Origin of the sequence: Candidatus Nitrosotalea sp. TS (genome assembly GCF_011319465.1) — an archaeon.
Taxonomy (GTDB): Archaea; Thermoproteota; Nitrososphaeria; order Nitrososphaerales; family Nitrosopumilaceae; genus Nitrosotalea.
Genome location: NZ_RCMB01000010.1, coordinates 1 through 88,998 on the forward strand (window position 1 = coordinate 1; position 88,998 = coordinate 88,998).

Sequence of the window (88,998 nt, forward strand, 5' to 3'; positions counted from 1 at the left end):
CCCTGACATGATCTTGGTTGCACAACCGTCTCAAAATGGAGGTAAATCTGTCCTCACATGGATACCAAGGCCTGCTGAAGGAATTGACGGCATACCAATTCCAAAATCAGCTCAGCAAAATTCAGAGATGCTTGCATCTTCTCCTAAGCCAAGTGATCCAAATCCAATGATGTTAGTAGCAACTTCACCCACTGTCAAAGGAGGCAAGGCTACTTTCATGCTGGTGCCAAAAATTGCTGAAGGAATTGACGGCATACCAATTCCAAAACAAGCTGCACCTGACATGATCTTGGTAGCACAACCATCACAAAATGGCGGCAAGCCTATCCTCAGCATGGATACCAAGACCATCTGAAGGAATTGACGGCATACCCATACCAAAACTGACTCCAAGCGGCTGATCACCTTCATAGCGGAAAACATGTGGAAAAGATAAACATGAAAAGATCAATTTCCTGTGTTTTAGAAGAGTGACACAAATTGGAGATTCCATCTTTTTTTAATCATTGTATAGTGAAGGCAGGTTTGTCAGTTCTGTTTTAAAATTCAATGAAGTTCAACTAACGCAATGCACTCATACTAATTTTTAACATTTTTCTTTGGCTTTTGAGAAGTAATTTCACTGCTTTCGTTTGGTGCAATGTTTGTTGGAATGTGATTTAGCAATAATAGAAAGATCTTTAATGTATTGCATCCCAGCAACAGCATTTGTCCAAAGTACAATTAGGACAACTCTTGGGAGATTTTGATAATTCACATTCTGATGGCAAGCACCTACAGTCAGCACATTTTATTCTCATGATTTCACTTTGTAATTTTGCACTGTGTAGTTATTCCCTTTACAGAAACATAGTATGTGTACCCCAAAATAGCAATAGAAATTAGGCGTAATGGAATCTCATAATTAGTCAGAAATGCAGTAGCTGCTCCACCTACTGCACCAAATTCCGATACTACTGCAAAGCCAATTGAACCACAACTGCATGCACCAGCACTAGCTCCTATGATTGAACCCAAGAACCCAGTTCCTGATCTCTTTATCCCACTGCCGAGCATATGAATTCTATATATGCTAAGGCTTATGACTAGACCAGATAGCGCTGCAACTATAACGATCAATGAGAAATTTGTAATATCATATACAGGAACATAGAAAAGAAAATTGGGTGAGAAGAAGATAAACTCTGAAACTATGGAAAGGGATATCAAGAGAACGCTGAAGATGGTAGCAGATAAGGCAAGATATCTCTTATTTGAAAATACTAAGCTCAATGCTTCTTTGTGCACTTCATTTTATCTTAGGTCGCGATAATTATTTAACAATATTTCCAAATTGAACATGACTTTAGAACAGTTCAAGATTTAGTTGAATTTCATTTTGGAATCAATTTGGAAAAAAGATTAAATCACAAAACAAGTTTAATGAGCATAATAATGAACGCAATTGAAAAGTCATTGTTACTTACTTTAATCTTCATAATTACGGGTTTCTCTTATGCGTATGCAGATTCCATGCAAGGTAGTGGTTCGATGCCAATACATGAGAACAACATGATGAATGGTAGATGCGACATGTCAGGTGGCTCCACGATGGGCAATAATATGTCTGGATGGGGGAATGGTTCCATGAAAGACGGCAGTATGATGATGCCAAGTGGAAGTGTTGACTTGTCCAATGGCATCACCAATATTAGGTTCACAAAATGCGCCAGTTACCATAGTAGAGTTTGGCGATTACCAATGTCCAGAGTGTGATGCATGGTTCAAAAATCAGGAACCTGCTATCAAGGCAAATTATATTGATACAAACAAAGCCAAGTTATACTTTGTAGACTTTCCGTGGGCAGGCGCAGATTCTATAGCAGCAGCAGAATCTTCCTATTGCGCCGGTGACCAAGGAAAATATTGGGAATATCACGATTACCTGTATCAGAATCAAGGAGGAATACAGACAGGTTGGGCCAGTACAAGCAACCTAAAGTCATACGCGAGCTTCACTAGGTCTTGACACAAATCAATTCAATACGTGTCTTGATTCTGGAAAATATTCAGACAGGGTTACTCATAATAGAGAAGTAGGCCTATCAAAAGGAGTTCAAGGAACTCCGACATTTTTCATAATTGGACCTTCTGGAGCAATGCAGGAGATAGTAGGTGCTCAACCAGCTTCAGTATTTTCTTCAGTCATTGATCAAATGAACACACAGACAGTACCCGAGTTTGGTCCTGCAGCTGCCATAGTTCTCGTGATGGCGATATCTACATTAGTGATTATATCTGTAAAAGCTGGTCTAAGAATAGTTCCAAGATACTAAGATCCAGTATTTTGATTGAATATAGTCATCTGAATGCATCATACTGATTCAATGAATTTCATTGTCGTATTCTGATAAGACTTTCACAGCATAATCAGATTTTTGTTGAAATTTTAAAAAAGTATGGGAAAAACAAACGTAAGGTAACCTTCCATAATATGGTGGCTACGGAACCATTGGGCCACTACAAACTTGAATCTGGTATGTTGAGACCAGATCGTCGTAACAATTGTACGCAGAATTGCTTTTACAAGAATTGTTGTTTTTAATACTTTCTTGACCATGGAATAATCAGGTTGTCGAATAAATCTAGTGACATGCACAGGTGCTGGAAAACCGTCTATCTGCATAACATCACAGCTGCCAGCCATTATTTTCATTGGCCTTTTTAATCTGCTTGTGACAATGAGAATATTACATCTTCCTTCGTCACTAATAGAGCTTAGAATAATCCCACCGGAATTTCTCTTCAAGAGTCATATCTAGAATCATTGATATCGATAATTCTTTTGATAAGTGCATTACATCTTATACGAGGAAAGAAATTTGCGTGTTACTTTTGTATAGGCGCCTTGGCCGTGTCTCTTCTGTTACACTCTTTTCACAGGCATAGTGCGGTTGAATTTGTTCTCCCTGCTACATTATTAACAATTTTAACAATTCAGAGAAATACTTATACTGTAAAAGGAGTATTTGGGCAAAATTTTTCTAGACGAGAAATGAGTTATCTTTTCTTTATTATGTGCGCAATATTCTTCATTTCATTTGTAGCATTTTACATGCAAGGAGGACAATTTAGTCCAACGCTTGGATTTCATGGGTCGGTAATATCGTCATTTATGTCATTTCTTCTTCTGGATACCACTAAGATATACAAACCAACCACCCACATTGCAACAATATTGATAGAATCGGTAACGGTGTCATGGGTCATGTTCTATTCTTATCTTTCATACTCGATATTTTCTCGCGTATGGTCTGCTAAAAAAATAGGCATTGGATATCCTAAGAAAAGGCTTGACAAAATAATGAAAAGATATGGCTGTGAGTCGCAACATTGTTTTGCCTTGCATCCAGACAAAGAGATTTACTTGATCGGAGATTGTAATGCGCTTTTGTCATATAAAATAGTGCACGGTGTAGGGATAGTTCTTGGCGGCCCAGTAGGATCGTCAGCAGAAAAGAAAAAAGCAATCGGAAATACAACCAATTTTGTAGGGAAAATGATATCATACCGGCATTTTATGGCTTTACTGAAAATGAGATAAACTATTACACGAGCTTGGGCATGCGGATAATCAAGATAGGCGAAGAAGGAGTCATAAATCCGCATACGTTTAACCTCAAAGGTTCTAGGATGAAGAACCTCAGGAATTCAGTAACCCGTGCAAGGCATCTGGGGGTCACATCCTGTATCGTTAGAAACAGAGACGAACTAGATGCAGAGATCCTAAAGAGACTGTCTGTTATTTCTTCGGATTGGAATGCTGCAAGAACGAATGTAGGATTTTCATGCACTCCTTTTGACCCGAATTTTTTATTAGCAAATGATGATGAATTCTTGATTCTAGGTTATTACAAGGAAGAGATCTCTGCTTTCTTGACTTTGAAAATATATCCAAACAAGCGTGGTGCTACACTTGATATCATGAGAAGAATGAAGGATGGGCCTAATGGAATAACCGAATTAATGATAACCAAAGCTATTTCTTACCTATCCGTAAAATTTCCAGAAGTTACTGAGCTTAGCTTGGGCCTAGCTGGTCTTTCTGACTCACTTCGACAAATGGGATACTATGGCTTTGCTGAAAAGATATTGTTCTTTGTTGGATGGCGTCTCAACACATTTTATGGATACCAATCACTATTTTCTTTCAAGAACAAATTTGACTCCTAAATGGAGAGCAAGATATCTGTCCACCCCGAATTCATTAGTCTTGTCCAAAGTTCTTTATTCAATATACAAGGCTCATGTTTTACCTGTTCCATCAAGACCGGAGTTATTCTTAAAAGGTTATAATATTATAGAAATAGATCTGAAAGCTAGAGCAGGACGAGTCAACTATAGTTGAACAAGTTGAGGACTCCAGTATCTGGAGCTTGTACAAGGACAAGAGGGTCCAAGATCTTGCAATGTCAATCCTGATATGATAGTACACATTGTGTGACTTTGAACACGTACTAGTTTTATTTTTGCATGTGGAACTTATACTATGGAAAATAGGAAATCGACTATTGGGTCCATCATTGCCTTTGCAGTAGGCATAGGTATGATTGGTTCTTTTGCGATGGCCGGGTTTGTTCCTATGATGCCACAGGCATTTGCAGAACCTAGTGTGCAGTCTAATGTTGCATACAACGGCCCGCACGTACCACAAGTTTCATTCCAACTGCAGAATGGAATTCCTCTGGGCCCGCCATATGGAACTCCAACATTATGGCATGAGGAGCAAACCACAGCTGTAGCAGTATCAGTTGGAGCACTTGTATTTGGAATAGCATTAGTGATCTATCTCGCAAGTGGCAAAAATCTGCCAGTTATGAAGATAAGATAACCTCAAGTGCAAACCTCCTTTTTTTGATAAACACGACAGACGGTTTTGGCCGCTGCAACAACTAACAGCAGGCATTGTATCGCTGGAGTTTGTACTTTTAGTTGTATACCGGGGGTGGGTTTCGAACCCACGACCTCCAGATTATGAGTATTGTCCTTTTTGTGGAGACTGGCACTCTAGGCCAGGCTGAGCTACCCCGGCATAGATTACGCGTTATTTCAACTGCAATTAAATGTAGCTCGTGTAAAATATTGAGCAAATTTCAAAAACCAATTCTTTTAAAATACAAAAAGATATTTGCAGTCTAAAATTAATTAGACTGCTTTTTTTTGGGAGGGCACAAATGATGTGATAGTTAATCAGCCAAATTGTTTTAGTCGAATCTTTTATTGACTCTATCCGCGCATTAGGTCTGTCCATACTCTGCTTGGATCCACTGATTCCATATTGGTGCATTCAATGTAAGACAAAGTGTGACGCAGGGCTCTGGAATGTTCATGCTGGAAAAACAGACTACGAGATTAATCTTTGGCAATCTCTTTCCAATTCGTATCTACTTTGGAAACCCATTGGAATTTCTTTTGTAATGCACTGGTGTAGAGTTTCTCCCATTCTAAACCAACTTGGTCAGACCATGCTTTGACCACTCTTGGATCGACATAGTTACGCAATGACGTACCGAGATTGTAATCCCGTGTCTTTTCGGTAAGTTCTATGGTAAGTTTTAGTTTCTCTTCCCTCTGTTTTTGCTTTTCTGCCTGCTTTTCAGTCTTAGTGGGAGTCTCCTTGAGTTTTTTTAGTGCATCTCTTTTTTTCTGGAGAGCTTCCTCAAAACTCTTGGGGATGGTTCTCTTGTGATTACAGGTTATTGCTGCCTCAAGATTTGCCATCTTTGCATGATAAATCTTGATGTTTTCTGACTTGGAATCTAGCTTGTCTACTTTTTTGAGATAGTTCCTGACAACATTTGTTGCCAAGTATGTCCTGAATACCTTGGCAGTAAGCCCCTTGACTACACCACTCAAGAACTCATTTACGTGCCTTGAAGTGATGCCGTCAAATATGAGGTCGTCTTGCTTTTTCTTTTCAGTAAACATTTTGAGGTTTTCATAAAAGACCTTGTCCTGCTCTCCTACAGGCAGTGGCTTTTGCCATCTTACACTGTCTTTTCCAAGAAAGTCAAATTCTATTGTACCGGGTTTTAGCTTGATATGTTCAACACGCAGAGTTGTGGCACCTACCGTGTCTGCCTCGTCAGGATCCTTTTCGTCTCCCACCCTCATTGCAGTCTTGTAAATTAGATAACTAACTGTAGCAATACGCCTTACCTTGTCTTCCTTGTCTGACATCTTTTTGACTATGGCATCGAGTACCTTGTCTATGTGCTCTGACAGCTTGGTTGCCTTTTCATATTTCATCTTGTCGCGCTCTTGCTTTAGGTCAGAAGTGTCAGAGAGCCAGACATACTTTTTCTTCTCAGTTAGGCTGTCCTCCCAGCTTGCAAGCCACATAAAATCAGACTCGTGAATTACCTGGCCCCACTTGCCAGGTGGAACTTTGGCACCTTTTCCAAGGTTTAGCGTGACATCTTTTTCAGTGACTCGGGGTTTCCATCGTCCTCTGATTGGATGATCGCCACGCCCTATGAAAAGGCCAGGTGGCTCTGCCATCCAGTTGGCAACCTCTACCTCTTTTCCATCCATCATTGCCTTTCCGTATACTCCCTTCATCTTTTCCTTGATCTCTTTTCTTGTGGTGGCAATCTTCTTTTTTTCCTCTTTTGTTATTGTGAGCTTTGCGTCTTTTTCTTTATCCACAACCTTGAAGGCATCTGAAAAATCAATATCTGAAAATGCAATTTTCTTGTACTTGTCTGGAAGCACAGTGATAAAATCAGAAAAGAAATTCTTCTGAAAAACAGAATCTTTCACATATGGCGTGTCTTTCTTTTTTGCCCACTGGTATGCCATCTCTTCTGCATCCAAGCTTAGGGGGACCTTCTCACCCTTGATCCTAATCGTTATCCCCTTTGACTCAAAAGGAGGAGGGAACGCAATGCCATTATGTTGTAATGTCTTCCATTTCATTTTCAATATCACCGCATTTTTTACCTAAATCTGTTGACTTTGACAAAAATTGACTCTCTGACTTATATCAATCTATTCAAAAATAATGTAAAAAATTCATACATTTTTTCAATAATTATACGTGTAGTGCTAAAAATATTTTTATACATGAAAATTTCTAGCTGAAAAAGTTCCTTTTTTATATAATTTTCAAACTCAATGTCAGTCTTGCTCTTCTTGGCCTCAAGAACATTATGGCATCATTGCCCACGGGATACCTGGGCAGTGGGTTCTCAGAGCTTACTGCATTGATTATGGTTCTTGCCACCTCTTGGGCTGGTGTGCCCATCTGGGACATCATGATCAATCCCTGCATCACTTTTTCAGTGATATCCTTGTAAACTGAATCTGGTTTTGTGGTCTTTTTGAGCGACGCAAACAGGTTGGTCTTGACAACTCCTGGTTCAATTATTATTGTCTTGATGTTAAATGGCGCAAGCTCGTATCTCATGGACTCGCTGAGCCCCTCTAGTGCAAACTTTGAGCTGATATATGCAGGTGTTACCGGAAACCCAATTCTTCCTGCAACAGAGCTTACATTTACTATGATTCCTGACTTTTGTGCGCGCATTGTTGGCAGCACTTCTTGGATTGTTCTTACGACACCAAAGAAATTGGTCTCAAATTGAGCCTTGATATCTTTTCATTGACAGGTCTTCTAAGGCAACCAACCAGGAAATATCCTGCATTATTTACAAGAACGTCTATTCTTTTTTTATCATCAACTATCTTTTTTATGGAATTTTTAATTGTCTCCTCCCTGTCTACATCAAGTTCTAAAACCTCTATCTTCAGGTTCTCCTTTTTTGCAATCTCCGTTATCTTGCCGCTTTTTCCTGTATCGCGCATTGTGGCATATGTGTGATATCCATTTCTTGCCAGGGCAAGTGCAGTCTCAAAGCCTATGCCGCTTGAGCTGCCGGTGACAATTGCAACTTTATCCATAATTATCACTCTAAAATCATCTTAATATTTTCTATTATTTTGGATGGTATCGCAGAAAAGGACACATGTGTTATGATTCTAGACTAGGGGCTTGTCTCCTTCTACAGGCTCTGAGACCTCGGTTGTCTCGCCATCTGTGATTCTCTGGAGAATCTCAGCAGATGCCAACTTGTGCAGATATTCATTGTTGTTGCCGCACCTGTACGAGAATGTACATCGAGGACATCCTGCTTCATTTTTGCAGGGACATTCTTTTACTATGTGCAAGCTACGATCAAACGCCTTTTCTAGTCTGTCATACAATGCCTTACTTGCACCATTTCCACCTATTGCAGAATCATACACAAAAATCAGCCCTGATGTGCCAAGCGAGATTCCGCCCAGGTCTTGTGATACTCCTCCTGTAATCATGTTGCTGCCTTCTATGATTACATGCTCTGTTGCATGGTACCCGCTTGCCTCGGTATACTCCTCATTTTCAGATCTGTCCATCTCAACTAGCGGCCTTGGCGCCTTGAAGACAATTCCTTTTGTGACAAAATCATACTCTAGAGGATTGTCCAAAATGACTCTTTGACCCTGCGTTACCTCTTGGCCTAGCTCGATATTGACGTATCCTGATACTCGTTTTTGTATGTGCAGTTTGCAAAATGCCACCTCAATTCCATTTGCCTGCCTTTTCTCAAAAATTGTCTCAATGGTTGGCCATTCTTCTGTGAGCGCCTTTGTATAATATGGATAATTTTTTGGAAGAAATTCTAATTTTGCAGACATGTTTTTGGGATATCCAAGCTCCTTTACCCGATATCTTGTTCCGGCAAGAAAATAGACAGCTGATGGGTGGAGCTCTTCTAGTGCGATAGGCAGAACTCTGTCTCCTACTTTTTTGCCATTTAAGAAAATGTCAATTGACTTGCCAATTCCCCTAATGCTATAGTCTTCCAGAAGGCCTTTGATCTGGTCAAAGTTTGGCACATATCTATTTTCAACTAGAACTAGGTTTCCAACATTGAGATGTCTTTGAATGACATCGCGGTGTTCTGGCAACTCGTGTTTTGCAATGGGTTTGTCACAGGCCATTGCAAGCACCTGGAATTCCTCGACAAATGGATTTTTTGGGTCAATGTAGATTTGTTCAGTGTCTTCAAAGTAATCATCTGGATGGTTTTTGTAATATTGTGATATCGGATCGTTTCCAAGAACCAGAAATGCAAAACCGTCTTGGCCTTTTCTTGCAGCTCTTCCAATTCTTTGAACCAGTCGATTGACTGGAATGGTAGACGATATTACGCCATCAACATTTCCAACATCGATTCCAAGCTCAAGGGTTGGGGTTGCAGAGACTGCCAACAATTTATCGTTTTTGAACAGATTCTCAATTGACCGTCTATAGTTTGCCATCAGGCCTGCCCTGTGAACCTTGATGTCTATTTTTTGCCGTCCTGCCTGCAGGGCCAAAAGTTCGGAATTCAGATGTGAATTGCTGAATACCAATGTCTTGCGCTTTTTTGATGCAAGCTTCTTTAGTATGTCAATCATCAATGCGCGCTGAGTTACAAGGGAGGGAAACAGCATACAAAACTCTATTCTCCCTTTTTTTCCAGACCCTGTAACCTGTACCATGTCTACTCCAAACAAGCCCTGACAAAACAAGAGTGCATTTTCAAGCGTGGCAGAAGATGCCACAAACTGTATCTTGGGGCAGATTCTCTTTAGCCTTTTTATGATATAGTGAACATTGGAGCCAAAAATTCCAGAATATGTATGCGCCTCATCTACTGCCAAAAACTTTACCGTATTTAGCAGTGCGGCAAACTTTGTCCTGTGCCATAAATGGTAATGCAGCACATCAAAGTTTGTAATTATTATCTCTGGAGGAGAATCCAAGATCTCTCTTCTTTCAGTATCCTTTGTATCTCCATCAAAAACTGCAATTCCCAGGCTGAGTCTATCTGCAACGTCCTTTATCTTTGGATATTGATCACGTGCAAGAGACTTTGTTGGATAGACAAAGAGTGCATGAACGCTGTGCCTTGGTGCCTTTGAATCAACTATCCTCTGCATTATTGGTATGACAAATGCCTCTGTCTTGCCTGATGCTGTTGGCGCAGTAATTATGACATTTTTCCCAAATACGATATCTGCGATGGCGTCCTCCTGAAATTTGTAAAACTTTGAAATCCCTTTTGCTTCTAATGCCTCTATGATTCTCTCATCCAGTCCAGAATCATCAACGGTAGAGCCCATCTTGGGGTCTGGCTCTACAATTGACTTGAAATGTGATACGTAATGTTTCTTTGAGAATAATACTGATCTGGTCAACTCGTCAATCTTTGAATCCCCTATCATCTTTTTGATCTCGTCTTCGCTTTGAAGCAGGCCTTCTTTTTCCAGTGCACTCTGAGATTCTTTCTTCGTTGGAGTCTGCCCGGTGTCAAATTTTAGCAAAAAATCAAGATATGCCTCGTCTAAATTCTTGTTATAGTCTATTACATCTTCAATCTTGCAGTGCGTGCAGCCAAATAGAATTTTTTGATTAAATGTTTTTTGAACCTCCAGCTTTGATTTACATTTGGGACACGTGTGCACTGTATCATGGAAACGTCTATCTGATTTAATTTTTAGTTACATGTGGAATTCCACGCTAGGTCAAACATTTAAGCAAGAAAATTCTATCTTGAGCTATTGGCAGTACTTGTAACTGGCGCTACGGGATTTATAGGAACAAAATTGGTCGCCAAACTGGTTGGACGAGGAGACGAAGTAACTGTCCTTGTACGCGCAGGACAAATCCAAAACCCCAAGGTTAAGGTAGTTACAGGAGACCTCACTTATCCTGACTTTGATTTTATCGATGATCAATACGATGTGGTGTATCACCTTGCTGCTGCATGGCCTGGCGAAAAAGACAAGAAACTGCAGAGAAAAGTAAACTATGACGGGACAGTTAACCTGTTCAGCAAGATAAAGGACAAGACAAAATTCTTTGTGTATGTCTCAGGTCTTGGCGCTTTTGGGGGCACAAAAGAAAGTACGATAGACGAGAATACCTCCCCATCTCCAAATACAGACTATGCCAAGCTAAGACTGGAGGCGCAAAAATATCTTGAAGACAACTGCCGGCAAAGCGGAATTCCATTTACTGTTGCGTATCTTGGAGATGTGTATGGTGATGGAGGTTGGTTCAAGTCAATGATGGTTGAAAGGCTCAAGAAAGGCTCATTTAAAATTCCAGGCTCTGGGAAATATTATCGAAGTTTTGTTCACGTGGACGATGTAGCATCTGCACTGATATCCATTGCAGAAAAGAACCAGACAAACCAGTCGTTTGTTGTCACTGATTCTAATCCTGTCATGTTTTCAGAATTTGTAAGTTTTGTATGCTCCAAACTTGGCGTGAAAACACCTGGAACGATTCCTGCATTTCTTGCAAAAACCATGCTGGGTGCAGACTTTGTTACACTGCTTACAACATCAGTCAAGGCATCAAACTCTAAAATATCTAAAATATGCAACATTGCATATCCGTCATACCAAGAGGGAGTAAGCTCTGCTGTTTCTGAAATAAAATCCATGATTGACATATAATATGTATTATCAGTCTAGGCCTGTTGTGGGCCTTGGAAGCAGTTGGGGACAAGTACTAGATGTTCTGGAACAAATAATTCCAGTCTATGACAAGGTAAATTCGTTTATCTCTCTTGGAAAAGACCTAGAGTTTAGGGAACGTGGAATCCGCGGTCGGGTAAACAGAGGGAGACTGGGTTCTTGATGCAGGATCTGGATTTGGTAACATGTCAAAGACTGCCATGAAAATTTGCAACGATGATCTACATGTTACGCTATACGACCCTCTAAGACCAATGCTAAAGAACACAAGCAGACTGTTTGCAAAAACTCCTGCTCTGACTTGCGGCGTATTTGAGCACATACCGTTTCGAGAAGAAAATTTTGATGCGGTTATTTGCGGATACTCGTTGCGTGATGCAATCAGCCTCAGGACGGCAATATCTGAGATACATCGAGTCTTAAAAAAGGGAGGCAGGTTTGTCATTGTTGATCTTGGCAAGCCAGACAATCCATTGATTAGGGCAGGCGTCTCGTTCTACTTGCGGGTCTTTCTGCCTGTTATTGCACTTGCAGCAGGAGGAAAACTGGGATTAAAATTTGCGGCGCTTTATGACACGTACAGGTTGTGGCCACAAAATAAAAAACTCGAATCACTGCTTCTTGAAAAGTTTGCAAGAGTTGAATTTGATACTGGCATGATGGGAGGCGCAGTAATAGTTGCCGCTTACAAGTAGTCTAAAGCTTTAATTTTGGAAAAGACCCAATCACTGCGTGACAGATTTCTCTCTTGTCATAATGGGCAATGACTGGATAATGATAGCATTTGTGGCTCTAGTGATGTTACTTGGAACAAAACGCATGCCAGAGGCATCAAAAAAGATAGGAAAAATTGTGGGCCAATTCAACAAAACAAAAAACATTGTCCAAGATGAGATTCAAAAGGCCAAGGGAGACTTTGGTATGCAAATACAGGGCCCTGCAACTTCAGAGCGACAAAAACTTGAGGTCATGGCACAATCACTTGGAATAGATTCTAAAGACAAGACAGATGACGATCTGCGAAATCTTATCTCGTCCAAACTTGGGGGATCAAATACCAGTAAAGGATCTGAACAGCCTACCAAGTAAGATGTAATCTATTCTAAACAAATTTAAATACAATACCTAAGTAGACGATCGGTAAGTTTGAACAAGATAGATCCATGGCAGAATGCACTAAAACAACTTGCATCTGCTGCAAAGATTTTAAAACTTGATCCAGGCGTTCACGAGATGCTCGCATCGCCAAAAAAAGTATTGACTGTTTCTCTTCCAGTAAAAATGGATGATGGAAGAATCAAAGTATTCACGGGATTTCGATCTCAGCATAATGATTTTAGGGGACCATTCAAAGGCGGAATAAGATATCACCCTGATGTAACAATAGAGGAAGTCAAGGCACTCTCAATGTGGATGACTTGGAAGTGCTCCATTGTAGATGTTCCCTTTGGAGGCGGAAAGGGTGGAATCATCTGTGATCCTAAAAGGCTCTCTGCTGGAGAAAAGGAGAGGCTGACACGAAGATATGCATATGCCATTTCTGAAATTATAGGTCCTGGCAAGGATGTGCCTGCCCCAGATGTTTACACCACAGGAAAAGAGATGGCACAGATAATGGACGTTTACAGTATAATGCACGGACAAGGCGAGCCTGGCGTAATTACTGGCAAGCCGCTTTCTATAGGAGGTTCCCAGGCAAGAAACGTTGCAACAGGTCTTGGAGTATCATACTGTGTAAGAGAAGCTGCCAAGAAACTTGGATTGAGACTAAAAGGTGCAAAGGTTGTAGTGCAAGGATATGGCAATGCGGCAACATTTGCTGCAGAGTATATTGAAAAGATGGGTGCAAAGATAATTGCAGTCAGCGACTCCAAGGGTTCCATAGTAAATACAAAGGGACTAGATTCCAAAAAAGTACTAGAGTACAAGAACAAGAATGGAAGCGTAGTAGGATATCCAGGCAGCAAAAAAATCACCACAGAACAACTTCTCACCACTCCATGTGACATATTGGTTCCAGCAGCTCTTGAGAATCAGATAACTCCACAGATTGCAAAAAATGTTGATTGTCAAGATGGTTGCAGAGGCAGCAAATGGCCCGACAACTCCAGAAGCTGATGAGATTTTATTTAAAAACAAGATTACAGTCATTCCAGACATACTGGCAAACTCTGGAGGTGTATGCATTTCATACCTAGAATGGGTACAGAACTTGCAGCGATACTACTGGTCATTTGACGAGGTGGCAGGCAAGATGGAACACCACATTGTCAAGGGATTCCATGACACACTTGCCTTGTCAAAGAAGCACAATGTGGACATGAGAAAAGCAAGCATGGTGCTTGCAGTTGGACGAGTCTTAGAGGCATACGACGCAAGAGGCCTCTGGCCGTAAAAAATTCTTTATTTTCAGGTTGGTACAATGAGCAAGGCATTTGTAGCTATTCATTGCGAGACTGGAAAAGAGTCGCAGGTGATTAGAAAACTTACTGAGATAAAGGGAATAAAAAATGTCACAGGTGTTCTTGGCCTGTACGACGTAATTGTGGAAGTGGAATCTAGTGATTCCATGACTTTGGAGCAGGCAGTTACTGGATACATACGCAAAGTACCCCACGTGCTTTCTACCATGACACTAATTGTGGTCTGAAAAATTCTTTACAGTAGATATTAGAAAATAAAAATTAAAAGATCTGAATTTAAGAGGTGCTAAACGAGTGACCGCAAGAACATGACTTGGTCACGTTTGGATTGTTTATCTTAAATCCAGCGCCCATTAGACTCTCAATGTAGTCAATATTTGCGCCTTTGAGGTATTCGGCACTGTAGCTGTCAACGATCATCTTTACACCATTCTCTTCAATTAGGAGATCATCTTCCTCGGCTTGTTTTTCAAAGCCCATTCCGTAGGATAATCCCGAGCATCCGCCGCCCTGTACGTAAACTCGCAGAAACTCTGGCTTTTCTGCTTCTTCTTTCATAAAAGCAGTTACCTTTTCTGCGGCCTTTGGTGTGATTGTGACAAGTTTTGTTGTCTGTGTATTGCTCATAAACCAGATTTGGCGCCTAAATTATAATAATCTTTTCATACCGGGCATATTAGGAATGGATGGCAGTAAAGGGGCAGTTTTTCTATTTCTTTGACTTGTTTACAAAGGCAGTCATTCTTTCTGCTCTGTCTGGGTGTGTGAAGCACAATCCCCACGTGTAAAGCTCAAGTGCAAGACCTGTATCGATATCAGAGTTTCTTCCCTTGTTTATCGCAACCTTTGACATTCTAACTGCCATGGGAGAGTTTTGTGCAATCATCTTTGCAACATTTGTGGTCTCTTCCATTAATTTTGCAAGCTCGACTACCTTGTTTACCAGTCCCATCTCTTTTGCCTCGTCTGACTTTACCATTCTTCCAGTATAGATCAAGTCCTTTGCTTGTGATATTCCTATGGTTCTCTGCAATCTTTGTGTACCTCCCCATCCGGGACAGACTCCAATTGTAACTTCGGGCTGGCCAATCTTTGCAGTATCTGCAGCTATTCTCATGTCACATGCAAGTGCAAGCTCGCATCCGCCACCGAGTGCAAATCCATTGATTGCCGCAATTGTTGGCCTGCTGCAATTTTCTACGGTAAAAGTAAGAAGATGGCCTACCTTTGCATATGCCTCGGCCTCAATTGGTGTAATGGTTGACATGTATGCAATGTCTGCACCTGCAGAGAATGCCTTGTCTCCCTCACCTGTAATAATTACTACCTTTACTGAATCGTCTGTTTCTATTTCTTTGAATACTTTGATGATATCATTTGCAACGTCCATGTTCATGGCGTTGAGCTTGTCTGGCCTGTTTATCTTGATGGTGCAAATTCCATCTGACTTTGAAACAATAACAAGAGACATGTTGGGACTCTAAAAACTAGAGGAAATTAAACCTTGTCTGGCTTTTGCTTTCCCCATTGGTACAGCGCAGCGCCTGTTGCTACCCAGTTTCTAATGTCGTCATATACTGGAACGCTATGCTTCTCAATGAGTGCTGATACCTTCGCTGTGTAAGGGCCGCCATTTCCGCCTACAAGTAATGGTTTCTTTCCTTGCTTTGAAAATTCTCCCAAGTAGTCAATTATTGTCTCCTCTAATGGATCGTCCTGGAATACAAACCACGGCATTACGATATCCACATTTGGATCGTCCATGAACTTTTGAATTGAATATCTGTAATCGTCTGCATTTGCTCCGCCTGTAACGTCAGCGGGGTTGCCGTTTCCAATTACATATGTTGGTGGATAGTGCTCTTTCATCTCTTTTAGTGTGGCTTCTGTGAACCTTGGCAAGCTCTAATCCGTATTTTTCAAACTGGTCGATTGCTCCAATCATTGGGCCTGCTCCGTTGCTCACTAGTGCAACTCTTGGGCCCTTGGCATGTGGTTGCCATGCAAGTCCCTTGACAACAGATGCAAGTTCTTGGTAGCTCTCAACTGAGACTATGCCAGCTTGCTTGAAGGCGCCCATGATGATTGCATTCGAGCCTCCAAGTGAGCCTGTGTGAGATGCGGCTTGTTTTGCACCAAGTGCTGTTCTTCCGCTCTTCCAAATTACAATTGGCTTTTTCTTCTCTCGCATGACGCGTTTTGCAGTCTCGATGAATTTGCGTCCATCACCAAATCCTTCAACATAGAGTGCAATTACTTTGGTCTGCGGGTCATTTGCCAAGTACCAGATCATGTCGGCCTCGTCTACATCTGACCTGTTTCCGTAACTTACCATCTTGGATAATCCAAAAGAATCTGCAGTCTCAAGGAAACTGATTCCCATTGTTCCGCTCTGGGACAGCAATGCTACTGGGCCTTGCTTTGCACGAACCATTCTTGCCTGACCTTGGAACGCACAATCAAGTCTGTTTGCTGCATTGAACATTCCTATGCAGTTTGGACCAATTATTCTAATCTTGTTTTGCTCTGAGAGTCTCTTTATTTCAGCTTCGAATCCGGCTCGCTCTCCACCAAGCTCCTTTCCTCCGCCTGACACTATGACAACATTGTGTATTCCTTTCTTTGCACATGTTTCAAGAACTGGTGCGGTGACAGAAAGATCAACACATACGACAACAAGATCCACGGGCTCCTGTATTGACTCAAGAGATGGATAACATTTGATTCCAAGAATCTCTTCTGCTTTTGGATTTATTGGATATACCTTTCCTTTGTAATCGTGCTTTGCTATGCTGTCAAGCACAGAGTTGCCGACCTTTCCTGGAGTGGCAGAAGCACCAACCAGTGCGACTGACTGTGGGGTGAAAAACGTCTCCATGAATTCAATGTTGGGCTGGGCTTTTGAGATTGCGTCCTTTTGGACCTCTTTTTTCAGAATTATCTTTGCATCTACAACATAGTATGATTTTGGATATACTACAATTGGGTTAAAGTCCACGCTGTCAAAATAGTCTGCATTGTCAACTCCTATCTTTCCAATCTGGACAAGTGCCTTTGCAAGCATGTTCAGATCAATTGGCTTGCTGCCTCTGTACCCCTGAAGTATTTTGGAGCCTTTCAATTCCGCAAGCATTGATTTTGCATCGTCTATGCTGATTGGAAGCATTCTAAATGCAACATCTTTGAATATTTCAGTCAAGATTCCGCCAAGTCCTACCATTATGACAGGACCGAACTGGTGGTCATTTTGTAATCCTACAATGAGCTCAACTCCTTGTGGAACCATTTTTTCAAGCAAGATTCCTTTTAGCTGGACACCTTTCTTCTTGGAGAGTCTAGAGTACATGTCAGTGAAGGCCTTCTTTACCTCCTTTTCATTTTGCAAGCCCACCTTTACTCCTCCAACATCTGTCTTGTGAAGAATTTGTGGTGATACCACTTTCATGACAAGAGGGAAACCTAGTTTTTTAGCCGCACGTGTTGCCTCTTTTACATTGTTTACCAGTGCATATCCTGGAACCTTGATTCCATATTTTTTCAAAACTGCTTTTGAGAGATCTTCTGTTATTACCTTGTGATCTGTCGATATTGTCTGTTCAAAAACTTTCTTGACTGCGCTCAAAGCGAGCACTCCTTTTTGTTTGGATAGAATCCATTCTGCTTTTTGGTTTGAGATATCATAACGAGATCCGAGTCTTGATGTCATTATATTAAACTTTTGTCAAAATGTGGGAAAATAGTTTTAACTCGAATTCTCCTTTAGCCTATATTTTACAATTTTCTTTACTACATCAAATGGAATCTCCTTATCTATCGGAAATTGGACAGACCCTTTTGCTTGCTTATATGGAGATAACTCTTTTTTGAAAGCAATGATTGCTGATGGAGTGGGATAAAACCCAATATGATTCTTGAATGCTGCGAAATGCACCAAGTTGCCATTGAGCTTGAATGTAGGTATCCCATAATTTATCGTCTCTTCAGCTTTAGGTGCCGATTCACTAATTACATATCTTAGTTTTTTTAAAATATCTTGGACATTTTTTGGAAACGTAGCGATATATTCGTCCATGGTTTTAAATTGTTTTCTGGGCGTGGTCATGTTGTTCTTTTTATAAATTAAAATTTATAAATACACTGTTTTGTAACGGAAGAATTCTATACGACTAACTGTATCATTGTTTTTCTAGTGATATTACAGCAAGGATGAAGAAGTTGCGAATTTAATTGAGTTTAAGAGAATTTAGTACGACATTAAACTTTTGTCAAAGATTAAACTCTGACTTGAAATTTTGATAAAATATTGCATGTTTTTTTGTATGGCATCCATGTTTTTGGGGATGCTTTGGATATCTCTCAGGGTTGATGTATGGTACAGCACTTAGCTCCTCTTTTGATTTGTCAAGCCACAGCTGTATGGTGGGCGCATCTACCTCAAGGTGAAACTGAACCCCAACGGCGCTTCCAATCTTTATTGCTTGATTCTGATAGTCTCTTGAATGAGCAAGCCTTGTGGCATTATAGGGAAGATCAAACGTATCCCCATGCCAATGAAATACCGTAGCAGGACTCTGTATTCCGTCAAAGAGCCTTGATTTTGTAGTACTGTCAAACTCTACATCATGGTAGAATCCTATCTCTTTTCTGCGGCCTTGGTATACCGTGGCACCAAACGCCTTGGCGATAAGCTGCGACCCAAGGCATATTCCAAGAACCGGGTGTCATTTTTGACTGCATTTTGTATCAGTGCCAACTCTTCTTTTAGGTACGGCAAGTCGTCGTTTGCACTCTCTGGTGCACCTAGTATTACTATGACACGGGGATCAATTGATGGGATTTTTTCTTTTTTTGCAAGAACTGTAGTGATATCAAACCCGTCTTCTTCAAATAACTTGCCTAGTGTGGCAATTCCCTCGTTTCTTGTATTCTGTATTGCCAAGACCTTTCCCATGGGTAAATTTTTGAAAATTGCTTAATATGTTTAATTGCAAACCAAACTGTGCATCTTGACGAGTCTGAGATATCTGAGGTACATCACTTCGTCAAGTCCCTTGATTCAAAAAAGGACTGCATTGTAGTAGTTGAGGGAAGAAAAGATGAGGAAGCACTCAGGGATCTTGGCTTTTCTGGAATGTCTGCCAGTTTCACAGCTTCAAGGGCATGGTAAAGTTTGTAGACTCGATGCCCAAGTATAAGAATTTGATTGTACTTTTTGATTACGACAGGAAAGGGGCATATCTTACTAAAAGAATAGTCTCGCACCTTGAGCATCGCATGACCGTAGATCTCTCATTTAGACGAAAACTGATCACAATAACAAAAGGCAAGGCACGCCATATCGAGGATCTATCTTTGTATTCTAGACCCAAGATCTGACAATAAGCACTTATATCTGCCCCTGAAGAATGTTAATTGATAAAAAATTAAGAGGATAATGATTTGCCATATAGTGGAATTGTCAAGTATCACGTTAAGCTCAGCTTTGACGTAGATGGACTCGTCGAAAAAGCCGATATCATAGGCGCGATTTTTGGCCAAACAGAAGGTCTGCTTGGTCCAGAGATGAACCTAAATGAACTTCAGAAAGTCTCGAAAGTAGGACGAATCGAGGTCAACACTACGAGCACGACTAATCAAACAAAAGGCGATGCCTTGATTCCTATGAGTACTGATATCAACACTGCAGCACTAATTGCAGCTGCCATTGAAAGTATCGATAAAGTAGGTCCATTCCAAGCCAACTTTAAACTCGAAGCAATCGAAGATGTTCGTTCTGCAAAAAAGAAAGAGATTGTGGACAGGGCAAAACAGATTGTTCAGAAATGGTCTACCAAAACAATTAGCGAAGGCGAAGAGATGCTAAAGGACGTACAAGAAGTAACATCTTCTGGAAAACTTGTTACATTTGGAAAAGAAAAACTTGCATGTGGCTCGGGAGTCTTTGACGCACCTTGGGTGATTCTAGTTGAAGGACGAGCAGACGTGATAAATCTCCTAAGGGCAGGATTTGACAATGCACTTGCAATCGAGGGAGCAAGGATTGACGAATCTATAAAATCGCTTTGTGAATCAAAACAAAAAGTAGTTGCGTTTCTTGACGGAGACAGGGCCGGAGGTTTCATCTTAAAAGAATTAAAATCACTTGTAAACGTTGACGTGGTTCACCGTGCACCAGAAGGCGTCGAAGTCGAAGAGCTTACCCCTCAACAGATTGCAGATATCCTAAAAGAAACTGCAGAAGAGATGAAAAAAGAGACTGCCAAACCAAAACTTCAGGATCCAAAAGATGAACCAATTGCAAACATTGTAAAAAAAGTATATTCAGGATCTCAATGAATCTCTAGAGGCAGTAGCGCTAGATGAAGGGCTCAACAGCTTGTTCAAAGTTCCTGTAAGCGAGATTGTATCAAAACTCTCTCCTGGCTCTGGAATAAAGTATCTTGTACTTGACGGAATCATAACACAGAGGCTAATTGATTCAGCAAAACAAGCAGGAATAGAGTGCGTCGTAGGACACAGGGCGGCAAACCTAAAATCAACTGACGGTCTAATCCTCAAAACATTTACAGAGCTTGGTATTGCATAAAACCAATGCCGGAACTCAAGCTACAACACATACTAACACTTGCAGAACTTTTTGCCAAAGGTGCACGGTACAATTACATTCCAATCACAACCTCATCTCTTGGTAAAAGCATACACAAATCACAACAGGCCGCATCAAAACATCTGCTTGAACTAGAATCTGATGGATACATAGAACGACTAAGGACAGGACCGCGAGTTTCTATTAGAATCACAACCAAAGGACATGCAGAAATGTCAAAGATTTTTTCAGTACTAAAATCAAGTCTTGAGACCTCCTTGCCATATGTCGAGTTCAAGGGAACAATAATCTCGGGGATGGGGGAGGGGGCATACTACATGTCAATGAAGGGATACACAAAACAATTCAAGACAAAGCTTGGCTATGTTCCATTTCCGGGAACGCTCAATGTAAAACTCAAGGACAAGGAGTTCATTGAGGCAAAACGATCACTTGATGCACATCCTGCAATAATGATAACTGGATTCTCAGATGGCAAACGAACCTATGGATGGGTCAAGTGCTATCCGGCAAGGGTTAACAACAGCGTGGATGCCGCACTGATTTTGCTAGAACGAACGCACCATGATGATTCCATAATAGAGCTTGTCTCAAAAGAGAACATCAAGAAATTGACAAAACTTTCAACAGGTTCCCAGGTCACGATTCGGGTCAATGTAAAACCTAAACTTTCACAATAGCTGTACTGGAAAAACCTTAGATGCCGTAGATTGATTTTCCGTAATCGCTTTCTATCTTTGAGCTCTTGATGTCTGGTATAGGGGACTGGAGTCTTGCAATAGATACTTCCACTCCAATTTTTTTGCATCCGTCTATGATGAATTTTTCTTGGTGTATCTGGTCATAGCCGAGTGCCACGATGTTGGGTTTTATGCGCTCTACTGTCTTGAATATGTCTCCCTCACGGCCAACCACTGCATAATCCACCATTGAAAGTGAGCCGACAAGGTCTCTTCGCAACTCCATGTTGTGCAACGGAACACGTTTTTTCATCTTTTGTGCAGTAGCGTCTGTTGCAACCACTACCACTAAGACATTTCCTAGTGCCTTTGCGCCTCTCAGCGTGTGGATGTGACCTGGATGGATGATATCAAAGACTCCTCCTGCCAGCACTACCCTGATAGCGCCCCTCCCAATCTCAGTCAAGGTCCTGTCTTTTTCAATCAAGCCATTTTTTACAAGGGAGTCAAGTCTGCTTGAGATGTATTCCGTACTGACAGACAATTTTTTTCTTATCATCTCTACCGGATCTTCTCCAGAAAGTGAGGAGACATAACACATTGAAATTATTTCCTTGTCAAGTGCATCCAATTATACCACAAGAGCTGAAGCTTTACCACTTGATTAATCTATGTCCATGGGTCTATGCCCTTTGAGAGACGCAGCGCATCGATCAGGCCCTCTGCATATCCAATGCTAAGTATTGCAAGCTCCTCTTTTCCTTCGTTTTGAAATTTTTCACAGTCATCAATATACAGACGTGCATTTTCTATGACAGGTTGCATGTTCTTGTCGTCTCCGAACATCTTGATTACCTCATCTAATGCCCGTCTTGCCTTTGGGACATACTTTGTAATCATCTGGTCAGATATTTTTTGTATCCTCGATGAATTGTCAAATGGCTCATCAAGACACCTGGCAAACGCCTTGAGTGCGTCTGTTTCTGTAAAATGCATCCTTCCTGGAATGATAACTGTATGCGGGGGTTTTCCAAAATCCATCTTGGAAAGACTAGCAAGTTTTCCAGCCGTGATGCTCTGTGTCTTGGAGCCAATCCTCGAAGCCACTATGAGAAACGTTGATTCATCTATGACATTTCTTTTCTGCTCGCTTTCTGCAACAAGTAGACTTGAGATTGCATCCTTTGGGTCTAAAAAGAAATTCTCAATGCTGCTGTATTCAAGTATCAAAATACTATGTGTGCCCTTTGCAAGGTTCTCGTATATGGTATGGTATACGGTGCTCCAAGACTTTTGCTCTCTCATTACAGTGACGGGGCGTCCAATTTTGTAGTATTGTAGTCCGCACTCGCCAACAAGGGATGGTATTGCAGACGCTGCATGTATCGTCCTGGCTCTTGATCTTTTCAGTCTCTGCCCTAGTCCGAAGTTCTATGTGCGTCGTTGCAATGTATGGATCCCCATATGCAAGAAGGACAACTGTCTTCTTCTTGGCCTCGGCAAGAATTGTTTTTCCATCCTCTACGAGCCACCGCGGAGCAACCCTGAATCTGCTTTTGACAAGTTTTTTTATTTTGGACTGGTCGCTTTTTGGTATGGGGCTTGTAAAGTTTTCAAAAAAGACAAGATCAGCTTTTTTTAAAATCTTGATGGTATCCTGACCTACACCGTCAATTCCAGCGATTCCAAGGCCAATAAACCATAACATAGCAAAAAATCTCTTTGTTGTATATTTTGGTGTTCGTTTTGTGTTATTTGCCAGAACCTATGTGGTTGTCGTGCAATCTCTTTAGGTGATCAAGCATTCGCTTGAAGACCTCGATGCTTCTTAGATATTCATCGCTTGACACATGTTCATCAATTGTATGTGATGCATGGGGGTCGCCAGGTCCATATGTTACAACAGGAATGCTCAGGGCATTTCCAATGATGTTCATGTCCCCTGTACCTGTCTTTCTGATAAGCTGTGGTCTTGCCTTTTCAACATCTAGTATGCCAAGTGTTAATGCCCTTACAAGTGGTGAAGTATGCGGCGCCTCAAAAGGTTCTGTCTCATCTAGAATGGAATAAAATGCGTTCACTCCTTGTTTTTTGGCAACCTCTTGGACAGTAGTTGCAATTTTTTCTCCAACCATTTTGCAGTTCATGTCTACTGGAATCCTAATGTCCATGATTGCATCGCATTCTACTGCAGTTACGTTGTGGCTTGTTCCTCCCTTTATCTCGGTGAGAACTGCAGTAAGCATCATACTCTTTGGCTTGCCCTCCTGGTTTCCTTCCAGTGCTTTCTTTATTGCAGTGGTAAAGATGTATGATTCTTCAATTGCATTTTTTGCAAGCCATGGTGCACTGGCGTGAGCACTGTCTCCTACATTTATCTTCAGGTTTATGGCAATTCTTCCCTTGTATGCTATGGTGATATTTTTTATGCCGCTAGGCTCGCCGAAAATTGCATAATCTATATCTAATTTTTGTTTGACCAAACTTTTGATTCCAGTTGCATTTCCTTCCTCGTCTACCACAGCTGCAAATACTACTGTTCCATTGCTGTTTTGGACAGATGCGGCTGCAAGCAGCATTGACATCAATGGAGCTTTTGCATCAGATGCTCCCCTGCCATAGATGTGTCCGTTTTCGTTTCTTACCTTGATCTTTCCTGGAACGGTATCCATGTGACCGCAAAGAAGTATCTTGGGAGAGCCTGAGCCCTTTGTTGCAATAAGGTTTCCTACCTCATCGATGTGAATATTTTCAAAGCCCAAGTCGTCGCACTTGTCTGCAAGAAACTCTGCAAGAGCTTTTTCAGAAAGCGATGGCGTGTAAAGTCTTAGAGCCTTCTCTAGCATCTTTACTGAATATCTTGGTGTAATGGTAATTGAAGAGTCCAATTCTTATTTTCTCGATTTCATTGCGTAATCTATCATCAAGGCTGGTATATCTACGCCAGTAACTCTGACGGTATTTTTGTATTCCGTTGTGTTGTTGACCTCGTGAACTACCAGGCCGTTTTCCTTGCTTTCCATCAAATCTACCCCTACTATCTGACCTTGGACAGCATTTTTTGCCTTGATGCAAATATCTTCTAGTTCTTTTGTTACTTTCATTGGTTCTGCCTTGCCGCCAAGGGCCATGTTTGTCTTCCACTGCCCGTCACCAGAATAGCGGTAAATTGCTGCAACCACCTCGTCGCCAACCATTATAGCTCTGATATCGCGGGGAGGCCTGTTGACAAATTCTTCCAAGTAATATACCTGATAAATTGGATACATTGATTCCCTTGTCTCCATTATTCCTTCTGCAGAATCGCGATCCTTTAGCAGTGCAATCATCCTTCCCCAGCTTCCAACCGTGGGCTTGAGAACCATTGGGTATCCCCTTTTTTCTAGGGTATCAATTGCGGCTTCTTCTGAGAATGCGACTGCACTAAATGGTGTAGGAATTCCATTTTTTACCAAGAGCATGTGGAGTGAAAAGCTTGTTTCCTGCAAATATGCTGGTGTTCAAGCTGTTGATTACGTTGACTCCCTTTCCCTCAAGTGCTGCAGTGGAGTGCAGGCTGCGATAATAGCTGACACATCGCTGTATGGCAGTACCGTATCTCTCTTCGGTCTTGTCTAAATTGATGGATAAACTCTTACAATCGACCATCGTTGCATCGACGCCTTTTTTCTTTGCTGCGTCAAACAGAGCTTTTTCTTCCCATCTGATGGTATCGTAGAGTATCGATAGACCTGAGCTCACTGGCCCCAGTCCTCACCAACAGTTTGTGCTGGTTTTAACTCAAAGCCTGAGGATCCTTTGGATAACTCAAAACTTGCACCACAGTCTGGACAAGTTATAATCTCTCCCTCCATAGAATCCTTTGGAGGGTTGATGTCTGCGTCACATTCTAAACATTTCATACTATTTACCTGTCTTTACCTTAACTTGGGTGTCATTAATTATCTTTCTTTCAAGCTTGTCATCAAGCGGTATCTCAAGCAGGTCTCCCATCCTTAGGTTCTTGAGGCCTGCTGCCACCTTCTTTGCATGCTCCTCATCCTGGTCAAGACCTAGTATTGACATGAGATATGCCGCACCGTTCTTGCCTGCCAGCTCGCCAAATACGATTTTTCTCCTATTTCCTACCACTTTTGGCTCAATTGGCTCGTAAGCTGCAGGATTTCTAAGGATTGCAGCAAGGTGCGTTCCTGCCTTGTGCTTGTATGCAGTAGAGCCAACAATTGGTTTAGAGTCATATGGAACAATGGTTGTGTACTGTTCAATCAGTCTTGAGAGGTCCATCAGCATGTCCAGTCTGAAATTATTTGGAGACTTGTAAAGATAAGTGAGTGCCACCGCAGTTTCTGCAAGTGCAGGTATGCCAGTTCTTTCACCGATACCGTCGATAGTAGTATGAATCTGATCAGCTCCTGCATCGCACCCTGCAAGCGCATTAGATAATGCAAGCCCAATGTCATTGTGGCAGTGCACGTCAAGCGGAGTCTTGATTTTATCGCGAACTGTCTTTACCAGATTGTACATGCCGTTTGGTCTCATTATCCCAACGGTATCAGGTATGCTTATCCTGTCAACACCTGCATCTGAGATCTCCTTGCAAACTTTGATTAGAAATTCTGGGTCTGCCCTACTGCCATCTTCTACTGTGAATCGCATCTTAAACCCATGTGATTTTGCATACTCGACTGTCTCTACCGCTCTTCGCAGCGCTTCCTCTCTTGTTATTCTCAGCTTGTCTTTCATGTGGATGTCAGATATTCCAAGATATGTTGCCATCCACGTGGCCTCACACTCTAGTGCAACATCGACATCTTCCTTTAGGGCACGCACATGAGCTACGATATCTGCCTTGAGCCCTTGCTTGATTATTGTCTTGGTAGCTTCTTTATGATCTGGTGAGACCACTGGTGAGATCTCAATCTGGTCAACACCAAAATAGTCTAGCATCCATGCAATCTGGATTCTCTGCTTGTTGGAAAATGTAACACCTGGGTGCTGCTCTCCCTCTCTTAGGGTGCTATCGAGTATGTGAATCTTCTTTGGTTTTGTTCCCATCTCGTTATACTTGTATGCATAATAATTCGGATCGTCCATTACCGATCTAGTATCAAAATTTTGGAAATATAAGTATATTCGTACAGGTTTCGGCTAGTTTTGTATATTTTGTAACGATTTTCGTTAATGATTCAAATTTAGAGCCGAACTTCGTTTTATGATACGGTTCTGAGTATGATGACAGTATTAGTGTCAAAAACGCCAGGAACCTTGCGCAGTGCATCTATGCATGCATTGATCTCTGTGATATTTGGCGCTCTGATTACTGTTGCAATGTCATACTGGACCAGTGATTTCATAAACGGTATGGACTCCTTGCAGTTTTGAGAGTCGTGCTGAAACCTTTGAGGTATCAGTTGAAGAATCAACAGATATCAAAATTATTGCGCTAGTTGAATTGCTGTCACCCGTTTCTATTGTGAATTTTTTTATCATGCCGCCATCAAGTAGGTTTTTCACTCTTCTTCTAACGGCAGATTCTGAGAGTCCAAGCTTTGCACCAATCTCCACAAAAGATTGCCTAGAGTCCTTCTTTAGCATTTCAATTATTGTTTCATCTGTCTTGTCTCTAGACATTTCTTCTTTGTACCTCTTTTGTTAGTATGAGATCTAGAGTTTCTAAAGCTTTGTTTATGTCAGACTCTGAAATGACAAGAGGAGGCAACAATCTGAGTATGTTTTTCCCGGAATAAAGCAGCAACAAATTGTTTGCAATTCCGTCAAACAGGATGTCTTTTACTTCAAACTTCATTTCTACTCCAATCATGAGCCCCTTGCCACGTATTTCGCGAATTATCTTGTGTTTTTCTTTTAGTCTTTCCAGCCCTTCACGGAAAACCTTGCCCATCTTGGCAGCGTTTTCAACCAGCTTGTCTTCTGTCAGTGCATCAATTGCAGCAATTCCTGCAGCACATGAAAGCGGGTTGCCACCAAATGTTGATGACTGTTCACCTTTTCCAATAGCATGCCAAAATATCTGGTCTTAGAAGAGTTGCACCCATTGGCACGCCTCCTGCAATTCCCTTTGCAAGGCACATGATGTCAGGTGCCGTATCCCAGTGCTGACTTGCCCACATCTTGCCAGTCCTTCCAAGGCCTGCCTGGATCTCATCGAATATCAAAACAATTCCTCGCTCATTGCAAATCTTTCTTATCTCTTGCAGAAAACCATCTGGTGCCACATGAATTCCACTCTCTCCCTGGATTGGCTCCAGTATGATGAGTGCAGTGTCAGGGGTTATTGCAGATTTTAATGCCTCGATATCGCCAAATGGAGTAAAGGACACGTTGCTTAGGAGTGGCTCAAAGGCCTTGCGATATTTTGGATTAAATGTAACTGATAGTGAACCAAATGATTTTCCGTGGTAAGAGCCGTTCATTGCAATCATTCCTTTTTTGCCAGTGAACTTGCGAGCAAATTTTATTGCAGCTTCGACTGCTTCAGTTCCACTGTTGTTAAGATATACCTGGCTCAGGCTGGGCGGTGAAATATTGATTAGTTTTTCAAGAAACTCTTCTCGTGTCTTGTTGTAAAGTGAGCTGTGTACAGTAATTATTTTGTCAAGCTGTGCCTTTAGTGATTTTACCACGCGAGGATTGCAGTGGCCAACAAGGGCTACGCCATATCCACCCATGCAATCGATGTACTCTTTTCCGTTAATGTCCCATACATGGGCTCCAAGTCCTCGCTCTATTGTTACGGGAAATCTCTGGTAGATGCTTCCCATGAATTGATCTTCTGTCATTTTGATATCACCGTACAGTTATCATTAGCTATGGCTCTTGATATTGGGTTTTCTCTCTGACCGCTCGCAACCAGTGCCTGCTTTACACCCATCTCGATTGCTTCTGTAGCAGCTAGTATCTTCTTTTCCATTCCAAAACCTATCTTTGGAAGCATTGCCTTGGCTTCGTCAAGCGATAATTTTGTCACCAGTTTTTCATCCATGAGGAGGCCATCGACATTGGTCAGAAACAAAATCTTGTCTGACTGCATCTTACCTGCAACATATGCTGCTGCCCTGTCGCCGTCGACGTTTAGAAAGTCAGATTCTTCGCTTGTGGCAATAGGTGAGATTACAGGAACATACCCCTGGTCTAGAATCACCTGGATGAGACTTGTGTTGATTTCTCGTATCTTTCCAGTGTATCCTCCATCAATTACCATCTTTCTTCCTTTTTCATTCATGACAATTAGTTTCTTTTTTCTCTCTGCCTGGATTATTTTTCCATCAATGCCTGAAAGACCTACTGCATTGATTCCATTTTTTTGCAGCATGCTTACAATCATCTTGTTTATCTTGCCTGACATTACCATTGTGAAAATTTCTGCAGTTCTCCTTGTCAGTGTATCTGCTCTTGATTCCTCCAGGTGAGACTATGAATTTTTGTTCTTTGCCCAAAGCTTCTGAAATTCTTGTTACTTCCTTTCCTCCGCCGTGGACTAGAATCACTTTTTCTTGCTCTGAAACTTTTTTCAAGTCTGATATGGTAGAAGGATGAAGGCCATCTACCACACTTCCTCCTATTTTTATTGTGATCATCTTTTCACACAGGAGTTAGCGGAGAATATGCCAGGCCGTCCATCTCGTTGAATCCTGACATTACGTTGAGGTTTTGTATGGCAGAGCCTGCTGCACCTTTCATTAGGTTATCTGATGCCGATAATACAACCAGCCTGTTGTTGTCTTCATCAATGTCAAATCCTACATCGCAAAAGTTCGAGCCCACAACAAACTTTGGATCAGGAAACTTGTAGAATCCTTTCTTGTCACGAATTAGTCTGATGAATCTCTCGTTTTGATATTGTTCACGATATATCTTCCACAAATCCATCTCTGTTACTGGTTTTGTCATAAATGTGTGGTTTGTACACAAAATTCCTCTGACAATATCCACTGCATGTGGACTCATTGATACCTTGATCTTCATTCCAGCTGCCTCACTTAGTTCCTGCTCGATCTCACCTGTGTGTCTGTGCTTTGCTGGCTTGTATGGCCTGACAACACCTGACCTCATTGCATGGTGAGTTCCTGCCTCAGAGCCAGCTCCTGCTCCTGAAGAGCCTATCTTGGAATCTACAATAATGTGCTCTGTGTCTATGATTCCTTTCTTTACCAATGGATATAATGCAAGAATTGATGTGACTGCCATGCATCCTGGACATGATACCAGCTGTGCCTTTTTGATCTCTTCTCTGTGAAGTTCTGGAACTCCAAAGACTGACTTTGGAAGATAGTCTGGATGTGGGTGTTGCCAACCATACCACTTGTCATAGTCTGGAGCATTGTGCAATCGATAGTCTGCACTCAGATCAATTACTTTCATTCCTCTATCATACAACTCTTTTACAATGTCAACTGCAGTACCGTGTGGCACTGAAGTAAATACCAAGTCGCACTTGTCTGACAACTTGTCATAGTTTAATTCTGAAAAAGTTAGATCAGTGAATCCCTTGAGGCTTGGCTGAACTCTGGAGATGTATTCTCCTACGTGCTGTCTTGAAGTGACTGCCGTGATCTCAACCTTTGGATGACTAACAAGTAGTCTGAGGATCTCTCCTCCAACATATCCTGATGCCCCGATTACTCCTACTCTCATAAGTGATCTCCTAGGATAACATAGTATAATTTAAACTCTAAAATTTTCTAAATTCCGTATTTTATCTAACAGATGAGTTGAACTGCATACTCTATCATTTCTTTTGGAATATTACGTTTGGCAACCTTTGCCAGTCCCTTAAACTCTACAGTGTTGTTGACTTCGTGAACTACAAATCCTCTTTTTTCATCTTCCATTATATCGATTCCAAGAATTCCTCCGCCCACTGCTTTTGATGCCTTTCATGCAGATGTCTTCAAGTTCCTTGGTTATCTCGCATGGTACAGGTTCTGCACCAAGCGCAATGTTTGTCTTAAATCCGCCAGTTGAGGTTCGATACATTGCAGCCACCTACCTGATCTCCCACAGCAATTGCGCGTATGTCTCTTGGCGGCCTTTGCACTGCCTCTTGCAGATAAAATATCCTGTCAAGTGGTCCGTCAGTTAGCTCCCTTACTTCCAATATTGGCATCAGCTGTCTCTCTGTCCTTTAGCAGTATGACACCCCTTCCCCAGCTTCCTATGATTGGCTTTATGACCAGTGGATATCCTTGCTTGTCAAGTGTTTCTACTGCGGATTCTGATGAAAATGAAAAGTATGTCTTTGGGGTGGGTACGCCGTGTTTCTTTAACAGGAGTGATGTCAACATCTTGTTTCCGCAATTGTTGGCAACCTCAAACTTGTTGAACACTGGAACATCAAGAAACTCTAGACACGCTGTAAAATGCAGGCCGCGAAAATAACTGACGCACCTTTCCAGTACTACATTGCCAAAATCAAAATCTGTTTTCTTGCTCTCTGTGTTGATGTTTGTTATCTTGGCGTCTATCATCTTTTGTATCGTGTCCAAGCTCGACTGCTTTTTCCTCTAGCATTTTTTCCTCTAGTCTTACTCTATCGAACACGATACGGACCTTGGGCATTTACTCTCCCCAATCTTCGCCGACTTTTTCAGCATGCTTTAATTCGCATACGCTACCGTTCTTTGAAGCAATCTCGAAATCTGCACCGCAATCAGGACAAGATACTATTTCTCCAACACTTGCGTCGTCTGGAATTTTTAAATTTGCATCACATTCTGGGCAATTCATTCTTTGATCATTCACCTCTTTTTTAGTAATTTATTAGCTTCTGTAGATTGAAGTCCCCACAATTCTACAAATCCTTTTGCAAGAGTCTGGTCGAAAGTGGAACCTGAACCATACGTTGCCAAGTCATGACTATACAATGAGTAATCTGATTTTCTCCCAACAACTCTAAGACTTCCTTTGAACATTTTCAGCTTTACAGTTCCGCTAACCCTTTTTTGGGACGCATTGATAAACATATCTAAATCTGTTTTCAGAGGATCTTGCCAGAGTCCAGAATATGCAAGCCATGACCATTCTGAGTCAACCATTGTTTTGAATTTTAATTCGTGTTTTGTCAGAACCATTTTTTCCAGATCGGTATGTGCCTCAATTAGGCACAGAGCAGCCGGTGTCTCGTACACTTCACGAGATTTTATTCCAACAACTCGATCTTCGATGTGATCGACTATTCCAACACCTGATGCTCCTGCTTTTTTGTTGATGTACTGGATTAATTCAATTGGTTTTAGACTCTTGCCGTCTACTGCCACCGGTACTCCTTGGCTAAACTTGATTTCCAAGTACTGTGGCCTGTCTGGCATGTTTTTTGTCTTGACCCAGATGAATGCATCATCTGGAGGTTCGGCATATGCGTCTTCCACTTCTCCTCCCTCAATTGCGCGTCCCCACAGGTTTTGGTCTATGCTAAACCTTTTTGCTGCAGTATCAATCTGTATTCCATGTTTTTTTGCAAATTTTAATTCTACATCGCGAGTAAGGTTGAGATCTCTGATGGGAGCAATGATTGGTAGGGTAGAACCTGATCGCATGGTAACATCAAATCGCACCTGGTCGTTTCCTTTTCCAGTACAGCCAGTGAGCTAAGAGCCTTTGCATTTTCTTTTTTGGCAATCTCTACAACCTTTTGTGCAATAAGTGGTCGTGCAAGAGCCGTTGCAAGACAATATTTCTTTTGGTATAATGCGTTTGCTTTGATTGATGGTAAAATGAAATCATTTACAAATTCGCTTCTTGCATCAACGTTGTAGTGTCTTACCACTCCGAGTTTTTTTGCCTTGGCTGCAATCTTTTTCAGATCGTCGCCTTGTCCGACATCAACTGTAATGGTAACAACATCCAATCCGTGTTTTTCTTGTAGATATTTTACGACGACGGATGTGTCCAATCCGCCAGAGAAAGCTAAAACCGCTTTTCCTTTCATTGAGGTTTTCTGTGATCAGATTTTAGCATTTATCTTTTATGATCCTCGTTTTATCTTGGTAAAAAATCAGAAATTATTTTTCTAATTCATGAGACAAACCAAATTAGTCCAAGCTAAAATTCGAACACTATTTAACCGCAATATTATAACGCTGTTATATGAAAATTGCTCCCTTTGCGGGTCACTTACAGTACGTGGCATCGCAAAGATTGGAGAGGAGATCATAACCATGACAAAACTTCAGGCAAAAAACATTGTAAAGCATTTTGATCATAATGGCACTTCAGTGATTGCGCTTGGTGGAATAAACTTGGATGTACAGGAAGGAGACTTTGTGTGTATAGTAGGTCCTTCCGGATGTGGCAAGTCCACGTTTCTAAATATTGTAGCTGGATTGGAAAAGCCAGACTCTGGAGAGATTTTACTAAATGGAAATCCCATCTCTACTCCAGGTCCTGACAGGACCATGGTGTTTCAGGAAGGTGCACTCTTTCCGTGGCTCAAGGTGATCGATAACGTAGAGTTTGGATTGAAGATGGCAGGAATTCCAAAAGATGAGCGCAGACAGATATCTCAGCGATACTTGGACATGATGCAGCTAACAAAGTTTGCAGACTCGTACACGTATCAGTTGTCCACTGGAATGAAGCAAAGAGTTGCAATTGCAAGAGCACTTGCCATGGATCCAGAAATTTTATTGATGGATGAACCATTTGCAGCTCTTGATTCTCAGACAAGGGACTTGTTGCTTGTAGAGCTTCAGCTCATTTGGGAGAAGACAAAAAAGACAATTATTTTTGTGACACATAACATTTCAGAGTCTGTTATACTTGGAAACCGTGTAGTAGTTTTCAAAAACAGGCCTTCGAAAATAAAAAAAGAGATTACAATTGATTACCGCAGACCAAGACTAATGGAAGATGAAAACCTCCAAAAATATTATCATCAGATAGTTGAAGAGCTCAAAAACGAAGTGATTGCACAAATAAAAGATGAGAACCCATGAGTGAAAAAGCAATTTCAGAGAAAAAACTGCAAAGCCTACATGATGCTGGAAACGCGGCGCTCTTTTTTGGCAATCTTTGTTGGCGTGTGGGAGCTTGTATTTGTATTGGGAATATTTCCCACAATATCCCTGCCGTCTCCTCTAATGGTTGCAGGCTCGTTTGCCAAGATAATACTGAACCTGTCTTTGCCGATAGGCGTAGGGGTAACAATGGGAAGACTGGTTGCGGGATTTTCAATCTCAATAGTTCTTGGCACGCTAATTGGGTTTACGAATGATACGATTCAAGGGATTTGGCAGGACCCTGAGTTCCTTCTCGGCAGGACTCTTGGCGTTTCCAAGCATCGCATGGGTCCCATTCTCCATTCTATTGATAGGCTTCAATGACTTTGGCATCTTGTTTGTAGTAATAATGAGTTCAATTTTTTCAGTAATGATATCGACTTATAGCAGCATAAGGAACATACCGCCAATCTATATCGATGCTGCAAAAAATATGGGCGCAAAGGGATTTAGATTGTTCAGACATGTTACAATACCTGCAGCTACCCCATCTCTGATAATTGGATTAAGGCAGGGGTGGTCATTTGCATGGCATGCAATAATAGGCGCAGAAATACTAATGTCAATTGTAGGACTGGGGCACATTCTCTCAGTTGGCAGAGATTTTCTTGATATGAGTGAAGTAATTGCTAGCATGATTACCATATTCACAATAGGTCTGATAGTTGACAGATTTTTGTTAAACAAGATTGAAGAAAAGATACGAAGAAAGTGGGGACTGGACAATCATCGCTGAAATGACTTTGATATTTGAATTCGGTTATATTGGAATCTTTTTGAGGTCGTTTAGCTAATGAATCCACTGGTAAAGTTTGGAATCGCCGGTGCAATAATTGCAGCTGTAATTGCTGCAAGTTTTATCTCAACACCGGAAACTAATCAAACTCATGACATGGCAACAAACTTCTACAACTAATGTTCTAAGAATTGGATATTTTCCAAACATCAGCCATGCGCAAGGCCGTAATTGGACTGGGTGATGGGGATTATCAAAAGAACTTGCGGGAATACAGGTGCAGACTCAGGTATTCAACGCAGGTCCTTCTGCAATAGAAGCGCTCTTTGCAAACAGGATTGATGTTGCATATGTTGGACCAAATCCTGCCATTAATGGATATATCAAGTCAGACGGTCAGGGACTTCGAATAATTGCAGGTGCAGCAAGCGGAGGAGTCGTATTTGTGGTAAGAAACGATGATGGCATAAACTCCACTGCTGATTTGGGAGGGAAAAAATTTGCGTCACCACAACTTGGAAACACACAAGACGTTGCACTACGATCATTTTTGCTCAAAAATGGGTACAAGACGTCAGACAATGGAGGGAATATACAGATCATAAATGCGGCCAATGCCGATGTTTTTACTAATGATGCTAAAAAACAACATTGATCGGTGCGTGGGTACCAGAACCGTGGGGAACCAAACTAGAGCACGAAGCAAACGGTAAGATTCTTGTCGATGAGAGAGACTTGTGGCCAAACGGGAAATTTGCAACTGCTCTAATTGTTGCAAGAGCGGACTATCTACAAAATCATCCCTGATATTATTAAAAAACTACTAGAGGCACATGTGGATGAAACCTTGTGGATTAACAACAACAAAGATCAAGCAATTACAATATTCAACGAGCAGCTGGGAAACCTGACTGGGAAGACACTTCCTGTTGGTGAACTAGATGAGGCCTTCTCAAGGATGGATATCACATACGATCCGGTGGAAAGTTCGCTTTATCAATCAGCCAATGCTGCCTATGGTCTGGGATTTTTGGGCAACCAAAACGCCAGACCTGTCTGGAATATTCGATCTAACTCTTCTAAATCAAGTGTTGACTGAGAAAGGATTACCGGAAATTTCCTCCTAATTCAAGCTCTTAAACATAATCTAACGTAACTCACACACAGCCTCATAGTGAGAATGTAACTTTTGAATGTGGAAAATGCTAATGCTTGACAGCAATAGTTCAAAATGATAATGGCAAAGGACTGTTGTCAATTAGAAATAAAATAGTTTTTCTTAAACTTTGTTTAGTATATCAAGCGCTCCCTTGAAATCATTTGGAGAGCTCAAAAGTACATCACCTGCAATTTTGTGAACCTCTTTTACAAATCCTACCATGTCATTTTTGTATCCTGACCAGTCAAGACCTAACATCTGTGCAGATTTTTGGTTGAGCTCTGACGCAAGCAGTATGCAAGGTATTATCCTAAACCCCTGCGGCTTTAGCTTGTCAACTATCCTTGTTACCTGATCGATAGAACTTATGACCTGTGTGACAAATCCCTTTGGCTGGGCCTCGACCTTTTTGTGAATCTTGTCAAAGTTGGGATTGCCTGAGACTGAGAGATAAAGGTCAATTTTTTCTCCAAAGCCCTGCTCGTTGAATTGTTTTACGACCTCACTTGGGACAAGCCTTGAATCCTTGGGGCCTGTGGGCGGCGGGTCTCCCTTGACTATGAGAACACCGTTCAAGTTCAAAAGTATCGCATCGCAGACGGTTTGTGTAAGTGATGTGTGGTTTCTGTCTCTGACTCGAACACTTGCAGAGATCTTTATCCTGTCATTGGAATTTTTTATGAAAAATCCTGCCGTTATGGGAGATATCCTTGGGATGCCAAGTACAGAGTCTGTCACATGTATGCTGCCGCAGACCTTTCCTATCTCGACTGATTTTGATTTGAACTTGTCAACTGATTCCTGCAACTCGCTGTGAGAAAGTATCCTGTCCTGCATTACCTTGGGTGGATTTAACTCGTAGATTATCGTCATAAAAGAGTGTCACGGCTACTTGATTATAACCTTTGAAGGCAATTAACATGTGACAAAACAAAAGAAAATTAATACATTGAAAACCAGCATCAATTACTGTTGACCACAAAAATTCCTCTTGCAGACCTGATGAAGCAAAAGATAGTGCTCTTTGATGGCGCCATGGGAACCGAGATTCAAAAGTTGAATCCAAATTCGGAGGATTTTCCAGACGGCAAGGATGGCTTCAACGACGGTCTGTCCTTTACAAGACCTGAATGGATAAAAAATATCCACCGAAATTATCTCAAGGCAGGTGCTGACTGTATCGAGACTAACACATTTGGCTCAAACAAGCTCAAGCTTGAAGAATATGGTTATGGCGATAAAACACTAGAGTTTAATAAAAAAATTGCAGAGCTTGCAGTTGATATCACAAAAGAGTTTTCTGACAAGCCACGATATGTGGTGGGTTCCATGGGTCCTACTGGGTTTTTGCCAAGCTCAAATGATCCGTCACTTGGACAAATACCGCTTGAAAAGATAAGGGAAGCATTTGAGATCCAAGCAGAGGGTCTAATCTTGGGTGGAGTAGATGCGTTACTAATTGAGACAAGTCAAGACATCTTGGAAGTAAAGATGGCAATAGATGCATGCCACAGTGCAATGAAAAAGACAGGAAAAAAAATCCCGATCATTGCAAATGTAACACTAGACAAGTATGGCAAGATGTTGCTTGGGACAAATATTCAGGCAGCGTATACCACCGTATCAGATATGGGAATAGACGCATTTGGGCTCAATTGCTCCACTGGGCCTGTTGAGATGACTCCCAGCATACGATGGCTAAATGAGCAAAACGATCTTCCATTACTTGTTGTGCCAAATGCGGGAATGCCGGAAAACCAGGGAGGAAGGGCAGTCTACAAGATGACGCCTGAAGACATGGCAAAAGCAATGCGTGATTTCATATCGCAGTATGGCAACGTCAGAATAATAGGCGGTTGCTGTGGCACAAATACCGAACATATAGCACTCTTAAGAAAAATAATTGATGAAAAGCAATCAGAAAATAAGCGCTAGGTATTTAGAAAAAGCACTTGAGAATAACTATTCATGAAAGATCCTAGAGTGAGTTCTGCATTAAAAGCAGTAGAGCTAAGGCAAGACCCTGCACCTCTGATTATAGGGGAGAGACTCAACGCACAAGGATCAAAAAAGGCCAAGGAATGCGTCCTAAACGGCAATTTTGAAGAATTGGTAAAAATTGCAAGAGACCAGGTAGATGATGGAGCACATTGTCTTGATGTGTGTGTTGCCACCACAGAGCGCTCAGACGAACTAGAGTTTATGAAAAAACTTGTAAAGTCACTCAGCCTTGAAATCGAGGCTCCGCTTGTGATAGATTCTACCGAGCCAAAAGTTGTTGCATCTGCACTGGAGCAGATTCCTGGAAAGCCGATAATTAATTCGATTAATCTGGAAGGAGATGGAAGTAGGTTTCATTCACTAGCTCCTCTTATGGTACAATACGGAGTTCCTGCAATTGCCATGTGTATTGGACCAAAAGGGATGGCAAAGACTCCTCAGGAAAAACTTGAAACTGCGGAACTTCTTGTTGAAACGGGAAAAAAATATGGACTACAAGAGCAGCATTTCATCTTTGATGTTCTAACTTTTACACTAGCTACAGGTGAGGCAGAATTTCTTGATGCAGGGAAAAATACACTTGAAGGAATCAGCCTAGTCAAGAAAAGATTTCCAAATTCGTTTACAACACTTGGACTAAGTAACATAAGCTTTGGTCTTGCTCCAAGGGCAAGAAAAATACTAAATGCTGTATTTTTGTATCATGCCGTAAAAGCAGGCCTTGATACTGTCATCATAAACCCAAAAGACGTGATTCCATATACGGAAATAGACGAGAAGGAAAGAAGTGTAGCAGAGGATCTGATCTTTAACAAGCACCCAAACGCTCTTGCAGAGTTTATTGCATATTTTGAGGCAACAAAAGGCACTGCTCAGCTTGCAGCAAAGAAGATTGAAGTGGATCCATCCTGGCCTGCAGGCAAACGTTCCAACTTTAGGATAGTGAACAGGCTTCGTGACGGAATAGAAAGAGATGTTGTAAGTGCCATATCTGAAAAGATCTCAGGCAAACATGGTATTTCGGAGAAGGATGGGATGGCAGTCATTGATGCAACCAAAGGAGATCACGCATCCTGCTGCAATCAAGACGCTAAATGATGACCTATTGCCTGCAATGAAGGAGGTAGGTGACAAGTTTGGTGCAGGAGAGCTCATCTTGCCATTTGTATTAAAATCTGCAGAGTGCATGAAAGCAGCAGTTGCAGAACTTGAGAAATATCTTCTAAAAGAGAAAGGAAGTACCAAAGGAAAACTTGTCTTGGGCACTGTATACGGAGACGTTCACGATATAGGAAAGAACTTGGTCAAGACAATTTTTGAGAACAATGGGTATACTGTATACGATCTGGGAAAACAGGTTCCAATGCAAAAGTTTCTTGAAAAGATTGAAGAGGTAAAGGCAGATGCAATAGGACTGTCCGCACTCTTGGTGTCAACATCAAAACAGATGCAGTTCTTCGTAGAGCATGCCAGAAAAAACAACATGCAAATTCCAGTATTGTGCGGAGGGGCTGCAATTAACAGCAACTACATAAATCGTGTTGCAAAAGATGGCGGCATATACACGCCGGGAGTGTTCTACTGCAAAACAATGTTTGACGGCCTCAAGACCATGGACAGTCTTGTATCGCAAGAAAAAACACAATTTGTCGAGCAATGGCAGAAAAGAATTGAAAAGTGGACTGAGACAATAGTTGAAAAACCTGAAGAAAATATCATGGCGCGCAGCGACATAAAGCCGGTTACTCCTCCAGTTCCACCTCATCTCAACAAAGTAATACGATTTGAACCAAAAGACATTGATCTAAATGAAGTATGGAAGTTTCTTGACAAGAAATCGCTTTTTGTGTTATCATGGGGTCTGAGAGGCAAGTCTGCCAAAGAGTCAGAGGCAGAACATGAAGCGCTTTTTGAAGAATGGAAGAAAAAAATTCTTACAGAAAAATTGTTTGAGCCAAGAGCAGTATATGGATACTTCAAGTGCCACGGAAAAGATGGAAACCTAACAGTAGATCATCCAAACGGTGAAAAACTCGTGTTCGAGTTTCCGCGCTCATCTCGATCAAAACACCTGTGTCTTGCAGATTACTTTGGACAGGATGATGTTGTGGCTTTTCAAGCAGTAACTGTGGGAACAAAGGTCTCTGACATCATAGAACAGTGGAATAAAGAAGACAAATACACTGATGCATATTATCTGCACGGCCTTGCTGTTGAAACCGCAGAGGCAATGGCTGCATGGATAAACCAAAAAATAAAAGACGAGCTAAAGATTGATGGTAAACGAGGACTGAGGTACAGCTGGGGCTATCCAAGCTGTCCTGATGTGTCACAGCATTATATTGTCTGGAAATTACTAGAGCCTGAAAAATCTGGCATGACACTGACAGAATCAGGACAGATAATACCGGAGCAATCAACTGCTGCCATAGTTGTACACCACCCAGAAGCTGAGTATTTTGCGCTTTGATCACAACAGAAAATAACAAACCATAACATTGGTATCATGTTGGAACTGGAAAAAATAAGAAATGCCCTGTCGAGGCCTATATCGACACAGACACAAGGAAATCAGAACACAAAACTTGCGGCAGTACTCATCGTGATTTATGGCCCAGAGCCATCTGTGATAATGACTGAGAGACCAAAAACAATGGACCATCATGCAGGCGAGATATCATTTCCTGGCGGGAGATGGGAAAAAGATGATGCAGATCTTCTTGCTACTGCCATACGGGAGACAAGGGAGGAAATAGGAGTTCAAATACACAATAACCAAGTCATAGGGCAACTCACGCCAGTTACAACGCTAAATTCTGGCTTTACAATTGCCCCTTTATCACAATTCAGGAAAAAATTCCGCTGATCAGGACAACCTCTGAAATCGAATCTATCTTACAAATACCACTTATTCCGCTTTTGAAAACTATGGATGAAGACAAAGATCCGGCACACACGTCCATCCAGGAGATGTACACATTCAAATTTCAAAATCATCTGATATGGGGAGCTTCTGCTAGGATGCTAAACCAGATTGCCAATGCATTGTCGGCAAATGGTTTATTGTAATATTTTCGAGATTCATTTAAAAAGAGGTCTAGATTTTCAAACGTTCATGGGTGCCAACAAGTCAACTCCAAGAAAGATAAGGTTGATGAGCAAACTGAAGCAAAATGCGGCAGTTCCAGCTTGGATTATAGTCAAGACAAAACGTAGAGTGAGAACAAATCCAAAGAGAAGACAGTGGCGCAGAACTGACGTGGGGGTTGGTTAGTCTTGTCCGAAGAAGCATTAGAGAGGATTTATACCATTAATTTAGGAAAGGTGCTACTTTCTCCAAACAATCAGAGAGCAAAGCGAGCGATAAACATGATACGAGAGTTTGCTACAAAGCACATGAAATCAGAAAATGTGAAAATTGAGGAAGATGTTAGCCACTTGGTATGGGAACGCGGAATTCGACATCCACCAAGAAAGATCAGAGTCAAGCTATCAAAAGATGACGACGGTAACATCATAGTTTCAAAATATCAGGAAGAAAAGAAAGTAGAGGAAAAATCAAAGGCAAAGAAAGAAGAAAAGAAAGTAGTAGAAGAAAAACCAAAGAAGGAAGAAAAGAAGGCAGAAGAAAAGCCGAAGACTGAAGAGAAGAAAGTAGAGGAGAAACCAAAGAAAGAGGAACCAAAGGAAGAAAAGAAAGTAGAGGAGAAACCGAAGGCAAAGAAAGAAGAAAAGAAAGTAGCAGAAGAAAAGCCAAAAGCTGAAGAAAAGAAACCTTCAGAAACTAAATCTGCAAAGAAATCAAAAGAATAAATCTATTCTATTTGTTCTAATTCTAAATCAATTTTTACGCTGGCATCTGGCTCGTCCCAATCAAGAACATTCTCTTTTGGAATCATTCCAAGTGGGTCATACTTGTCAAAACGAGTCTCGCCTTCTATTGAGGTTAGCAAAACAACTTTGGATTTTCTCTCCATTTGAGACAGACAAGCTGACTCGTGTACTGTCATTGCTGAATATACCGCTGACGGTACTCACCATTGAATTCAAAACACCTATTGGAACTTTGTTGCCACCTACTACGTAGAGCAACGCACTCTTGATGTTGTTTGGCGGTGCATCTTCGTAAAGCATTTTGATTGAATCTCTAAGTGATGTTTCAACATCTGGTATGTCTTTGCTTGTTGACAGGATGTTTGTCTTAAGCGGTAAAGATGAGTTTTTCAGGGTTGAGACAACGTGCATCAAGGCTGCATTTGTGATTGTATTGCAAGAGTCAGGTGTCAGGTCTGGATTGCTGTCAAGCAAGGCATCGTTATCGATAATTATTGTACAGTCTGAATTTGCCTTCAGTCTCTTCAATGAAACCCCTGAGAAGAAGATCCTGTCTTTTTCAAACTTGAAGGGCATTATTCCAAAGGAAAGTACGCTCTTGCCCAGTTCCTTGCCAATCTGGGATACTACTGGAGCCAAAGCGGCGCCAGATTTTCCTGCCAAGTTAGCCACAATCATGATAGTAGAATAGGATTCTAGTCTCTGGGCAATTGAGCTTCTTGCTCCAAATGATATGCCTCTGATAAGATATGCTGAAGGGTTGAGAACGGGACTGGTATTTATCAAAATCTTGGAAGATTCGTGATTCAGATCCTTTGGGTCATGGCTTATCAGGAGAGAATCGCATCCAAGTCCTTCCTTTATGCTTGTAGCCAATCTGCAGCCTGCTCCGCCCAATCCTACAACTAGAATTGGATCTTGTATCTGAAATTCCATGACTCTATCTTGCTTGCAAAAATGATTAAAAAACTTTGTTGCTTAGTTTTGATCCAAAGTTCGATCTAAAAAATTTAACTTGCAATCTGACCATAAAGACCATGTTTTGCAGCCCTTGTTATTTTCACTTTGATCTTCTGTCCAAGATCGATCTTTTCTTGTACAAAAACAGGCTTGTATGCATAATTGCGACCCTTTATGGTGTCTTCTGAGATCTCATCGAACAAGACATCCCCTTTCCAGCCTACCCATTCTTGGTTTCTCTCATGCGATATCTTGTTTACTAGCTCGGAAAGTTTCTTGCTTCGCTGTACCATATCTGAGACATCTACTTGGTCCATCAAGGCAGCCTTTGTTCCAGATCGTGCGCTGTATCTTGAGAGGTTGACGATATCAGGCCTTGTCTCTTGTATCATCTCAAGTGTATGCTCAAAGTCTTCTTTAGTTTCTGTTGGAAATCCCACTATGACATCGGTGGAAATTGTGAATCTCTCAAATTTCTTCCTAAATTCCTCACTTGACTTTCTGAATGTACTCTGCTGTATGGCCACGCTTCATGTCATTTAGGACTTGGTTGCTTCCGCTTTGGACTGGAATGTGAAGGAACTTGAAGAGTTTGGGGTTTTCAAACGATTTCAGCAGGCTTTCGCGTATTCTTGGCATGTACATTGGGTTCATCATGCCTACACGAATCATGAAATCACGCTCTATCTCTGATACTGAATCTACCAAGCTTGGAAGGTCTGTCCCAATATCAAAACCATAACAACCATTGTCAGTCGATGTTAGCCATACTTCCCTGCATCCTTCATCGATCTCTTGTCTTACCTGCCTCACGATATCCCCTATCCTAAAACTGCGAATCTCTCCCTTTGCTAATTTTGTCTGGCAAAAAGTACACTCGCTCATGCACCCGCTAGCAATCTCCACTATCCCAACAGCAGAGTTTAGACGCACCTTTGGCAATCCAACCTTTGTTGCATCAGAGTCTTCAAGCTCGATTCTTCTGTGTCCCACAAGCGTGGAATCAATTACCTCCAAAGTCTTTCCAAGAGAGTTTGGTCCAAGAAGACTTGCCTTTGGACTAAATTTTTCAACAGTTACAGTCTCTGCCTTTGGAAGGCAGCCAGCCACAACTAGCGGCTTGTTCCTTAATCGTTTTATTCTGCCTACCATCTTGTCTGCAGTTACGTCCTTGACTGAGCATGTAACTATGACATTTAGATCTGCATCAGAAGAATTCTCTGCAAGAGTGTGACCGCCATTTACTACAAGACCTGAAATCATTTCCGAGTCTGCAAAACTTGCAGAGCAACCATATGCCTTCAACCCAGATCCTGGCCATGCTATCCCAATAATGATATTGACTTCTTTTTCACTCATCAATCCCTTTGAGACTACGAGTTGTCGTATTGTCTTTCCAGTCTTGAGAGATTCTTTGTACAGGTCAGCAGAGACCAAATAGCCAAGCTTTGGAGCAAGTAATGTGACTATCACAGGACTATTTTCGATATAGTGTTTGAGCTTCTGTTTGTTTGCACTAAGTCCTGCGACCAGATTGCGTGAAAATATTGGCACGAAATTCTTTAACATGTCTGTTGATTCCAAAACTGCCTTTAGCATTACAGGCAGCATCACGTTGAGCTCAAACTGGCCTGACTGTACTGCAAGAGCTACGGTTGTATCGTTGCCTATGATATCAAAGCATATCATGTTCATGCATTCTGCAAGAGAAGGATTGACCTTTCCTGGCATGATAGAAGAGCCTGCATGAACTGCAGGTATTCCAAGTTCTGATAGACCTGCAACAGGACCTGAGGCCATCAGTCTGATATCGTTTGAAAATCTTCCAATCTCAAGAGCTAAATTTCTAAGCGCCGATGACATGTTTACAACTGCAAATCTGCTCTGCAAACCATATTGCATGTCAGATTGTGGCCTGAGCTGCAGTTTTGAAATCTTGGCAAGCTCTGATATTGCTACAGCTCTGTATCCTTTCGGTGTGTTTGCACCAGTGCCAACAGCTGTTCCACCTAGTGCGATATGTTCCAACTCTTTTTTTGCAGCAAAGACTGCGTCGCGTGCTTTTGCAATAGCTGTACCGTATGCCAGCAAACTCTCCTCCAAGAGTAACGGGAAGAGCATCCATCAAGTGTGTTCTGCCTATTTTTTGGTATCCTGAAAACTCTCTTGCTTTTTTTGTTATTGTTTTGATAAGATCATCAAGTGCAGGGATGACTTGTTTTATGTTGAAAAGTATTGCAACATGCATTGCAGTTGGAAATGTGTCATTGCTTGACTGGTGACATGTTTACATGATCATTTGGATGCAGGACTTTGTCGTCTCCTTTCTTTTTCCAAGAATTTCTAGAGCCACATTTGAAATTACCTCGTTTGTATTCATGTTAAACGCAGTGCCGGCGCCAGAGTTGATTGGTTCTACAAGAAACTGATCAAGAAATTTTCCTGCCAATATTTTGTCGCATGCATTAACAATTGCATTGCCGCGCTTTGCATCTATGGCACGAGTCTTCATGTTGGCAACCGCAGCTGACCTTTTGATCATTACAAAGGCCATTATCAAATTGATGTGCGGCCTGAGGCCTGTTACATGGTATTGGTTGATTGCCCTTGATGTAAAGGCACCATAATATGCATCTGAAGGAATTTTTACCTCGCCTAGAGAATCTCGCTCTGTTCTGTATTCCACGTGCATCGTACAATCAAAATTCCTAATATTCATTCGCATTTGAAAAATTGTAAAATATCTCTCTCTCACAAATAACAATCAAAAGTTGTACTCGTTTTGAAGCAAAAACCCAATAGGTTAATATACTTATAAACAAAATTTGAGATGATGAATAAACGATACAGTATACTGTCCATTGTTGCAGTAGTAGCAGTGGCCAGCGTTCTGTTCGGTAGCACATATTCAAACACACAGGTAGTGTCTGGTAGCGCACAAAGCGTTTCACCAGCTACAATTGACAAAGTCACACCACAGACAATTGATTCTGTCACTGCAAAAGATGTGCAGAACGCAGGTGGTCTGGGATTCAATATGGTCGGAGCGGATGCAATTCCACTAGATCAAGTTGCAGTATGAAAAGGCAGCTGGTCGAACCGTTCATGAAGTTACCCTGACCGCACAAAGCGTAGATCTGCCAATTCCTGGCGGACAGATGTATCATGCAATGACCTTTGACGGTCAAGTTCCTGGTCCAACAATTAGAGTAACACAAGGCGATGTAATCGAAGTTACACTAAACGTACCATCAACTGAGAAGACAGGTCACAGCCTTGATAATCACGCCGGTCAACTCTCTGCAGTGCCAAACTTTTTGGCTGTGATGCCAGGCAAGTCAAACACATACGCATTCATTGCAAACTATCCAGGGGCCTTCAAGTATCACTGTGAAGGTGTAAATGTCATTGGAATGGACCAACATGTTCTTTCCGGAATGTACGGAATGGTTATAGTTGATCCACTCAATGGATATCACAAACTCCTGATAACGAGAACTGCAACACAAGGCGGACATGTCGTACTAAACAATACTTTAGTTGACCCCGCTGCATACGAGTTCACTTTGCAATTCAACCAACTATACCTCAATTCGGACGGATCTTACAACCAAGCCTACATGTTCTTACACAATACAACTTGGACTGTAATCAACGGCAAGCCATTTGGCTATGATCCAGTCGTAACAAAGGTATGGAAGGGTGCCGGCGGTCAAAATGAAGCTGCCCCGTTAATTCTACCAGTTGGCCAACACATACGATACTTCGTAGTGAACCAGGGTAACATGCCGTTATTCTTCCACATTGTGGGAGGACAGATGGACAGAGTTACACAAGGTAACATGGTACAAGCAATGGGCACTCAGACATGGCTTATTGGTGGTTCACAAGATGCAATCATCGATGTAGTCTATGACCAACCAGGAGCATATGTGATAGTCAATCATGACTATGCTGCAATCTTCAGTGGTGCAGCTGCAGTCCAGCTAGCTCAGGCAAGTCCAGCTCCAAATCCATCGGATGCTGTACCTCCAGTCTCGAGCCTACCTGACACAAGCATTGCACAGAAGACATTTGTCCACTGTGAATGCACAAACGATCGTGCTGCCCAACTAGGAAACATGACAGGACAGTAAGTCCATTAATCCCAACTTTTTCCTTTTTTATTCTAGTACCACACAATTATATTCTGTAAATAGTGGTTTTCTTGCATGAGCATGAATCAAACAGTTCTCATCTGTGATCAAGTTGATAAAATATTAAATGAAATTTTACAAAAAAATGGCTTGAAGGTTACATACGAACCGGAAATTATGCCAGATCAGATAAAGGAAAAGATCGGCAACTATGAAATTGTCATAGTACGAAGCAGAACCAAGCTAACAAAAGATTTGATTGAAAAAGCAGACAAGTGCAAAATAATTGCACGGGTTGGAGTGGGCCTTGACAATATCGATGTTGATGCTGCAAAGGCAAAGGGCATCCGGGTCATCAACGCAGTGGAAGGCGCAATGAATGCAGTAGCTGAGCTTGTCCTGGGGTTAATGCTATCTCTTGCAAGGGAGATGCCAAGAGCAGACCGCGAGATACGAAATGGCAAATGGTTAAAGAAAGAATTGATGGGCAGTGAACTTTCAGGAAAATATCTTGGTGTAGTAGGACTGGGCAATATTGGAAAGAAACTTGCAAGACACGCAAAGGCCCTTAACATGAATATCATTGGATATGATGTGATCCCAATACCCGACGAGTTTTCAAGGGAAGTGGGGCTTGTCAAGGCAGATCTTGACACATTGTTGTCAAGTGCAGACTACATCTCATTTCACGTGCCGTTTACTCCAGAGACACATCATCTTGTAAATGCGCAAAGACTGTCAACCATGAAAAAGACCACATACATCATCAATACATCCCGTGGTGAGATAATTGACGAAGATGCCCTTTACAATGCATTAAAGGAAGGAAAGATTGCAGGGGCGGCACTAGATGTCTTTGAGAAAGAACCTGCTGTTGGAAACAAGCTTGCCACTTTGCCAAATGTAATCTGCACACCTCACATAGGAGCCCAGACAAGAGAAGCTCAGGCTTTAGCTGCAAATGTTATAGCAGAAAAGATAATAATGATTCTTCGTGGCGTAATCTAGACTTGGTACGCCTAGCACTCGTAGTGCCTGCATTATTCTTGGTATTTTCTTCACTATCGTCTGTCTTTGCAGACACAGGATCATTTCCAGTTGTTTTTGGCAATACGTATCAGATAAACTATAACGCAAACGGAGTAGTGATACAAGACATTGAGGTAAACCCGACATATGACGAGCTTACAGTGACAGTGCAGGTGTCAAGCCCAAATGCATCCCTTGACCTGACAATACCGCGTGACCTTATTGATTCAAAGCAAGGAAACAACGACATTTCATTTATTGCCGTAGTTGACGGAACACTTGCAGATATGCAAGAAAAGACTCCTACTGCAACAACTAGAACCGTATCGCTACAGCTCACACCGGACAATAAACAAATTGAGATAATTGGAACCTACATGGTAACACCTGTACAAAACGGAGGAGCAACTACTCCAGCACCGAAAACTACACCCACGCCACAGACGTATAACAACACTCCGCCTCCACCAATACAATCTCCATATTCTGGCCCAAAAAATTCAACAATACCGCAACCTCCTACCTGAAACTCCAAAGCCACAACCAAACACAACCCCTGAAAATACTCTACCTAGCACAAACATGACAGGAAGCATTGTTTTTACAATCCCCTATCTTCCAAACGGAACCATCAGTCTCAGTCCAATTGACTGTGCAGTGATTGGGGCAATAGCTATTGTTGTTATAATTGTAATTGCAAGCACTGCAAGAAAAAGAAAATAAGATTGTAAAGAACTAGACTATCATTATTTTTGATTCCAAAAGATACTGTACTACATGCCCGAAATCATTGTCTGAAATGGAACCGTTTGACCACCAGAGTGCATCATTTTTGAACCATGATGGAATAGCAGTCATGTTTTGGTCGTGGTAATCATCTATCTTGATTGTACCTGATTTAACAAGATAGAAAATATTTTCTCCAAATAATCTGTCAGATGTCTGGTTCTGAACCCATGAGCTTGCTACCTCTTTGAACTGTGGGGGAATTACGATATCTCCAGAGTCAACTATCTGAAAACTTGCGATAGCACTTGCTCCGGACATATTGAACCTTCAAAAAGTAAGTTCCGGTAGCATATGTTGTCCTATAAAATGGAAATGGGGCAGTAAAGTTTGAGGTTGGTTTTGTAATTATCATTGGGATAGGACCTGATGATTGGTTTGACTGGTCTATTATCTCTAAAACCGCGTTGCTCCCAGTAACATTTGACACTGTAACCAAAAAAGAGAGATTCTCTCCATATGTGTAAACTGGCTTGCTTGTGGAAATTGAGATCTGGGTTAATCCATGTGACTCGCTAATGGATCCAACAATCAGTAGTCCGGTTGCAAGCAAAAAGATAGTTGCAAATTTCATAAGATCTGCAACAATTCAATTTCATAATAGGGTTTTGAAGCTTGGCATGCATGGGTTGTTCTAACAGAATATTAAGGGGGAATTTAGTAGTGCCGAGTATATGGCAGGTCATCAGGATCAGGTATGGCTCAAGATGTGGAAAGAAAATTCACCCGAGCTTAGAGCTAAAGCCGTAGAATGGAGAAGAGAGCACGCCTTGGAAAGAATTGACAGGCCAAGCAGGTTGCAAAAGGCAAGACAACTTGGATACAAGGCAAAGCAGGGTATAGCAGTAGTAAGAATGCGTGTGGGTAGAGGAAACATGCGCAAAAAGAGACCTGTTGCAGGAAGAAGGCCAAAACACCTCGGTGTACTGCGAATCAAGCCTGCACTTAGCATGCAAAGAGTTGCAGAGCGTAGAGTTTTAGAAAGATTTCCAAACATGAAACTTCTCGGTTCATACTATCTTTACCAAGACGGTATCTATCTATGGTATGAGGTCATACTGGCTGATCCATCGCACCCAAGAATATCTACCGATAGAGAAATGCGCGGCAAAATTTCTGGTTTGAAAAATTGAAGACAGAACTTCTCCTAACCCTTGTACTTGTCCTAGTAGCATCATCCGTCTTATTTTCAACACAGGCCTTGGGTCAGATACAGTTTAAGAATCTCAACCACCCTGGGATAAAATGGGCCTGGCCAATTCATGCAAACCAGTATATCTTTACAGTAAACACTACCTCAAACTATGATATGCAAAATGTTACGTTTAACAATGGTACCAAGACGCTGACATTTTTTGGCAACAGCTCCCACACTGGAAACATTGCCGAAATAGAGATACCAACCAACCTAATTGGAGGAAACTATACTGTTTATCAGAACGGAACGCAACTTTATCCAATTGTACTGAAGAACGCAAATCTCACCACTGTAATCTTGAAATTCAACCAAAGTGGTAAGGTGGAAACTAACATAACAGGAACAACATACCTGCCAGAGTTTTCAGGAATTGCCCCGATGATAATGATGGCATCTTTTGCAATCTTGTTTCTTACTGTGAGATACCGCAAGATCTAAGATTACAAAATCTAGTAGAATCCATTGTTATAGTCTTCCCACATGTTAGAGCGTGTGGTAAACTTGTTTATCTGATAAAATATTCCACCCACTATTCCTGCTTGATAGCATGCATACAGGTACACTTGTGAGTGTGTTGGGTCGCTATGTGTCAGACTCAGTGCAATCATTGTAAAGAAAATATATGTTCCAACAAATGTGAAGACCCTGCTTAGGAAACCATCCATTCCAACTATGCGCTTGGTAGCAGCCGCCATCATTGTAATGCTTGACACTATAAGAAATGTCAATCCACCGTTTGCCTGGACAAACTCGTTTATCCATTTCATCACTCCTTCTTTTAAAATAGAATCCTGTGGGGGATGAGCTCCTCCATGAAGCGCAAATGAGACTGATGTAAATATTGAGCCCATCATGAATATGAACAAAAATATCTTGATTATTCCTCTCCTGATTGGACTACGTGGTGCTGTAGGGGACATTACGCGCTCTGCCATCTTGACCCCATAAAGCAGACCTATGAGAAAAGATGGAATGAACATCAAATCTATAATTATTGGCGACTGTATGATGGCCTGGTTAATGGCGGTACCACAGACCAAGGAAATTAGCATCGAAAGTGCGACTGCTCCGGCAAAGATGCTGATATCTATCCAGCTTCTCTTGTGTCTGAGCTCAAATATGTCAGGTCCCCACTCGTCCAATCCGAGATTTCCTTTATGAGAGATAATTAAAGAAGGAAATCCAAATGATTTTGCCTATTTTATCAACTCATTTTAGGTTCTATTGAGGCAGACATTCTTTGCAGCCTTTTTGCTCTTATTTGGATTTGCCAAGATTATTATCGCTTGATAACAGTAAAGGTGTGATCCAAAATGCCAGCAACCATGATAATTATAATTGGCGTTGCAATTGCCGCAATTGCCATAGCATACTTTTACAAGAGGAAAATAGGAATTCCATTGATAGGCATAGGTGCAGTCATTGCCGCCTTTGGCGTTATATTCTTTTTACAAGGAAACTCTATCGTAGGACCACATTCGTCTTTTATGTACTCTAATCCAAAATGGATTGTAAACGGCGGAGTGATAGCTGCTGCAGGTGTAGGGCTTATTGCATTTGGAGTCGGAATTAGCTTACGACGCCTAAGGTCATAGTCGACCTGACTTTTTCCATCTTTCTTATCTTCTTTGTAATCAGGTTATCCAACTGGACATCAGTGCTTGCTTCTGCCTCAACAACAATGTCATAATCGCCATAGACAACTCTTGCATCTTTTACTCTGTCCATGTGTTTTATCTTCTCTACTATCTCGCCTTCTGCGCCAAGCTCGCAGCCAATCAATATGTATGCTTTTTCCATGGTATTATAACAAAATACAGCTTTAAAATCTTACTTGAAATTGGCTGGATCTTTTGTTCTTGATGAAAATTTGCAAAACTGGATTGATTTGTTATGTTTTATTGCACATTGGGAATTGATTCTAGAGACATTAGAAATGTTGCATAGTTGTTCGTAAACTACCTTAAATCCTTGTCTAGAGTTTTTAAATGACCATATATCTAACAAGCCATATGGGACTTTTTGGTAAAACAAAACAAAAAGACGAGAATGTGGAAAAACTCAGGGCTATATTTGACAGGTTTGAGTATCCTCATCTTGAAAAACTATGTGTTGATGTAATAAAAAAATCGCCAAAATCCCCGGGTGGAGAACATCCAGAAAGGATACAGTATCTAGAATTTATCTGGGAGCAATACAAGAAAGGCGTAATGACTTTTCAGCAAGTCGAGGATTTTGCAGTAGCTCAGCAAATCATACCGAAAAATTTCTTTGAATAATTTTCTAATTGGTAATCTGCAAAGTCTTGAGAAGATTTGTTTTAAGATCATATACCCGTATCAAATGATTGTTAGTGTCCGAGATGTACAGCATATCTTTGTACCACTTGACATCGCTTGGCTCGTATAGTCCAAGAGAGTCACAACCTGGGTCATCAAGTCTGCAAATTCCAGTCGAGTCTTCTTTTCCAATCATTGTTGTCACGGTTTCACTTTTCAGGTCTATGACTCTCAATGCAGAGTTGTATGTATCTGCGACAAAAACTTGGTTTTGTGTTGCACATAATCCAAGCGGGTGCTGGAAGAGTGCACCATTAGTACGACCATCCTTGTGTCCAAAGGAAAAAAGTCCCTGTCCAACAATTGTTCTGACATAACCTGACTTGAGGTCTATCTCACGAACTGATGAAGTCTCGCTGTCTGCAAAATATAGTATGTCGCCTGAAATTGAAAGGCCGCTTGGCTGGGCAAGCTGCGCCCTCATCCTATTCCCATCTATGATGTTTTCATAACCATTTCCTGCAAAGGGGGATACCATGTCTGTCTTTGTGTCATATACCCATATCTGGTGGTTTCCTGCCATGGCAATGAAAATGAAATTGTCCTTTGCCGCCACATCCCAAGGCGAAGAAAGTGCAGTTTCCTTTCCTTTTCCGCCCATTGACATCCAAGGTCCCTGTTTTCCGGTACCAGCAACTGTGATCACCTTGCCTGCAACGATGTCTATCTTTCGTATGGCGTGGTTTTCAGTATCGGCAACAAATATTGCATTATCATAAAAAACCAGTCCCTGAGGCCTAAAAAATGTGGCATCTAAAAAATTTCCGTCTCCCAGTCCTGCCTTTCCACTTCCGATGATTTTCTCAATCTTGCCTGCCATGTCTGTTATGATGATTCGGTTGTGGTTCGAGTCAGAGATTGCTATTTTGTCGTTTGATATTGATAATTTTCCAGGATAAGACAGAGTTGCCTTGTCTTGGAAACCCGATGAGTGATCTTGATTGGCACTTTGGCAAGACCTCCTCTTTTACCGTAATTTTCCAGTAAAACATCTATTGTATCTTGTATGACTTCTTTTTGGCCCTCGCCTGATTGTTTGTACACTATGGTACCACTTGGGTCGATGATCACAATTGTAGGCCAGCCACTGACTTCGTATTTTTGCCAGACTGCCATCTGCCTGTCTACCAAAACGGGGTGTGAAATCTCGTATCTTCTCACTGCTTGCTCTATGTTGTCTCTGTCCTGTTCGTTGAAAAATTTTGCAGAATGAACGCCTATGAATACCACTGGTTTTCCCTCATACCTTCTTTCAAGCTGGGCAAGTACCGGTAGAGTATGCATGCAGTTTATGCAGCAATATGTCCAAAAATCAAGGACAACCACGTGTCCTCTAAGCTTCTCAAGTGAGAGAGACTCACTTGAGTTTATCCAGTCAAAATTGGATGGAAACTCGGGAGCCTTTGTAACTCTGGTGTAAAAGTTGTCAAACATGCTTGCATGTCGTAACAATGACAATAAAAATTATTACTGAAATTCTAGATATGAAGCAGATGTTATCAAAATATGCTGTCTTTTTATTTTCAAACTTGAATTGACTATGCAAATTAAGTCTTGTTCTCCAATGCCTGTGTTGGTTCTCTGAAAGATGTTTAGAAACCTGCCGCAACAGGATCAGATGGTTTGATTATCTCCCTTAGCAACATGGTCGCATACGAGCCCCTTGAAAGTGTGAAACTTACATACGGCGAGTTTACTGCAAAGTCTCTGCAGATCATGACGACATGCCTGAATCCACCCTCTCCGCTTATTTCCTGCATCTCTTTTACAAAGAAATCCTTTGGATTCATCTGCTCTTCGCCAAGTATCTTTGATATCTGGTAATCAAACCTGTTTCTCTTTGAATACGAGTACCCGACAAGAGGCATTGCCAACTTTTGTCCTGGGTCGTTTTGATATCTGCCAAGGTTGTCATCCTTGTCATAGCATACATCATCTGCCTGTGGTGCAAACATGTTTTCTCCCATTTCGTATGCCATGCTGACAGTGCGATTGAAGATAAATGATTGATATGCTTCGACAAAAAATCTTCTCAGGGATATTGGTATTGCACGCAATGCCTTTAGCGCATCGCCATGTGCTATCATTTCTTTGAGTACTATTCTTTCAATGTCCATCTGTGGAGGAACATCGTCGAAGATCTTTTGATAGTTTGTTTTATCCTTGAGTGCCTCTCTGATCTTGTTATTTTCTGCAAAGTCATACTCTGATGTATATGAAAGCAGGACTTCAACGGCCAAGTCAAAGTTTCTCTGCAACAATGCCTTTCCTATGAGGTGCGATACTGCTCTTCTGCTGCCAAATCTCTGATATCCGTAAAAGTTTAGGATTTTTTCATGCTGGTCAAAACCTGAAATCTTTGTAAAATCCGCATCTTGTATATTTATCTTGAAGTGATTTCCAACCATGTCCTTTTTTGTAAGAGGTTTTTGAACATAGCCGATTCTCTCAAGCGTGTACCTGTTTGTTGTAATATTTTCGTGGGCATGCGAGGAGTTCATGTCGCAAACAAACTGCTCAGTTGTGGCATTTGCATCCTTGAGTCCAAGTGCCTTTAACCGCAGGCCATGTTTGTTTAGTATGTCAGAGAGAGCATGATTTGTGTCAATTCCGGATTTTTTTAATCTAAAGACTGCATAGTTTCCAGACTGGGAAATCTTTGAAAGTGTTTTTTCGCGCAAGACTTCGGAGACAAAGAACTGGTCTTGGCTTGTTCGTATCTTTCCTCCCGTACCCAGTGTGTTGGTGCAATAGGTGGAAATTCCGATTAGGTCATCTAGTTTTGGGACCACTTCTTTACTGTATGGTAACTGTAATGAATTGAGATATTGTCACGTCTTGGTATCTTGCACCAATCACTACCTTGTAAGTGCCTGATAGCGCAAAATTGTCAGCAGACAGATTTACAGATACGATTTTTTGTTTGTCAAGTGTTATGGTTTTATCAGCTGGTGTAACTGTAAGATCCTGCGTGCTTGCTGTCTGCTGTGTCAGTATCTCAACTGGGCCGGTTAGCTGCTCGCTTGGACTCAATGTAACATTTACCGTTCCGTTCTGACCTCTGTGTAGCGTAATTGATGAAGCAGATGTATTGAGTGCAAGTGGCAATGGAACAGTTGTATCAAGCACCCCAATGTTGTTTTCAACCCATTCTGGGAACCATACCTTGTTGTGTGAAACTGTAAAGTCAAGCACCTGGGCTACTCCACAATCTGTCTGATTGCCACAATCTGACCAGTTGGGGTTCTTTGTTGGTACTAGGTATTCGACAAGAGATTCTTTTGCAGGGTCAAACACTGCTAGCGAATTTGCCACTTGCTCATTGAACCAAAGTCTTCCTTGATCGTCCATCTGACTCCAATATGGTCTTGTGATTGGTGTCTTTATCAGTCCTGATACATTACCATAAGTTGAGACTTGTGGTACTGGAGTCATGTATTTTGTAAACTGTTGGGACTGTGGGTCAAAGCCAACAAACATGCTGCTTGCAGTGTCTGTCAGCCATATCTTTCCATTTTGTCCAATTGCGAGTCCATTTGGTGCAAGTATTCCAGAAGGAAGTGTATAGTTTGAGAACTGTGAAGTTTGCGGATCATAGCTTACTAAAAGTCCTCCAAGTTGATAATTCCATACTGTATACCAGATTTTGTTTGCAGAATCGACTGCCATATCGCTTGTAAAGTTGTAGTTTCCTGGAGACATGATATTGGTAGTCTTTAGATCAGTGCCTGACTGATCTGTACTGAAAAGGGCAACTTTTCTTCCTGTAAAGTCATTTACCATTACATCAGAGCCATCTGGCTTTAGCATTTGAGGAAATGACTCTGATTGGGTTGAAGTCTTTGGAAATATGAAACTTGAATAATTTTTCAGCTGTGTGTTAAATTCCCATATCAAGCTGTGCTGCGAATCGCTAAACCAAATGTTTCCATCAGGTGCATAGTAGATTCCCCACAACATTGATTTTTCTCCTTTTTGCCATAATGGGTTGTCAAATTCATGAAATGAATTTGTGGCAGGAATAAACTCTGCAATGTTTCCGGTGTTAGTTTCGGTAAACCAGACATTTCCAGAAGGATCTGTAGTAACGGCAAGCGGCTGTGTGCATAGAGTTGGAATCTTAAATTCGGTAATGTACTTTGTCGATTCTGTATTATTCTGACTCTGGCAAAAAGTTGTTCTCTTGTCAGGGGGATAATTATCCATGGGGGTTCCGGTTAGGGCAACCTGGGTGTCTGGCGCTGGGTTGCCATGAAAATATCCTGCTCCTACTACTGTAACAGTCGAAATTATGAAAACTAGCATAAAACCAACAGCTAAAATCTTTTTTGTATTCTTCTTCACAGAAAAAGGGCGGTTTTTACCTCGTTATATTTTATACGTAGTATCTCGTTTTTGTCGTCTTTTACCTCGATATGGTCTGAGTTGAGAAAGACTGTTACCTCGTAGAGCAATTGCAAAATATGTTTTACAAGACAAATATTAAACAAAGAGGTTATAGTTACTTTGCATGTCAAATGACGATCTTGAGAGAGTGACTCTTTTGGAAGTGGTGATGAGCAGGGGAATTCAAGCGCTCACAAGAGATGAGCTTGAACGCCTACACACTCTGTTGGAACAGAAAGATTATTCAAATGATGCCAAAGCTCAAAAATCAAAGAAAAAACTCCTCAAAAAAATTTCAATTGCAATTTATGATAAAGACGAAAAATATGGCAATTCATTTAAAATGAGCTAGACGCAAGGTCAGGCAATGGCTCTATGGAATGTTATACATGCAATATTCCATGACACTTTGTTCATAAAATACGGTCTTGCCGGACTTTTCTTCAATGGGATGTTTTCTTCATTTATTCCAATTCCAACCGAGATCACTACGTCAACTCTGCTTTTGGGAGGTGCAAACCCCTTTCATGTCTTTGTGGTTTTAACAGTTGGCTCTGTAATTGGCGGTTACATTGCATATTATCTTGGGTATAATGGAAGGCTGATCGGAAAATTCCGAAAATCTACTCCAAAATATGAACAAAAAAGTGTGAGCATTATGACAAAGTACGGCTGGAGCACGATAATCTTTGTCTCTCCATGGATTCCAATACTTGGGGATATTGTATCCATAATAGCTGGTACCAAAAAATACAACATAATAAAATATTCTATCGCAATGGCAACTGGAAAGACGGTAAAATCACTTGCAATAGTATTTTTTAGCGTACATTTTTTGCACTGGCTATTTTACGTTCTGCACTAGAAGGTATATTACTTGTATATTGGAACCAAGCCTTGTGAGGCCTGTTTCACCAATCAACTATGATCTGGAATTTGAGCCAGACTTTGATAAATTCAAGTTTAGAGGAAAAGAGAAAATTCTCATAAAGGTACCCAGGCCTACGCGACAGATAATTATGCATTCTGCAGAACTTGAGATTCAAGACTGCACGGTACTCTGGAATGAAAAAAAGATAAGGGCAAAAGTAAGGCTTGATGAGAAAAAAGAAGAACTGGTCCTGAATCTGCCTGAAAAAATATCTGGCAGGGCTGTACTCTTGATTAATTTTGTAGGCACGCTAAATGACAAGCTGGTCGGTTTTTACAGGAGCAAATACGAGTACAAGGGAAAGGAAAAACACCTTGCAACCACACAATTTGAGGCAGCAGATGCAAGACGCGCATTTCCATGCTGGGATGAGCCCGAAGACAAGGCGACATTTGATGTATCGTTAATAGTTGACAGTAACCTAACTGCACTCTCAAACATGCCTGTTGTATCAAAGAAGAGGCTTGGCAAGAAAACATCATTTCGATTTGACACAACCCCTGTCATGTCCACGTATCTTTTGTATCTTGCAGTAGGAGAGTTTGAGTTTCTGCAGGGCAAGTTGGGAAAGACACTTGTTAGAATTGTCACAACTCAAGGAAAGAAAGAACAGGGAAAAATGGCACTCTTGTTTACAAAACAATTCTTGGCATATTTTCAAAAATATTTCAAAATTCCATATCCGCTACCAAAGCTTGACATGATAGCAATTCCAGACTTTGCGTCCGGTGCCATGGAAAATTGGGGTGCAATCACGTTTAGGGAGACTGTACTGCTGTATGATCCAAAGACATCATCCACTGATACAATGCAACACATCGCTGAAGTAATAGCACACGAGCTTGCACACCAGTGGTTTGGCAATCTTGTTACAATGAAATGGTGGAATGATCTTTGGCTCAATGAAAGTTTTGCTACCTTCATGGCAACAAAGGCAGTAGACAAGATTTACCCAGAATGGGATTTCTGGGACCAGTTCCTGATATCTGAGATGACAGGTGGAATGAGCCTTGATTCACTAAAGTCTTCCCATCCAATAGATGTTGATGTAAAAAGTCCTGCAGAGGTTCGACAGATATTTGACGAGATTAGCTACAACAAAGGTGGAAGCGTGCTCATGATGCTGGAAAATTTCATCGGGCCTGACAACTTTCAAAGGGGAATGCATAGCTATCTCAAAAAACACGAATACTCTAATGCTACAACTGAAGATCTCTGGAATTCTCTTGGTGCTGCATCAAGAAAGCCAGTGCGCCAGTTGATGAACACATGGGTGAGGCAGATTGGATATCCAATAGTTGAGGCAAAAGCAATTGATTCTAAAATAAAATTATCACAAAAAAGATTTTTACTTGAAAACGACGGCAAGTCACGACAAGGAAATTGGATAATTCCTGTATCAATTAGGATGGAAGATAAAGTGGTCACAAAGATGATGCGCGGCTCTGTCACTGTACCATATACGAGCAGATGGTTCAAGGTAAATGACGGACAGAAGGGATTCTACAGGGTAAGATATGATGAAAATGCACTAGATAATCTGGGAAGGCTGGTAGAGGAAAAAAAGATATCAAATCTTGACCGCTGGAGCATCCATCATGACTTGACTGCACTTGTGATATCAAACCAATATCAACTCAAGCACTATCTTGACTTTGTAAGACACTATGAAGAAGAAGATGACTATGTTGTGTTGTCTGATATCATTGGATTTCTGAACTTTTTGTATGTCTTGCTCTCGGGAGAAAAGTTCTGGGACGAGATAAAAGAATTCAATCAATATTTCATGAATGTCATATTCCGAAGGATAGGATGGGATAAAGTCAAGGGTGAAAAACCAACATATGCACTATTGAGAAGCAGCCTGATAGGCTCCCTTGCAAAACTCGATGACAAGGAAATAGTGGAAGAAGCAAAATCTAGATTTTCAAATACTCTACGATCAGGTTTGCTGAATCCAGATCTGAGAAGTGCAGTGTACTCTACTGTTGCATGGGATGGAAATCCTGGCACGTATCAACAAATGGTTGGCCTGTATCGCAAGGCATCAACACAGGAAGAGAAGATAAGATTTCTAGGCTCCCTTTCAAACTTTAAAGAAGAAAGATTACTTGCCAAAACTCTTGCCTTTGCATTATCTCGGGAGGTAAGGACGCAGAATCTCTTCATGCCGGTTGCAAGGATGGTTGCAAATCCATATGGAAAAGAATTGGTGTGGCCATGGATTAAAAAGAACTGGAAGGGCCTTGTCAAGAAATTCGGCGTAGGCAATCCATTACTTAACAGAATAATTGGAAGTGTATCTGTTATGGCTGACCTTGAAAAAGAAAAAGAGGTCCGCAGCTTTTTTGTAAAGCACCATGTTCCAGGAACTGAAATGAAACTTGCTCAAAGCCTTGAAAGAATAAGAATCCATGCCAAGTTTCTAAAAAATGCAAGAAAAGAATTTGGACAATAGGTTTTCTTTTTTTTGAAATAAAATTCTCAATGTTTAATAGTGTATCAAATCAGCAAAATCTAATGTCAAACCCATCGCCACAAAAACTCAGGGCAATATCGATAATGTTTCTTGTGGCAGGTGCCTGGGGACTTGCAATGGGGATGTTTTATTTCAAAAATCCTAGTTTTCCTCTTGCTGCACTTGGAGTGATAAATCTAGTACTTGGAATTTTCTTGGGATTTCGCCAGATGCAAAAAAGAGACAGTGGAATGTACAGGAAAAAAAAGTAGCAAAGAATTTTTTGGGCATTTTGGATCTCTTTTTATAATTTGTTACCTTGAGAGTTAGGGATGGTTGACATAAGTGTAGGGTCATTGTTTAGGACAGAATGGATTCTTCCAATCTTTCTTGGCATGATTTTTCTTGCCTCATCTGCTTGCCAAAAAGATTAGACTGCCATATACCATGGTTCTTGTAGGAATAGGAATAGCGGTATCACTTGTACACGTATCGGGATTTGGCATTTTTGATACTTCCAAGTTTCATGTTGACCCAAAATTAATTCTGTATTTCATCGTGCCGCCTTTAATCTATGAAGCCATGATGAAAATAGATAGAGAACAATTCAAGACAGTTAGGATATCGTCATTGTTGCTTGCCACCCTCGGTGTGGTTCTTGCCACCCTAGTGGGTGGATTTTTGCTTTCTTATGTTGCAGGATTGCCAGTCATTGTCGCTTTTGCATTTGCAGCACTCATTGCACCTACAGATGCTGCAATTGTAATCCAGGTATTCAAAAAAGTCAGGGTGCCAAAGGCACTGACAATGCTTATGGAGTCAGAAGCAAGTTTTAACGATGCGACAGGACTTGTTATCTTTTCTTCTATTATTGCAATAGCTGCAGCTCAAGGTTCTGCATTGGGATCGCCTGAAACCATTGGGCAGATAAATGTCAATATTCCAGAACAGATAGTGCATTTTGCCATCGTGTTTTTTGGTGGACTAGCTGTTGGTCTGGGATTTGCAGTTGCCGCCCGCTTTCTCTTCAAGCTCATGGATGAGCCGTTTTCAGAGACTGCGCTTTCCGTTGCTGTCTTGTTTGGTTCTGTAGTTGTCGCAAATGCGTTGCAACTTTCTGGTCTGGTTGCAGCAGCTGCCTCTGGGTTGTATTTTGGTAATTTGGTTATGAAGGGAAAGGGAATAATGAGCGAAAAAACACTAGTGTACAGTTCGCACTTTTGGGAGATGATTGCCTTTTTTGCAAACTCGGTGGCCTTTTTGTATCTTGGACTGAGCATGGATATTCAAAACATGGGAAAGAACCTGCCGCTAATTGCAATGGCATTTGGAGCTGTATTGGCGGCGCGAGCAGCGTCCACATATCCAATACTTGCTGCAACCCATAGATTTACACACGAAAAGTGGCCAAGTGCGTGGAGACATGTAATAATGATAGGTGGCATGAGGGGTGCTCTGTCTGTTGCGCTGGTGGCAACACTTCCAGACAGCAACTTCAAGGATATTTTGGAGCCTATAACATTCGGAGTTGTCCTGTCGTCCCTGATAGTCCAGTATCCTTTGCTGACAAGATATATCAAAAAGGCATTTCCTGAAAATGCCGTACCTCAATAAATTATTTTATCATTATACAAAATTTATTGCAATTGTAAGATTGTCAAAATTATGCTAGGTACTACTGGCTCGTCAACTGGACAGATTGCCTCAATGCCTATACCTTCATCTGCGACCTCAACTGACATCATTATGTTCAAAATGTCATTTTTGTTGAGATATGTTACAGTCTGTGTAATGATGACATCCTTTAGGTCAGAGTCCTTTATCACGGCCCTGACATTGGAATCGTGCACATCTTTGTTGTTTACCCTTAGCCAAAAATCTAGCCAGCGTGGCTTGTCACCTGCTATCTTGCCTACCTGCAGACCAGCTATTACAAGATACATGGCAGCTTGCTTGATCTTGACGTCGGCTCCGTCAAAATCTATGGTGTGCTCTTTTCCCTGTGTGTCTTCTTGATTGTCAAGTATGACCTTCACAGGACCTAGTCTGGTTGGTCTCTGAGTTATGGAAGAAGAGAATTGGCCAAATGCCTTTTGTTCTTGAGGTGGCATTACGATCGTTACTATAACGATACAAATCAATTAAACTTTCCTAGAGTTGTCATTTGTTGTATGTGATATCGATTTTAAAACTAATGTAGATTGTGAAAAAATTAATGCTGGTCTTACATCATCAATTTTTATATAATACAATTGTTGATCAACCATATCTTAAAACATCACATGAAGACTAAATCCAAGCCTGCAAAAAAGAAGATACAAAGAAAAATAAAATTCTCTAGGAAAAGTGCTGCACAAAAAAAGAATCGTAAAGTCTCTGTTCAAAAAAAGAAGCAGAGTGGAGGTGAATCTAACATGCAGCAACAATATAAAAAACTAAAAGAGGAGAATGACCGTCTCATTGCCACTGAGAAACGATATAGGATCCTGTATGACAAAACCCCCACCTTGTTGCGTACTGTCACAATTGATGGGATATTAACAGACTGCAACGAGGCATATCTGAAATCTCTTGGTTATTCCATGGACGAAATAATTGGAAAACAGATTAACGATCACACTGCAACACGAAGCATCAAGGAGATGGATGCAAACGTCGAACATTGGAAAAAAACACATGAGACACTCCCTTCCGAAGTCTGGATGAAAAGAAAAGATGGAAGTATATTCCCAACATTGCTGAGCGGAACAAGTTTGTACGACGAGCATGGCAAGTTGACTGCAAGAACACTTGCAATAGTAGATATGACTGAAATTTATGAGACGCGAGAGAATCTGGAACACAAAGAAGCACGCCTAAGAGAGCGATTCGATGATCTCAAAAAAACCCACGAGCGCCTTGAGACGGCAGAAAAGACATATCGCACTCTGTACGAGAAATCGCCCAGCCTGCTTCGTACCATTACAATTGATGGGATATTAACAGACTGCAACGAGGCATACATGAAATCCCTTGGCTATACGAAAGAAAAGATAATCGGAATGTCAATTTATGATCACACTGCGGAAAGAAGCCTAAATGATTTGAAAGACGATTACGAAAAATGGCGCGAAACTCATGAGGTATCACACAGAGAGATCTGGATGAAAAGAAAAGACGGGAGCATATTTCCAACGGTACTGAGCGGAGCAAGCTTGTACGATGAAAATAACAACATCATTGGTAGAACTGTGGCCTTGACTGACATATCAGAACTGCGGGAAACAATGGATCATGTACAGGAACTTGAAAAAGTGGACCAACTAAAAGAAGAATTTTTGTCAATGGTCACACACGAGCTAAAATCTCCATTAACCCCAATCATTGGATTTGCACAGGCTCTAAAAAGAACAAAAATGCTCGGTGATCTAAATGCTAAACAACTAGATGCGGTGGAGACCATACTTGCAAGTGCAGTCAGGTTAAAGAAGCTAATAGGTGACCTGCTTGATGCACAAAAACTAGATTTGGGAAAAATGAAGTTCGATCATGCCGATATCAAAGTTGATGAATTGTTAAAACGAATAGAATCAGCATTTACGTATACTGCAAAAGAAAAAAATATTACATTTGTCAACAGCAATACAGAAAACACGATTATAAACAGTGACAGGGACAGAATAGAGCAGGTAATGACAAACTTAATTTATAATGCTATAGACTTTGTACCAAAAGAAGGAGGTAGAATAGAAATAAACGCAAAATCCAGATGGCAATAACATGTCTTTTTCAGTAATAGATAATGGAATCGGGATTCCTGAGGAAAAGCAAAAGAATCTATTCCAAAAGTTCTACCAAGCGGAAACTTCGCATGACCAGAAAACATGGTGGATCGGGCTTGGGGCTCTCTATTTGTAAGGGAATCGTAGAAGGACTAGGCGGCAGTATTGGGGTATCAAGCAAACCAGGCGTAGGATCTACGTTTTATTTCACTGTTACCAAAGGAGAAGATGTAACTTGCGCATACTTGGAGTAGACGACAACACTGACATTACAAAACTTCTCAATACCATACTGTCAAGTGAAGGTCACGAATTCTCGTCTGTTGACAACGGTCGTGAAGGTTTGAAGCGCATGAGAGAACAGAGTTATGATTTGATATTTCTTGATCTGTCCATGCCGGGATTCTCCGGATTAGATGTGGTTCGAAGAGCTTGTCAAGGACGGCAACATCAACAAACAAAAAATTGTCCTGTTTACAGCATCTTCAGTATCTGATATAGAGATAAACAACTTGATAAAAAAAGGAGTCCACTCGTGTCTTAGAAAACCAGTAGACATTGATGCAGTACTTGACAAAGTAAGTCAGTTTCAGTAACTAGTTTTTCGGCTTGTTTTCAAAAACAGGAAGTCTTCCTGTCACTTCATATATTTTCTTCTTCATATCATCGTAGGAAAATTCCAGTTTGCCGTTTTCTTCTTTTGTGGATGATTCACCAATTAGCTTGCAAACAGAGTTTATCTCTTCCATCAAGGAAGGATCTAGCGTGTCGTTTGCAAAATATAATGTGCTGCGTATTGCTTCTATCGCAGGTTTTATTTTTTCCATATGCTCATTAATTTTTTCAATGATCTCTTCTTTTCCATCTTCTTTTTTGTTGAATTCGATAACCAGCCTGTTAACAAAACCCACCGTAAACAAAAGTGTTGTAAAATGATTTTTTATGTCATATATGGCATACTTTAGACGTCTTTGTCTTAGGAGTTCCTGCTCTTGAAGTATCCTGTGTTGCTGCAATGCGATATCTTTTGTTTCTTCTGCTATCTCAGACAAAACATCTTGATAATAATCAGAATATGCCATGATTGCAAGTGATATGAAGATGCCTATTGAAGTGCTAATTATTAGGCCTGCCCATCCGCTTACGTCACCATCACTTGTGAGAAATTCAATGTGTTGATAATATTGGAGATAAAGCATCAGGACTATGGTGCCGACAGTTATGACGACAATCTGGAGAATTATGTAAAGTATCATTCTCTTACGGCCAGGGTCAGAATCTTTTCTCATCACCAATATTTTGTCTAGTCTTTTTTAAAGTCATTCGCTTCTCGGTGAGACCGAAATATCACAAACTGCCTGTGAAACATTGGTTTGGTATTGCCCTATGAGAGGGCATAAAACTGAAGCGGTGGAATTTTCTACTTTTACCTGGGGAAGCGATCTTTTTGTACTGTTCTGGGTCTGGAATTTTCCAGGGTTTTTACTTTGCCGACTATTTATAGGGGAAGTATAGATCCAATATTAAAATAAAAGTAGGTAATTCTATCTATAATATCAATGGCTCAACTGGAGATCCAAATAGGCGTCAGCTCACTTATCAACAAGTGCGTAAAGCTAGAAGAGTCGATCAACTCTCTTGGCGTGATGATAAAAGGACTACGCGAAAAAAGGGCAATTTTGGAAAAACAGATAGAAGATACCTCAGTTGACCTAAAAAATCTACGAGGTAAAGTGAGCAGCGTATCTCAATATATTGAAGAAGAGAAAAAGGGGCTGACCGTTCTCTCACAACGAAGGGCAACAATCGAAATGGAAGCCGATGATCTAGGTGGCCTTGTTAGTACTCTGCGAGAAAACATTTCATTAATAGATGAGACCATGAGTGCAGAACACGAGCACATAAAACAAATCACTCCGCCGGAATAAGACTTTAATTTTCTGTCTTTCTCATGGATCAAAATTGTTGATCGCTGGATCATTTTGCGATCAATGTGGATCATTTGTCGATCAATGATCGGATCTAGATGAAGTTAATTTGATGAAACTTGGAATTAATTTCATGATTTTAATTTATTTTTATAAAATTAAAATTATTGATCGATTTTTTTATTTCAACAAAACTGTTTTTGGTTATCGATCATTTCTTGTTGCATGATCTTTAAATCATAGTTTTTGATGGGATATCATAATGGTTGAATTATCCTATCCGGGAGTTTACGTTGTAGAAGTTCCGCCAGTTGCGCGAGCTATTACAGCAGCATCAACTTCGACTGCAGCCTTTATTGGCATGGCAGAACGAGGTCCAATAAATGAAGCAATTCTAGTCACAAGCCTGACAGAATTTTTTGACAGATTCGGTGGATTTACAAATAAAGATTTACTCGGAGTCAAAGAATACCGTGATGGTGAAGTATACCTTCCATATGCGGTTTGGGCTTTCTTCCAAAACGGAGGCTCAAAATGTTATATCATTCGCCTTGCACCAGGTGCACAGGCAGCCAAGGTAATTGTCTCAAAAGGTGGCAAACCAGGCGCAGAAAAGCCAACTAAAGGTGCAACACCAACTGCGGAAGCAACTGTTACAGCAACAGAACCGCCCTTTGGAGAAGCAGAGGGAGAATTTGCAGGCGATGGATTGTTCAAGGTGTGGGCAAATAGCCAAGGCGTCTGGGGCAATGGTCTTGAACTACAAGTAAGCAAGGGTTCTAACCAAATTATAGTTAAAAAAGACGGACAGGACGTAAAGGAAGACACTTTCAGACTCGATGTGACGCTACATGGAGCAGTTGTTGAAACATTTGACGGTCTCTCGATGCGAAAAGATCATCAGAGCTTTGTCAAAAACAACATAAATGATCTTTCAAAATACCTCAGAATAACAATGGTTGCAGATGAAGGTGCACTACCTGCTCCTGCTTCATACACGTTGGGAGGAGGAAGTGCTCCAACAGATGTTACAAATAAAGAAGTAGCAAACCAGTTGACTGATGGAACAAGTGCTCTGGACAAGGTAACTGATGTTAGCTTGATTGCAGCACCTGGATACGTAGATGAAACAGGCGAGATTGCAAATATGGGATTCAGATATGTTGAAGGCCACAGAAACCAACTAGGCGATGCATTTTTCATAGCAGACGTACCAAAGAAAGTAAGCACAAGAGATTCCGGCTTGGCATTTGTCAAGTCACTTACTCCGGGAGTGAATGGCTATGGTGCTGTTTACTTTCCATGGGTAAAAGCACGTGATCAGATAGCAAAGGGAACAAATCCAGTAATTTTGTTGCCCCCATCTGGTTTCATGGCTGGGCTTTATGCACGAATTGATAATACCAGAGGAGTTTGGAAGTCACCAGCTGGAACTGAAGCATCCGTTGCTGGAGTTTTAGGATTGGCCACAAACTTGACTGACAAGGACCAAGGTGTGATAAACTTGGCAGGATTGAATGCAATAAGATCTTTCCCAGGAAAAGGTACATTGGTATGGGGCGCAAGAACTCCATCGCCTGACATTGCTTGGAGATATCTATCCGTTAGAAGGATGGCAAACTTCCTCAAGTCAAGCATCTATGATGGAATACAATGGGCAGTCTTTGAACCAAATGACGCACCACTGTGGTCTGCATTAAAGATGAATATTGAAGGATTCATGCGAGACTTGTTCAGACAAGGCGCATTTGAAGGAGCAACAACTGATCAAGCCTTCTTTGTAAAATGTGACGCTGAAACCACAACACCAACTGATCAACAAAAAGGCATTGTCAATGTCTTGGTTGGATTTGCACCCTTGAAGCCAGCAGAGTTCATAGTAATCAAATTGAGCCAAAAGGTGGCTCAGGAGAAGTAGGAGGATAAGACATGTCCGCACAAGCACGCGTAGACCCACTGAGGACATTCCGATTCAAGATCTACTTTGGTGATGCCACTCCAGTAGCACTAGTGAGCAAGATGAGCGCACTAAAAATGTCTACTGAGGTAGTAAACTGGAGAGAAGGTGGAGACACAAACATCCAGAGAAACCTACCAGGCAAGTCCAAGTATGAACCAGTGACCTTTGAACAAGGCCTAGTTGTCGACAATACTGCATTTGACGAGTGGATGGAGACTTTGAACAAATTGGGAACAGACAACATTGGTACAGAGTCATTCCGAAAGGACCTCAAAGTCGAAGTAGAAGACATTGACGGGGCAACATCGCTTACATACGAACTGTATTCATGTTGGCCTACTGAATATCAAGCACTACCAGATCTTGACGCAAACGGAAATGCAGTAGGACTTAGGACACTCAAGGTAACCTGTGAAGGCTGGAAAGTATCCTAGCCTAAAGTTTTTGTTCAGGGGGGGTGAATGATCGCCTATGGCTGATTCTCGCCCTCATGACGAACAAAACGAAAATACTGTTTTTACTTTACCTGGAGGGTATCTTACCTCGGATGGAAATTGCTACAAGGATGTTGAATTAAGACCTCTTACTGGAAAGGAGGAAGAAATGATTGCTGACAGGGAAAACAGCAAAATGGTTGCCTCATTGCTTGTTGATATTTTGGCCAACTGCACCAAAAGAATTGGGCCCATGACGCAAATCACTCCAGATGTAATTCGTAGTATGATAATTGCAGACCGTGATTATCTTCTTCTGTGTTTAAGACAGCTAACGTTTGGAGAAAATGTGGAAGCAAGAGTGCGATGCCCGAATGAAAAATGCAGAAAATTAATGGACATCTCATTTGATATAACTGGAATAAAAATAATCGACAAGGATCTTGGAAATGGACTCTTTCTAACCGAACTTTCAGATACTGCTGCTTACCGGGACAGGGAGAACAGACTCCACAAGGAAATTGAATTTCGACTTCCTACTGCAGGTGATCAAGAAGAAGCTGCAAAAATTTATCCAAAAAACCAATCAAAGGCACTCACTACACTGTTCTCAAGATGTCTTGTGCGCGTGGGGGACATTACTGATATAGATGAAAACATAATCTCATCACTAACAATTCTAGCTCAGACGCGAAATTGAATCGAGCATGAAAGCGCAGATGCCTGTAGTTCATCTTGGCATCGAAGTTACCTGTCCACAATGTAGTATGCAATTTGAATCTCCCTTTGACATACAAAATTTTTTTTTAAAGAATTAAAAGGAGATTTGAAAAACTTGTACAAAGAAGTCCATATTCTTGCCTCTCGATACCACTGGTCAGAAAATGAGATAATGAAGCTTTCAAGAAAGAAACGAAAAAAATACCTGAACATAATAGAGGAGGAAGAGGCAGGCGCGGAATAATCCGCAGGCCACTAAAACATGCCATCTGAAAATAATTCATCTGAAGGCTATCTGGAAAAAATTGTAAAAGACGGAGCCTCATTTGTCAAGAGTCAGCCAGTGTCAGATCTGGTGTTGCCAAAACTTTTGTCAAATCCTGATTCTCTTTTTCTGGGATTGGATTTGATAACAATGCTGGGGCAAGATTGGGATTTAATGTCCGAATCTGATCGATATGCAATTCTTACTCCCATATGAGAAGTTTGATCTTGCTAGCATGCCTGCAACAATTAAAGAAGACCTCCTTGCTGCAGTCAAGAACCTAAAAGAAGAATACAAAATTGCAGACGGTGGAAAAAAAGAACGCCCTACTTTGGAAAAACCGGTAACTGCATCACGGAAAATTGATGGAATATCACACGCGGAAGTACAATCTGAAGAAAACTCTGTAGAAGTACAGTCTGATGCACTATCCAATTGCCAACATCAGAATACCTGCAAATAGGCTTGCCAAGGAGACATCCCCTACAATACTTGCAGTAGACGATGTTAGTGTAAAGCCAAAGACTGTCAGGCCTGGCATGAAGGAAACCGTTTATACCGTAACCAAGCCTGTATAGCACAAAAACAGATGAAAAAAAGACAATCGCTGAGACTGACCTGCCAAAACAGGACGAAAAAAAGAGACAATACAATGCAGGAAATGACACGAGACAAAATATCAGAGAAGAGAGGACCTATGTCACTAAGGCAAATGATTTGTTGCGCGATACAGGCATACAAAAACTGCCTGGTGCTAGAACTCCAAGACAACCAGTAACTTCAAAACCTTCTGCTGATGCCAGTATTACAAGACAATCACCTGCTGCTAGAATCTCCAATTCATCTAATGCCAATATTGCAAAACGACCATCAGAAACTAGTACTCCAAAATTATCTGATGTTAACATTTCAAATCAGCCTGATGCCCATGTTACAAGACAATCACCTGATCCTGATACTCAAAGAAAGCCATCAGACACATTTTCTGCACCAAGTTCTGATAAAACAAAACCATCTACTCCACCTCAAAAAGATACTGTATACTCTGATGCTTACAGCTCAAAACATCTGATGCTAATGTTTCCAAGACGACCAATCTGATGTACAAGATACACGACAACCGTCTGACGCCAACACTACACGACGTTTATCTGATGTCGATGTTTCACAAAGACCATCTGACATTAATACTGTACGAAGATCATCTGATGCTAATGTTTCAAGACAACCAGATGATGTTAATGTTCCACGAAAATCAGATGATGTTCACGTTCCAAAGCAACCTGATGTAGATACTTCAAATTCATTTAACATCAATGCCACAAAACAACCATTAGAATCTCACACTCCAAAACCATCTGATGCTGTAATCCCAAAGCCATTGGATTCAGATATTCAAAGAAAATCATCTGACATTTATGCTGCAAGACAACCCTCAGAAGTTCACACCAAAAAACCAACTGATGTAAATACTACACAACGAAAACCTGATGCTAACATCTCAAAACCATCAGACACTCGCATTCCGAAACCACTGGATGTAAACACATCAAAATCATCAAATGTTTATACTACCAAGAGACCGTCTGATACCAATATTTCAAAACCGTCTGATGGTGATATTCCAAGACGACCATCTGATGTGAACACCACCAGAAAACCATTCGATGTAGATATCTCAAAACCATCTAAAGTCAATGTTCCAAGACGACCCGATGATGCTAATGTTCAAAGACAATCACCTGATCCTGATACTCAAAGGAAACCATCAGACACATTTTCTGCACCAAGTTCTGATAAAACAAAACCATCTACTCCACCTCAAAAAGATACTGTACACTCTGCTTACAGCTCAAAACAATCTGATGTAAATGATACACGACAATCACCTGATGTTAACACTACGAGAAGAATAGCAGACATTAACACTCCAAAACAATCTGATACTCACATATCAAAACTGGATGATGATAATACTGCAAGACGCATAGACATTCACACTCCAAAACCATCTGATATCAATACTACACAACGAATCCCAGAATCTCGTACTCCAAAACCATCTGGTACTAGTGCTGAAAGAAAATCACCAGACATTAACATTCCAAAATCATCCAATATCAATACTATGAGACAACCATCAGACATTCACACTCCAAAACCATCTGACACTAGTATCTCAAGGCCATTAGATTCAAACATTCAGAAAAAACCGTCTGATGCCAATATGGAAAGAAAACCCTCCTATAGTAACACTGCACGACAACAATCTGATGCCAATATTTCAAAATCACCTGATGTGAACAATATGCGAAGAACAGATGATGCTAACATTTCAAAACCGTCTATCAATATCCGTAGACAACCATCAGACATTCACACTCCAAAGTCATCTGATACCAATATTTCAAAACCGTCCAATACAGGTATTCAAAGAAAATTCTCAGACACATTTTCTGCACCAAGTTCTGATAAAACAAAACCATCTACTCCATCCTCAAAAAAGATACTGTTCATTTTGATGTTTACAGCTCAAAACATACTGATGTCAACACTCCACGAATACCTGCTGATATCAATGTCACAAGACGAACATCTAATGTAGATGTTCCAAGTAGATCAACTGACATCAATGCTGTATCAAGACCATTTGATGTTCACACTCCAAAACCATCAGATACTGTCATCTCAAAGCAATCTGATTCAGGCAGTCAAAGAAAACTATCTGGTACTAGTGCTGAAAGAAAATCACGAGATGTACACGTTCCAAAACCATCTGACGTTAACATGTCAAAACAGTCTAGTGTCAATACTTCACAACGAACAGATGATGTAAGTATCTCAGAACCATCCCGTATCGATACTCCAAGACAACCCTCTGATGCAAACACCATGGGAAGGCCAGATGGTGTTAACATTTCAAAGTCATCAGATGCCAGAATTTCAAATTCATCTACTGCCAATACTTCAAAACCGTCATCAGATACTCTCACACTCCAAAACCATCTGATGTCAGTATTACAAAACATCTCTCTGATCCTAACGTTCAAAGAAAATCATTTGATACCAATATTGAGAACCAACCCTACGAAGCTCGCACTCCAAAACCATCTGACCCGCAAATCTCAAAGCCATCAGGTTCTGATATTCAAAGAAAACCATCTGGTACTAGTGCTGAAAGAAAATCGCCAGACATTAACATTTCAAAATCATATGATGTACATGATCAAAGGAAACCATCCGACACATTTTCTGCACCAAGTTCTGATAAAACAAAACCATCTACTCCACCTCAAAAAGATACTGTACACTCTGCTTACAGCTCAAAACAATCTGATGTAAATGATACACGACAATCACCCGATGTTAACACTACGAGAAGAATAGCAGACATTAACACTCCAAAACAATCTGATACTCACATATCAAAACTGGATGATGATAATACTGCAAGACGCATAGACATTCACACTCCAAAACCATCTGATATCAACGTTCTACGAGGACGCTCTGACATCAATACTGTACGAAGATCCTCTGATACTAATGTCTCAAGACGACCTAATGATGTTAATGTACAACAAAAACCTGATGTTGCCATCTCAAAACAATCAGACACCCATATTCAGAAACCACTGGATGTAAACACATCAAAAACATCTAATGTTTATACTACGAGACGATCACCTGATGTCAACACTGTACGACGAGCAGCAGAAACTCATACAACAAAACCATCAGATGTCAATGTTACAAGTAAATCTGATGCTGCTATGTTGAGCTCAAAACAACAATCTGCATCAAGACAATCGTCTTCAAAAGAAATGAAATCATCTGAGATTCATATTGTCAATCCTCTCGTACTGCTTTACCTCAGACGCGTAATGTTACTGCCAGTGGTTATGAAAAAGAGGGCGTGTCTAGGATGATTCCACGTGAATCACCAACTGATAGATTCGCTTATGAAAAGACGGGTCGTGACAAGACTGTATCTTCTTCTACAATTTCAACCATGATTCCAAGGCCTAGGCTTGACAAATCCAGTAGACAAAAACTTGCAATCTGCGACTGACGGTAAAGGCATGACAAAATCTGAGCCTCTCAGCAAAGAAAATCAAATAACATATCCAAAATTCACCAAACCAAAAACCGTACAGGCAACCCTTCGACAAACCAGTCATGGAACCAAGACCCGAAAGCACCCAAAGACAAGGCCGTGTTCAACCCATCAGTATTTCAAGCAAAGAAGAGAACATTTCTAAAATTAACATTAGAAATCTTGATGTCCGTGTAGTAGGTAAGACCACAACCAAGTCAAGGCAATTGCGCGCAAGAAAATTGTCCAAAAAAAATATTACTCAAACCAAAGGCTACGAACTCATACAGAAACATTATCTTTGGAGATACAAACTGAGGTTATAGCAAAAAATGGATCCAGTACAAATCGTCAATGACGTAAACAAAACATTATACAAAATAATTCGCACTCAGGTAGACCCAAATGTCAAGATAGTATTTGGTTCACCTGCTGACGAGCTTGGAAGCGGAGACACCGATCCAAAACTCCATCTCTTTCTATATACGATAGTTGAAAATCCACACATGAAAAATCTTGACCAGAAAACTATCAGCGGAGATTCTTTTGTCATTTCACATGCACCGCTTCCATTGAACCTTCATTACATGCTGATACCGTCAAGCCAACCCGTTCTTGGTTCAGGATCTGAACCGCCAGATGGTGTGCCTGCACACTTGATTCTTGCACAGGCAATGGCGGCATTGCATAGAAATTCTGTAGTGGATCCAAAATATTTTCCGTCAGATTCTCCGCTCATAGGTTCTGAAATAAAAATAGATCTTATACGAATAACACTTGATGATATTGCAAAGATCTGGAGTGCTCTTAGCAAACCTTTCCAGCTATCTGTCTGCTATGAGGTAAGCATTGTACGACTTACTACAAAACCTGAGACTAGACAGGTACCGATAGTAGCAAGACCAAGACTCAACTTCCTGCCAGCAGATCAGGACGACCGGGGAGATTTTCCAATTAAAGACAAAAAAATTATCTATTATCCGCCTGTTAGAAAAGTCACTGTAGTACAACCAAACAGGGTTCCAGTTGGTAATGCAATAAGCGTAGTTGGAAGAGGTCTGAAAGGAACAAACATCAAGATACTAGTTGATGAAAGAAAAATTGACGACAAATCATTTGTAGTTCTCAATGAAAATTTGATAAAAATGAGGCTTCCAAAAGATATTCCGCCTGGAATAAAACAAATCAGCATCAGCATTGACGGCGACACCATATTTTCAGAAGTAGAAGTCTTACCGCAATCCCCGCGGGATCCTGTAATCACCGAAGTGCGACCCTCAAGTGGAAAGACAGGCGATCTGGTGTGTGTCTATGGGATGAACTTTCAAGAGGATCTTGAAGCTTCAATTGGAGATCAAGCAAATAATCAGCAAGACCTTTGTCGATTCCAGTCAAATTAATATCATGATACCTAAGATAAAAGATGGAACAACAAACATAACCGTTAAAATCGGCGATGTTACAACATCACTCAAGTTCGAGGTTATATCTTAAAAAATAAAGACATGTTTTACCAAAATAACCGATTTGCACTTGTATCGTTAGCCTGCCATGTCGTTGTTTTTGGTCTTGTTTTGTAATGTTGCATATGCAGACAGTGCTCAAAATCCATGCAATGCGCCAATTGACAATTTCAATTCAAGACCCATTGTAAAACCTGAAAAATACTATGTCGAGATTACCCTGACACATGTTGGTGACATAGACCTGCAATCTGGAGAATATCCTATGACATTTTGGGTAGACATCAGACCTGGATTTGCAAATTCTGATTTTACAAAAAATCCTCCGCCCACGATGGAATTTGTTAACGGAAGGGATGTGCAACAACTTGACTTTAGCTGTTCGCCTAGCTTGTACGAGTACAAGGTGCAAGGAACTTTCTTCGGTCAGCTAAATCTCCAAAACTTTCCATTTGAAGTGCTCAATCTCAAAATCAATCTGGAATCAATCACGCCTGGAAACATGACATATGTGCAATTCTTACCATGGCAAGATTCTGGAATAGACACAAATCTCACAGTACCAGGATACCAAGTATCAGGATTCAATTCAGTTAGCGCCGTTCACATGTATAATGACAATGAGAATTATTCTAGCCTGATTACAACAGTCAAGTTAACAACATACACGGTGCAATCTCTGCTAAAATCCTATACTGCCAATGGTACTATTGCCAGGCCTTGCCATACCTTTCGTTTTGGATAGAGCCATCAAGCAGAGGCTGACAGGCTTGGTCTTTCTGTAGGAACGCTTCTTTCTGCAGTAATCTTTAATTTCTTCATGTCGGGACAGATTCCGCCAGTAAGCTATCTTACCATTTTTGACAAGGTTGTGTTAGTAGTATATGCCGTGTTCCTGTATACCATCTTGTGTACTATCTATCAGGGAATTTTGATGAAAAAGCAAGTAGAATACGATAAGATAGTTGTCCTCAACAGTAAGATGCGCTTATGGACTAATAGGAGTGGTTGCAGGTACTTGGCTAGCTTGTGTACTCTGTCTAAAAACATCTTATGCCGTTTAACGTGATCTTGTCATCTACTGCCATGTAGAATCCTGAAAAATCCAAAATTCCATATTTGACAAATTTTTGTAAATTGTGATGCATTCCATGATTGGACAAACATGTTTGCATAAGAATTGCGATAGAGACTTGCATGTTATGTAAAAAGAACCTCCCATCCCACGCGTCTGCTACTTGAAAACCTAAGAATTCTTTCTGGGAATCCCAAATGCTGCTTTTTGAAAATCTTACTTTTGATATTGAAGGATCAGAAATGTTGGTCATAATGAGAGTGTAAGGGATCTAATTGACAGAGAACACTAACTTTTCATTACATAAAAACGATTAAAAATGATCGCCCGGTTAACATATAAAGTTATTAACTTCTGAATCACTAATTGTGATATTGAGTTCTCGCGATACCAAAAAAGTTAGCAGCTCAAATGGAAAAATAACTGCTGGGTCAAAATCAAAAAAATCAAAACGAGTTACAAATCCAATTCTTAGCCTTCAGAGAAAAATAGGCAATCAGGCTGTCATAAAACTTGCAAATAATGCAATCGTGCAAACTAAATTAACAGTAAGTCACCCATCTGATGCAGCTGAGCAGGAAGCAGATACTGTTGCAAAAAAAGTCATGAAAATGGATGATGCGTCTATACAAAGAAAACAATCTGAATTACAAGTTATGAGAGATGATAATATGGATGAAGAGAAGTGCAAGACATGTCTTTCATCCCACCTGTCTGCACCGCCCTCCACATCTACATCGACATCCACAGAACCTACATCAACATCTACAACATCCACGAACCTACATCAACACCTACAACATCCACGGAACCTACATCAACGCCCTACAACATCCACAGAACCTACATCATCCTCATCATATTCCACCACTTCTTCTTCAAGCCAGGATGAGAAAGAAATTATGTCTATGGCAGATCCGTCTATACAAAGAAAACAATCTGAATTACAAGTCATGCGAAGTGGACCCGAAGAGGAAGAGCCATTGCAGAGGAAAATAATGCGAAGTGGACCAGAAGAAGAGTTGTTACAGAAGAAAATAATGCGAAGTGGACCAGAGGAAGAGTTGTTACAGGGCAAATCTAACACGCAACAATCTCATCATTCTAGTGGAAATCATCCTGACCCTGGCCAGGGTTTTGAAACTTCTCTTAATTCGTCAAGAGGTGGGGGAAGTAATTTGGATGGTGGTGCTAGAGAATTTTTAGAACCAAGATTTGAAAGTGATTTTTCTGATGTGCGAGTTCATACTGACTCTAATGCAGCAAAGTTGTCAAGGGAAGTTGCCGCAAAAGCATTTACGGTTGGACGTGACATTTATTTTAGTCAAGGCGCATATGATCCGTCGTCTAATCCAGGAAAAGAACTTCTCGCACACGAGTTAACGCATGTAAAACAACAAACAGGCATCTAAAGCTCTATCTGGCAAATCAAAAAATAACGAAGCGTAATCAACAAAGCCAATTTTTGACACTTGATATTATGTTTATTTGTATTATGTCTGGTTGTTATTCCCACCCATCTGCATGATGAGCCTCTCCGGAACCGTTTGTGGCACCGCTAAGAGTACCGCTTTTTTCTTTACCGCTTTTTACATCCCCGTTTTTCTTATATTTGAATTCCCAACCTGACGCTTTAATGCTAAATGCAGCTCCGGGAGCAGCTGAATGAGTGTTAAAATTCTTTCTAGTATCAGAATCACTAAAATTTAAAACGCTGTTCTTTGGCGGTACGGGGTCGCGTGCTTGTGACTTTTTCTCGGCGTCCGCTTTGCTATCTGCCACATGTTTCTTTTTAAACTCGGTTGTAGCAGTCATCCTCTGAATGATTTGATGGTTTGAGGAAGATGGGTTTGTTGAATTATCTTTATTTGTTGAAATTTCCGACGAATCTTTCTTGATAGGATCTTTTTGGTGGACTGTACCGTTCTGGATCAGTCTCATTACTGCCTGATTGCCTATTTTTCTCTGAAGGCTAAGAATTGGATGAGATATTCGGGTCTGTCCTTTTTTTGATCTTTGTAAAGTATTGTTCTTGGATGCGTTTCGGGTTTCTTTGGATGCTGCCTTGAAACTCAATGTGAAAGATAGAAATTGCAAGTAAATAAGATTATACGGATATAGCCGATCTAAAATTTCACCTAACAAATCAAAAAAGATCTAGTCCTAAACTCAGATAAAAATAATCATGACACTTGGTATTGTACTCATTTGTAGCATCAAATGGAATTTAATTTAAAAACCAATTGATTCAAAACAAGTTTAAGAAGTTATGAAACATATGGGATGTATGCCTAGCGTAACCACTACACAAATCTACAAAAATTCAATTGAGCACATTTTTGACGAGATTCGATGTCTTGATGTAGTTATTCGTAATAAAGTTGAACAATTCAAAGGAAGAAACGTGGCATACAATGATCTTCGGGGATTGATAATTTCTGATGATGAAATGGCATCTGTATTAAATGAAAATATTATCTCTGATACATCCAGAATCAAATGAAATTGAAAATGAATTCCAAGAGATGAAGAAAAAAATAACACAAAAGGTCATGGAAACCTTGGATAGGAAACAATATCTATCCCTGGCATACCTGTCTAAAGTTTTTAATCTTACACAGTTTGAAAAAGATGCCATCATAATTTGTCTTGCACCTGAAATTGAAAAAAAGTATGGAAAAATTTTTGCGTATCTAAACGATGACATTACAAAAAAACACGCCACAATTGAGCTGATTCTTTCCCTTACATGTCATACGAGAGAGGAAAGATTCCAAGCCATGCAGTATCTCACAAGACAATCTAGACTATTCAAATATGAAATACTGCAGATGGAAGACGAGAAGCAAGAAGATTTTGAATCAGCACAACATCAACCTGTCAAACTAGATGAGAGAATTGTAAATTTCCTACTGGAGATACATGGTCAGGACAAGGAGATAGTATCATTCATAGATTTTTCAAAACTTGAACTCGAAGACGAAGATTTGGTATTTTGCAATCAAGCAAATCTCAATAACATAATACCCAATTATCTTAAAAAAGAGTCTGCAAACAATAGGATTTTGCTAAACCTTCATGGTCCTCAAGGATGTGGTCAAAGAGATGCATCAATACTAATGTGCAAAAACTCTGGACTGGAGGTGGTATTTCTTGACTTGGCAGAGATATTTGCTCAAAAACAAGCGTCCTTTGAGAGAATCTGTGGCAAGGCATTCAGGGAAGCCTCTCTTTTAGGATGCTGCTGTATATCTTGTAAATATTGACAAGCTAGATGAAAAAGAAAATCATGATTTTGTGCTAAAAACCACAATGCGACTAATTGGAGAGTTTACGGGGATTGTATTTGTAGAGACAGAACAGCCGTGGAATCAAAAAGTACTGGAAAACTCTTTGCTCTTCAAAATAAAATTTGATAAACCCGATTATGGTACACGTAAAAAAATATTTGATTATGTTCTCAAGAAGAATTCATTGAGATTTGACAAGAAAAATGTAGATCTACTGGCAAGCAAGTTCTCTCTAACACATAGCCAAATTTACAATGCAGTACTTTCTGCAATGAATTCTGCAAAGACAAGATATGCAGGTAATACAATTACAAACGAGGATCTAAACAATGGCTGCAAGTCTGTCTCTAACCAGAATTTGACAAAACTTGCAAAGAAAATCAAACCCAATTATACCTGGGATGAAATAATATTGCCACCTAGCACGTTGACTGCACTTAGAGATATTTGTGGCAGGGTAAAAAACAGAGAAATTGTATATCATGACTGGGGTTTTGATAAAAAATTTTCGCTAGGTAAAGGTGTCGTGGCATTATTCAAGGGTGAATCAGGAACAGGAAAGACCATGGCAGCAGAAGTGATTGCAAATGATCTTGAGTTGGATCTATACAAGATCGATCTTTCAACAATAGTAAGCAAATACATTGGAGAGACAGAAAAGAACATTAACAAAATTTTTACAGAAGCAGAAACAAGCAATGCAATTTTGTTTTTTGACGAAGCAGATGCGCTATTTGGAAAGAGATCTGAGACCAAAGATGCACATGATAGATATGCAAACATAGAAACGAATTATCTGCTGCAAAAAATAGAGGAATATGAAGGAGTGGTCATACTTGCAACAAACTTTCAAAAGAACATAGATCAAGCTTTCATGAGACGAATGCATTTTGTCATAGACTTTCCATTCCCGGACTCCAAATATCGTCTACTGATTTGGAAGAATGCATTTCCTGAAAAGACACCTATCAATCAAGACGTTGATTTCAAATTCCTTTCAGAGCATATTCGACTTTCTGGTGGAAACATAAAAAATGTAGCAATTAATGCAGCATTTCTTGCTGCACAAGGCTCACACAAAATTACAATGAGAGATATCATTGTTTCAGTAAAACAAGAATATCAAAAAATTGGAAGGCCTATGGCAAAAGGAGAATTTGGAAAATATGCTTCTCTGGCAGACCAATAATCTTATCTTTCATTTAGGTAAACCAAATCTGTGTCAAGAAGAATAAGTCTCAATCTGGAAAATGTCAATGTGACATTTGAAGGTCTCAATTATGACAAAAAAAAGATAAACCGCATATCAAAAATGGCTTTTGATATACTTGACAAGAAAATTGAGGAAAAAAAAAGCGAGTTGAACATAGATGGCGAGATTAATCTTGCAGGCCTTTCCATTCCATCTGTACTTGTTTCAAATGTGATGACTGACTATGAGATCGCTGAAAGAATTGCTATGGAAATCTTTGTTAAACTACGACAGCAACTGTAATTCTTTTAAACCTCGATTTTGTACATAAGATGATTTGCTTTATACGAACTAGGTTAGGGAGTGTACTGTATTGAGTACTCAGAATTCTGGATATACATACGGAGCTGCACACGTTTTGCAAAAAGGAGCTTTCATAGTGCTTGGGGACAATCCTAACGTAATCCAATTTCAATTCAACCCTGAATCACTAACGCGCACATTGAAAAGAGTGACTCCTTCAGTCTCCGGCGATTCGTCAGGTGAATCAGATGAAAGCACTCCATCTAATCTGAAGACTAACAGTTTTCTTGGCGAGTCTATGAAAATAGTTTTGCTTCTTGACGGTTATGAAGATTCAACTGATGGTGGAGTATTGCCACTCTTGTCTGCTATTGAACAATTACTAAATCCAGTAGATTCAACTCAAGGCAGTACTGCTGCAGATTACAGGGATCCTCCAAGAGAAATACTTGAAGTGATATTTGTATGGGGGGGAGAGCGTATACTTCCAGTCAAAATAACAAGCATCGAGGTGGAGGAAACTGACTTTTCACCTTCTCTAGTGCCTATTAGGGCCAAGGTGACTATTGGCATGGAGATGCTAATACCTGACGTTACCAAGGACTTGTCATCTAAGATGGTTGCAGCATATCAACAAAATCAAAACAAGAGAGATAGCTGGGCTCAGAATTATTATCAAAATACAGTAACATCACTTCCTTCTATTGCAGATCAGTATACGGAGTGACAAAAGGCGCTAATTTGAGATAAAGGAGATTTTTGTTTTGTTTTCTGATACTAGCCGATACAAAAGGGTCAAGGATTACCTTGCAGTAGATAGCAACGGGGCAGTAAACCAGGCAAAAAGAATCAGATTCATACCAAGATATGAAACTGCAAAATATTATCTTGCAAAAGAGTATGACAGGCTTGATCTTCTGGCAAATGTTTTCTACAAAGATCCCACAAAGTTCTGGCTCATCTGTGACGCAAATGATGTAATGTTTCCAAGTGACTTGTTGAAGGCTGGAAAGAAGATCATAATACCAAAAGAAAGGGAATAGATCTTGCCATCTCCGTTTCTTGACGTGCAAGCATCCCAATCGCCAGTCAATGATGATTTTTATGAAAATTTTATACAACTAGAAGTTGAAGATAATGCTGACGGCCCAAGTACGTTTAAGATTAAACTTCCATATGGAAAGGGCGATTCTGGTGACTGGGAATTTTCAGCACAAGATGATTTGGAACTTTTCAATATCATATCAATTTCTGCCAAGTTTCTAGACGGCACAAAACAAAATCTGATAGATGGATACATTACAAACATTAACGCTCACATTGGCAGCAATGAGGAAGATTCGTATGTGGAGATAATGGGTATGGATAAGACTCTGTTGATGAGTCTGGTAGAAAAAGAAGCCACATATGTAGCACAATCTGATTCTGATATTGCAAGTTCTATATTTTCGTCATACGGATTCACTGCAGATGTTGACACAACCCCTGCCCCACCGCAAGATGATAGCTATACTGTCATTCAGAGAGGGACCGACATACAGTTTCTAAAGTCTCTTGCACTAAGAAACGGATTCCAGTGTTTTGTGGACAAAGCAACGCCAAGCGGCTCGGTAAAAGGAATATTTAAAAAAATTGATCTCAATCAAAGCTCGCAAGGTACTCTATACGTGCAGTTTGCAGACAAGACAAATATTGTATCTATAGACTTTTTTGTAGATGGTCTAAGGCCTGTCTTTGCTGAAATAAAACAACAGGATGCATGTACTGCGCAGATCACAACCACAACTAAGGATGGTAGCGACCTTAGTGCACTGGGAAGAACAAATTTGTCTAGTAGTCAGAGTGGCTCACTCCCAAATGAGATGAAAATCCTTCTATCACGATATACCACTGCAAACCAACAGCAGATGACTAATCTTGTAAACTCTGCTGTGGATGATGGTTCTTGGTTTGTTGCTGCAAAGGGAACTGTGAATGCAGAATACTATGCAGCAGTTTTAGAGGCAAAAAAATTACTTACAATTTATGGTGCGGGCTCTGTTTTTAGCGGCGATTACTATGTAACCAAAGTCACTCATAAATTTATGCGGGAATCATATTTGCAGGACTTTGAAGCAAAAAGAAATGCATTGGAAATCAAAGAATCATGATTTCTTCAACATGTCTGGCATAATGGTGAAAAATTACACCAGTAAACTAACCGAAATCTTTTATCGTTGTAATTTGTGAAGATTGGTATGTCAGATGTGTTTGGCAAAATATTAGATAATGTTGAAAACAAGTATTATGGAAAATATCGTGGAACTGTTTCAGACAATAACGATCCAAGCAACCTTGGAAGATTGAAAGTTAAAGTACCTGAGCTTTTGGGTACTAATGTAACTGGATGGGCTCTGCCATGTCTTCCCTCTGGGGGATTTTCAGCTCTTGGATTCTTTTTTATTCCAGAAATAAATGCAAACGTCTGGGTGGAGTTTGAAGGCGGAAATCTTTCTTATCCAATATGGACTGGTACTTGGTGGGGAGATTCGGCCAATACCCCTCCGTCAGAATCTTCAAGCAATACCGACAACAACGTCAAGGTTCTAAAAACAAGATCTGGACACAAGATACAATTCAGTGACGATAATAAAGGAAAGAAGGAGAGCATTTTGATCCAATCAAATGGACAACATCATGTTCTTTTAGATGACAGTGATGGCGGACAAAAGATCGAGATAAAATCAAACAAAGGACATTATCTACTGATCGATGACACTAATGACAAAATTGAGATCAAGACATCTGGTGGCGATCAAATGGTTATGGACAACACAGGCAACAAGATTACAATAAAAGATAGCACGGGAACTTCTTCGATCGAGATTGATGCAACAAGCATATCGATAAAATCTACTCAGGTCTCAATTAAAGCAACTAATGTGGATATATCGGCAGATGCGCAGATGAACATAAGCGCAAGCGCTATGATGGCTATAAAATCATCAGGTCCACTGCAGGTGCAAGGCGCAGTGATAACACTAAACTAGTGATATGTATGGCAGGAAAACCAGCTGCTTGTCTTAGTTCAATGACCTCTCATGGGACACCACTAGCTCCAGGTCCTGGAAGTGAAACAGTGCTCATTGGCAAGTTACCTGCTTGGAGAGCAATCATGGACTTTCATGCATGTCCAATGTTTAATGGACCAGTTCCTCACGTAGGTGGGGTGGTAATGAAAGGAAGCAGTACAGTTCTAATCAACAAAATGCCAGCTGTGCGGATGGGTGACAACGTAGAAGAAATCCCAGGAGGATCAAACTCAATTTTAATGGGAGTCCCAAACGTGCTAATTGGGGACTAGATTCTACAAAAATAATGCGACAAGTCTTTGAACCTGCAGGGCATTTTACGAAAAAGGATTTATAGATTCCCGATCTAGATCGAGATCTCTTGGCAGTTGATCTACAAAACAGAAATTTCTTGTCTTTTTCAGTTGGCTCACACGGAGGAATAGGTCTACCAGATTATGATGAAAGCAACCTGCGTAACATGATAATATCTGTACTACTTACAAGCCCCGGAGAAAGAGTAAACCATCCGGAATTTGGATGCGGACTAAAGGAAGTCATGTTTGCCGGAAATTCTCCAGTTCTCAATTCAATGGTTGATTTGTTGGTCCGGGAGGCTCTCAACAGGTGGTTAGCTGATCTAATTGAAGTCAACAAAATAAACACTGAACATCAACAAGAAAAAATAATTTTAGAAATAGTTTACACTGTTAAAAAAACTTTGCAACAAGAAAGACTGTCACTTGTGTTTGAAGGATAATAGCCAGCACAATGAGTAAGAAAAACCAATCTACACCCATGCACTGGCAGCCCTCCATGATGGGAGAAAAAGAGATGATGAATTACATGGCAAAAGACTATGAAAGCTTTCGCCAGTCTCTTTTGGAGCTTCTCACAAAAAAATTTCCGGAATGGAATTACAAATCAGACGCTGATGCCAGAATAATGCTTGTAGAACTGTTTTCATATATTGCAGATGAGCTAAGCTATTATCAAGACAGAGTTGCAAATGAAGCCTTCCTGAGAACTGCGAGAAAAAGATTTTCTGTAGGCTCTCATCTCAACTTGGTGGACTATAGGCTACACAATGGATGTTCGGCAATAGCGTTCATCAAGATTGTTGCAAACAGTATAGGCTTTATTCCAAAGTCATTGCAGGTTTCAAGCTATTCCTTGCCAACTGAAAGTGAAATTGTATTTGAGACAGATAGTGAAAAATATGTGTATCCGTCACACAACGAACTAAAACTGGTAATACCTGATGGCTCAAATGAACTGAGAAGAGGTGTACACAGTGCATATCTTGGAGGCTGGCACAGTCACATTAGAAATAATGATTTTGTCTTGTTTGAACAAGAAGAAAAAAAAGAAGTAGTACAATTAATTGAAGAGCCTGTGCTGACTGAAATTTCTATTGAATCATTACATGGAAATTTCTTGGATGGTAAAATGTCAAAACCTAAAATGCAAACAGAACAAAATGTAAAGGTTACAAAAATCACATGGTCTGCAAATCAAGCTCTGCAATCAAGTTATGATTCAAGATATGTCGTGTCATGTACCAATATTATTCGAGTCACTGAAGGCATGACAATATCTGGAATTGATATGTTAAAGAAAGGAAGTGAATATGTTGAAGATTTTGTCTTTAAACTAAAGGAAAGGCCACTGGCATTTGTTTCTGATTCATTACTTCCGTATCTTGCTAAAAGCTCGCTTGAAGTTTGGGTAGATAACCAGATCTGGGAAGAAACAGACGACTTGTTAGATGCAGGTCCCTTCGATAAGCACTTTACCGTATCAGTCGATGATGAAGGGTATGGACAGATACGATTTGGCGACGGCATAAATGGAAAAAAACCGCTTCCGTGGAGCACAATTAGAGCACGGTATAGGACAAGCCTTGGAAGCATGGGTAACGTAGGCAGAGATGTACTTAGGAAATTTGATCGCCAAAAATACGACTTTATAGCATCAGTCACAAACCCGTTGCCTGCCATCGGCGGAACCGATATGCAGTCAATCGAGGACGCAAAGATAACAGGTCCTAGAACGCTAAAGTTTCAGGAGCGTGCAATCACCGGGGCAGACTATGCCTCTTTGATAAAAAGAAAATTTCCGCAGATAACTGACATACGAGCAAGAATTGTATTTACCGGAAGCTGGAACACCGTAATAATTGCAATCGATGCCAAGTCAGAGCATATTGCAGATTCTGACTTTCTATCGGAGGTGACGGCAATATGCAAATAAAATAAAGACAGTTGGCAATGAAATAAGGCTAGAATTTGCAAAATACGTTTACGTAGATGTTGGAATTGTTGTATATCTAGAAAAGAAGGCTGGCAAGCATGATGTGGAAAGGAGACTTCGAAACGTACTTGGAAATGCCAACTATGATGAAGGAAAGAAAGGATTCTTTCATCCAGACAACTTTTCTTTTGGTCAACCAGTCTATGTGAGCAAATTATATGATGCAATAAACCAAGTCAGAGGAATTTCATCTGCGCTGATAACAAAACTTGGAAATCATAGAGAATTTTCTATATATTCTGCAGTGAAAAAAAATGGAACAATTCAAGACGATATTTCTGAGATGAACATAAAACGCGGATATCTTCCAGTGGATGAATCAGAAATAATACGGCTCAACAACGACCCTCTTCATTTAGAGCTTGGTCTTCTTACATTGGAATTTGTTGAATAGAGTGATTCTATGATATCTGATCTACCAAAAACATTTTTGAAAAGACCGATAAACGATCCATATCTTCCTGTGGTAAATTATAGGATTGGAAACTATCTGACTTTTAGACAAAACATGATCAATGCAATCTCAAACAAGAAATGGACTACACTATCACGTTGGACTAACAGGACTGAAAAGGATTGGGGGTTGGTCATGATGGACATGTGGGCATATCTGGCAGACATTTTGACATACTATCAGGAACAAATTATGAATGAATCTTTTTTTGGTACTGCAGTTCTTGACGAATCCATAATTGAATTAATGTATAACATAAATCATAAACCAATACCTGGTATATCGGCATCTTCGCTTGCACAGTTTGAGGCAAGTGAAAAATCCCCCGGTACCATATCTAAAAATTTCAAGATGCAATCTGTTATAACTGAAGAAAACGATCAGTCAGTGATCTTTGAAACTGATGAGGCAGTATATGTTGCATCAGATGCAAATCTAATGATACTAGATGGTTCCAAGATCAAAGAAAACATCGAAGAGGGCACCACCTCTCTTAGTCTTGATAAAATATACAACATATTGAATGTAGGAGATTTTATTCTAATTACTGATAACATTAACGAGACAATAGTCCAGATAACCGAAAAGAAGGACTACAATAACCATACGGAAATCAGTTGGCAAAGCGAGCATGCCTTGACTAAGACTTATGATATTAGAAGAACAAAAATGTACAAACTTACAAAACCTCTGTATAGCTTCGGTCATGACACGCCTCCACCGTCTTTTGGTACAATCAAGGGCAACATAGCCGAAAACATCAAGCCATTAACGGGAAAAGGCGAAAGAGACCAGCCCATAGTCCAAGTCAAAATAGAACTGTTGGATGCAGGTGGTAATCTGGTTGCCTCTACCGAATCTGACAAAAATGGCAATTTCTCGTTTAGAAGAATTCTTCCAGGACCATATATGTTCAGAATTAAGAGAACTGATGATTTTCGCATGCTTTCCAGGTGGAGAACAATAAAGTCTTCAATTTTTCAGGTTCTCCCGTCTCATGAGATAAAAATTGATGCAGTCGCACACTCTGTGGAATTTCTGTCTCAGTCTGATATCGAATACAGGCATAAACTCGAAGTTGCCACAAAATCAAGTGACATGTGGGATATGATAGGCCAGAGTCTGCTGTCATCTGTCATTTATCTTGACAACAAAGTGTCTGACATAAAACCAAACTCTCCTTTGGTTCTTGTAAATGAACAAACCCCTGTCCCGTTCAACAGAGAAACACAACTTTTCAGAGTAAAAGAAGTGGCAAATGAAACTCACTTGGAGTATGGAATTAGAAAAGACGTTACCAAGCTAGTGCTAGTAAGTTTTAGCGGTGAATCATTAATAGAGCATGCCTTTTGTTGGGATGACATTCCGGAAGAACCTGAAGCAACAAGGTCCACATTTTGGCGCAAGCTGAAAACGTACATGACTTCTAAAAATGGTCCTGTAACAAAATTCAAAAAAGGGCTGACTCAGGCAGCAGACTCGGAAATAAAAAATGTCACAAAGCAGGCACAGCAGGAAATAGGCGCTGTACAAAAAGAGATAAACGCAGAAGACAAGGCTCTACAGAAAGGTCTTCCAAGTCCTGTGATTCCGCAAATCAAAAAAATTCCCTCTATTCCAAAGATCCAGACTCAAAAGCAAGTTGATAATCTTTTAGAACATCTCAAAAAAGAGGAAACCGGAGAATCAGGCCTTGAAGGTCTCCGTTCCTTTATGCGAGATAAGCTTGGTTTGGAATGGATTGACGAGATTCCAAACGAAAACATAATGCGAGACGGCAAAGAAAATGTTATCCAAATTGCAGGTGAAGAACATTATGCAATAATTGAGTTAAACGAAAAAAAGACTGCGGCACGAATGACACTGGACGGTCAAAAGTCATATGATCTAACAGTAGTGGTAGAAAAAGAGACAAACAGGCTTAACCTGTATTGGGACATTGTTCAAAAGTCTGACTTTAATGTCCGAACATCAAAGATTATTGTAAACCCGACGTTTGAACTAAAAACCGAGGCACAAATTCCTTCTCTTGAGAAGACATACAAAGAAAATAATCTCATACTTGAGGGAACCCACGCATCGATAAAAACAGGCTCATTTCTTTCTATCACCGATAACACAAATAAGATAAAAGGGCAACTTTTGGACAGAAACAATAGGCCTCTTTACGATTATCAAATAAAAATATGTCCAGGAAGTGAGGAAAAAGGACAAGACCATCTTCAAAAATATATCACAACGACCAAATCTTACTGATGAAAATGGAAATTTTGAATTCAACTACATTGTAAAGGGAACATATCTAATAGGAGCATATCTTTCACCATTGTCATTTTGGGAGCAATATTTGGCTTACAATATGCCTGAAAGCGACGAACTAATGAAAAAGGTTAAGCGAATTGTCATAGGCGAATCAAAGCAAACAAAAAATCGGGCAATCACAACTAGCATACGCATAATGGCTGCACTGGTTCGCGAAATCGCAGACATTATAGAAAAAGAAAGAAAGAAGATTGATTTTATTGAAGTTGAGATCCACTCGGCCCTCAAAGAACTGCTGCGCTCTGCAATAGATCTAGTACTTCCACTTTCAAAACTAAAGGATCAGTTAGGAGACCTGCAAAAAATAGATCTGAAAGATGACGAAAGCCGTAACAAACTGATAGATCTCATCTTGAACAATTCCATTCAAAAATTAACCGAAGCGATTGATGATATGAAACACAAGACACAAACATTCCAAGATATCGTGATACATAATAAAGTAAGTGACATCATGCTAATTCTGACAAATATTGTCAGGTACATCTTTACAGCTATAGAGGCAATGAAAGAATCATCCAAGTCAATCGAAAAAACGCTGAGAAATTCTATTACTGAAGACGAACTAAATGACTATTGTATTGGCATCACAGAAAAACTGGCAATTGAGCGCAACAATTTGCTGAAAATAACAATGGTTGCAGACGATTCTGGATATCTGCAATACTCTATTGCTGTTTCCGAATCAAAAAACCAAGAAATAGCAAGAGTATTCGACGTCGCCTTCAAATCTGACAAAACCTATGTCACAACCGAACTGCCGCTTGTTCCATCACTATCTGAAAGGCTACTGCGAGATACGCTCAAACATTGTATCCGTTCTCTCATGGACAATCTGTTAAAAAAGAAATTCTTGGAAGCGGAGATGCATCGTTACCATTTCCAAAAGTTTACTTTGGAAAAAGGACCTCTGACATTTACTTCATCAAGCATCAAACCCTACTGAAGTTGAGAGCTCACTTGAAGTCCTTGTCAATGATGTAAGATGGGAAGAAAAAGAAGATTTCCTTGATAGCAAACCGTCTGACAGGCATTACATTACCTCAATTAATGAAGAAGAAAAAATTGTTGTCACTTTTGGAGATGGGCTTCATGGATCCAGAGTTCCAACCGGCATAGACAATGTAATTGCAAGCTATCGG

General features: G+C 40.6%; 108 protein-coding genes, 1 tRNA gene and 13 pseudogenes. 75 read left to right on the forward strand and 47 right to left on the reverse strand.

Annotated features, from left to right (window positions below):
• Positions 1-355: hypothetical protein (locus DYY67_RS04960; protein WP_218584693.1), on the forward strand; the 355-nt coding region annotated here is incomplete at its 5' end.
• A gap of 449 nt (positions 356-804) precedes the next feature.
• On the opposite strand, the gene DYY67_RS04965 is transcribed toward DYY67_RS04960, so the two are convergent.
• The gene (locus DYY67_RS04965; protein ID WP_166391278.1) at positions 805-1,272 is read right to left on the reverse strand and encodes a hypothetical protein; all 468 of its coding nucleotides are present in this window, start codon (positions 1,270-1,272) and stop codon (positions 805-807) included.
• Positions 1,273-1,493: 221 nt separating this feature from the next.
• A complete protein-coding gene (locus DYY67_RS10130) occupies positions 1,494-1,676 on the reverse strand; it encodes a hypothetical protein (protein ID WP_218584694.1) in 183 nt (60 codons plus the stop codon).
• Here DYY67_RS10130 and DYY67_RS04970 point away from each other — a divergent pair.
• The 6 genes and pseudogenes from DYY67_RS04970 to DYY67_RS04990 all read left to right on the forward strand — a co-directional run bounded on the left by DYY67_RS04970 (position 1,676) and on the right by DYY67_RS04990 (position 4,870).
• Positions 1,676-2,008, forward strand: coding sequence for a DsbA family protein (locus DYY67_RS04970; protein ID WP_166391280.1), 333 nt, complete (start codon positions 1,676-1,678; stop codon positions 2,006-2,008). The genes DYY67_RS10130 and DYY67_RS04970 overlap by 1 nt on opposite strands.
• A gap of 46 nt (positions 2,009-2,054) precedes the next feature.
• Positions 2,055-2,129, forward strand: a pseudogene (locus DYY67_RS11895) (hypothetical protein); the annotation flags it as partial.
• A gap of 9 nt (positions 2,130-2,138) precedes the next feature.
• Positions 2,139-2,315: a hypothetical protein gene (locus tag DYY67_RS10800; RefSeq protein ID WP_255492826.1), complete on the forward strand. Its 177-nt coding sequence runs from the start codon at positions 2,139-2,141 to the stop codon at positions 2,313-2,315.
• A 779-nt stretch (positions 2,316-3,094) separates the two neighbouring features.
• Positions 3,095-3,583 (forward strand): hypothetical protein, encoded by a 489-nt coding sequence (locus DYY67_RS04980; protein ID WP_218584695.1) that lies wholly within the window; start codon positions 3,095-3,097, stop codon positions 3,581-3,583.
• Positions 3,547-4,212: a phosphatidylglycerol lysyltransferase domain-containing protein gene (locus tag DYY67_RS04985; protein ID WP_320415981.1), complete on the forward strand. Its 666-nt coding sequence runs from the start codon at positions 3,547-3,549 to the stop codon at positions 4,210-4,212. Before DYY67_RS04980 ends, DYY67_RS04985 begins: the two co-directional genes overlap by 37 nt.
• Before the next feature lie 316 nt (positions 4,213-4,528).
• Complete coding sequence (locus DYY67_RS04990; protein ID WP_166391285.1) at positions 4,529-4,870, forward strand: hypothetical protein; 342 nt, start codon at positions 4,529-4,531, stop codon at positions 4,868-4,870.
• Positions 4,871-4,976: 106 nt separating this feature from the next.
• Here the strand turns inward: DYY67_RS04990 and DYY67_RS04995 are convergent.
• The 5 genes from DYY67_RS04995 to DYY67_RS05010 all read right to left on the reverse strand — a co-directional run bounded on the left by DYY67_RS04995 (position 4,977) and on the right by DYY67_RS05010 (position 10,530).
• Positions 4,977-5,071 (reverse strand) — tRNA-Met (locus DYY67_RS04995).
• 320 nt (positions 5,072-5,391) lie between these two features.
• Positions 5,392-6,957 carry a DNA topoisomerase I gene (locus tag DYY67_RS05000; RefSeq protein WP_166391287.1) on the reverse strand — a complete coding sequence of 522 codons (1,566 nt, stop codon included), beginning with the start codon at positions 6,955-6,957 and terminating at the stop codon, positions 5,392-5,394.
• 178 nt (positions 6,958-7,135) lie between these two features.
• Positions 7,136-7,579 carry an SDR family NAD(P)-dependent oxidoreductase gene (locus DYY67_RS10805; RefSeq protein WP_320415977.1) on the reverse strand — a complete coding sequence of 148 codons (444 nt, stop codon included), beginning with the start codon at positions 7,577-7,579 and terminating at the stop codon, positions 7,136-7,138.
• A gap of 14 nt (positions 7,580-7,593) precedes the next feature.
• The gene (locus DYY67_RS10810) at positions 7,594-7,941 is read right to left on the reverse strand and encodes an SDR family NAD(P)-dependent oxidoreductase (protein WP_255492827.1); all 348 of its coding nucleotides are present in this window, start codon (positions 7,939-7,941) and stop codon (positions 7,594-7,596) included.
• A gap of 78 nt (positions 7,942-8,019) precedes the next feature.
• Positions 8,020-10,530, reverse strand: a complete 2,511-nt coding sequence (locus tag DYY67_RS05010; protein WP_320415978.1) for a DEAD/DEAH box helicase — start codon at positions 10,528-10,530, stop codon at positions 8,020-8,022.
• A gap of 96 nt (positions 10,531-10,626) precedes the next feature.
• Here DYY67_RS05010 and DYY67_RS05015 point away from each other — a divergent pair, with 96 nt between their 5' ends.
• The 6 genes and pseudogenes from DYY67_RS05015 (at position 10,627) to DYY67_RS05035 (ending at position 14,200) form a co-directional block, all read left to right on the forward strand.
• Positions 10,627-11,529 (forward strand): NAD-dependent epimerase/dehydratase family protein, encoded by a 903-nt coding sequence (locus tag DYY67_RS05015; RefSeq protein ID WP_166391289.1) that lies wholly within the window; start codon positions 10,627-10,629, stop codon positions 11,527-11,529.
• A gap of 1 nt (position 11,530) precedes the next feature.
• Positions 11,531-11,713 (forward strand): hypothetical protein, encoded by a 183-nt coding sequence (locus tag DYY67_RS10815; RefSeq protein ID WP_255492828.1) that lies wholly within the window; start codon positions 11,531-11,533, stop codon positions 11,711-11,713.
• A 22-nt stretch (positions 11,714-11,735) separates the two neighbouring features.
• Positions 11,736-12,245, forward strand: coding sequence for a class I SAM-dependent methyltransferase (locus DYY67_RS05020; RefSeq protein ID WP_255492829.1), 510 nt, complete (start codon positions 11,736-11,738; stop codon positions 12,243-12,245).
• Positions 12,246-12,282: 37 nt separating this feature from the next.
• Complete coding sequence (locus DYY67_RS05025; RefSeq protein ID WP_320415979.1) at positions 12,283-12,639, forward strand: Sec-independent protein translocase subunit TatA/TatB; 357 nt, start codon at positions 12,283-12,285, stop codon at positions 12,637-12,639.
• Between the two features lie 57 nt (positions 12,640-12,696).
• Positions 12,697-13,945: pseudogene (locus DYY67_RS05030) on the forward strand (Glu/Leu/Phe/Val family dehydrogenase).
• Positions 13,946-13,972: 27 nt separating this feature from the next.
• Entirely contained in the window at positions 13,973-14,200 is a 228-nt protein-coding gene (locus tag DYY67_RS05035) for an Lrp/AsnC ligand binding domain-containing protein (protein ID WP_166391290.1), read from the forward strand.
• 49 nt (positions 14,201-14,249) lie between these two features.
• Here the strand turns inward: DYY67_RS05035 and erpA are convergent, their stop codons facing one another.
• The 6 genes and pseudogenes from erpA to DYY67_RS10825 form a co-directional block, all read right to left on the reverse strand.
• Positions 14,250-14,600 carry an iron-sulfur cluster insertion protein ErpA gene (gene erpA, locus DYY67_RS05040; protein ID WP_166391291.1) on the reverse strand — a complete coding sequence of 117 codons (351 nt, stop codon included), beginning with the start codon at positions 14,598-14,600 and terminating at the stop codon, positions 14,250-14,252.
• Positions 14,601-14,682: 82 nt separating this feature from the next.
• Positions 14,683-15,444, reverse strand: a complete 762-nt coding sequence (locus tag DYY67_RS05045; RefSeq protein WP_166391292.1) for an enoyl-CoA hydratase/isomerase family protein — start codon at positions 15,442-15,444, stop codon at positions 14,683-14,685.
• Positions 15,445-15,470: 26 nt separating this feature from the next.
• Positions 15,471-17,595: pseudogene (locus tag DYY67_RS05050) on the reverse strand (3-hydroxypropionate--CoA ligase).
• A gap of 120 nt (positions 17,596-17,715) precedes the next feature.
• Positions 17,716-18,075, reverse strand: coding sequence for an iron chaperone (locus DYY67_RS05055; RefSeq protein ID WP_166391294.1), 360 nt, complete (start codon positions 18,073-18,075; stop codon positions 17,716-17,718).
• Between the two features lie 163 nt (positions 18,076-18,238).
• The gene (locus DYY67_RS10820) at positions 18,239-18,679 is read right to left on the reverse strand and encodes a type 1 glutamine amidotransferase (protein ID WP_320415982.1); all 441 of its coding nucleotides are present in this window, start codon (positions 18,677-18,679) and stop codon (positions 18,239-18,241) included.
• A complete protein-coding gene (locus DYY67_RS10825; RefSeq protein WP_255492830.1) occupies positions 18,607-18,912 on the reverse strand; it encodes a hypothetical protein in 306 nt (101 codons plus the stop codon). The genes DYY67_RS10820 and DYY67_RS10825 overlap by 73 nt, the downstream gene beginning before the upstream one ends.
• A gap of 60 nt (positions 18,913-18,972) precedes the next feature.
• Here DYY67_RS10825 and DYY67_RS10075 point away from each other — a divergent pair, with 60 nt between their 5' ends.
• From DYY67_RS10075 to DYY67_RS05075, 5 genes are all read left to right on the forward strand, one after another.
• Positions 18,973-19,140 carry a hypothetical protein gene (locus DYY67_RS10075; RefSeq protein WP_178084792.1) on the forward strand — a complete coding sequence of 56 codons (168 nt, stop codon included), beginning with the start codon at positions 18,973-18,975 and terminating at the stop codon, positions 19,138-19,140.
• Positions 19,134-19,349 (forward strand): hypothetical protein, encoded by a 216-nt coding sequence (locus DYY67_RS10080; RefSeq protein WP_178084793.1) that lies wholly within the window; start codon positions 19,134-19,136, stop codon positions 19,347-19,349. The genes DYY67_RS10075 and DYY67_RS10080 overlap by 7 nt, the downstream gene beginning before the upstream one ends.
• A 63-nt stretch (positions 19,350-19,412) precedes the next feature.
• Positions 19,413-20,309, forward strand: a complete 897-nt coding sequence (dnaG, locus tag DYY67_RS05070) for a DNA primase DnaG (protein ID WP_255492832.1) — start codon at positions 19,413-19,415, stop codon at positions 20,307-20,309.
• Between the two features lie 40 nt (positions 20,310-20,349).
• On the forward strand, positions 20,350-20,559 hold the full coding sequence (locus DYY67_RS10830; RefSeq protein ID WP_255492833.1) for a hypothetical protein: 210 nt from the start codon (positions 20,350-20,352) through the stop codon (positions 20,557-20,559).
• 5 nt (positions 20,560-20,564) lie between these two features.
• Positions 20,565-21,260 carry a DUF120 domain-containing protein gene (locus DYY67_RS05075; RefSeq protein WP_166391296.1) on the forward strand — a complete coding sequence of 232 codons (696 nt, stop codon included), beginning with the start codon at positions 20,565-20,567 and terminating at the stop codon, positions 21,258-21,260.
• A 16-nt stretch (positions 21,261-21,276) separates the two neighbouring features.
• Here the strand turns inward: DYY67_RS05075 and DYY67_RS05080 are convergent, their stop codons facing one another.
• The 15 genes and pseudogenes from DYY67_RS05080 to DYY67_RS05140 form a co-directional block, all read right to left on the reverse strand.
• Positions 21,277-21,891 (reverse strand): adenylyltransferase/cytidyltransferase family protein, encoded by a 615-nt coding sequence (locus tag DYY67_RS05080; RefSeq protein ID WP_166391298.1) that lies wholly within the window; start codon positions 21,889-21,891, stop codon positions 21,277-21,279.
• Between the two features lie 38 nt (positions 21,892-21,929).
• Positions 21,930-22,565, reverse strand: coding sequence for a DUF357 domain-containing protein (locus DYY67_RS10835; protein ID WP_255492834.1), 636 nt, complete (start codon positions 22,563-22,565; stop codon positions 21,930-21,932).
• A complete protein-coding gene (locus DYY67_RS10840) occupies positions 22,495-22,968 on the reverse strand; it encodes an SAM-dependent methyltransferase (protein ID WP_255492835.1) in 474 nt (157 codons plus the stop codon). The genes DYY67_RS10835 and DYY67_RS10840 overlap by 71 nt, the downstream gene beginning before the upstream one ends.
• Positions 22,969-23,011: 43 nt before the next feature.
• Positions 23,012-24,106 (reverse strand): M20/M25/M40 family metallo-hydrolase, encoded by a 1,095-nt coding sequence (locus DYY67_RS05090; protein WP_178084794.1) that lies wholly within the window; start codon positions 24,104-24,106, stop codon positions 23,012-23,014.
• Between the two features lie 45 nt (positions 24,107-24,151).
• Positions 24,152-25,001 (reverse strand): annotated as a pseudogene (lysX, locus tag DYY67_RS05095) (lysine biosynthesis protein LysX).
• Positions 24,998-25,162, reverse strand: a complete 165-nt coding sequence (lysW/argW, locus tag DYY67_RS05100; RefSeq protein WP_166391302.1) for an alpha-aminoadipate/glutamate carrier protein LysW — start codon at positions 25,160-25,162, stop codon at positions 24,998-25,000. Before lysW/argW (DYY67_RS05100) ends, lysX (DYY67_RS05095) begins: the two are co-directional and overlap by 4 nt.
• A gap of 1 nt (position 25,163) precedes the next feature.
• Positions 25,164-26,354, reverse strand: a complete 1,191-nt coding sequence (locus DYY67_RS05105) for a LeuA family protein (protein WP_166391304.1) — start codon at positions 26,352-26,354, stop codon at positions 25,164-25,166.
• A 116-nt stretch (positions 26,355-26,470) separates the two neighbouring features.
• On the reverse strand, positions 26,471-26,614 hold the full coding sequence (locus DYY67_RS10845; protein ID WP_255492837.1) for a hypothetical protein: 144 nt from the start codon (positions 26,612-26,614) through the stop codon (positions 26,471-26,473).
• Positions 26,592-26,891: an AsnC family transcriptional regulator gene (locus tag DYY67_RS05110; protein WP_255492838.1), complete on the reverse strand. Its 300-nt coding sequence runs from the start codon at positions 26,889-26,891 to the stop codon at positions 26,592-26,594. Before DYY67_RS05110 ends, DYY67_RS10845 begins: the two co-directional genes overlap by 23 nt.
• Positions 26,884-28,060: pseudogene (locus DYY67_RS05115) on the reverse strand (aspartate aminotransferase family protein). Before DYY67_RS05115 ends, DYY67_RS05110 begins: the two are co-directional and overlap by 8 nt.
• Positions 28,057-28,858 (reverse strand): annotated as a pseudogene (locus DYY67_RS05120) ([LysW]-aminoadipate/[LysW]-glutamate kinase). Before DYY67_RS05120 ends, DYY67_RS05115 begins: the two co-directional pseudogenes overlap by 4 nt.
• A gap of 4 nt (positions 28,859-28,862) precedes the next feature.
• Entirely contained in the window at positions 28,863-29,915 is a 1,053-nt protein-coding gene (gene argC, locus DYY67_RS05125; protein WP_166391306.1) for an N-acetyl-gamma-glutamyl-phosphate reductase, read from the reverse strand.
• Positions 29,916-29,980: 65 nt separating this feature from the next.
• A pseudogene (lysX, locus tag DYY67_RS11565) lies at positions 29,981-30,839 on the reverse strand (lysine biosynthesis protein LysX).
• Entirely contained in the window at positions 30,840-31,007 is a 168-nt protein-coding gene (gene lysW/argW, locus DYY67_RS05135; protein ID WP_166391308.1) for an alpha-aminoadipate/glutamate carrier protein LysW, read from the reverse strand.
• Positions 31,008-31,018: 11 nt separating this feature from the next.
• Positions 31,019-32,208, reverse strand: a pseudogene (locus DYY67_RS05140) (argininosuccinate synthase).
• Between the two features lie 229 nt (positions 32,209-32,437).
• On the opposite strand from DYY67_RS05140, the gene DYY67_RS05145 reads away from it, so the two are divergent.
• Positions 32,438-33,214, forward strand: coding sequence for an ABC transporter ATP-binding protein (locus DYY67_RS05145; RefSeq protein ID WP_166391310.1), 777 nt, complete (start codon positions 32,438-32,440; stop codon positions 33,212-33,214).
• Between the two features lie 35 nt (positions 33,215-33,249).
• Here the strand turns inward: DYY67_RS05145 and DYY67_RS10865 are convergent, their stop codons facing one another.
• Positions 33,250-33,471: a hypothetical protein gene (locus DYY67_RS10865; protein WP_255492841.1), complete on the reverse strand. Its 222-nt coding sequence runs from the start codon at positions 33,469-33,471 to the stop codon at positions 33,250-33,252.
• 5 nt (positions 33,472-33,476) lie between these two features.
• Here DYY67_RS10865 and DYY67_RS05150 point away from each other — a divergent pair, with 5 nt between their 5' ends.
• The 5 genes from DYY67_RS05150 (at position 33,477) to DYY67_RS05165 (ending at position 35,112) form a co-directional block, all read left to right on the forward strand.
• Positions 33,477-34,013, forward strand: coding sequence for an ABC transporter permease (locus tag DYY67_RS05150; RefSeq protein WP_255492842.1), 537 nt, complete (start codon positions 33,477-33,479; stop codon positions 34,011-34,013).
• Positions 34,014-34,070: 57 nt separating this feature from the next.
• A complete protein-coding gene (locus tag DYY67_RS10870) occupies positions 34,071-34,193 on the forward strand; it encodes a hypothetical protein (protein WP_255492843.1) in 123 nt (40 codons plus the stop codon).
• 97 nt (positions 34,194-34,290) lie between these two features.
• Positions 34,291-34,668, forward strand: coding sequence for a PhnD/SsuA/transferrin family substrate-binding protein (locus DYY67_RS05155; RefSeq protein WP_166391312.1), 378 nt, complete (start codon positions 34,291-34,293; stop codon positions 34,666-34,668).
• On the forward strand, positions 34,665-34,820 hold the full coding sequence (locus DYY67_RS05160; RefSeq protein WP_166391314.1) for an ABC transporter substrate-binding protein: 156 nt from the start codon (positions 34,665-34,667) through the stop codon (positions 34,818-34,820). The genes DYY67_RS05155 and DYY67_RS05160 overlap by 4 nt, the downstream gene beginning before the upstream one ends.
• 40 nt (positions 34,821-34,860) lie before the next feature.
• Complete coding sequence (locus DYY67_RS05165) at positions 34,861-35,112, forward strand: hypothetical protein (RefSeq protein ID WP_166391316.1); 252 nt, start codon at positions 34,861-34,863, stop codon at positions 35,110-35,112.
• A 180-nt stretch (positions 35,113-35,292) separates the two neighbouring features.
• Here the strand turns inward: DYY67_RS05165 and DYY67_RS05170 are convergent, their stop codons facing one another.
• Positions 35,293-36,045 carry a 5,10-methenyltetrahydrofolate synthetase gene (locus DYY67_RS05170; RefSeq protein WP_166391318.1) on the reverse strand — a complete coding sequence of 251 codons (753 nt, stop codon included), beginning with the start codon at positions 36,043-36,045 and terminating at the stop codon, positions 35,293-35,295.
• Positions 36,046-36,144: 99 nt separating this feature from the next.
• Between DYY67_RS05170 and DYY67_RS05175 the strand changes: the two genes are divergently transcribed.
• The 5 genes and pseudogenes from DYY67_RS05175 to DYY67_RS05195 all read left to right on the forward strand — a co-directional run bounded on the left by DYY67_RS05175 (position 36,145) and on the right by DYY67_RS05195 (position 40,986).
• Positions 36,145-37,107: a homocysteine S-methyltransferase family protein gene (locus tag DYY67_RS05175; protein WP_255492844.1), complete on the forward strand. Its 963-nt coding sequence runs from the start codon at positions 36,145-36,147 to the stop codon at positions 37,105-37,107.
• Positions 37,108-37,140: 33 nt separating this feature from the next.
• Positions 37,141-39,643, forward strand: a pseudogene (locus DYY67_RS11900) (dihydropteroate synthase).
• Positions 39,644-39,679: 36 nt separating this feature from the next.
• The gene (locus DYY67_RS11570; RefSeq protein ID WP_320415980.1) at positions 39,680-40,039 is read left to right on the forward strand and encodes an NUDIX hydrolase; all 360 of its coding nucleotides are present in this window, start codon (positions 39,680-39,682) and stop codon (positions 40,037-40,039) included.
• 249 nt (positions 40,040-40,288) lie between these two features.
• On the forward strand, positions 40,289-40,447 hold the full coding sequence (locus DYY67_RS05190) for a 50S ribosomal protein L39e (RefSeq protein ID WP_166391320.1): 159 nt from the start codon (positions 40,289-40,291) through the stop codon (positions 40,445-40,447).
• A gap of 2 nt (positions 40,448-40,449) precedes the next feature.
• A complete protein-coding gene (locus DYY67_RS05195; protein ID WP_166391322.1) occupies positions 40,450-40,986 on the forward strand; it encodes a 50S ribosomal protein L31e in 537 nt (178 codons plus the stop codon).
• Between the two features lie 2 nt (positions 40,987-40,988).
• On the opposite strand, the gene DYY67_RS10885 is transcribed toward DYY67_RS05195, so the two are convergent.
• From DYY67_RS10885 to DYY67_RS11910, 5 genes and pseudogenes are all read right to left on the reverse strand, one after another.
• Complete coding sequence (locus tag DYY67_RS10885; protein ID WP_255492846.1) at positions 40,989-41,126, reverse strand: hypothetical protein; 138 nt, start codon at positions 41,124-41,126, stop codon at positions 40,989-40,991.
• Positions 41,092-41,943, reverse strand: a complete 852-nt coding sequence (locus DYY67_RS05200) for a cell division protein FtsZ (protein WP_255492847.1) — start codon at positions 41,941-41,943, stop codon at positions 41,092-41,094. Before DYY67_RS05200 ends, DYY67_RS10885 begins: the two co-directional genes overlap by 35 nt.
• Positions 41,944-42,017: 74 nt before the next feature.
• Positions 42,018-43,288: pseudogene (locus DYY67_RS05205) on the reverse strand (tRNA (N(6)-L-threonylcarbamoyladenosine(37)-C(2))-methylthiotransferase).
• A gap of 71 nt (positions 43,289-43,359) precedes the next feature.
• Positions 43,360-43,986, reverse strand: a pseudogene (locus DYY67_RS11905) (lyase family protein); the annotation flags it as partial.
• Positions 43,871-44,692: pseudogene (locus DYY67_RS11910) on the reverse strand (lyase family protein). The pseudogenes DYY67_RS11905 and DYY67_RS11910, both read right to left, overlap by 116 nt.
• 108 nt (positions 44,693-44,800) lie before the next feature.
• Here DYY67_RS11910 and DYY67_RS05215 point away from each other — a divergent pair.
• The 5 genes from DYY67_RS05215 to DYY67_RS05235 all read left to right on the forward strand — a co-directional run bounded on the left by DYY67_RS05215 (position 44,801) and on the right by DYY67_RS05235 (position 47,855).
• Complete coding sequence (locus tag DYY67_RS05215; protein WP_166391324.1) at positions 44,801-45,049, forward strand: hypothetical protein; 249 nt, start codon at positions 44,801-44,803, stop codon at positions 45,047-45,049.
• On the forward strand, positions 45,039-46,103 hold the full coding sequence (locus DYY67_RS05220) for a multicopper oxidase domain-containing protein (RefSeq protein WP_166391326.1): 1,065 nt from the start codon (positions 45,039-45,041) through the stop codon (positions 46,101-46,103). Before DYY67_RS05215 ends, DYY67_RS05220 begins: the two co-directional genes overlap by 11 nt.
• A 75-nt stretch (positions 46,104-46,178) precedes the next feature.
• Complete coding sequence (locus DYY67_RS05225) at positions 46,179-47,111, forward strand: D-2-hydroxyacid dehydrogenase (protein ID WP_166391328.1); 933 nt, start codon at positions 46,179-46,181, stop codon at positions 47,109-47,111.
• 2 nt (positions 47,112-47,113) lie between these two features.
• Complete coding sequence (locus DYY67_RS05230; protein WP_166391330.1) at positions 47,114-47,659, forward strand: hypothetical protein; 546 nt, start codon at positions 47,114-47,116, stop codon at positions 47,657-47,659.
• A 55-nt stretch (positions 47,660-47,714) separates the two neighbouring features.
• The gene (locus tag DYY67_RS05235; RefSeq protein ID WP_166391332.1) at positions 47,715-47,855 is read left to right on the forward strand and encodes a hypothetical protein; all 141 of its coding nucleotides are present in this window, start codon (positions 47,715-47,717) and stop codon (positions 47,853-47,855) included.
• A gap of 12 nt (positions 47,856-47,867) precedes the next feature.
• On the opposite strand, the gene DYY67_RS05240 is transcribed toward DYY67_RS05235, so the two are convergent.
• Together DYY67_RS05240 and DYY67_RS05245 are read right to left on the reverse strand one after the other, a co-directional pair.
• Positions 47,868-48,179, reverse strand: a complete 312-nt coding sequence (locus DYY67_RS05240) for a hypothetical protein (protein ID WP_166391334.1) — start codon at positions 48,177-48,179, stop codon at positions 47,868-47,870.
• Positions 48,139-48,492: a hypothetical protein gene (locus DYY67_RS05245; RefSeq protein WP_166391336.1), complete on the reverse strand. Its 354-nt coding sequence runs from the start codon at positions 48,490-48,492 to the stop codon at positions 48,139-48,141. The genes DYY67_RS05240 and DYY67_RS05245 overlap by 41 nt, the downstream gene beginning before the upstream one ends.
• A gap of 100 nt (positions 48,493-48,592) precedes the next feature.
• Here DYY67_RS05245 and DYY67_RS05250 point away from each other — a divergent pair, with 100 nt between their 5' ends.
• Entirely contained in the window at positions 48,593-49,051 is a 459-nt protein-coding gene (locus tag DYY67_RS05250) for a 50S ribosomal protein L15e (RefSeq protein WP_166391338.1), read from the forward strand.
• Positions 49,048-49,554, forward strand: a complete 507-nt coding sequence (locus DYY67_RS05255; protein ID WP_166391340.1) for a hypothetical protein — start codon at positions 49,048-49,050, stop codon at positions 49,552-49,554. Before DYY67_RS05250 ends, DYY67_RS05255 begins: the two co-directional genes overlap by 4 nt.
• An 11-nt stretch (positions 49,555-49,565) precedes the next feature.
• Here DYY67_RS05255 and DYY67_RS05260 read toward each other — a convergent pair whose 3' ends face one another.
• Entirely contained in the window at positions 49,566-50,258 is a 693-nt protein-coding gene (locus DYY67_RS05260) for a hypothetical protein (protein WP_168711840.1), read from the reverse strand.
• A gap of 183 nt (positions 50,259-50,441) precedes the next feature.
• On the opposite strand from DYY67_RS05260, the gene DYY67_RS05265 reads away from it, so the two are divergent.
• The gene (locus tag DYY67_RS05265) at positions 50,442-50,711 is read left to right on the forward strand and encodes a hypothetical protein (RefSeq protein ID WP_255492848.1); all 270 of its coding nucleotides are present in this window, start codon (positions 50,442-50,444) and stop codon (positions 50,709-50,711) included.
• Here the strand turns inward: DYY67_RS05265 and DYY67_RS05270 are convergent.
• Positions 50,686-50,916: an Lrp/AsnC ligand binding domain-containing protein gene (locus DYY67_RS05270; protein WP_166391342.1), complete on the reverse strand. Its 231-nt coding sequence runs from the start codon at positions 50,914-50,916 to the stop codon at positions 50,686-50,688. The genes DYY67_RS05265 and DYY67_RS05270 overlap by 26 nt on opposite strands.
• A gap of 212 nt (positions 50,917-51,128) precedes the next feature.
• Here DYY67_RS05270 and DYY67_RS05275 point away from each other — a divergent pair, with 212 nt between their 5' ends.
• Positions 51,129-51,395: a hypothetical protein gene (locus DYY67_RS05275; RefSeq protein ID WP_166391344.1), complete on the forward strand. Its 267-nt coding sequence runs from the start codon at positions 51,129-51,131 to the stop codon at positions 51,393-51,395.
• Positions 51,396-51,399: 4 nt separating this feature from the next.
• Here DYY67_RS05275 and DYY67_RS05280 read toward each other — a convergent pair whose 3' ends face one another.
• The 4 genes from DYY67_RS05280 to DYY67_RS05295 all read right to left on the reverse strand — a co-directional run bounded on the left by DYY67_RS05280 (position 51,400) and on the right by DYY67_RS05295 (position 55,799).
• Positions 51,400-52,275: a hypothetical protein gene (locus tag DYY67_RS05280; protein WP_166391346.1), complete on the reverse strand. Its 876-nt coding sequence runs from the start codon at positions 52,273-52,275 to the stop codon at positions 51,400-51,402.
• 41 nt (positions 52,276-52,316) lie between these two features.
• Positions 52,317-52,889, reverse strand: a complete 573-nt coding sequence (locus DYY67_RS05285) for a thioredoxin-like domain-containing protein (protein ID WP_166391348.1) — start codon at positions 52,887-52,889, stop codon at positions 52,317-52,319.
• Positions 52,890-53,047: 158 nt separating this feature from the next.
• Positions 53,048-54,247 carry a tRNA pseudouridine(13) synthase TruD gene (gene truD / locus DYY67_RS05290; RefSeq protein WP_166391350.1) on the reverse strand — a complete coding sequence of 400 codons (1,200 nt, stop codon included), beginning with the start codon at positions 54,245-54,247 and terminating at the stop codon, positions 53,048-53,050.
• 4 nt (positions 54,248-54,251) lie between these two features.
• The gene (locus tag DYY67_RS05295) at positions 54,252-55,799 is read right to left on the reverse strand and encodes a Vgb family protein (protein WP_166391352.1); all 1,548 of its coding nucleotides are present in this window, start codon (positions 55,797-55,799) and stop codon (positions 54,252-54,254) included.
• Positions 55,800-55,965: 166 nt separating this feature from the next.
• On the opposite strand from DYY67_RS05295, the gene DYY67_RS05300 reads away from it, so the two are divergent.
• The 5 genes from DYY67_RS05300 to DYY67_RS05320 all read left to right on the forward strand — a co-directional run bounded on the left by DYY67_RS05300 (position 55,966) and on the right by DYY67_RS05320 (position 60,844).
• On the forward strand, positions 55,966-56,193 hold the full coding sequence (locus DYY67_RS05300; protein ID WP_166391354.1) for a hypothetical protein: 228 nt from the start codon (positions 55,966-55,968) through the stop codon (positions 56,191-56,193).
• Positions 56,194-56,208: 15 nt separating this feature from the next.
• Entirely contained in the window at positions 56,209-56,706 is a 498-nt protein-coding gene (locus tag DYY67_RS05305; RefSeq protein ID WP_166391356.1) for a YqaA family protein, read from the forward strand.
• A gap of 19 nt (positions 56,707-56,725) precedes the next feature.
• Positions 56,726-59,230: a M1 family metallopeptidase gene (locus tag DYY67_RS05310; RefSeq protein ID WP_168711841.1), complete on the forward strand. Its 2,505-nt coding sequence runs from the start codon at positions 56,726-56,728 to the stop codon at positions 59,228-59,230.
• 62 nt (positions 59,231-59,292) lie between these two features.
• Positions 59,293-59,502 carry a hypothetical protein gene (locus DYY67_RS05315; RefSeq protein ID WP_166391358.1) on the forward strand — a complete coding sequence of 70 codons (210 nt, stop codon included), beginning with the start codon at positions 59,293-59,295 and terminating at the stop codon, positions 59,500-59,502.
• 133 nt (positions 59,503-59,635) lie between these two features.
• The gene (locus tag DYY67_RS05320) at positions 59,636-60,844 is read left to right on the forward strand and encodes a cation:proton antiporter (RefSeq protein ID WP_166391360.1); all 1,209 of its coding nucleotides are present in this window, start codon (positions 59,636-59,638) and stop codon (positions 60,842-60,844) included.
• Positions 60,845-60,867: 23 nt separating this feature from the next.
• Here DYY67_RS05320 and DYY67_RS05325 read toward each other — a convergent pair whose 3' ends face one another.
• Positions 60,868-61,341, reverse strand: coding sequence for a hypothetical protein (locus DYY67_RS05325; RefSeq protein ID WP_166391362.1), 474 nt, complete (start codon positions 61,339-61,341; stop codon positions 60,868-60,870).
• Between the two features lie 171 nt (positions 61,342-61,512).
• On the opposite strand from DYY67_RS05325, the gene DYY67_RS05330 reads away from it, so the two are divergent.
• The 4 genes and pseudogenes from DYY67_RS05330 (at position 61,513) to DYY67_RS05350 (ending at position 63,587) form a co-directional block, all read left to right on the forward strand.
• Complete coding sequence (locus DYY67_RS05330) at positions 61,513-62,988, forward strand: PAS domain-containing sensor histidine kinase (protein ID WP_166391364.1); 1,476 nt, start codon at positions 61,513-61,515, stop codon at positions 62,986-62,988.
• A gap of 1 nt (position 62,989) precedes the next feature.
• Positions 62,990-63,245: pseudogene (locus DYY67_RS11745) on the forward strand (ATP-binding protein).
• Complete coding sequence (locus tag DYY67_RS11915; RefSeq protein ID WP_166391370.1) at positions 63,227-63,487, forward strand: response regulator; 261 nt, start codon at positions 63,227-63,229, stop codon at positions 63,485-63,487. The pseudogene DYY67_RS11745 and the gene DYY67_RS11915 overlap by 19 nt, the downstream one beginning before the upstream one ends.
• Positions 63,408-63,587 (forward strand): hypothetical protein, encoded by a 180-nt coding sequence (locus DYY67_RS05350; RefSeq protein ID WP_166391274.1) that lies wholly within the window; start codon positions 63,408-63,410, stop codon positions 63,585-63,587. Before DYY67_RS11915 ends, DYY67_RS05350 begins: the two co-directional genes overlap by 80 nt.
• On the opposite strand, the gene DYY67_RS05355 is transcribed toward DYY67_RS05350, so the two are convergent.
• Positions 63,588-64,280: a hypothetical protein gene (locus DYY67_RS05355; RefSeq protein WP_166391372.1), complete on the reverse strand. Its 693-nt coding sequence runs from the start codon at positions 64,278-64,280 to the stop codon at positions 63,588-63,590. It abuts the gene before it with no gap.
• A gap of 270 nt (positions 64,281-64,550) precedes the next feature.
• On the opposite strand from DYY67_RS05355, the gene DYY67_RS05360 reads away from it, so the two are divergent.
• The 10 genes from DYY67_RS05360 to DYY67_RS05405 all read left to right on the forward strand — a co-directional run bounded on the left by DYY67_RS05360 (position 64,551) and on the right by DYY67_RS05405 (position 70,903).
• On the forward strand, positions 64,551-64,919 hold the full coding sequence (locus DYY67_RS05360; RefSeq protein ID WP_166391373.1) for a transcriptional regulator: 369 nt from the start codon (positions 64,551-64,553) through the stop codon (positions 64,917-64,919).
• A 262-nt stretch (positions 64,920-65,181) separates the two neighbouring features.
• Entirely contained in the window at positions 65,182-66,837 is a 1,656-nt protein-coding gene (locus tag DYY67_RS05365; protein ID WP_166391375.1) for a phage tail sheath family protein, read from the forward strand.
• A gap of 11 nt (positions 66,838-66,848) precedes the next feature.
• Positions 66,849-67,313, forward strand: a complete 465-nt coding sequence (locus tag DYY67_RS05370) for a phage tail protein (protein WP_166391377.1) — start codon at positions 66,849-66,851, stop codon at positions 67,311-67,313.
• A 37-nt stretch (positions 67,314-67,350) separates the two neighbouring features.
• Positions 67,351-68,013, forward strand: a complete 663-nt coding sequence (locus tag DYY67_RS05375) for a T4 family baseplate hub assembly chaperone (RefSeq protein WP_166391400.1) — start codon at positions 67,351-67,353, stop codon at positions 68,011-68,013.
• A 126-nt stretch (positions 68,014-68,139) separates the two neighbouring features.
• Positions 68,140-68,277 carry a hypothetical protein gene (locus tag DYY67_RS05380; RefSeq protein ID WP_166391402.1) on the forward strand — a complete coding sequence of 46 codons (138 nt, stop codon included), beginning with the start codon at positions 68,140-68,142 and terminating at the stop codon, positions 68,275-68,277.
• Positions 68,278-68,295: 18 nt separating this feature from the next.
• Complete coding sequence (locus tag DYY67_RS05385; protein WP_166391404.1) at positions 68,296-68,514, forward strand: hypothetical protein; 219 nt, start codon at positions 68,296-68,298, stop codon at positions 68,512-68,514.
• A gap of 19 nt (positions 68,515-68,533) precedes the next feature.
• Complete coding sequence (locus tag DYY67_RS05390) at positions 68,534-68,761, forward strand: hypothetical protein (protein WP_166391406.1); 228 nt, start codon at positions 68,534-68,536, stop codon at positions 68,759-68,761.
• A complete protein-coding gene (locus tag DYY67_RS05395; protein WP_166391408.1) occupies positions 68,721-68,876 on the forward strand; it encodes a hypothetical protein in 156 nt (51 codons plus the stop codon). The genes DYY67_RS05390 and DYY67_RS05395 overlap by 41 nt, the downstream gene beginning before the upstream one ends.
• Before the next feature lie 139 nt (positions 68,877-69,015).
• Positions 69,016-69,399: a hypothetical protein gene (locus DYY67_RS05400; protein WP_166391410.1), complete on the forward strand. Its 384-nt coding sequence runs from the start codon at positions 69,016-69,018 to the stop codon at positions 69,397-69,399.
• Between the two features lie 280 nt (positions 69,400-69,679).
• The gene (locus DYY67_RS05405) at positions 69,680-70,903 is read left to right on the forward strand and encodes a hypothetical protein (protein ID WP_166391412.1); all 1,224 of its coding nucleotides are present in this window, start codon (positions 69,680-69,682) and stop codon (positions 70,901-70,903) included.
• A gap of 106 nt (positions 70,904-71,009) precedes the next feature.
• On the opposite strand, the gene DYY67_RS05410 is transcribed toward DYY67_RS05405, so the two are convergent.
• The gene (locus DYY67_RS05410; RefSeq protein ID WP_166391414.1) at positions 71,010-71,291 is read right to left on the reverse strand and encodes a hypothetical protein; all 282 of its coding nucleotides are present in this window, start codon (positions 71,289-71,291) and stop codon (positions 71,010-71,012) included.
• A gap of 1,062 nt (positions 71,292-72,353) precedes the next feature.
• Here DYY67_RS05410 and DYY67_RS05415 point away from each other — a divergent pair.
• From DYY67_RS05415 to DYY67_RS05430, 4 genes are all read left to right on the forward strand, one after another.
• Positions 72,354-72,560: a hypothetical protein gene (locus DYY67_RS05415; RefSeq protein WP_218584696.1), complete on the forward strand. Its 207-nt coding sequence runs from the start codon at positions 72,354-72,356 to the stop codon at positions 72,558-72,560.
• A 166-nt stretch (positions 72,561-72,726) separates the two neighbouring features.
• A complete protein-coding gene (locus tag DYY67_RS05420; protein ID WP_166391418.1) occupies positions 72,727-73,794 on the forward strand; it encodes a DUF4255 domain-containing protein in 1,068 nt (355 codons plus the stop codon).
• Between the two features lie 151 nt (positions 73,795-73,945).
• Positions 73,946-74,602: a hypothetical protein gene (locus DYY67_RS05425; protein WP_166391420.1), complete on the forward strand. Its 657-nt coding sequence runs from the start codon at positions 73,946-73,948 to the stop codon at positions 74,600-74,602.
• A 704-nt stretch (positions 74,603-75,306) separates the two neighbouring features.
• A complete protein-coding gene (locus tag DYY67_RS05430; RefSeq protein ID WP_166391422.1) occupies positions 75,307-76,344 on the forward strand; it encodes an eCIS core domain-containing protein in 1,038 nt (345 codons plus the stop codon).
• A gap of 94 nt (positions 76,345-76,438) precedes the next feature.
• On the opposite strand, the gene DYY67_RS05435 is transcribed toward DYY67_RS05430, so the two are convergent.
• Positions 76,439-77,008, reverse strand: coding sequence for a hypothetical protein (locus tag DYY67_RS05435; protein WP_166391424.1), 570 nt, complete (start codon positions 77,006-77,008; stop codon positions 76,439-76,441).
• Positions 77,009-77,219: 211 nt separating this feature from the next.
• On the opposite strand from DYY67_RS05435, the gene DYY67_RS05440 reads away from it, so the two are divergent.
• From DYY67_RS05440 to DYY67_RS05505, 14 genes are all read left to right on the forward strand, one after another.
• Complete coding sequence (locus DYY67_RS05440; protein ID WP_166391426.1) at positions 77,220-77,435, forward strand: hypothetical protein; 216 nt, start codon at positions 77,220-77,222, stop codon at positions 77,433-77,435.
• Entirely contained in the window at positions 77,398-78,198 is an 801-nt protein-coding gene (locus DYY67_RS05445) for a hypothetical protein (RefSeq protein WP_166391428.1), read from the forward strand. The genes DYY67_RS05440 and DYY67_RS05445 overlap by 38 nt, the downstream gene beginning before the upstream one ends.
• A gap of 46 nt (positions 78,199-78,244) precedes the next feature.
• Complete coding sequence (locus tag DYY67_RS05450; protein ID WP_166391430.1) at positions 78,245-79,411, forward strand: ATP-binding protein; 1,167 nt, start codon at positions 78,245-78,247, stop codon at positions 79,409-79,411.
• Positions 79,412-79,441: 30 nt separating this feature from the next.
• A complete protein-coding gene (locus tag DYY67_RS05455; RefSeq protein ID WP_166391432.1) occupies positions 79,442-79,717 on the forward strand; it encodes a hypothetical protein in 276 nt (91 codons plus the stop codon).
• A 70-nt stretch (positions 79,718-79,787) separates the two neighbouring features.
• Positions 79,788-80,444 (forward strand): CIS tube protein, encoded by a 657-nt coding sequence (locus tag DYY67_RS05460; protein ID WP_166391434.1) that lies wholly within the window; start codon positions 79,788-79,790, stop codon positions 80,442-80,444.
• A gap of 37 nt (positions 80,445-80,481) precedes the next feature.
• A complete protein-coding gene (locus DYY67_RS05465; RefSeq protein ID WP_166391436.1) occupies positions 80,482-80,760 on the forward strand; it encodes a hypothetical protein in 279 nt (92 codons plus the stop codon).
• 3 nt (positions 80,761-80,763) lie between these two features.
• Positions 80,764-81,867 carry a phage late control D family protein gene (locus DYY67_RS05470; RefSeq protein WP_166391438.1) on the forward strand — a complete coding sequence of 368 codons (1,104 nt, stop codon included), beginning with the start codon at positions 80,764-80,766 and terminating at the stop codon, positions 81,865-81,867.
• Positions 81,868-81,954: 87 nt separating this feature from the next.
• Positions 81,955-82,746, forward strand: a complete 792-nt coding sequence (locus DYY67_RS05475) for a phage baseplate assembly protein V (protein WP_166391440.1) — start codon at positions 81,955-81,957, stop codon at positions 82,744-82,746.
• 8 nt (positions 82,747-82,754) lie between these two features.
• Entirely contained in the window at positions 82,755-83,060 is a 306-nt protein-coding gene (locus DYY67_RS05480; RefSeq protein WP_166391442.1) for a PAAR domain-containing protein, read from the forward strand.
• Between the two features lie 89 nt (positions 83,061-83,149).
• Positions 83,150-83,527, forward strand: coding sequence for a GPW/gp25 family protein (locus DYY67_RS05485; RefSeq protein ID WP_166391444.1), 378 nt, complete (start codon positions 83,150-83,152; stop codon positions 83,525-83,527).
• A gap of 11 nt (positions 83,528-83,538) precedes the next feature.
• The gene (locus tag DYY67_RS05490) at positions 83,539-85,020 is read left to right on the forward strand and encodes a hypothetical protein (protein ID WP_166391446.1); all 1,482 of its coding nucleotides are present in this window, start codon (positions 83,539-83,541) and stop codon (positions 85,018-85,020) included.
• 103 nt (positions 85,021-85,123) lie between these two features.
• Complete coding sequence (locus DYY67_RS05495; RefSeq protein WP_166391448.1) at positions 85,124-85,474, forward strand: hypothetical protein; 351 nt, start codon at positions 85,124-85,126, stop codon at positions 85,472-85,474.
• A gap of 9 nt (positions 85,475-85,483) precedes the next feature.
• Positions 85,484-87,790, forward strand: coding sequence for a carboxypeptidase-like regulatory domain-containing protein (locus DYY67_RS05500; RefSeq protein ID WP_166391450.1), 2,307 nt, complete (start codon positions 85,484-85,486; stop codon positions 87,788-87,790).
• Positions 87,732-88,802 carry a hypothetical protein gene (locus DYY67_RS05505; RefSeq protein WP_166391452.1) on the forward strand — a complete coding sequence of 357 codons (1,071 nt, stop codon included), beginning with the start codon at positions 87,732-87,734 and terminating at the stop codon, positions 88,800-88,802. Before DYY67_RS05500 ends, DYY67_RS05505 begins: the two co-directional genes overlap by 59 nt.
• Positions 88,803-88,998: the final 196 nt, after the last annotated feature.

Excerpts from the sequence above, each read along its gene's own strand:
- DYY67_RS10840 (WP_255492835.1), bottom strand. The coding sequence starts at position 22,968 with ATGTTATGGTTTATTGGCCTTGGAATCGCTGGAATTGACGGTGTAGGT.
- DYY67_RS05390 (WP_166391406.1), top strand. The coding sequence starts at position 68,534 with ATGCCTGCAACAATTAAAGAAGACCTCCTTGCTGCAGTCAAGAACCTA.
- DYY67_RS05055 (WP_166391294.1), bottom strand. The coding sequence starts at position 18,075 with ATGACCACGCCCAGAAAACAATTTAAAACCATGGACGAATATATCGCT.
- DYY67_RS05305 (WP_166391356.1), top strand. The coding sequence starts at position 56,209 with ATGGCTCTATGGAATGTTATACATGCAATATTCCATGACACTTTGTTC.
- DYY67_RS05075 (WP_166391296.1), top strand. The coding sequence starts at position 20,565 with ATGCCGGAACTCAAGCTACAACACATACTAACACTTGCAGAACTTTTT.
- DYY67_RS10815 (WP_255492828.1), top strand. The coding sequence starts at position 11,531 with ATGTATTATCAGTCTAGGCCTGTTGTGGGCCTTGGAAGCAGTTGGGGA.
- DYY67_RS05000 (WP_166391287.1), bottom strand. The coding sequence starts at position 6,957 with ATGAAATGGAAGACATTACAACATAATGGCATTGCGTTCCCTCCTCCT.
- DYY67_RS05500 (WP_166391450.1), top strand. The coding sequence starts at position 85,484 with ATGATATCTGATCTACCAAAAACATTTTTGAAAAGACCGATAAACGAT.
- DYY67_RS05265 (WP_255492848.1), top strand. The coding sequence starts at position 50,442 with ATGATAATTATAATTGGCGTTGCAATTGCCGCAATTGCCATAGCATAC.
- DYY67_RS05105 (WP_166391304.1), bottom strand. The coding sequence starts at position 26,354 with ATGGACGATCCGAATTATTATGCATACAAGTATAACGAGATGGGAACA.
- DYY67_RS05395 (WP_166391408.1), top strand. The coding sequence starts at position 68,721 with ATGCACTATCCAATTGCCAACATCAGAATACCTGCAAATAGGCTTGCC.
- DYY67_RS05425 (WP_166391420.1), top strand. The coding sequence starts at position 73,946 with ATGTCGTTGTTTTTGGTCTTGTTTTGTAATGTTGCATATGCAGACAGT.
- erpA (WP_166391291.1), bottom strand. The coding sequence starts at position 14,600 with ATGAGCAATACACAGACAACAAAACTTGTCACAATCACACCAAAGGCC.
- DYY67_RS05045 (WP_166391292.1), bottom strand. The coding sequence starts at position 15,444 with ATGTCTCTTGTTATTGTTTCAAAGTCAGATGGAATTTGCACCATCAAG.
- DYY67_RS05360 (WP_166391373.1), top strand. The coding sequence starts at position 64,551 with ATGGCTCAACTGGAGATCCAAATAGGCGTCAGCTCACTTATCAACAAG.
- DYY67_RS04980 (WP_218584695.1), top strand. The coding sequence starts at position 3,095 with ATGCAAGGAGGACAATTTAGTCCAACGCTTGGATTTCATGGGTCGGTA.
- DYY67_RS05440 (WP_166391426.1), top strand. The coding sequence starts at position 77,220 with ATGCCTAGCGTAACCACTACACAAATCTACAAAAATTCAATTGAGCAC.
- DYY67_RS05240 (WP_166391334.1), bottom strand. The coding sequence starts at position 48,179 with ATGTCCGGAGCAAGTGCTATCGCAAGTTTTCAGATAGTTGACTCTGGA.
- DYY67_RS05385 (WP_166391404.1), top strand. The coding sequence starts at position 68,296 with ATGCCATCTGAAAATAATTCATCTGAAGGCTATCTGGAAAAAATTGTA.
- lysW/argW (WP_166391308.1), bottom strand. The coding sequence starts at position 31,007 with ATGAATTGCCCAGAATGTGATGCAAATTTAAAAATTCCAGACGACGCA.
- DYY67_RS10870 (WP_255492843.1), top strand. The coding sequence starts at position 34,071 with ATGAATCCACTGGTAAAGTTTGGAATCGCCGGTGCAATAATTGCAGCT.
- DYY67_RS05245 (WP_166391336.1), bottom strand. The coding sequence starts at position 48,492 with ATGAAATTTGCAACTATCTTTTTGCTTGCAACCGGACTACTGATTGTT.
- DYY67_RS05225 (WP_166391328.1), top strand. The coding sequence starts at position 46,179 with ATGAGCATGAATCAAACAGTTCTCATCTGTGATCAAGTTGATAAAATA.
- DYY67_RS05315 (WP_166391358.1), top strand. The coding sequence starts at position 59,293 with ATGTCAAACCCATCGCCACAAAAACTCAGGGCAATATCGATAATGTTT.
- lysW/argW (WP_166391302.1), bottom strand. The coding sequence starts at position 25,162 with ATGAAATGTTTAGAATGTGACGCAGACATCAACCCTCCAAAGGATTCT.
- DYY67_RS05190 (WP_166391320.1), top strand. The coding sequence starts at position 40,289 with ATGGGTGCCAACAAGTCAACTCCAAGAAAGATAAGGTTGATGAGCAAA.
- DYY67_RS10800 (WP_255492826.1), top strand. The coding sequence starts at position 2,139 with ATGCAGGAGATAGTAGGTGCTCAACCAGCTTCAGTATTTTCTTCAGTC.
- DYY67_RS05090 (WP_178084794.1), bottom strand. The coding sequence starts at position 24,106 with ATGCTAGAGAAGGCTCTAAGACTTTACACGCCATCGCTTTCTGAAAAA.
- DYY67_RS05490 (WP_166391446.1), top strand. The coding sequence starts at position 83,539 with ATGAGTAAGAAAAACCAATCTACACCCATGCACTGGCAGCCCTCCATG.
- DYY67_RS05280 (WP_166391346.1), bottom strand. The coding sequence starts at position 52,275 with ATGGCAGGCAAGATTGAGAAAATCATCGGAAGTGGAAAGGCAGGACTG.
- DYY67_RS05145 (WP_166391310.1), top strand. The coding sequence starts at position 32,438 with ATGACAAAACTTCAGGCAAAAAACATTGTAAAGCATTTTGATCATAAT.
- DYY67_RS05420 (WP_166391418.1), top strand. The coding sequence starts at position 72,727 with ATGGATCCAGTACAAATCGTCAATGACGTAAACAAAACATTATACAAA.
- DYY67_RS05330 (WP_166391364.1), top strand. The coding sequence starts at position 61,513 with ATGAAGACTAAATCCAAGCCTGCAAAAAAGAAGATACAAAGAAAAATA.
- DYY67_RS05020 (WP_255492829.1), top strand. The coding sequence starts at position 11,736 with ATGTCAAAGACTGCCATGAAAATTTGCAACGATGATCTACATGTTACG.
- DYY67_RS05285 (WP_166391348.1), bottom strand. The coding sequence starts at position 52,889 with ATGTTTGACAACTTTTACACCAGAGTTACAAAGGCTCCCGAGTTTCCA.
- DYY67_RS05325 (WP_166391362.1), bottom strand. The coding sequence starts at position 61,341 with ATGCCACCTCAAGAACAAAAGGCATTTGGCCAATTCTCTTCTTCCATA.
- DYY67_RS05475 (WP_166391440.1), top strand. The coding sequence starts at position 81,955 with ATGTCAGATGTGTTTGGCAAAATATTAGATAATGTTGAAAACAAGTAT.
- DYY67_RS05480 (WP_166391442.1), top strand. The coding sequence starts at position 82,755 with ATGGCAGGAAAACCAGCTGCTTGTCTTAGTTCAATGACCTCTCATGGG.
- argC (WP_166391306.1), bottom strand. The coding sequence starts at position 29,915 with ATGAGAGTAGGAGTAATCGGGGCATCAGGATATGTTGGAGGAGAGATC.
- DYY67_RS05365 (WP_166391375.1), top strand. The coding sequence starts at position 65,182 with ATGGTTGAATTATCCTATCCGGGAGTTTACGTTGTAGAAGTTCCGCCA.
- DYY67_RS05450 (WP_166391430.1), top strand. The coding sequence starts at position 78,245 with ATGCGACTAATTGGAGAGTTTACGGGGATTGTATTTGTAGAGACAGAA.
- DYY67_RS10835 (WP_255492834.1), bottom strand. The coding sequence starts at position 22,565 with ATGAGAGAGCAAAAGTCTTGGAGCACCGTATACCATACCATATACGAG.
- DYY67_RS05200 (WP_255492847.1), bottom strand. The coding sequence starts at position 41,943 with ATGGAATTTCAGATACAAGATCCAATTCTAGTTGTAGGATTGGGCGGA.
- DYY67_RS05370 (WP_166391377.1), top strand. The coding sequence starts at position 66,849 with ATGTCCGCACAAGCACGCGTAGACCCACTGAGGACATTCCGATTCAAG.
- DYY67_RS04970 (WP_166391280.1), top strand. The coding sequence starts at position 1,676 with ATGGCATCACCAATATTAGGTTCACAAAATGCGCCAGTTACCATAGTA.
- DYY67_RS05375 (WP_166391400.1), top strand. The coding sequence starts at position 67,351 with ATGGCTGATTCTCGCCCTCATGACGAACAAAACGAAAATACTGTTTTT.
- DYY67_RS10810 (WP_255492827.1), bottom strand. The coding sequence starts at position 7,941 with ATGGATAAAGTTGCAATTGTCACCGGCAGCTCAAGCGGCATAGGCTTT.
- DYY67_RS05170 (WP_166391318.1), bottom strand. The coding sequence starts at position 36,045 with ATGACGATAATCTACGAGTTAAATCCACCCAAGGTAATGCAGGACAGG.
- DYY67_RS05215 (WP_166391324.1), top strand. The coding sequence starts at position 44,801 with ATGAATAAACGATACAGTATACTGTCCATTGTTGCAGTAGTAGCAGTG.
- DYY67_RS05250 (WP_166391338.1), top strand. The coding sequence starts at position 48,593 with ATGGCAGGTCATCAGGATCAGGTATGGCTCAAGATGTGGAAAGAAAAT.
- DYY67_RS05270 (WP_166391342.1), bottom strand. The coding sequence starts at position 50,916 with ATGGAAAAAGCATACATATTGATTGGCTGCGAGCTTGGCGCAGAAGGC.
- DYY67_RS10845 (WP_255492837.1), bottom strand. The coding sequence starts at position 26,614 with ATGAAATCACTGGTCCAGTATGACATTGCAACAGTAATCAGAGCGCCA.
- DYY67_RS04990 (WP_166391285.1), top strand. The coding sequence starts at position 4,529 with ATGGAAAATAGGAAATCGACTATTGGGTCCATCATTGCCTTTGCAGTA.
- DYY67_RS05035 (WP_166391290.1), top strand. The coding sequence starts at position 13,973 with ATGAGCAAGGCATTTGTAGCTATTCATTGCGAGACTGGAAAAGAGTCG.
- DYY67_RS05350 (WP_166391274.1), top strand. The coding sequence starts at position 63,408 with ATGTGGTTCGAAGAGCTTGTCAAGGACGGCAACATCAACAAACAAAAA.
- DYY67_RS05445 (WP_166391428.1), top strand. The coding sequence starts at position 77,398 with ATGAAAATATTATCTCTGATACATCCAGAATCAAATGAAATTGAAAAT.
- DYY67_RS11570 (WP_320415980.1), top strand. The coding sequence starts at position 39,680 with ATGTTGGAACTGGAAAAAATAAGAAATGCCCTGTCGAGGCCTATATCG.
- DYY67_RS05275 (WP_166391344.1), top strand. The coding sequence starts at position 51,129 with ATGGGACTTTTTGGTAAAACAAAACAAAAAGACGAGAATGTGGAAAAA.
- DYY67_RS05300 (WP_166391354.1), top strand. The coding sequence starts at position 55,966 with ATGTCAAATGACGATCTTGAGAGAGTGACTCTTTTGGAAGTGGTGATG.
- DYY67_RS05355 (WP_166391372.1), bottom strand. The coding sequence starts at position 64,280 with ATGAGAAAAGATTCTGACCCTGGCCGTAAGAGAATGATACTTTACATA.
- DYY67_RS05110 (WP_255492838.1), bottom strand. The coding sequence starts at position 26,891 with ATGTCTAGAGACAAGACAGATGAAACAATAATTGAAATGCTAAAGAAG.
- DYY67_RS10080 (WP_178084793.1), top strand. The coding sequence starts at position 19,134 with ATGGTAAAGTTTGTAGACTCGATGCCCAAGTATAAGAATTTGATTGTA.
- DYY67_RS05235 (WP_166391332.1), top strand. The coding sequence starts at position 47,715 with ATGACAGGAAGCATTGTTTTTACAATCCCCTATCTTCCAAACGGAACC.